The following is a 111,831-nucleotide window of genomic DNA, read 5'->3' as shown; positions in this document are numbered from 1 at the left end:
TCGTTGCCGAGCCAGAATCCCGGATAGCCGAGCACGACCGCCATCGACGGCAGCGCCTGCAGATCCTGCTCGTAGACGTAACGCAGCTGCCGGGTGTCGAGCGGATCGGCGCCGAGGCCGAGTCCTAACGCGTACAACATGGTGTCGCGTTCGGTGTAGGTCTGCTCGATCTCGGGAATGGGCCAGTCCCGCAGCCGGCCCGGGTCGATTGCCATCGGAGAGCTTCCTCGTCCTCATTTTTGCGGCAACTTGCCACCCGGGCGCGGCTCGCACAATATGCGAAATCGATTTTCGCAAATGTTTTGATCCGCCGCGCTGCGGCCGAGTTTCCGGAGCCCCGATGACCACCGGCAGATCGCGTCGCCCGACCAAGCCGAGCCAGGCTCCAGCGAAGAAGGCCGGCGCGCGCAACGAGGCGATGCAACGCGCGTCGCGGCGGCCTCGCGCAGAGGCGAGCGAGGACGACGCTGGCCGGATGTTCGTGTCGGCGCTGGCCCGCGGCCTCGACGTGCTCGGCGCGTTTCGCGCCGGCGACCGCGCGCTCGGCAATCAGGAACTCGCCGAGCGCACCGGCTTGCCGAAGCCGACGATCTCGCGGATGACCCACACGCTGATCCAGCTCGGCTATCTCACCTACGAGCCGCGCTCGGCGACCTATCAGCTCGGCGCGCGGGCCCTGGCGCTGAGCTACGCGGCGCTCGCCAATCTCGATGTCCGCAAGGCCGCGCTGCCGATCATGACCAGACTGGCCGAAGACAGCCAGCTGCATGTCGGGCTCGGTACCCGCGAGCGGCTGATGATGCTGAACATCGAGAGCTGCGAGAGCGACGCGCTGATCGGGCTCCGGCTGCCACCGGGCTCGCGCGTACCGATCGCCACCACCTCGCTCGGCCGGGCCTATCTGGCGGTGATCGGCGAGGACGAACGCAACGCGCTGCTGGCCGAATTGCGTGCGCATCACGGCGCCGACTGGCCGAAACTCGAGAAAGCGATCGCGCGCTCGGCGCGGGAGATGGCCAAGCGCGGGTTCTGCATCTCGATCGGCGAGTGGCGCAACGACGTCAACGCCGTCGGCGCCGCGATCGTGCCGCCGAACGGTGGCCCGGTCTACACGCTCAGCTTCGGTGGCCCGGCCTATCTGGTCTCGCAGCAGGACCTGAACGAGAAACACGGCCCGGCGCTGGCTCGGGCGGCGAGAGCGATCAGCGCGGCGCTCGGTGGATGATCCATCCGGGCTCCCATTCGTTTGAGTTCAGAGCAACCTATCGACATGCGACAAGGCCTCTCCCCGTCATTGCGAGCGCAGCGAAGCAATCCAGAAACGCCGTGCACGAAGCTGGATTGCTTCGTCGCTGCGCTCCTCGCAATGACGACGTGGGCCCGTCGTCTCAGTTCACCCGCCGCTCTTTGTCATCCCAATACGGCGCGCGCAGCGCGGCTTTGTTGACCTTGTTGACGCTCGACAGCGGCAGCGGGTCGTCGCGGAAGTCGATGCTGCGCGGGACCTTGTAGTCGGCGATCACGGCGCGGCAGAACGCGATCAGCTCGTCGGCAGTCAGCGTCGCGCCCGGCTTACGCACCACCACGGCATGCACCGTCTCGCCCCATTTCGGATGCGGGATGCCGATCACCGCGCACTGCATCACCTCGGGATGCGCGCTGATCGCGTTCTCGACCTCGATCGAATACACGTTCTCGCCGCCCGAGATGATCATGTCCTTGATGCGGTCGGAAATATAGAGATAGCCGTCGGCATCGAAGCTGCCGGAATCGCCGGTGTGCATCCAGCCGCCGCGCAGCGTCTGTGCCGTCAGTTCCGGCTTGCGCCAATAGCCCATCATCACCATCGGGCCGCGCACCAGAATCTCGCCGACCTCGCCGTGCGGAAGATCGCGATCGTCCGGGCCAGCGATCTTCACCTCCGCCGACACGATCGGGCGGCCGGCGGAACGCAGCCGATGCCGCGGCGCCGACGGAAGATGATCGTCGGGCGTCAGGATGGTCGCGACCGGTGACAGCTCGGTCATGCCGTAAGACTGCCCGAACCGGATGTTGGGAAACCGGCGCAGGCATTCCTGCAGGACCGGCTCCGGCATCGGCGAGGCGCCGTAAGTGATCAGCTTCAGGCTGGAGAGATCGTAGCGGTCGAGATCCGGCGATTGCAGGATCATGCCCATCATGGTCGGCACGAAGGTCGCGACCGTCACCTTGTGACGACTGATCGCCTCCAGCACGTCGGCCGGCGTGAAGCGCGGGATCACGACGTGACGGCCGCCCATGATCGATGTCGTGTAGACCCGCGCGCCGGCGCCGAGGTGAAACAGCGGCCCGGCGTGCAGCGCCACGGTGTGCTCGTCGAAACCGAACGCCATCGCCGTCACCACCGCGTTGACCCAGAGATTGCGGTGGCTGAGCATCACGCCCTTGGACCGCCCAGTGGTGCCGCCGGTGTAGAACAGGCAGGCGAGATCCTCGCCGCCGCGCCCGGCATCGTCGCATGGCGGCGTGTTGGCGATCAGATCCTCGTAAGCGTAGACGCGCGCCAGTCCGGAAGTCGGAGCATCGGCGATGACATAACGCAGCGATGGGCAGGCCTCGGCGAGCTGCACGGCGCTGTCGAGAAACGCCGCGTCGCTGATCAGTAGCGACGGCTCGGCGTCGGCGATCTGCTCGATCATCTCCGGCAACGCGAAGCGTGAATTGACCGGCACCACGACGCCGCCGGCCCACAGCACCGAAAAGTAGCTCTCCACATAGGCGGCGCCGTTGGCCGCCAGGATCGCGACGCGGTCGCCCGGTGCAACGCCAAGCCGCCGCAATGCCGCAGCGAAGCGCGCGATGCGATCCTGAACGTCGCCGTGCGTGAAACTGCGCTCCGGCGTCACCAGCGCGGTTTCGCGCGCGCGAAACGAAGCGGCCTTGCGGAGGCCCGCGGTGAGCTGCATGAGTTTCCGTCCCGTGGAAGTCTTGTGTTTGCAGTCTTGTGTTTGGCGCAATCCTAGCATTGCGAAAATCGATTTCGCAAATGCGCCGGTGATGCGCTAGGCTGTGGAAAACAACACAAGGGATGGGAACATGTCAGCCGAAGCAGGCGGCGATGCCGTGATCTTCGACCGTCGCGACGACGTGATGGTCGTTCGCCTCAACAGCCCGGCGACCCGCAACGCGCTGCAGCCCGCCGTCAAACATCACCTCGAAACACGGATCCCGGAATTGCTCGTCGATCCGTCGGTGCGCTGCCTGGTGATCACCGGCACCGGAACATCGTTCTGCGCCGGCGGTGATATCAGCAACATGGCCGAGCGCGGCGCAGCGCAGGTGCGGCGGCGGATGGAGGTGACGCACGCCTGGGCGCAGCGCCTGCTGACCGCGGAGAAGCCGGTGATCGCCGCGGTCAACGGCTCCGCCGCCGGCGCCGGGTTCTCGCTGGCGCTGCTCTGCGACATCGTGCTGATGTCGGATCAGGCTTACTTCCGGGCCGCCTTCCCGGGGCTCGGCGCGGCGCCCGACCTCGGCCTGGCGCTGACGCTGCCGCGGGCGATCGGCGCGATGCGCGCCAAGGATATCCTGCTGACCAATCGCCGCGTGGAGCCCGACGAAGCGCTAACGCTCGGCATCGCCAAGCGCGTGGTGCCGGCCGGCGAGCTAATGGACGCTGCGGTGGCGCTTGCGGCCGAATTGGCCGCGGGCCCGGCGACGTCGCTGGGGCTGACCAAGATGCTGGTCAACGGTGCGTTCGAGCCGATCGAGAAATTCTTCGCGCTGGAAGCCTTTGCGCAGGGCGTCGCATTCGGCAGCGAGGAGTTCGCCGAGGGCGTCGCGGCGTTTCTCGGCAAGCGCAAGCCCGATTTCAAAACGCGGCGCTGACCGCGCTCAGGGCTTGACGCTGATCCGGCAATTGTAGGCCTTGCGGAACCCGGCGGCGCGGGCGTCATCCTCCGAGCAGAACCAGCGGTTCGGTTTCTCCAGGCTGGCGTAGCTCGGGCAGCCGCGCAGCTGATAGACGCCGACATTGCCGGTGAGGCGCGCGCGCTTGGCAAGCTTGCCCTTGATGGTGCAGCCGTCCGGCGCCGGCGGCATATCAGGAAACATCAGGGCGAGCATCGCCGTCTTGCGATCGTCACGGCAGGCGGAGCCGAACAGCGGTGCGGTCTTGTCCCAGCGGCGAAAGCTATGCGGAGCGACGAAGCAGCCCTTCCACAGCGCGCCGCGCGCGTCCTTGGCTTTGGCCTCGTCGGCAGCGAAGCCGCCTTTGGGATCGGCGTTCAGCGCCAATCCGGCCTGGACCAGCCGCTGACTGAGGCCGATGCTGTCGCCGGCGATCGTGCAGGCGCCGATCCTTCGGCCGTTGAACACCGGATCGGGCCCGAGGTCGCGGCATGTCACGGCGCGGCCAGCGATCAGCTTGACCGCCGCATCCCGCGTTTCGAGGCCGCAAGCGGACAGATCGGCGAATTCGTTGATACAGCGCTGGTCCAGCTCAGGCGCGTCGATGCCTTCGAGCCGATAGGTCACACCGCCGAGTTGCAGCGTCGCCGCATCCTTGACGACGACATCGGCCGCCATCGCGGGCGTACCGACCAGCAGTGCCAACACCACAATGACAGCAAACATCCAGCCCTCTCGCCCCAGCCATGCCGACGACGGCGCTCGCGGCGCCGTCCGGCCAGCTATAGCGCGATTCCGGGCGCGCGCAGCAGCAAACGCAGCCGCGCGGACGTCTTCAGCGGAAAGATGAAGCGATCAGTAGCCGTAGTCGCGATACACCGAGTCCCAGAACGACGGCGGCGGCGTGCGGCGCCATTCGCCGACGGGAGCGTAACGCGGCCCACAACCGCCGCAGCTTCCGACCGGAACCAGATGCTGGACATATTGCGGCGGCGCCTCGACCCAGATCACCGGAGGCGCCTGCGGAATGCCGATCGGACGCGGCGCGTAGACCACCGGCGGCCGATAGGCCTGTCGGTAGGCGGGCCGATAGGGTGCCACATAATCGGCCGCCATCGCCCAGGAAGAGGTCACGACACTCGCCAACAGCGGCAACAGCAATCTGACAATACGCACAACGCAACTCCACACCGACCACTGCGCCAGCGTCGCACGAGATGGTAAACAAAGCCTGCAGCCGCGCCTTGCCCGGTCCTGCCTCCAGGGGCCCCAGCGTCAACGCATGGGCATGGGCTCGTCGGAGCGCTTCCCGACGCCCGGGCGCCTTGCTAGAAAGTCGCGCATGTCGGACATGTCCTCCTCAGATCCCGCGCTCGCCGTCGAGCAGAAGGCGAACCTCATCAAGCTTCGCCGCTCGGTCCATGGCGGCCTCATCGGCCTGCAGCTCGACCGCTACGCGCCGGGCGAGGCCTGGAGCAGCCTGCCCTATCATCCGGTGTTCGTCGGCGACACGCGCACCGGTGTGATCCATGGCGGCGTGGTGACGCTGATGCTCGACGAAAGCTGCGGCATGGCGGTGCAGTTCGCACTGCAGAGCACGCAGGCGATCGCGACGCTCGATCTGCGCATCGACTATCTGCGGCCGGCGACGCCGGGCCAGGCGATCCGCGCCCACGCGCACTGCTATCATGTCACCCGCTCCATCGCCTTCGTACGCGCCACGGCCTATCAGGACGACGAGTCCGATCCGATCGCCAGCGCCACCGCGATGTTCATGATCGGCGCCAACCGCACCGACATGCTGCGGCAGGAGCCGAAGGTGAAGTTCGACACGCCGCCGCCGCTGGTGGCGCCGGACGACGACGACGGGCCGCTCGCGATTAGCCCCTATGCGCGCTTCCTCGGCATCCGCGTCGACGAGCACGCCAACACGGTGATGCCGTATGATCCGAAGCAGATCGGCAATCCGATCCTGCCGGCACTGCATGGCGGCGTGATCGGCGCCTTTCTCGAAACCGCGTCCATCCTCAAAGTGCATCGCGAGATCGGGCTGGCCGCCGCCCCGAAGCCGATCGGACTCACCGTGAACTACCTGCGGTCCGGGCGGCCGATCGACACTTTCTCCAAGGTGTCGATCGTCAAGCAGGGCCGCCGCGTCGTCGCCTTCGAGGCCCAGGCCTATCAGTCCGATCCTGACAAGCCGATCGCCTCTTGCTACGGGCATTTCAAACTGCGCCCGCACGGCGACAGCGCCTCGACCGAGTCCGCCGAGTCTTGATCGAACTTGCGCCCTAACTTTAAGGGCGGATTCACCAACGCTCGGAAGCTGCCCCTGTGTTTCACCGGGGATTCAGCTTTGGTCGAATAGGTCTCACTCTCAACAGGTATCGGTTGACCGTCTGCTTCGTTCAGGCGGCGGATCGAAACGACTTCGAGACCTTCACCATGACGCCGGACAGCAAAGTCGCGAACACCGTTTATATCGAGTTCGTGCGCTTGCTCTACACCGCGCGCTGGCCGATCGTCGTGGTCGGGACCGCCATCCTGATGGTCGGCGCCGCGGTCGGCTACCAAACCGGCGACCTGATCAGTCCCGCGATCGGCGTGGCGGGCATGCTGGTGACGCTCGGGCGCCTCACTCTCTGCGTCGCGTTCGACCGCACTTTCGACCGGCATAAGCTCGATGTCGCCTCCGCCAAAGTATGGGAGCGCCGCCTCGCGATCGGCGTCATCTCGACCGGCGTCTGCGTCGGCGGCTTCGCGCTGCGCTGCTTCCTGCTGCCCGATCTCACCGCCCATATGGTCGCCAGCGGCCTGGTGTTCGGCTATTGCGCCGGCACCACCACCCGGTTCTCGATCCGGCCGTGGATCGTCAAGGCCAGCCTCGCGGTCTCGGTGATCCCGGCGGTCGGCGCGGCGCTGTGGAATTTCGACCTGATGCACACCGCGCAGGCCTTGCTGTTCCTGATCTTCTTCTTCGGCGGTTTCGAACTGATCGTCTATATCCACGACACCACCAAGGAGCAGCTCACGCTGCGCGCCGAGGCGGCGCATCTGGCACGCGCCGACGTGCTCACCAAGCTGCCGAACCGGCTGCGCCTGTCCGAGCATTTCGACGAGGCCGCCGCGCGGCTGCACCGCCACGGCGAGGGCTTCGCGGTGATCTGCATCGACCTCGACTTCTTCAAGGAGGCCAACGACCGCTTCGGCCACGCCGCCGGCGACGAGATCCTGCAGATCGTCGCGATGCGCCTGACCGGGCTGCTGCGACACAGCGATCTTGCCGCGCGGGTCGGCGGGGACGAATTCATCGTGATCCAGGCGGATGTCGGCAGCCGGGACGAGATCAAGGCTTTGTGCGACCGCATCGTCTCGGCCGTGTCGGCGCCCTACATCATCGACGGCAACGTCATCGTGCTCGGCGCCAGCGTCGGCGCGGCGCTGGCGCCGACGGACGGGACCTCGCTCGACGCGCTGCTCGGGAAGGCGGATGCGGCGCTTTATGCCGCGAAGCGCAACCGGGCCGGACAGCAGCGGCCGCTCGCAGCAGTCACTGAAAACATCCCGCTGGCGCCGGAGTTCTGCGAAACGCGCGCGCCCGATCCGGCGATGGACAGCGCCGAGCATCCGGCGCGGACGACGCTCAACTTGCCGCTCTAAGCCGGCCGACCGCCGTCCACCAATCGCCAGACCTGGCAGGCGATCATCAGATCCTCGTCGGTCGGGATCACCCAGACAGCGACCTTGCTCTCGTCGCTGCTGATCCGCCCGGCGCCGGACAGGTTGGCGTTGGCGTGGCCGTCCAGCACGACACCGAGCCAGGCCGCCTGAGCGCAAACCCGGCGGCGGATTTCGGGAGCGCGTTCGCCGATGCCGGCGGTGAACACCAGCGCGTCGAGGCCGCCGAGCGCCGCGGCGAGCGAGCCCAACTCACGGCCGATGCGATACACGAACAGCGCGATCGCTTCTTCGGCCCGCGGATCGTCGCTCGCGAGCAGCGTGCGCATGTCGTCGCTGATGCTGGAGACGCCCAGCAGGCCGGACTGGCGATACAACAAGTCGCTGATCGCATCGGGCGTCATGCCTTTCTGCTGCAGCAGATACAGCACCACGCCGGGATCGAGCACGCCGGTGCGGCTGCCCATCATCAGCCCGTCGAGCGCGGTGAACCCCATCGAGGTGGCGATGCTCTTGCGCGCATGCATCGCGCACATGCTGGCACCGGCGCCGAGGTGGCCGACAACGACCCGGCCGTCGGCAATCTCCTGCCCGGCCACTGTGGGCAACTGGCTGGCGATATACTCGTAGGAAATGCCGTGAAAGCCGTAGCGACGCACGCCCTGCGCGGTGAGTTCGCGCGGCAGCGCGAACCACGTCGCCACCGGCGGCAGGTGATGATGGAACGCGGTGTCGAAACAGGCGACCTGCGGCAGTTTCGGGTGCAGCTTTGCCAGCGCCTCGATCGCGGCGACGCTGTGCGGCTGATGCAGCGGCGCCAGCGGAATGAAGCTGCGGAGCTGCTCGATCACACCGGCGTCGATATGGGCGGGCGCATCGAACAAATCGCCGCCGTGCACCACGCGATGCCCAGCCGCCGCGATCCGCTGGTCGGGAAAGCGCTGTTCGATCCAGCCGATCAGCGCCGCGATCGCGTCGTCATGGCCGGCACCTTCGGGCAGATAGGCTTCGTGCACCGTCGCGCCATGGCGGTCGACCACCTTGTGGTGGGGGCAATGGCCGAGGCTGCCGATGCCCCCCTCGCAGATCAGATGGTCCTGCGTCGGCTCGGTATGCGCCTCATACAGGGCGAATTTGATGCTGGACGAACCGGCGTTGAGCACAAGCAGGATGTCGCTCATGCGGCATCTCCGGACGACAGGATGGGCAGCACCGCCGCCCTATGCCGTGCCATCAGCAGGCCGATCGCGCAGGAGCCGAGCCGCGCCAGCGTCTTGTCGGCGCGGCTGGTGAGGATGATCGGCACGCGGGCGCCGAGCACGATGCCGGCGACATGCGCGCGCGCCAGATATTCGAGCTGCTTGGCCAGCATGTTGCCGGCCTCGAGGTCCGGCACCACGAAGATGTCGGCGCGGCCGGCCACCGGCGAGACGATGCCCTTGGTCTTGGCGGCTTCCGCCGACACCGCATTGTCGAACGCCAGCGGTCCGTCGAGAATCCCGCCGGTGATCTGGCCGCGCTCCGCCATCTTGCACAGCGCCGCAGCGTCCAGCGTCGAGCGGATGCTTTCGGTGACGGTCTCGACCGCCGACAGGATCGCGACCCGCGGCTGCTCGATGCCGAGCGCATGCGCGAGATCGATCGCGTTCTGGATGATGTCGCGCTTGTCGGTGAGCGTCGGATAGATGTTGATCGCGGCGTCGGTGACCAGCAGCGCGCGCGGATAGTCGGGCGCATCCACCGCATAGACGTGGCTGATCCGCCGCGCGGTGCGCAGGCCGCGCACCGGATGGACCACCGCGCGCATCAGTTCGTCGGTGTGCAGCGCGCCCTTCATCAGGGCTTCGACCTTGCCGGAACGGGCCATCGCCACGGCGGCCGCAGCGGCCGCATCGCTGTGCTCGGTCGCGACAATTTCATAAGCGGACAGATCGACCGACGCCTGCGCCGCCGCGGCGCGAATCTTCGATTCCGGCCCGACCAGCACCGGCACGATCAGCCCGGCGCGCTGCGCCTCGACGGCGCCGAGCAGCGACGGCGTATCGACCGGATGCACCACCGCGACGCGCAGCGGCTCCAGCCCTTGCGTCATCTCGATCAGCCGCTCGTAGCGGCGCGCAACCGGATGCATGTCGATTTCCGGAAGCTGCACGCGCGGTCGGGTGATCTTCTCGGTCGGCGCGATCACTTCGGCGAGGCCGACGATGACGTCATCGCCGTTCTGATTGGTGGCGCGGCAATCGAGCAGCAGGCGCTTCTTCGCGTCATTCTTCTCTTTCACCGTCACCGACACGGTGACGGTGTCGCCGAGCAGCACCGGACGAACGAAGCGCAGCGACTGATCGAGATAGATCGTGCCGGGACCGGGCAGCTGCGTGCCGAGCAGCGTCGAGATCAGCGAACCGCCCCACATGCCGTGCGCCACCACCTGGTGGAAGTGATCGCTCTTGGCAAAGGCGGCATCGACATGCATCGGATTGACGTCGCCGGACATCACCGCGAACACCTCGATGTCGCGATAGGTCAGCGTGCGCACCAGGCTCGCGGTGTCGCCCACCGCGATCTCGTCGAAGGTGCGGTTCTGGATCTGCTCCATGCCATTCTCCAGCCGGCGATCAGCCGACGATATGATACCCGGCGTCGATGTATTCGATGTTGCCGGTCAGCGCGCGTGCACCGTCGCCGACCAGAAAGGCCGCGACATGGCCGACGTCCTCGATGCTGACGAGCTGATGGGCTGGCGCGCGAGCGCGGGTGCGCTCCATCAGCTCGTCGAAATGGCCGATTCCGGAGGCGGCGCGGGTCTTCAGCGGCCCGGGCGACAGCGCGTGGACGCGGATATGCTTCGGCGCCAGTTCGGCCGCCATATAGCGCACTGAACTTTCCAGTGCCGCCTTCACAGGCCCCATCAGGTTGTAGTCTTCGACCACCTTCTCGGAGCCGTAGAACGAGACCGTGAGCAGACAGCCACCATCCGGCATCAGCGGCTCGGCGAGCCGCGCCATGCGGATGAAGGAATGGCAGGACACGTCCATTGCCATCGCAAAGCCCTGCTGCGAGCAATCGACGACGCGGCCGTGGAGATCCTCCTTCGGCGCGAAGGCGATCGAATGCAGCAGAAAATCCAGCCGTCCCCAGCGCTCGGCGATCTGCGCGAACACCGCTTCGAGCTGGCCCGGCTCGCGCACGTCGCAGGGCGCCACGATCGGGCTCTGCAGCTGTTCGGCCAGCGGCGCCACATAGGGCTTCGCCTTGTCGTTGAGGTAAGTGACGGCGAGGTCGGCACCGGCGTCGCGGAACGCGCGGGCGCAGCCGAACGCGATGCTGTCGGCATTGGCAATGCCGACCACCAGGCCCTTCCTGCCCTGCAGATGTGCGTGCTGTGTCATGGCAGATCCCTACCCTGCCCGGTGTGTCATGCCCATGACCGACGCCGTTCGACCATCGGCCGATGCACGCGGGCCACACCGCGGGCAGGCTTCGCCAGACGCACTACTTTGCGAGTTGGCGCCGGAGCTTCAAGAGCTCTTTTCGCCGCGCCGGCGAGGTCTCGGGATAAGACATCTTCAAGTCCTCGATCGTCTCCAGAATGATCTGCGAGACGATCAGCCGCGTGTTCTGCTTGTCGTCGGCGGGGACCACGTACCACGGCGCTTCCTCGAGACTGGTCTCGCTGAGGCAGTGCTCGTAGGCCTTCATGTAGTCGTCCCAGTACTTGCGCTCCTCGATATCGGCGGCGCTGAACTTCCAGTTCTTGTCGGGCTCGTCGATTCGCGCCAGGAAGCGCTTGCGTTGCTCCTCCTTGGACAGATGCAGGAAGAATTTGACGATCCGCGTGCCGTTGGCATGCAGATGTTTCTCGGCGTCACGGATCGATCGGTAGCGCTTGTGCCAGAACTGCTTGCCGGCCGGCCCGTTCGGCACCGCCTCGCTCTGCAGGATCTCCGGATGGACGCGGACGATCAGCACTTCCTCGTAGTAGGAGCGGTTGAAGATGCCGATCCGGCCGCGCTCCGGCAGGTCGCGGGTGGTGCGCCACAGGAAGTCGTGCTTCAGCTCGGTGGCGCTCGGGTGCTTGAAGCTGAAAACCTGGCAGCCTTGCGGATTGACCCCGGACATCACGTGCTGGATCACACCGTCCTTGCCGGCGGCGTCCATCGCCTGAAAGATCAGCAGGATCGCGTGGCGATTGCTGGCATAGAGCAGCTTCTGCTGCTCGGCGAGCCGCGCGACATGGCCGCGGAGCATTTCCTGGTAGTTTTCCTTGGACTCGTAGAACGGGTCGACCAGCGTAGGCCACTTATCGAGGTCGACGTTGCTGCCTTCCTCGACGCGAAACTGCTTGGTTTTGATCTTCATCCGCTCTTCCATTCCCGGTCCGGACCCGGATCACCGGGCATCCGGCGGAATATAGCTGAGACGGACTGCAAACACACACCGGACTGCCCGGGCCGAATAGTCAGCCTTCGTTCATGATCGGCCGTTTATGGTCGCCCGTCAGGCTCCGGGCACCCCGCCGAGTGATCGGCAGGCGCCCGGGCGGACACAAAGCGACCGTAATTCCAAGCAATTAGACCCTTCACACAAGGATGCCGGCCGGACGGCTAGCCTGCTGATCAGGTCCAACTTGAGAGATCAGCGGGAACAAGTATGGTGCTGCACGTGAGGAGCCCGCGTCTGCGCGGCGACGACCTGCCCGCCATATCCAGCCGAGCGATCGCAGCAAACAACGGCTGACAAGACCCCTCGACATGGACACTTCCGCTCAAGCCAAGGTTCTCGCCGCGCAGTCACGCCGCTCGCTCTCGGCACGGATCGCGTTGTTCGCGCTGCCTCTGCTGCTGCTCGCCCCGGCGCTGTGGAACGGCTACCCGCTGCTCCAGTACGATACCGGCGGCTACCTGGCCCGCTGGTACGAAGGCTATCTGGTGCCGAGCCGGTCGACGACCTATGGCCTCTATCTGCACTTCGGCGAGACGTCGCAGTTCTGGATCAATCTCGGCTTCCAGGCGATCGTCACGCTCTGGATCCTGCAGCTGACGCTGCGGGTGTTCAACATCACCCGGCCGTTCTGGCTGGCGGCGGTCGGCGTTGCGCTGGTGGCCACCACGGCGCTGCCGTGGATCACCAGCATGCTGCTGACCGACATCTTTGCCGGCCTGTCGGTGCTGACGCTGTATCTGCTGGTAACCTGCCGCGACCGGACCTCGACGGTCGAGAAGATCCTGCTGTTCGCCTTCACCACGTTTTCGGCCGCCACCCATAGCGCCACCGTCGGCGTGCTGACCGGCCTGTGCGTCGCCGGCTGGCTGCTACTGCCGTTTCTGCGCGGCCGGCTTACCGCCGCGGGCCTGGCGCAGGGCAGCGCCACGGTGATCGCCGGCTCGCTGCTGCTGCTTGCCACCAACTACGCGCTATCCGGAACCGTGTCGTGGACGCCCGGCGGCTCCAGCGTCGCATTCGGCCGGATGCTGCAGGACGGCATCATCAAGCGCTATCTCGACGACCACTGCACCACCGTGAAGCTGAAGCTCTGCCCCTACAAGAACGAGCTGCCGCCGACCGGCGACGACTTCCTGTGGGGCGGCAACAACATGTTCGACAAGCTCGGCCGCTTCGAAGGGTTGAGCGACGAGATGGAGTTCATCTCGCGGCAGGCGGTCACCGCCTATCCGTGGATGCAGGCCAAGGCCGCCGCCAAGGCGACCTGGGACCAGCTCGTGCACGTCGGCACCGGCGAAGGCACCAACGGCTGGATTCCGCACACCTACGGCATCATCGAGCGCTACATGCCCAATCAGGTGCCGGCGATGCGCGCCGCGCGGCAGCAGCATTGGGACATCAATTTCAACGCGGTGAACTGGGTGCACGTGCCGGTCGCGCTCGGGTCGATGGTCCTCCTGCTAGGGATCCTCGGCCGTGCGCTGGCGCGGCGCGAACTCGACGACGTCTCGCTGCTCGCCGGCTTCGTCGCCACCGCCCTGCTCGGCAACGCGATGATCTGCGGCATCATCTCCGGCCCGCACGACCGCTACGGTGCCCGCATCGTCTGGATCGCGACTTTCGTGGTGCTGATCGCGGCGATCAAGTACTTCGTCGATCGCCGCAACGCGGACGGCGACGAAGACGTCGCCGACTGATCAGGCCGTCGGTTCGGCAAGTGCCGAGGGTGCGGGCTGCGGCTGCAGTCGCGGCCTGATGAACACCGCCACGACGTCGGGGCAGCTTCGCCTGATCTCGGCGTCCAGCTCGCCGAACTCGCGCTCGATCTCGCGGCCAGGGCAGTCTTCGGCAAAATCCAGTCTCAGCGCCACCAGCACCTGACGCGGGGCGAGGTGAACCGTGAACAGATCCTCGCCGCTCACCACCGCATCACGGCGGCGGGCAATCTGCAGGATCCGTTCGCGGGTGCGTGGCCCGGCGGGCTCGCCCATCAGCAGTCCTTTGCTCTCCCGCGCCAGGAAGGCGCCGGTCGCGGCCAGCAACAGCGCGATGCCGATCGACGCGACGCCGTCGAGCGCCGGCATTGCCAAATAATCCGATGCGAAGGTGCCGGCCAGCGCGATCAGGATTCCGATCAGCGCGGCGCTATCTTCGAACAGGACGATGAATGTCGTCGGGTCCTTACTGCGGGTCGCGGCCTCGATGTAGTCGAGATCCGGCACCACCCCGAGATCCGGCGTCGCGGTTCGAAAGCCTTTCCAGGCGACGTACCATGAGCCGCTCTCGAACAGGAAGGCAAAGCCGAGCACGATGTAGTTGATCTTCACGTCGGTGATCGGCTCGGGCGTGATGACGTGGATTACGCCCTCGTAGAACGACACGCCGGCACCGATCGCGAAGATCAGCAGCGCGACGATGAAGCTCCAGAAGTACAACTCGCGGCCATGCCCGAGCGGATGCATCTCATCGGGCGGCCGCGCGGCCCGATGAAGACCGTACAGCAGCAGGATCTCATTGCCGGTGTCGACCAGCGAGTGCACGCCCTCGCTCAGCATCGCCGAACTGCCGGTCCACGACGCGGCCGCCAGTTTGGTCACGGCGATCGCCAGATTGCCGACCAGTGCCGCATAAATCGCGGGCTTCGACGAGGATGACGACATCGATCAGGGCGCTCCATTGCCGGTCAGGCGCCGTCATCCCCAAGCGTCCAACCGACACATGCTGATTCCGTCGCAGTCCGGAACCCAATGCTGAGCCCTCAATGTGGTTTCACCGATCCCCTCCGGGCCTATCCCTCAGCGCGAGCCGATCAACGAAAAGCCGCGCGGATGACCGCGCGGCTCTGGGATTGGATGGCGCTGAGACTAGCTCACCGCGGTCGCGTTACGGGCAGGAGCGCCGGACGCCGCCCTTGGCGATGTACGTTCCCGAGGCCGGATCGTAGGTCCGGAACCGCTGCGAACAGTACGCCACCGCATCGTTCTGCGCGGCCGCCTGAGCCTGACTGTTGGCGATCGCGCCGCCGATGATCGCGCCTGCCGCAAGGCCGCCGATCGCGGCGCCCGCGCCCCACCCGCCGTGATGGTGGCGATGACCGTAGTAGCCGCGCGGGCCATAGCCGTAGCCGCGGTGGCCGTGCCAGCCGTGGCGGTACTGCACCTGCTGGATATCCGCCTTCGCGGCCACCGGGTTGGAGGTGGCCATCAGCGGAGCCGCCGAAGCCGGAACCGTCGCAACCGCCAGAGAGCCGGCGATCAGCGCCATGACGGGCATCGTGCGTGACATCTTCATCATTGTCTCCTTGTTCTCTACGGATTCAGAGAGCTAACGGCCGCGCAAACAAGGCGTTCCCGCGTGCAGTGGTCCGCGACAATTCGCACAACGTCCGACAGCGCACAAAACGATGGTTTTGTCTGGATGCGAAGACGATCAAGTAGCTACGCACGGAAGCGGGCCAGCGGTCCACGCGCGACCACGTCGAGGAAAGCTTGATAGCGGCCGCGCAGGTCGGCAAGATCTTGAGGCGCACCGACCTCGCGTTCGGCATCGCCCATCACCAGATCGGCGTGCCTGCGCAGGCTGGATACGCGCGGCGGATCGCGCTCGACGCTGACCACCCGGGTCAAGACTTCGAGCATCGCGATCAGCACCGACGGCTTGCCGGCGGCGTTCTGCCGGATCATGTGCAACATCCCGTCGACCAGCTCGTCGTACTGGACGTGCGGCACCACCAGCACGATTCGGCCCTGCCTGACCGACACGCCTTTCTGCAGGCTCAGCTCCCGCATCTCGCACAGCGCGGCGCCGAGCCGATTGAGAACGCTGATCGCGGTGTGCGGATCGTTGATGCCTGGCGACAGCGCCCGCACCGCGACTTCGACGAGTTGCCGGATAGCGAAGCGCAGATCCGACGACGACGTCAGGCTGGGACTGAGCGCGGTCGCATCGCGGATGGCCTCGGCCGCCCCCTCATGCGGCGGCTTGATCAGCGCGATCGGAGCGCCGGGAAAGACGTAGTCGCCCGGACGCACCAGCAGCCGGATTTCGACCTGCTGCTCGCACGCCCAGGTCGCCAGACCGTGCTCGTCGAGATGGTGGAGATAGCCCTGCCGTGGCTCGCACACCGGCTCGGAATCGCGCCAATGCGCGAGCGGAGGTGGCGGTGGCTGCGGCTCGTTGTCGGCCAGGCCGCGCATCACGCTGCGTACATCGTCACTGACCAGCCCGATTACGGTGTCGACGTTGATCCGGCTCGCCATGTGGTCGACGAAATACACCAGTGTCGCGACGCAGACGAACGCCAGCGCAACACCGACGCCGAGCGCGAGATGAGGCACGAACGCGCCCTCGTCGGCGGTGCGGACGCTGCGCAGCACGATCAGCGCATAGCTGAACGTGCCGAGGAAGATGCCGAGGGTGATCTGGTTGCCGCGGTCGCGCGTGAAGTTGCGCAACAGCCGCGGCCCCATCTGTCCCGCCGCCAGCGACAGCGCCGCGATGGTGATCGAGAACACCGTGCCGGCGACGCCGATCGTCGACGACGCCACGGCGCCAAGCAGCGTGCGCGCGCCGGTGGCCCCGCCGTTGTACAGCCAGTTCTCGAGCAGCCAGGTCGGTACCGTGCCGCTGCGATCGACTTCGATCAGCCCGAACGCGGCGATCGAGCCGAGCAGCACCAACAGTGCCGGGATCAGCCAGAAGGTGTCGGACAAATCATCATAGAATTTGCGGAGGCGCGCGTTCACCGGCTGCTCGCCACTACGGCGCCAGCAGATCGGGTCCGCTCGACCGGCCGGCGCGCGCGGCGCCACAACAGCGCCGCGCCGGCGATCAGGCCGACGGCGGCCCCCGCTCGCAGCCAGGCGGGATTGAACGGAAAGGCGTGGCGCGACGATTGGCTGTCGAACCGCCCGTGCGCGCCGGGATCGCCCCGGCCCGCCCGATACAGATTGTCGGGGACCGAGGGATCCGCCGGCTCGTCGGTGGTTTCGTTCTCGATGCCGGCGCGAGCCAGCAGCCGATCGGCGACCGAGGGCATCAGCATCTGCGCGACGATCGCCTTGAGGGCAGACGTGCCCACCCAATATTCGCGCGGCCGCTCGTAGGCGGCGCGCACCACCGCGGCGGCGATCGCTTCCGGCTGCACGATCGGCGGCACCGGCGCGAGCTTGCGATCGAACTTGTTACGGGCCCAGTCGAATTGCGGCGTATTCACCGCCGGCAGATGCACCATGGTCAGCGTGACGGCGCTGCGCTCGTTCATCAGTTCGCTGCGCAGCGAGTCGATGAAGCCGCGCGTCGCCGCCTTGGCGGCACAATACGGCGCCTGAAATGGAATCGACCGATACGCCAGCGCCGAGCCGATCGAGATGATCGCGCCCCGGTCGCGCGGGCGCATGTGGCGCAGCGCCGCCAGCGTGCCGTGCACCTGGCCAAGATAGGTCACGCGCGTGACCTGAGCGAACTCATCCGGCGCGATATCGACGCTGCTGCCATAAACCGTGACCATCGCGTTGTTGATCCAGACATCGATCGGCCCCAGCTCCCTTTCGATCCGCTCCGCCGCGGCGAACACCGCATCGGCATCGCCGACGTCGGCGACGACCGGCAGCGCGCGCCCGCCGCCCGCTTCGATCGCGCGACGGGCGCTGTCGAGGGCCGCCTCGCCACGTCCGATCAGTGCCACCCGGCAGCCAAGGCGCCCGAACGCCTCTGCGATCGCGCGACCGACGCCGGCACCGGCGCCGGTGACAACCACGGTTCTCACTCTGCGTGTCGTCATGGTCGGCGTCCTCGGAATTCGGTTCGGGAGCAGCGGGCGGCCTGGTGTTGGACCAACGCGGAGCTGGTCCGGCGGTTGCAGGATCTTTTTGCCCGAGCGCCCGACGATGCCGCCGGAAAGCTAAAGGGCGGCCCTGCGGCCGCCCTCGCTCTTCGTCGTGTCGTGACGTTCTTGGTACGCAGCCGGACACTCAGCCCTTGGCGATTGGCACCGCGACGAAGCGGGCCGCGGCGTCGGCGCTCTTCACCCGCATCAGCACGGTCTTCTTGCCGGTCGCGCTCGCCTGCTTCAGCGCGTCGCGGAGGTCGCCGGAGTTGGAGACCGCCTTGCCCGCGACGTCGAGGATGACATCGCCGGTACGCACGCCGCGATCGGCCGCCGGACCGTCCGGATCGACGCTGGTGACGACGACACCCTTCTGACCCGAGCCTTCGACCTCAGCGGCCGGGGCAACGCGGACGCCGAGATAAGGCCGGCCTTCGCTCTGTCCGGACTGATCGTTGCTGGCGACCTTCTGGGTATCGTTCGGCATTTCGGCGAGGCTGAGCGTCATGGTCTTGGCCTCGCCCTTGTGCAGCACGTCGAGCTTCACCGAGGTGCCCGGCGCCATCATGCTGATGGTCCGCGCCAGCGCGCGCGAGTCCTTGATCTCATCGCCGTTGACCGCGGTGATCACGTCGCCGGCCGCGATGCCGGCCTTGGCGGCCGGGCTGCCCTCCTGCGGGCTGTCGACCAGCGCGCCGCGTGCCTGCTTCAGGCCCATGCTGTCGGCGATGTCCGCCGTCACCGGCTGCACCTGCACGCCGAGCCAGCCACGTGTCACCGTGCCCTTGTCCTTGAGCTGCGCGATCACGAGCTTGGCGGTCGCGGCCGGAATGTCGAAGCCGATGCCGACCGAACCGCCCGACGGCGAGTAGATCGCGGTGTTGACGCCGATCACGTTGCCGCTGGTGTCGAACGCCGGGCCGCCGGAATTGCCCTTGTTGATCGGCGCGTCGATCTGCACGTAGTCGTCATAGGGACCCGATCCGATGTCACGGCCGCGCGCCGAGACGATGCCGGCCGTCACGGTGCCGCCGAGACCGAACGGATTGCCGACCGCGACCACCCAGTCGCCGACGCGCGCCGGCTTGTCGGCGAACTTGACGTAGGTGAAATCGTTCTTGGCACCCTCGACCTTGATCAGCGCAAGGTCGGTCTTCTTGTCGGTGCCGACCACCTTGGCGGTGTACACGGTGCCGTCGTCGGTCGTGACCTGTACCGACTTGGCGTGGTCGACGACGTGATTGTTGGTCACCGCGTAGCCGTCCGGCGAAATGAAGAAGCCCGAACCTTCGCCGGTGATCGTTTCATGGCGCTTCGGCATGCCGCCATCCTGGCCGCCGCGGAAGCCGAACTGGCGTTCGAACTGCTGAAACGGCATGCCCTGCATCTGGTCGTCGCTGTCGTCGTTGCGGATCAACGGCGTGGTGCGGGTGTCCTCGTCGATCTTGACGCGGACCGAGATCACCGCCGGCTTCACCTTGCTGACGAGATCGCCGAAGCCGGCCGGAGCGCCAGACGGCGACGCCGCTTCGGCGGCGAACGCCGGCGATGCGAAGGACGGAAATTCGTGCGTCATGTATCCGCCGGTGACCAGCGCGGCGCTCAGCGCCGCGGCCGACGCCAGCAGGGCGAAGCGCCGCGGCTTCATGATCCGGCGCAGCTGCGCATCCGATTTCGGGGTGTAGTCGATGTCGTTGCGGTCGGTCTCATTCTGATTCATGGCGAGGCTCCAGGGCGGGATGAACGGGGCGTGAACTACTCGCTGGAATATAGAGACCCGACATTACGCCGAGCTGTTTGGGGAATTAATCTTTGGAAATAGAGAGCCGCCCGATGGGATCGGTGCGCACACGACTACGCGGCGCACGCGAATGATCTGTCCGAAATTTCATGAAGAACGAGGCACAGACAGAGACAGGATGGAGAGATGAAGCAAGCAGGCCCGCAGGACGTCGAGACGCGCGACACGCCTAGCCACCTCGCTCATCCTCACTTCTCACCATTCATCCGCTTAGTGCGTCATGGCCGGGCTCGTCCCGGCCACCCACGTCTTGCCCCGCGTCGCCCCCAGATACGTGGATGCCCGGCACAAGGCCGGGCATGAATGTTGACCGTGATGCAATCGAAGAGAGGCGCGAGCACACCGCGCGAATCTATCGTCGCAAATTATGCTGTTCGCAGGCTTAACGTTTCTTCAGCGACACCGAGACCTCGCGCACATCGGTGCCCTGCGGCACGATGGTGACGGATTGTGTCGAGCCGCGCGTCGCGACGGACAGCGAGGCGGAGAAGCCCGGGCCACCGACTTGCGCGTCGATGCGACCGCCCCGCGCCGTGCCGGAGACCTGGCCGTTGGCGTTGCGCGTCGCTTCGGTCCAGCTGCCGGTGATACGGCCGCCATTTTCCTCGACATGGCTGGTGATGTCGAACCGGGCGCTGTCGCTGGCGCAAACCAGCGTCTGCTGCAGCAGGCGTCCCCCGCCGGCGACCGCATAGGATGCGCGGCAACGAATGCGCTCGGTCGAGCCGTCCGACAGTTGCACGCGGCCGCTGCCGTTCCAGTAACCGGCCAGTCCGTCGAACGCGCCGGCGGCCATGCTTGCCGTGGACGTCAGCCCGAGCGAGCCGAACAGTACGGCGGCAGACAAAAGCCGCGTAGCGGAAGTCGATATCATCGGGAATTCCTTTCAGTGCAAAGCGCCGAAAGCGATAACAGCGTATGCGCGATCGGGTTTCCTCAAGACGCGGTGATCGACGCGTGAGTGTGTCCCGGCGGGCTCAGCCGTGCTCGCCCATCGCTGCGAGAACCGCACCCGAGTCAGCCACCCAACCGAAGATGCCGCCCTGCGCCTTGATCATCGCAAGTCCGGCAGCGTGGAATTCCGGAAAATAGGAAGCGCAGCCGTCGGCGATGACGATGCAGCGATAGCCGCGGTCGTTGGCCTCGCGCACCGTGGTGTTGACGCAGACCTCGGTGGTGACGCCGCACACCAGCAGCGTGTCGATGCCGTATTTCAGCAGCACGTCGCCGAGCTCGGTGGCGTAGAACGCGCCCTTGCCGGGCTTGTCGATGACGACCTCGTCGGCGCGCGGATACAACGCCGGGATGATGTCGTGGCCCGGCTCGCCGCGGATCAGGATGCGCCCCATCGGCCCGGGATCACCGATCCGCAGGCTCGGGGCGCCGCGCGCCATCTTGGCGGCGGGCGCATCGGACAGATCGGGCAGATGCCCCTCACGGGTGTGGATCACCGGCAGCCCCACCCGCCGCGCGGCGGCGAGCACGGCCGTGGTCGGCGGCACCGCACGAGCGAGCTGCGAGACGTCGTTGCCCAGCGTCTCGCCGAAGCCGCCGGGCTCGAGGAAGTCGCGCTGCATGTCGATGATCAGCAGCGCCGTCGTCGCCCAATCGAGACTGATCGGCGAAGGCTCCGCCACGATGGTTGCAGACGCGGCGGATGTCGGGGGCTGCATGACGTTCTCCTGATCGGATCAGGTCGCATGATAGAGCAACGTCGCCCGCAAAGTCAGCGGGCAGCGGCGCCTCAGCCGATGAAAAGCGCGATCAGCGTGCCGACGATGATGCCGCCACACGCAGCCGAGAGGCCGAACGCCGCGCCCCACACGGCGAAATACAGGATCACGGAGCCCAGACTTTTCTCGAGATGATCGCCATACATCAGGAAGCCCGCGGCGCAGCCGGCGAGCAGTACGGCTGCCACGACGATCCGTACCCACAAGGCCCGCCGCGGCGCGCGCGCCTGATACCACGCGCCCCACCCGAACGCCGCGGCCAGCGCCAGCCAGATCAAGATAAACCGGACAGCCATGGTGCCTTCCTGCAGATCTCCTGACTACAGCTTTCGACCTAAAGGGTGAAGTCAACGATCGGATGACGCGTCGCATGCGGCACGGTTTTCGGCTAGGTTCTGGCCCACTCCGGCCTGGAAGAGTACGCCCCCGCTTGACCGATCCGTCCCCGCTCCCGCGACCGACGCGCCAGCTGGCCCCCGACGCCAGGCCGGGCGACGCAGCGTTGTTCGAAGCGATCGGCCTGACCAAGCGCTATGGCGGCTTTGTCGCCAATGATTCGATCGATCTCGCCGTCGCGCCCGGCCGGATTCACGCGCTGCTCGGCGAAAACGGCGCAGGCAAATCGACCCTGGTGAAGCTGATTTGCGGCCTGATCCAGCCGGACGGCGGCGCGATGCGTTGGCGCGGCGCGCCGTTCGCCCCCGAAGGCCCTGCCGAGGCGCGCGCGCACGGCATCGGGCTGGTGTCGCAGCACTTCGCGCTGTTCGACAACCTCACCGTCGCCGAGAACGTGGCGCTCGGCTTGCCTGCCGCCACGCCGCTGCGCTCCTTGGCGGCCCGGCTCGCGCAGGTCTCGGAAGATTACGGCCTGCCGCTCGATCCCAAGCGCGAGGTCTGGCGGCTGTCGGTCGGCGAGCGGCAGCGGATCGAGATCGTGCGGGCGCTGCTGCAGGAGCCTCGCTTCCTGATCCTCGACGAGCCGACCGCGGTGCTGACGCCATCCGAGGCCGACCGGCTGTTCGCCGAGCTCGAGCGGCTGCGCGCCGAGGGCCGCGCCGTGCTGTATATCTCGCACCGGCTGGACGAAGTGCAGCGGCTGTGCGACGTCGCCACCATCCTGCGCGGCGGCCGCGTGGTCGCGACATGCGATCCACGCGCCAATACCACGGCCTCGCTGGCGCGGCTGATGGTCGGCAGCGAGGTGAGCCAGCCGCGATCGCAGCCGGGCCATGCGATCGGCGCGGCACGCCTGTCCGTCGCCGGTCTCGACATCAACCCGGACGACCCGCACGGCACGGCGCTGCAGGCCGTATCGTTCGACGTTCGCGGCGGCGAGATCGTCGGCATCGCGGGCGTCGCCGGCAACGGCCAGGAAGAGTTGTTCGCCGCGCTGTCCGGCGAGGCGCTGGTGCGCGACGCGCGCAGCATCCTGATCGATGGCCAGCCGTGCGGTGATCTGCCGATCACCCGTCGCCGTGAGCTCGGCGCCGCCTTCGTGCCGGAGCAGCGGCTCGGCCATGCCGCGGTGCCGACGCTGTCGCTTTCGGACAACGCGCTGCTGACGCATCACGCCGAGCCGAGCCTGGTGCGGCACGGCTTTATCAGACGCGCCGCGCTGCGGGACCTGGTCGAGCGGATCAGCACGGCGTTCGATGTCCGCACCGCGGCGCGCGATCCGGAAGCGCGGCGGCTGTCGGGCGGCAATCTGCAGAAGTTCATCGTCGGCCGCGAGATCCTGCGGCAGCCGAAGCTGCTGGTCGTCAACCAGCCGAGCTGGGGCCTCGATGCCGGGGCGGCCGCGGCGATCCGGCAGGCGCTGATCGACCTCGCCGCGCAGGGCGCCGCGGTACTGGTGATCAGTCAGGATCTCGACGAACTGATCGAGATCGCCGACCGGATCGGCGTGATGTTTCACGGCCGGCTGTCGCCGCTCGCGGCATCGTCCGCGATCGATCGCGAGCAGCTCGGTCTACTCATGGGCGGCAGCGGTTGGCCGCAGCGGGAGGCGCAGCATGCCGCTGGTGCTTGAACGCCGCGCGGAGCGATCGCCGCTGGTCGCGGCGCTGTCGCCGCTGATCGCCATCGCGCTGACGCTGCTCACCATGACGGCGCTGTTCGCTGCGCTCGGCAAGGACCCGCTCGCCGCACTGACTGCGTACTTCATCGCGCCGCTGACCGACAGCTACGCGTTGCAGGAGATCGCGGTGAAGGCCTCACCACTGGTGATGATCGCGATCGGGCTGGCGCTGTGCTACCGGGCGAACGTCTGGAACATCGGCGCCGAGGGCCAGATGCTGATCGGCGCCGTGGCGGGAAGCTGGCTGGCGGTGATCACCCACGGCAGCGAGGCGGGCCCGTGGCTGCTGCCGGCGATGCTGCTGCTCGGCGCCGCGGCGGGCGCGCTCTATGCGCTGATCCCGGCGCTGTGCAAAGTCCGGTTCGGCGCCAGCGAAATCCTGATCAGCCTGATGCTGGTCTACATCGCCGATCTCGTGCTCGACTATCTGGTGCGCGGGCCGTGGCGCGATCCCGCAGGCTTCAACTTCCCGACCACCGCCGAATTCGACGCCGCCGCTACGATGCCGCTGCTGATCGACGGCAGCCGCGTCCATGTCGGTGTGATCCTGACGCTGCTAGCGGTGATCGGCGCGACGATCCTGCTCGGCCGCACGCTGAAAGGCTTCGAGATCCGCGTCGTCGGCGCCGCGCCGCGCGCCGCGCGCTTCGCCGGCTTCAGCGCCGAGCGGCTGACGCTGACGACCTTCGCGATCTCCGGCGCGCTGGCTGGACTCGCCGGCATCCTCGAGGTCGCCGGCCCGGTCGGGCACCTGCAGCCGGGCTTCTCGCCGGGCTACGGCTTCACCGCGATCATCGTGGCGTTTCTCGGCCGACTCAATCCGCTGGCGATCTTGATCGCCGGGCTGTTTCTGGCACTGACCTTCATCGGCGGCGAGCAGGCGCAGATCACGTTGAAGATCCCGCAGGACATGACGCGGGTGATCCAGGGCGTGCTGCTGTTCTACGTGCTCGCCTGCGACTCGCTGATCCTGCACCGGATCCGCTGGACGGCGCCGCAGCGGAAGGCGGCCTGACATGTTCGAAGCGATCCTGCTGTCGATCATCGCCGCCTCGACGCCGCTGCTGCTGGCGGCGAGCGGCGAACTCGTCGCCGAGCGCGCCGGCGTCCTCAATCTTGGCGTCGAGGGCATGATGATCCTCGGCGCCGCCTGCGGCTTCGCCGGCGCATGGGCCACCGGCTCGACCGCGATCGGCACGCTGTGCGGCATCGCCGCCGGCATGGCGTTGGCTGCGATGTTCGCGCTGATGACGATCGGCCTTGCGGTCAATCAGGTGGCGGCCGGCTTAGCGCTCACCATTCTGGGGACCGGCCTTGCCGGCCTGATCGGCCTTTCCTTCGTCGGCGAACGCATCACGCCCGCGCCACATCTGGCGATCGAGGGCCTCACGTCGCTGCCGGGCATCGGCCGGTTGCTGTTAGGCCAGACGGCGTTCGTCTATCTGTCGGTGGGACTGATCGTCGCAATCGCCTTCGTGCTGGCCCGCACCCGCATGGGGCTGATCCTGCGCGCCGCCGGCGACGATCCGGCCTCGGCGCATGCGCTCGGCCATCGTGTGGGGCGAATCCGTACGCTCGCGGTGCTGTTCGGCGGCGGCTGCGCCGGGCTCGCGGGCGCCAGCCTGCCGCTGGCCGATACGCCGTTCTTTGCGCCCGGCATGACGGCGGGCCGTGGCTGGATCGCGCTGGCGCTGGTGGTGTTCGCCTCGTGGCGGCCGGGCCGTCTGGTGGCCGGGGCCTATCTGTTCGGCGCGGTGTCGATCCTGCAATTGCACGCGCAGGCGTTCGGGCTCGGCATGCCGCCGCAACTGATGACGGCGCTGCCCTATCTTGCCACGATCCTGGTGTTGGTGCTGATCTCCCGGGTGTGCCGCGGCGGATCGGTGGCGCCGGCGGCGCTCGGAACCAGCTTCGTTCCGGATCGGTAAAGCGAAACAGATACATCACGTGAGCGGAGAGGACTGGATGACGAAGGCGATAGTGACGGCGGCGCTGCTGCTGGCCGGATGCGCGGGGCTGTCGGGCGCCGCGGCGCAGGACAAGCCCGCCAAGCTTAAGATCGGCTTCGTCTACATCGGCCCGGTGGGCGATTTCGGCTGGACCCATCAGCACGATCAGGCGCGCCAGGCGCTGGTCAAGCAGTTCAGCGACCGGATCGAGACCACCTTCCTCGAAAGCGTCAGCGAAGGGCCCGACGCCGAGCGCTCGATCGAGCAACTCGCGCGCGCCGGCAACAAGCTGATCTTCACCACCTCGTTCGGCTATATGGATTCGACCATCAAGGTCGCCAAGAAATATCCCGACGTGAAGTTCGAGCACGCCACCGGCTACAAGCGCGAGAAGAACGTCGCGACCTATTCGGGCCGGTTCTATGAGGGCCGCTACGTGCAGGGCACGATTGCGGCAAAGATGTCGAAGAAGGGCGTGCTCGGCTATATCGGCTCGTTCCCGGTGCCCGAAGTGATCTCCGGCATCAACGCCACCATCCTGGCGGCGCAGAAGGTCAACCCGGATATCAAGGTGAAGATCGTCTGGGTCAATTCCTGGTTCAATCCCGGCAAGGAAGCCGAAGCCGCCAAGGCGCTGCTCGATCAGGGCGCCGACGTGATCATGCAGAACACCGACAGCGCCGCCGCGATGCAGATCGCCAACGAACGCGGCGCGCTGGCCTTCGCGCAGGATTCCGACATGATCAAGTTCGGCCCCAAGGCGCAGCTGACCGGCATCATCGCCAACTGGGCGCCCTACTACACGGCACGCGTCCAGGCCGTGCTCGACAACACCTGGCAGCCGGGCGACACCTGGGGCGGGCTGAAGGACAAGATGATCCTGATGGCCCCCTACACCAACATGCCCGAGGACGTGAAGAAACTCGCCGCCGACACCGAGGCCGGCATCATCGACGGCAGCATCAAGCCGTTCGCCTGCCCGGTCGTCGATCAGGACGGCAAGGACGTCGAATGCAAAGGCGGCGATCACCTCGACGACAGCCAGATACTCGGCATGAACTTCTACGTGAAGGGCATCGACGACAAGATCCCGGGGAAGTAGCGACGCGGGCGGGACCGAAGAGTGATCGCGCCCCCTCGCGGTCATCGCCGGGCTCGACCGGGCGACCCAGTATTCCCGGGCGTTCGCGGCTCGGCGCCGCCCGCACTCTGCGATCCTGGACCGCCCGCCTGCGCGGGTGACGACACGGGTGAATGGTCGAGCCCCTCAGCATCATCAATAGTGATACGCGGGCACCTCAATGCAGCCGCGGTCCCTTCAGGAACTTGGCGCGGTCGGCGGAGTGGAGAGTGACGTCGAACGTCGCGCCGCCGCTGAACAGGGTCAGCGGGACTTCGACGCCGGCGCTGCCGAGCGACCAGAGCTTGCGATAGAAATCGGCTTCCGTGGACACCTTCTCGCCCGCAACCGAGAGGATAACGTCGCCGGTCTTCAGCTCGGCGCGCGCAGCCGGCCCTTTCGGGGCGATGCCGACGACCACGATCTTGTCCTCGATCTCGGTCGAGTACAGGCCGAGCCACGGCCGCGCCGGCTTGTTGGGCCGGCCGATCGTGCGCAGATCTTCGAGCACCGGCTTCAACAGATCGATCGGCACCATCATGTTGTAGTGTTCGTCACTGCCGCTGCGCTCGATCTGCAGCGAGCCAATGCCGATCAGTTCGCCGGTCGCCGACAACAACGCAGTGCCGCCCCAATTCGGATGCGACGGCTCGGTGAAGATCGCATCGTCGAGCAGATACTCCCAGTAGCCGGCGAACTCCTGCCGCGCCGCGATCCGCCCCGCGACCGAGCGGCTGCGTCCGCCGACGCCGCCGACGATCACGCGGTCGCCGGTCTTCGCCGCCGACGAATTGCCGAGCGGCAGCGCCGGCAGATCGATCGAGCCAAGCGCCTGCACCAGGCCGAAGCCGCTCTCCTGATCGAAGCCGACCGCATGGCCCTCGACCACGCGACCATCGCCGAGATGCAGCCAGACCGTCTCGGCCTCGGTGATCAGATAGCCGATCGTGAGCAGCAGACCGTCATCGATCAGCACCGCGTTGCCGGCGCGTTCGGTGCCGAGCGTATTGGCCGTGAAGGCGTCCGGCGGAATGATCGCGTGCAGGCCGACAACGGCCGACAGCGCGCGGTCGAGATCGAACGGAAAGTCGGCGGCACGCGGCCGGATCGCGGCCGGCACATTCCATTCGGGCAAGGAAGGCATCCGGCGTCTCCTGTTCGGCCCAACGGGCGGAACACGAAATATCGGAGCCGGCAGGGCCAATTGCAAGCCGGGGTGGCGGCCGGAGCCGCCGTTCCGCGCCGGGCTCAGCCTTCCTTATGCACCTGCGACGTCTCGACGATCTTGCGCCAGCTCTCGGTCTCGGCCCGCATCATCGCGCCGAACTGGGCCGCATCGCCGTGCAGCGGGATCGCGCCGAGCTCGGCGATGCGCTGCTTGATGGTCGAATCGTCCAGCGCGGCGTTGATCGACAGGTTCAGACGGTCGATCACGTCCGCCGGCGTACCGTGCGGCGCGCCGACGCCATAGAACGAACTGGTGTCGTAACCGGCGAGCGTATCGCCGATCGGCGGAACATCGGGCAGCACCGCGGAGCGCTCGCGCATGGTGACGCCGAGCGCGCGGATCTTGCCGGCATTCACCAGTTCGAACGACGAGGTCACATTGTCGAACATCGCCTGGATCTGGCCCGACATCAGGTCGGTGAGCCCCGGCGCGGAGCCGCGATACGGCACGTGCACCAGATTGACGCCAGCGAGCGACTTGAACAGTTCGCCCGACAGATGCAACGAGGTGCCGATACCCGAGGAGCCGACGCTGATCTTGCCGGGGTTGGCCTTGGCGTAGGCGATGAACTCCGCGACGTTCTTCACCGGCAGATCGTTGTTGACGACCAGCACCAGCGGAATTCGGGCGAGCCCGGCAACCGGCGCGATGCTCTTGGCGAAATCGAACGGCAGCGTCTTGTCGAACGACGCGTTGATCGCGTTGGCCGTGCTGGTGAGCAGCAGCGTGTAGCCGTCGGCCGGAGAGTTGATCACCGCCTGGGTGCCGATCGTGCTGCCGGCGCCCGGCTTGTTCTCGACCACGAAGGACTGCCCCAGCTTCTCGGACAGATACTGGCACACCATCCGCGACAGCACGTCGGTGGCGCCGCCTGCCGCATAGGGCACGATCCAGCGCACCGGGTGGGCCGGATAATTCGAGACCTCTGCGAAGGCAGGCGTCGCCCGTACGCCGAATAACGCGGCGGCAGCACCCACCGTCGAACCGAGAAACGCACGCTTGCTGATCATCATCGTCTCCGACCTGGTATCTCTCCAAGCCTATAGCGCTGTTCCGCCGCGGCTTCATCGCAATGCCGCAGATGTGGTAAAGGCCGACGAACCCGGACGGCCACCCCGCGCGCGCCAACGATAAGCCAGCGTTAATCCCGCTTTCCTACACTTCGCGCGCGGCGGTCCGTCACCGCCGGCGCTCCGGTCGGCGGCAGCCGCGGTCCGCGCCGCCCCCTCGCGCCTGGCGCGACACGGTTAACGAAGTGTTTTCTCGCCGGCGACGCAAGGTTGCAGCATGACCGACTTTGCCATCGCGGCTCCTTCGAGTACGGCGCCTCGCCTGCGCAGCCTGCAGCTCGCGCTGCTGTGGTTCGTCGGCGCCAGCGGCGCGATCGTCTTCATCGAGCCAAGCCCGTATGAATTCGCCGTCCTCGTGTCCCTGCTGCTGTTCATGGCGACGGGACTGCGGATCACGCCCGCGCTGCTCATTCCGATCGGACTGCTGATCGGGGTGGAATTCGGCTACACCATCGGCGCTTCCACCCTGCTCGACGATCCGCTGATCCTGAACTGGCTGCTGACCTCCTGGTACATGGCCATCACCGCGATGTTCTTCGCGCTGGTCGCGCTGGAAGACACCAGCGCGCGGATCGATGCGATCGCCAACGGCTATCTGGTGGGCGGCCTGATCGCCGCGCTGGCCGGCATCGCCGGCTATTTCAACCTCATTCCCGGCGGCGGCGATCTCCTCACCTTCGCGGGTCGCGCGCGCGGCACCTTCAAGGACCCGAACGTGCTCGGCGCGTTTCTGATCTTTCCGGCGATCCTCGCGCTGCAGCGGGTGATCGAGGGCTCATTCTGGAGCGCAGTGCGCAACGCGATCGCGTTCGGCATCATCGCGCTGGCGATCTTCCTGGCCTTCTCGCGCGCCGCGTGGGGAACGCTGGCCGGCGCGTCGGTGCTGATGGTCGCGCTGATGTTCGTCACCGCCCCGACGCAGCATCGGCGGCTGCGTATCGTGCTGCTGGCGATGCTGGCCGGCGTGTTGCTGATCGCTGCGCTCGCGGTGCTGCTGTCGTTCGACCAGATCGACGCGCTGTTCAAGGAGCGCGCCAGCCTGTCGCAGCCCTATGACAGCGGCCGGTTCGGCCGATTCGGCCGGCATCTGCTCGGCGCCGCGATGGCGCTGGACTATCCGACCGGCATCGGGCCGCTGCAATTCCGCCGCTTCTTCCCCGAGGACACCCACAACTCTTTCCTGAACGCCTTCATGTCCGGCGGCTGGATCAGCGGCATCCTGTATCCGGCCCTGGTGTTCATCACCGCGGCTTATGGTCTGCGCAACGTCTTCGTGCGCACGCCGTGGCAGCGCACCTCCATCGTCATCGTCTCGACCATGATCGTGACGCTGCTCGAGAGCTTCATTATCGATACCGACCATTGGCGGCATTATTTCTTGCTGCTCGGCTTGACCTGGGGCGTGGCAATTGCGAGCAGTCGCGTCCGGTTCCAGAGCAACGCCAGCCCCTGACCTCCGGCTCGTCGAGGCCGGCCACGGAAAGCCCAGATGGAGAGCTACATCCTCGTCACCGGCGGCGCCGGCTATATCGGCAGCCACATGACGCTGGCGCTGCAGGCCGCCGGCGAGCGCCCGCTGGTGATCGACGATCTCTCCACCGGCCGGCGCGATGCGATCCCGGACGGCGTGCCACTGTTCCAGGGATCGGTCGGCGACGCCGCCTTCGTCGGCCACATCATGGACCGCTATCCGATCGCCGCGATCGTGCATTTTGCGGCCAGCATCGTGGTGCCGGACTCGGTCGCGCAGCCGCTCGATTACTATCGCAACAACACTGCCAACGCCCGCACGTTGCTCGACTGCGCGGTGAAGCGCGGCGTGCCGCATGTCGTGTTCTCGTCGACCGCGGCGGTCTATGGCGAGCCGGACCGGACGCCGATCGCCGAGGATCAGCCGACGCAGCCGATCAATCCTTACGGACGCTCCAAGCTGATGGTGGAGTGGATGCTCGGCGACGTCGCGCATGCCCACCCGTTCACCTACGCGGCGCTGCGTTACTTCAACGTCGCCGGCGCCGATCCGGAAGGCCGCACCGGCCAATCCACGCCGAACGCGACGCATCTGATCAAGATCGCCGTACAGGCCGCGCTCGGCAAGCGCGACGGCCTCGACGTATTCGGCACCGACTATCCGACCGCCGACGGCTCGTGCATCCGCGACTACGTCCACGTCAGCGACCTCGTCGCCGCGCATCTCGACGCGCTGCGCTATCTGCGCGCGGGCCATCCGAGCATCACCTGCAACATCGGCTACGCCACGGGCTATTCGGTGCTCGAAGTGATCGAGGTGGTGAAGCGCGTCTCGGGCGTGGACTTCCCGGTCCGCATCAAGGGCCGCCGCGCCGGCGATCCCGCGGCGCTGGTGGCGTCGAATGCGCGCGCCAGGACGGCGCTGGGCTGGACGCCGCGCTACGACGATCTCGAGACCATCGTGCGCCACGCGCTTGCATGGGAGAAGCGGCTCTAGCCGCGAGCCGGGTTCCACGCTGTGGATGAAACCTGCTCCATCCCGGCACGCCGCATCGTTCTGACACAGCGCTGATGCAGGCCGGCACAGTCGACCGCAAATCGCGCGCGCATCGTTACTGCATCATTAACTGTTTTACCTTGTCGCGCGGAAACGGTTAAGCCGCGCTTGCAAGGCTGTTAAGAAGCGCTGATTGTTTGTCTTCAATGCCAGTGGAACACGTCCTCAGCGACGATTTGGAATTCGCGATGCCCCAGGTGCAGATTGCCAAGCGAGCCCAGACGACGGGCGCCGAGCGGCGTGCGTCGGACCGCCGGGTGGCTCCGTTCTCGATCGAGTCGATCGAGGCGCTGCCGTTCGGCGAGCGCCGCGTCGGCGGCGAGCGTCGGCGCAGCCGCTTCCTGCACTGGAAGCGCAATCTGATCGGCGGCCTTCCGATCGTCGTGGCCGATCGAGTCGAGACCGCGCGCGCGATGGTGGACGAAGCGCTGAAGCGCCGCGGGCTGTGGCGCTACCCGGCCTACATGACCTCGACCAACGGCGAGGTGACGTATCGCTGCGCGGTCGATCCCGCCGAGCACGCGATGTTTCTGCAGGCCGATGCCATTCATGCCGACGGCATGCCGCACGTGTTCGTGTCGCGCTTCAAATGCGACGTGCCGCTGCCGGAGCGGGTGGCGACGACGGATCTGTTTCACGACGTCGCGCGGGAGGCGAGCAAGCGCGGCGCCACCATGTTCATGCTCGGCGCCGACGAAACCTCGAACCGGCTCGCCGCCGAGCTGGTCACAAGTCGCTATCCCGATCTCAAGCTGGTCGGACGCCGCAACGGCTTCTTCGCCGATCAGGACGAGGAGATCGCGGCTTGCCGGCAGATCGCCGAACTCGCGCCCGACATCCTCTGGGTGTCGATGGGCGTGCCGCGCGAACAGCTGTTCATCGGCCGGCATCGTCACCTGCTCACCACAGTCGGGGTGATCAAGACCTCGGGCGGCCTGTTCGACTTCCTGTCGGGGTCGAAGCCGCGCGCGCCGCTGTGGATGCAGCGCCTCGGCTTCGAATGGCTGTGGCGGATGGCGCTGGAGCCGCGACGGCTCGGCATGCGCTATCTCAAGACCAACCCCTATGCGATGTATCTGCTGCTGACGCAGACGACGCGCTGATCAGCCTCGCCGGCCGTCACTTGCGCGGCCGGAACAACATCTGGTCAGTGATGGCGATCTGATCCGGCCGATAATGGCCGATGCCCCATTCGGTCTGCAGCCCGTACGGCGGATCGTTCGAGGGGCCGATCAGCCACCAGCTTCCGCTGATTGGCTGCTGATCGCCCGTGAAGGTCGGGCCGCCCTCCGCGCCGTATTTTCCGTTCATGTAGTCGAGCAGATTGCGCGCCCATTCGCGCGTCTCGGGCGTGCGCAACGACGCACCCATTTCGCCGATCCACACCGGCGCAATGTTGTCGCGGACCAGATAGCCCCAGGTCGCATTCATCCGGTCGACAAAGCCCTTGCCGGTTTCGGCAATGCCCCAGCGCTTGGTGTCGGCGATCTCCTCCGGATATTCGTGAACCGAATACACCAGCTTGTTGGGGATCTTCAGCCGCACCGGATTGGCGCCTGCCGCTGTCAGATTGCCGGCCGGCGCCGCGAGGGTCGGGTCCATGCCGGAGGATTTCGGCGGCGGCTTGTAGGTCTCGGGTCCCTCGCAGATGATCAGCACGCCGGGCTCGACGTCATGGATCGCTGAGCCATAGTCCTCACACATCGCCTTGATATCGGTGGGGCCGCCGCCGCCCCAGGTGATATGGCCGCGGTCGCCGTTCGGCTCATTGTGCAAGTCGTAGCCGATCACGGTCGGATTGCCCGCGAAGGTCTTGGCAATCCGCAGCCAGTTCTCCTTGACCATCTCGGCGGAGAAGCGGCCCGGCGCGATGCCGTCGGTGTTATTGGTGCCAGGACCGAGATCGAACCACAGACCGTTGCGCTGCTGGCCGGCAGTGCCCTGATTGGTATGGTGATCGAAGATCACCTTCAGGCCGATCTGCCCGGCGTAATCGACGATGCGCCGGAACGCGGTCAACGTCGTGACGTAGCGATAGCGGCCGTCGGCGCGCGGCGTCTCGGACGCGAGCAGTTCGGGATTGAGCGTCGTGTTGATCCAGCCGAGCCGATCGCTGTAGCCGTGCAGCGGCGTGTCGAGGCCGAGGTCGATCCAGGGAAGACGCACGGTGTTGAAACCGGCATCGACGATGGAGTCGAGCACCGTCTTGTAGCTGACCGTCCAGATGCCGGAAGGCGCCGCGCCCGGCGGGCCCTCGGTGCCGTTCCAGCCGATCGAGGCGATCCGCACGGGGCGGCCGGCGTCGTCCACGATCTGGCTGCCGCGCGTGCTGAGATAGCCGGGCGGCAGCAGATAGCCCCCGCGTCCGGCGGGCCGCAGATCCGCCGCCTCGCGCACGATCGCCGGCGGATCGTCGACATGGCTGGGGACCGCGGCGTCCACGGCTCAGCTCACCCAGTCGCGCGGCGCATCCGGCTTGCGGAACAGCGCCGAGATCACCACCAGGAAGATCGCAAAGGTGAAGAAACGTCCGGCGAACGAGCCGAAGGTGTTGCACAGGAACAGGAACACGGCGATCGGGAAGATCGCCTTCCAGGTCATCCGCCGATACGCTTCCCAGATCAGCAGGAGCACGCCGAGCATGATCATCGAGGCGACCACCACGCCCTGGAACACGCTCATCTGGATGAACGGATTCTCGACGCCCCATTCCAGTCCGAACGAATACACCTGCGAGCGCACATAGTCGGTGTGCGCGCCCCACAGCATGTCGCCCCAGTTGAACGACAGCAGCAGCGGCACCATGATCCAGCGGGTCCGTGCGCTGCCGCCATCCTCGGTGAAGCGATCGAACATCTGATCGAACGCGCCGATCGAGGCCAGCACCGCGACCGCGGCGATGCCGATCGGAATGATGGTGAACCACACGATCAGCGCGGTGCGCGACAGCTTCATGCCGGCTGCGGCGCGCAGCAGCGTCCACGCCAGCATCCCGGCCATGATCACCGCCGTCAGCAGGAACGCGGTGCGGCCGCCGAAGGCGAGCAGCGCGGCGCATTGCAGCCCGATCATCGGCATCCGCAGATTTTGCCGCAGCGCGGTGCCGGCGCCGCACAGCAGGCTGACGATATAAACGCAGGTGATGGTCGCGGCGTGCAGCGGGTGGCTGAGAAACGCGGTCGCGCGCGGTTCGACCGTGGTCATGCCGTCCGGCGAGTAGGTGATCAGCGGGAAGATATTGAAGCCGATGGCGAGTTCGATCACCGCCAGCAGCGCGTTGGCGAAGAAGAACCAGTGCAGGAAGCGCTCCAGCCGGTCCATGTTGTCGGGCGACACGAACGGCAGCAGCATCGCGCACAGGAACAGATGCAGGTCGGTGTCGAAGAACATGCCGAAGCCGTTGCGGCCGTCGGCGACGATGTTGACGACCGCGAACACCGACGCGCAGAGAAAGAACAGCGAGCCGAGCTTGGTGGCCAGATAATAGCGGGCGAGATCGCCTTTCTGCGGATAGGTGACGACGAACACGCCGAACAGCAGCACGATGAAATAGGTCGAGACGTGGATCTTGGTGATCGGCGAACCGCCGATCGAGCTGTAATCGTAGCCGATCAGGTCGAGCACATTTGCCGACACGATGAACAGCAGCACGATGTAGATCGCCATCATCTTCTGGACGAGCGGCCCGGCGAAGGGCAGCCGCAGCCGAACCAGCGACGTGGATGGCGCAGCAGGGCCGAACGCCGCCGACGAATGCGGCGTGCCCTGCCCGCGCGCCGTCATGCCGCCACCGAGACGTCCGGCTCGACGATCACCACGCGCGCCTTGACCTGGCGATGGCGCAGCAGTTCGACCAGGATCGCCGCATCCTCGCTCTTGCCGCCCGCGCCCTGCGACAGGAACACGACCTCGTCGGCCATGTAGTACAGGCCGAATTCGGAAGCCGACCCGCCCATCTCGCCGCCGTCGACGATGACGCGGTCGAACACGCGGAGCTGCTGCAGCGCGGCGGACAGCGCCTGCCTGGCTCGCGGATCGCGCGCGGCCAGCGCCGACAGCCCGACCGGGACGACACGCATCGCGGTCGGCTTGTGCAGCCGGACGACGTGATGAACGTCGGCGGCGCCGTTCATCACGTCACGCAGGCCGGGCGCCTTGTCGAAGCCGAGCCGCGAGGTGGTCGAATGACGGGCGAGATCGGCGTCGACCAGCATCACATCCAGCCGGTTGGCGATGACGGTGCGGGCGAGCTGCAGCGCGACGTCGTCGAGCCACGCGCCGCGCTGGACCTGCACCAGCACGATGGTGGTGCCCTTCGGCGCCGCGAGCAGCTCTTCGCCGAGCGCCGCAAGACGGCCGACCTTGCTTTGAACCACGGCCGGCCGCGGCGCTGGCGCGGAGGCGACCACGTCGGCGGGCGCCAGCGCCGGCGCATCCGGCACGGCTTCGGGATCCGGCTCGAGGCCCGGACGATCGAACGCGTCGCGCGCCAGCGCCGCCGCGATGCCGATGGTGATGCCGGCGAACAGCGCCGCCGCCAGCATGATCAGCGTCGGCGGCCAGCTCTTGCTCTCCGGCGTGGTGGCGCGCGAGATCAGGCGGATGTTGGTGGTGTCGATGCCCTGGCGTTCCTCGGCGGTCTTCGCCTTGGCGAGGAAGCTCTCGTACACGATGCGGCTCGACTCCGCCTTGCGCTCGAGTTCGCGCAGCGGAACCATCGCCTTGTCGTTGGTCTCCGACTGCTTCTTCAACGCGTCGAAATTGGCCTGCAGGTTCTGCACATTGGTCCGTTCGCTGGCCTCGGTATTCCGCACCGAGCGCGCGATGTTCTTCAGCTCGCGCTGGATCGCCGCCTGCGCGTCCCGCACCTGCGCGCGCGCCGCCTGCAGCGCCGGGTGGTTCGGTCCGTCGATCTGCGCGAGCTGCGCTTCCTCGCGCGACACGTCGGCGAGCCGCGACCGAAGCTGCACGATCGCGGCCGACTGGATCGCTTCCGGCAGCGCTTCGAGACCGGCGTCGCCATGCTCGATGGTTTCGATCAGGCGGACACGCGCCTGCGCGTCGGCGAGGCGCGTCTTGGCGTTGGTGAGTTGCGTATTGACTTCGTCGAGCTGCTGCTCGGTCACCATGCGGCTGCGGGAACCGACCAGATTGTTGGCCGCCTTGAAGGCCGCGACCGCCTCTTCGCCGCGCTTCACTTCCTGTCTTAGCTTGCCGAGTTGCGCCGAAATCGCCTCCGAGGTGCGGCGCTGAAATGCCGAATTGGCGCCGGCCTGCTCTTCGAGATACGAGGTCGCCACCGCGTTGGCGAGCGCCGCCGCGCGCGGCGCCGTATCGGCCGACGCCAGAATATCGATCACGAAGGAGCGGTCGATCCGCTTCGTCGCGACGTTCTTGCGCAGATTGCGCAGCGTCACCAGCGCGCGGTCTTCGGTTCGGCCGAGACCGATCACCGATTTTACTAGCCGCCCGATCGTAATTCGCTCGCCGTTGAATTCGGGATCGTCCTGCAGCTTGAGCTGCTCGATGACGCGGTTCAGCACCTCGTTCGAGGTGATGATCTTGAGCTGGCTTTCCACCAGCAACAGGCCGTCGCCGGGAACCGAATTCTGCAGCGGGTCGTCCTTCGGCGTGTACTGATCGCGCGGATCGACGAACACCTGCGCGGTTCCGGTGTAGGACGGATGCGCCACCAGCAGATACGCCACCACGATGCCGCACAGCACCGCCGGGATGCCGATCACCCAGCTCCGCCGCCGCGACAGAATGCCGAGCACGTTCCTGAAATCGATCCCGTCGGAGATCCGGTCTGTCGGCACTTCGGGCGAAGTCGGCTTGGGCGACATGATACTTTACAACTCGCTGGATCTACGAACCCGGATCATGAGCCGCGAAGGCCGATGATGTAACTGCGGCGACGCGCCGCGATTGCGTCGATGCCGATGCCCGCGGCAGCCGCCGAACCCATCCGGACTACGCCTGAGCCGCTTTGCACACTGACTACAAAGTAAAGAACTAGGGTTAATCGGCGGTTACGCGTCGGCGCCGGGGGTGCATTGACGATCGATTAACACCGATCGCAACCGGAACAGCCGCGCGACGTTTCGCGCAGAGATCCTTCAGATTAACCGCATACAAGGATACTCACCCGGACCGCAGACATTTCCTGTAAACCGCCCACACAATGCGTAACTCTTCATTAACCTTGAACCGGCGCCTCACGGCCGGCCCATTGGACGAAGTTTTGCCGACGCCATCTCCGATGACCCGCGATCAGGACAGCCGGGCCCGCAGCGGCCTCGCCCTCGCGCGCCGCGAATCCGGCGAGCGATCGGCGCCGGACGACGCCGCGGAGGCGATTTCGGGCAAGCCGCAGCGGGCGCGCGTGCTGCTGGTGCAGACCCAGGCGGAGAACGCGGGCGCGCAGGAAATCTCGCGTCTGGTCGGCGCAGGCCTCGCGGCACGCGGCTATGACGTCCACAATCTATTCTTCTTCCGGCAGTCGCGGTCGTTCGACGAGCCACCGCAGACCGTGTACTGCGCGGCGCGACGGCCCGGCGACCCGCTATCCTTCCTGCGGTTTCTCGGCACGCTGCATCAACGCATCCGGCAGATCCGGCCCGACGTGATCCTGACGTTTCAGCACTACGGCAATGCGATCGGCGGCGCGGTCGCGCGGCTGGCCGGACCCGCGCCGGTGATCGCCAATCAGGTATCGGCGCGTCTGACCATGCCCGCCTGGCTGCGCGGCATCGACCGCGTGATGGGACAGCTCGGCGTATTCGCGCGGATCACCGTGAACTCGCAAGACATGTTGCGCGACTATTCGCGTTACCCGGATGGCTATCGCACGCGCCTGACGCATGTGCCGCACGGCTTCGACCAGAAGCGCCCGACGCTGTCGAAAGACGAGGCTCGCCGCCATTTCGGCCTGGCGCCCGACGCGACCGTGCTCGGCTCGGTGGCGCGGCTGCATCCGCTGAAGCAGCTCGACGCTGCGCTGCGCGTGCTGCCGGCGCATCCGGACTGGACGCTGGCACTGGCCGGCCAGGGGCCCGACGAGGCGCGGCTGCGCGATCTCGCTGCCGAGCTCGGCGTCGCCGAGCGGGTTCGCTTCGTCGGCGAGATCTCGCCCGAGCAGGTCGCGAACTTTCTCGCCTGCCTCGACGTCTTCGTGTTTCCCTCGCTGGCCGAAACCTTCGGGCTCGCCGCCGTCGAAGCCGCCCATGCGGGCGTGCCGGTCGTGGCGAACGATCTGCCGGTGCTGCGCGAAGTGCTGTCGTATCAGGGCGAGCCGGCCGCACTGCTGGTCGAGGCTTCCGACACGCCGGCGCTCGGTGCCGCAATCGCGCGCGTGCTCGGCGATCCCGCCCTCGCGTCGCAGCTGCGCCGAGCGGGCGACGGCCTGAAGACGCTCTATTCGGTCGACGCGATGGTCGACGAATATGTCCACCTCATCGAGCAGACGATCCGGTCCAAGGGGGAAGGATCACGTCGTGCTGGTTGAACTCCGTTTCGACGATCGCCGACCACGGCGCTGGATGCGCCATCTGACGACGCTGCTCGGCGACGTCGGCCCGCGACTGCAGATCGTCTGGGTGCACGCCGACGACACCCGCCCCGCCGGCCTCGAAGCCCTGCTCGATCTCGAGCGCATGCTGCTCCGCCGCGGCCGCGCCTGCGGGGCGGATTCCGATCCCGCCTTCGCGCAAGAGAACCGGCAGCCGCCGGAGACACCCGATGTCGTCATCGACTTCACCGCGATGCCGCGCGATCCGGCGCGGACGCCGCGGATGTACTTGCGGCCGCTGTATGACGGCGTCGCGGGGGAGGATGCGGCGCTCGCCGCGATCGTGGCAGGCGATCTGCCGCTGATCGAAATCCACGACGACATCAGCGGCGCCGTGCTGTGGTCGGGCAAGCCCTCGGGCGAAGCCGCCGAAGGCCTCGGCGGCGCGCTCGGAACGGTGATGGCCCGCACCGCAACGCTGCTGAAGGGCGCGCTCGAAACGGGCGTGCCGACCGCGCCGCCGCACCCGTTCACGTCACCTCGCACCGTGCGGTCGCCGGCGGCGTTCGTGCTGCGCGGCCTCGCCAGCAGCCTGGCTCGGCGCATCTATCGGCTCTGCTGCTACTCGCCGCATTGGCGCATCGGATGGCGTCACACCGACGATGCCGGCATCTGGAATTCGGGGGACCTCTCGGGCCCCGACTGGCGCGCCGTGCCGAGTCCGGCGAACCGGTTCTACGCCGATCCATTTCCCGTCACCTGGAAGGGCCGCACCTTCGTGTTCGTCGAGGAGCTCGACCATCACGTCGGCAAAGGCTTCATCTCGGCGATCGAGTTCGGCCCCCAAGGGCCGATCGGCGCGGCGATCCCCGTGCTCGAGGAATCCTGGCACCTGTCCTATCCGTTCCTGATCGTGCATCAGGACGAACTCTGGATGATCCCGGAGAGCAGCGCCGAGCACGAGGTGACCATCTATCGGTGCGCCGAGTTCCCGCACCGCTGGGAGCGCCACGCGACGCTGCTGGCGGGCGTCGAATTCGCCGACGCCACGATCGTGCAGCACGACGGCCTCAACTACATGTTCGGCGCGACCCGCGACGGCGCCGGCGGCTATTCCGACACGCTGTCGATCTACTATGCCGACGATCTGTTCGGGCCATGGCAGCCGCACGCGCAGCGTCCCGCCCTGGTGGATCGGGCCAGCGCGCGCCCGGCCGGCCATTTCGTTCGCCGCAACGGCCGGCTGTGGCGGCCGGTGCAGGACTGCACTCACGGCTACGGCAGCGCGCTCGGTCTCGCCGAGATCACCGAGCTGTCGCCGACGCGCTTCAGCCAGACCGTGCAGCACACGGTCACGCCAGGTCCGCGCTGGCCGGGCCGCAAGCTGCACACGCTGAATCGTTGCGGTCGGCTGGAGTTGATCGACGGCACCATCATTCAGCCGAAGATCGAGGCGCTACGGCTCCCGAGCCGCTTCGGCGAACCGGCCGGCGCGCCAAGCCGCTGAGGCCTAACGCGTCAGCGCCGCGGAATCCAGCGCACCAGCAACCAGCCCGCGATCAGTCCGAACGAGCCGCCGCACAGCTTCACCGCGGCATCGAACACCCGGCCGTGCCGCGACGGAGTCAGCACCTGGAGAACCTCGAACAGCGCCGCAGCACCGAGCACGACGACGGCCGCCAGAATGATGTAGCGAGGATAGGCCATCGCGAACAATCCGCCGACGACCGCGAAGGCGAGAAAGCGCTCGATCGATGGCGGCCAACCGGTGGTCGGCCGCAGTCCCAGCGGACTGAGCGTCGCCATCGCGATGAAGGCCAGACACAGCCACGCAGCAATACGCAGCAACACTTCGAATTTCGCCGGAAGCTGCTCCATCAATCCTCGTCTCGTCACGTCTTCCCATGGTTAACAGCGCAGCCCTCTGCGGATATTTCGGACACGGATACCGCGAGTCTTTACCCTACACGCAATTATCATTTGGCACGCCACCGAAGTGACTCCAATTAGAGTAAGTTGCAATACGATGCCAGCGTGTCGATGTCACATCGCCGTTCCGGCACATCGCTGACGAAGCGCGGCGTGGCCGTCGTTTCGTCACTTCTGAAGTTCCGCTCCGGTCAGGCTCAACCTGTGAAGTTCACCATTCCGATCGACAGATTTGTCGGCCTCCGCAGCAACGTCGCGGTTCGCACCATGACGGGCGCATTCGCGTTGCGCGTGGCGATCACGATCGCGAATCTGGCGCTGGTGACGCTCGCGGCGCGGATGCTCAGCCGCCACGATTTCGGCACCTATTCGATGCTGTTCAGCGCCGCCGGCCTGCTCAGCGTCATCGCCACCTTCGGCCAGCAGATCTTCATCACCCGGTCCTGGAGCGAGTTCAGCGCGGCAAACGACGAGGCGACGCTGAAAGGCGCCATGACGTTCACCGCCCTCGCCTCGCTGATCGGCGTCGCGCTGATCGGGCTGCCGTTCTTCGTCTGGTTCGCGGCCGAACACGACATCGCGCTGGCGCTCGCGGCGACGCTGTATCTGGTCTGCTATTCGCTGCTGCTGACATCCTCGCACTTCGCGCGCGGCGCAATCGGCGTCTGGGTCGGCGACGGCCTGACCTATCTGCCCGTGGCGCTGTGCCCGATGCTCTACATCGTGGTCAGCTACGCGCTCGGCGCGCCGATCGAGATGTATCGGATCTTCCTGAGCATGGCGGCGATGGCGAGCATCACCATGCTGATCCAGATGGCGCTCCTGCGCCGCCGCGTCCGCGCGCAGTTCCCCGGGATCGGGCGCTCCAGCTCGCGTTTCGATCTGCGCACGTGGATGGCGCGATCGACCAAGTTGTGGATCTCCGGCGCGCTGGAGGCCGCTAACCAATATGCCGACGTCGTGATCATCGGCTATCTGATGAGCCCGACCGTCGCCGGCGCCTATTTCGTCACGACACGGATCGCCAACGCGTTCGCGATGGCGACCGGCGCGGTCTACATCTTCTCCACGCGCCACTTCCCCAACCTGTACTACAATCGCCAGTATCGCCAGCTCGACAGTCTGCTCGACTCCGTCGCGCTGATCACGCTGGCGATCGTGATCGGCGGGCTGATGGTCGTGCTCGGCGGCGGCCACTGGATCCTGATGGCCTTCAACGCCGACTACGTGCCGTATTACGGCGCGCTGGCGCTGCTCACGATCGGTACGGCGGCGGTCGCGGCGGCCGGCCCGTCGGGCTCGATCCTGATGCTGACCGGACATGAGGGCAGCTATCTGGCGATCGTCGGCGGCACCGTCCTGATGCGGGCGGTCGGCTTCTTCATCCTGATCCCGATGTTCGGCATCACCGGCGCCGTGGCAGCGACCACCGTGTCGTTCGTCACCCTGGCGCTGTTGCTGCGCGGCGCAGCCAAGAGCATGACCGGCATCGACGGCTCGGTGTTGCGCCTCATGACCCGCCTGCGCCGCGGCCGCACCCCGCTTCGCGCGGAGTGAAGCGGCTCGGCGACGAGCTCAGCGACTTACGACATATGCCCGGAATGCCGTCATGGCCGGGCTGTCCCGGCCATCCACTCTTTATCCGTATTTCCGTCAGCAAGACGTGGATGCCCGGCACGAGGCCGTGCATGACGGATGGAAACGGAACGGCCTGAGTTCGCAAGCTCGGCGCTGATGAATCGACGTTACTGCGCCAGCATCGTCAGCCAGTTGCGGAATAGCGCCGACGCGGTTCCTTCGACCGCTTCGGCCACGTCTGCGCGCAGCGTCAATGAAGGCAGCTTGGCGATCAGCGCTGGATCGCGGCGGGCCTCGGCCTCCGCGCGCAACATCTGAAGCGCCTGCTCGGTTTCATCGTCGAAGTAATCGACCGGCACATCGGGATAGTCCTGCCGCTCGCCAGTCAGATAGCGTCCGATGTCGCGCAGATACTCCCGCTGCAAGGAGCAGATGTCGTATTCCGGGTGGCCCTGGAAGAACACGAAGCGGCTACGGGTCTGGCGCGTGAAGATGTCGACGCCGGCCCCCTGCGCCTGCGTCAGCATCGTGTAGCCCGCGGCGGCCAGCTTCTCGGCCGGCAGATCGTTGAGCCGGGAATGCGGAACGCGCGGTTGGGCCGGCAGGCCAGCCAGGAGTGCGTCGTCGTCCATCAGGTCGCAGCCATAGACGCCCGAACATTTCTGCGGCAGCCGCTGACGCTCGACGCCGTCGAGATGCAACACCGCGGCATGCGCGGCGAGGCACGACCAGATCGTCGAGCGCGTATGCGCCTCGGCCCAATCCACCAGCGCCCGCATCTCGTCCCAATACGGCTCGCCTTGCAGCGTCGCGGCACGCGGCTCTGCGCCGGTGACGATCAGGCCGTCGAGCTGCAGCGCGTCGATCTCTGCGATGTCGGTGTAGAGGCTGGCGATGCGCTGGCGTGCCGCCTGCGAGCGCGTCACCGAGGGCAGCGCGAAGCAATGCAGCCGCACGGTCTGGCCCTCGGCTCCGTCGCGCAGCAATTGCATGAATTGCCGCTCGGTGGCGCGGAGCGCCGCGTCGCTCATGTTGTTGACCAGGCCGATCTCGATCACACGGCGACGCGCCGGCGCGGCGCTCTCGGCCGCATTCGTCGGCACCAGCGGTGCATCGTCTTGCAGATCGGCCTTGTCGAACAGCAAGGTCATCCCGCCGTGCCTCTATTCGGCGGCGATCAGGCGGGACTGCTGGCCACTCGCGCGCGCCAGCGCCTGATCGAGATCCTCGATGATGTCCGAGATATGCTCGATGCCGATCGACAGTCGGATCGTCTCCGGCAGCACGCCGGCGACACGCTGCTGCTCCACCGACATCTGCCGATGCGTGGTCGAGGCCGGATGACAGGCCAGCGATTTCGCATCGCCGATATTGACCAGCCGGGTGATCAGCTTCAGCGAGTCGTAAAACGCCTTGCCGGCCTCCATGCCGCCCTTGATGCCGAAGGTGAACAGCGACGACGCGCGGCCGTCGAGATATTTCTGCACCAGCGGATAATACGGGCTGTCCGGGAATCCGGTGTAGTTGACCCAGGCGACGCGCGGATCGTCCTTGAGGAATTCGGCGACCTTGCGGGCATTCTCGACATGCCGCTCCATGCGGAGCGCCACCGTCTCGATGCCCTGCAGCAGCAGGAAGGCATTGAACGGCGACAGCACCGAGCCCATCGTGCGCTGATAGATCGAGCGCGCCCGCTCGATATAGGCGGTCGGCCCGAACCGCTCGGCATAAACCATGCCGTGATAGGAGTGATCGGGCTGATTGAAGGCCGGAAAGCGCTCCGGCTGCGCGGCCCAGTCGAACCGGCCGCTGTCGACGATGATGCCACCCAGCGTCGTGCCGTGGCCGCCGAGGAACTTGGTCAGCGAATGCACCACGATGTCGGCGCCATAGTCGATCGGTTTGAGCAGGATCGGCGTCGCCACCGTGTTGTCGACGATCAGCGGCACGCCGTGCCGATGCGCGACCTCGGCGATGCGCTCGATATCGCAGACATTGCCGGCCGGATTGCCGATGGTCTCGCAGAACACCGCGCGGGTGTTCTGGTCGATCAGCCGCTCGATGTCGTCGGGCTTGTCGCTTTCGGCGAACCGACCGGTGATACCCTGGCGCGGCAGGATATGTGAGAGCAGCGTGTGGGTGGTGCCGTAAAGCTGCGGCACCGAGACGATGTTGCCGCCGTGATCGGCGACATTGACGAAAGAGAAATGCAGCGCCGCCTGCCCGGTCGCCACCGCCAGCGCGCCGACGCCGCCTTCGAGGTCCGCGACCCGCTTTTCAAGCACCGCGCTCGTCGGATTGGCGATCCGCGAATAGCGATAGCCTTCGGTTTCGAGATTGAACAGCGCCGCGCCATGGTCGGCGCTGTCGAATGCGTAGGAGGCGGTTTGATAGATCGGCACCGCGACGGCCTTTGTGGTCGGATCGGGATCGTAGCCGGCGTGAATGGCAATCGTCTCGTTGCGCATAGGCTCACCTCCGCAGGTCCGCACGAACTGCACTTCGGGCAGCTTCCGGTACGCCACTAGCTAAGGCAGCAAGGTTGAATGCGACAACAAGTTTCAAAAACTTCGCGGTACTAACCCTAATAACGAATGATGAATTCGCTACAATTTGAATCAATCTATTTGAAATAGCTTCGTTTACCTTACGGACGCTTTGTCGGCTCGCCCGCAAGCATTTGCCAATTCCATTCGCGTAAGTTGCGCCGATATTTGTCGCCAGATTGTCGGGTTCGCGTTCATGAACATGCAACCAACAGCCGTAACCGCAGCGGGCTTGGCGCCGGCGCGATCCGCGCCGGCCAGGCCCTCGGTTGCCAAGAGCTGGCTGAAGGCGATCGAGCTCACGGCGCGCATCGAGCAGACGCCGCATCGCTTGTTGGCAGATGTGATCGCCGATCACGCTGCGGCGACGCCACACCGCGACGCGATCGTCTCGGAGCACGAGTCGCTCAGCTACGCCGAGCTGGCGGCCCGCATCGATCGCTACGCACGCTGGGCCGTGTCCATCGGCGTGGCGAAGGGCGACACGGTGAGCCTGCTGATGCCCAACCGGCCGGACTATCTCGCCGCATGGCTCGGCATCACCCGTGTGGGCGGCGTCGTCGCGCTGATCAACACGCAGCTCGTCGGCGCATCTCTGGCGCATTGCGTCGATCTCGCTCAATCGAAGCACATCATCGTCGCTCATGATCTCGCCGATGCCTTCGACAGCGCGCGCGCGCATCTCACCACGTCGCCGCGGCTGTGGCGACACGGCGGAGCTCGGGACGAGACCTCGATCGAGCGGGCGCGGGCCGCCGAGCTTCCGGCGGCACGTCCACCGCGCGAGGTGACCATCGATGATCTCGCGCTGCTGATCTACACCTCCGGCACCACCGGCCTGCCGAAGGCGGCGCGCGTCACGCATCGGCGGGTGATGAGCTGGGCCGGCTGGTTCGCCGGGCTGATCGACGCGACGTCCGACGACCGGATGTACGATTGCCTGCCGATGTATCACAGCGTCGGCGGCGTGGTGGCGCCCGGCAGCCTGCTAATGGCGGGCGGCTCGGTGGTGATCGCGGAGAAATTCTCCGCGAGCCGGTTCTGGGACGACATCGTCCGTTGGGACTGCACGCTGTTTCAATATATCGGCGAGTTGTGCCGCTATCTGCTGCAGGCGCCGGCCTCCCCGCGCGAAACGCAGCACCGGCTGCGGCTGGTCTGCGGCAATGGCCTGCGCGGCGACGTGTGGGAGGCATTCCAGGCGCGCTTCGCGATCCCGCGCATCCTCGAATTCTATGCGGCGACCGAGGGCAATTTCTCGCTCTACAACGTCGAAGGCGAACCCGGCGCGATCGGCCGCATCCCGTCGTTCCTCGCGCATCGCTTTCCGGCCGCGATCGTGAAATTCGATATCGACACCGGACAGCCGCTCCGCGACGCAGACGGCCGCTGCATCCGCTGCGCGCCCGGCGAGGCCGGCGAGGCAATCGGCCGGATCGGCGAGGCCGACAGTCGCGGCGGCCGGTTCGACGGCTACACCAGCGCGGCGGAGAGCGAGAAGAAGGTGCTGCGCGACGTGTTCGCGCCCGGCGACTCCTGGTTTCGCACCGGCGACCTGATGCTGCAGGACGCCAAGGGCTTCTTTCGGTTCGTCGATCGCATCGGCGATACGTTTCGCTGGAAGGGCGAGAACGTCGCGGCAAGCGAGGTCACCGAAGTGATCGCCGCATGTCCGGGCGTGATCGAGGCCAGCGTCTATGGAGTCAGCGTGCCTCACGCCGACGGCCGCGCCGGCATGGCGGCGCTCGTCGTCGGCGATGATTTCGACCCGGCCGCGCTGCATCGCTATCTCGCCGACCGGCTGCCGCCGTTCGCGCGGCCGCTGTTCATCCGGCTGAGCCATGCGCTGGAGATCACCGGCACCTTCAAGCCAAAGAAGCAGGAGCTGATCGATGCCGGCTTCGACCCGGGCATCGTGACCGATCCGCTCTATGTGGCGGACGCCGACGGCTATGTGCCGCTCGATCGCGAGCGCTACGCCCGCATCGCGGCCGGCGAGTTCCGCCTGTAGCAGCAACCATCCCCCTCATGATCGCTAGTCGTCGAATGAGAAACCAAGCATGATCCCCGCAGCCGCACCCGTCAGCTTCTCCCGGACGTGGACGTTCTTCGAAGGCGATTGGCACGAGGGCAATGTGCCGATCATGGGGCCACGCACCCACGCGGCCTGGCTCGGCTCGATGGTGTTCGACGGTGCCCGCGCCTTCGAGGGCGTGACGCCGGATCTCGACAGACACCTCGCGCGCGTCAACTGGTCGGCGACCAACTTCAAGCTCAAGCCGATGGTCGACGAAGCAACCTGGCATGGGCTGGTGCAGGACGGGCTGAAGCGCTTCGATGCCAAGGCCGAAACCTACATCCGCCCGATGTATTGGGCGCAGAACGGCTTCGGCGGCGGTGTGCTGTTCGATCCCGAGACGACGAACTGGTGCCTGTGCATCTACGAAGCCCCGATGCCGAAGCCGACCGGCCTGTCGATCACGCTGTCGCCGTTCCGCAAGCCGAGCGCCGATTGCGCGGTGGTCGACGCCAAGGCCGGCTGCCTGTATCCGAACAATTCGCGCGCGATGATCGAGGCGCAGAGCCGCGGCTTCGCCAACTGCCTGATGCGCGACATGCTCGGCAACATCGCCGAACTCGGCAACTCCAACATCTTCTTGGTGAAGGACGGCGTGGTGTTCACGCCGACGCCGAACGGCACGTTCCTGAACGGCGTGACGCGGCAGCGGGTCATCGCCCTGCTGCGCGGCGACGGCATGGACGTGGTCGAGACCACGCTGCGCTACGAGGACTTCTTCGCGGCCGACGAGATCTTCGCCAGCGGCAATTTCGCCAAGGTGCAGCCCATCATCCGCATCGACGACCGCACGCTGCAGCCCGGCCCGGTCTTCACCCGCGCCCGGGAGCTGTATTGGGATTTCGCACACAGCCGCAGCTGAGGCGGCGACTCCGAGCGAGCGCGCTGTGCTGATGCGCGGCCGGCTACGGCCCGTACAGCACCAGCTCGGTCTCGGTCAGATCGGCCAGCCGCGGCGGGTTCGGGCCCTTGAAGTACTTGCAGCCGCGCGATTGCAGATACTTGCCCTTCAGCCCGGCGATCGGCCCGTTGGCATCGACGATCAGCATGGCGACGCCGCGCCAGATCAGCGCGCGGCCGAGCGCGCCGGCGCAGCGGACCACGTCCGGCACGTCGCGGCAGTACACCAGCTGCATCGCCGGCGTCGGAAAGCGGCCGTGCTTGATCCGCTTCGGCACCAGGATGAACGGGATCGCCTCGCGACCGACGCGACAGACCAGCGACAGGCAGCCATAGGCCGCATGACTGCGCAGCAGATCGAACTCGGCCGGATCGAGCCCCTCGACCGCCGCGGGGGCGGCATTGACCCGCTCGACTCTCATGCCGCGCTCGGCGGCCGACAGCAGCGGCAATGCCACGAACATGCCCTGGCAATAGCGCCGGAATCCCTGCGCCTCGATGATCGGCCAGGTGTTCACCGCCGGCGAGATATTGATGTAGGTGACGGCCTTGTTCTTCTGCGCAATCGAGGTCAGCATCGTCGCGTAGTTTCGGAACTCCGGCTCGACGTACCAGCTCGACACGTTGCAGCGCAGGCCGGCATCGTCGGTGCCGCCACGCTGCGCGTAGAGCAGCAGGAGCACGCCGACCGGCTCGCCTCCGGCTTCCAGTAAATATCCGTAACGCGGACAACCGGGCGGAATCTTCCGCTCACCCTGGCGATGCAGGCCGCGCCGCCAGTAGTCCGCCGTGCGACCGACGAAACCGCGCGTCAGCAGGGCCGAGACCGGCTCGATATCCGCATCGGTGATCTCGCGGCAACGCACTTTGCGAGCATCCATCGTCGTTTACCAATCGACCCGATTTGCGAACTACGCGCATAGATTCGCTTCATCATTGCGCACTATGGTGTTGTCTCACGGATCGAGCAGGAAGGCGAAAGATCGATGTCTGTACGGTTAACAATCGTCACGATGATGCAGGAAATCGCCGCAGAGCAGAACCGCAAACTGCCGCCGCTCACCGACGATCTCGTACTACACCAATCCGGCTTCGACTCGCTGTGTTTCGCCATTCTGGTGGCGCGGCTCGAAGACACGCTCGGCGTCGATCCGTTCACGGCCGCCGACGACGCAATCTTTCCGGTGACGCTCGGCGACTTCATCAAGGCGTATGAGAATGTCCCCGCGTGAAATCACCGCGCTGCGCAACTATCTGGCGACCGGTCTGAACGACCGCACGCTGTCCGACAAGACGGATTCGGTCGCGATCTCCGACATCGCATCGGGAACGATCCTGGGCGGCCGGCTGCCGGACCTTGCCGGCAGATCGGTCGTGCTGTCCTTGTCGACGCAGCTCGCCAGCGGCATCGCGATGATCGAGCTCGACGGCGTGGCGCGGCGGATGTTGCTGTGTCCGCCTGATTTCGACATGGCGCATGCCGCCTCGCTGATCGCCGATGCCGAGATCGATGCGATCGTGACCGACGATCCGGACCGCTGGGCCGGCCGCGGCGTCGCGCTGATCGTCACGGCGGCGCTGCCGCTGCGGCCCGCGCCGCCGCTGGAACTGACGCACACCACGCAATGGCTGATGCTCACCTCGGGCACCACCGGCGCGCCGAAGATCGTCGCGCACACGCTGGCGGCGCTGACCGGCGCGATCGTCGCGGACGGCGCCGCGTTGCGCGCCCCGCAGACATGGGCGACCTTCTACGATATCCGCCGCTATGGCGGCCTGCAGATCTTCCTGCGCGCCGTGCTCGGCGGCGGCTCGATGGTGCTGTCGGCGCCGGGCGAAACCATGATCGATCACCTCGGCCGCCTGTCCGCCCGCGGCGTCACGCATATTTCCGGCACGCCGTCGCATTGGCGCAAGGCGCTGATGAGCGCCGCCGCCGCGAGTTTCCGACCGGACTACGTGCGGCTCTCCGGCGAGATCGCCGATCAGGCGGTGCTCGACAGTCTGCGCCGCGTCTTCCCCGACGCCTCGATCGGCCACGCTTATGCGTCGACCGAAGCCGGCGTCGGCTTCGCGGTCACCGACGGCCGCGAGGGCTTTCCGGCCTCGCTGATCGGCCCGAACCAGAGCGGCGTCGAGATGAAGGTGGTCGACGGCTCGCTGCGGATCCGCTCCACGCGCACCGCGCATACCTATGTGGGCGCGAGCGCCCCGTCGCTCGCCGAGGCCGATGGTTTCATCGACACCGGCGACATGGTCGAGCTGCGCGACGACCGCTATTACTTCGTCGGCCGTCGCGACGGCATCATCAACGTCGGCGGCCTCAAGGTGCATCCCGAGGAAGTCGAGGCGGTGATCAACCGCCATCCCGCGGTCCGCATGGTGCGGATCCGCTCGCGGCGCAGTCCGATCACCGGCGCGCTGGTCGTCGCCGACGTACTGTTGGCGAACGTCTCGGACTCCGGGCGCACCGGCGAGATCCGCGAAGCGATCCTCGCCGAATGCAAGCGCGCGCTGCCGGCCCACAAGGTGCCGGCGGTGATCAACTTCGTGGCCCAACTCGACGTCACCGCTTCCGGCAAGCTGGCCCGCCATGCGTAAGGTGCTGGTGACGGGTGGCAGCCGCGGCATCGGGCTCGCCATCGCGCAGCGACTCGCGGCGGGCGGCTACGGCGTGATCGCCGTCGCGCGGCGCGAGAGCGACGAGTTGACCGCGGCAATCGCGGCCGCCGCGAACGGCCCCGGTTCGATCGCCTTCAGGCCGTTCGATCTCGGCGACATCGACGCCATTCCGGGCCTGGTCAAGGACCTGCGCCGCGAGTTCGGCTCGATCTGGGGCCTCGTCAACAATGCGGGCATCGGCACCGAGGGCGTGCTGGCGACGATGCACAACAGCCAGATCGAGACGCTGCTGCGCATCAACGTGACCTCGCCGATGGTGCTGACCAAGTACATCGTCCGCAACATGATGGCGGACGGCGGCGGCCGCATCATCAACATGTCGTCGATCATCGGCTCGACCGGCTACAACGGCCTGTCCGTCTATGGCGCCACCAAGGCCGCCGCGATCGGTTTCACCCGGTCGCTGGCGCGCGAAGTCGGCCGGCTGGGTATCACCGTCAACGCGATCGCACCGGGCTTCATCGACACCGAGCTGACCTCGGGCCTCGCCGGCGAAGGCCGCGACAAGATCGCCAACCGCAGCGCCCTGCGCCGCCTCGCCGAAGCCGACGACGTCGCTCGCATGGTCGAGTATCTGCTCGGCGACGGCGGCCGGAATATCACCGGCACGGTGCAGACCATCGACGCGGGGAATACGGCGTAGTTTGCTTATCCACCGAGGCGCCCCGATCGCAGCGCGCCCCCTCTCCCGCTAGCGGGAGAGGGCTGGGGTGAGGGCGCCCCGGGCAGTGATTCAGCGACTCGTTGATAGGAGTGCCCTCACCCGTCCCAGCTTCGCTGCGCTCCGCCGGGCCGACCTCTCCCGCAAGCGGGAGAGGTGATTAGTCCAGCGCCAGCGCCTCGCGCACGCTCGCAGGCCATGCCGCCGTGTCGATGCCGTGGGTCGCGAACAGCGCCACGGCGAGGCGGTCCATGCCGAAGGCGACGCAGCCGGTGTGGGCGGGCTTGCCCTCGGCATCGTCGATGCCCCAGGTCACGCCGAAATGCTCGCGGTGATAGTTGAAGCTCATGCAGGCGGTCGGGGAGTCCTCCGAGCGCAGCGGCACCAGCAGTTCGAACTTCAGCGCCTGTTGCTGCTGGCTGATCGCCTTCATCTGGCCGACGCGGCCGAAGAACGGATCGGACGCTGTATCGACGCGGAACGCGAGGCCGAGATCGCGCGCGATCGCCTGGGCCTTGACCATCCAGCGCTCGCGGAAATCAGCCACATCCTGCGGCGCGCCGATGCAGACATATTCGCGCATTCGGAACGACTGCAGCCGGTCGAGATGCTTCGACGGCTCGCGGCGGAAGCAATCGGCGGCGACATCGAAGCGCAGGCCGCCGGCCGGCAGCGGACCGCGGCTCGCCGCGATCGGATACACCGGATAGCAGGCGGCCGGTGACAACACGAGGTCGGCCGGCGACAGCGACGTCGTCCAGTCGCCGCCGGCGTCGAACCGGCTCACCGCCGCGTTGATCTCCTGCTCGGTGCCGTGCAGGCCGCAGACGCAGCCCAGCAGGTTGGGGAAGCTCTTCAGATAGCCCGACTTCTCGAGCTGCGCCCGGCTCATCACCGGCGGAAACCGCATCACCTCGGTGCCGGCCTCGCGATGCCGCGAGATCAGCGCCGCCAGCTTCTCGACCACGCCCTCATACAGCGCGGTGCGCGCATAGACGCCGTCGGCGCCGAGCTTGTGGAACAGATGCGCGGCGAGATGATCGAGCGGGTCGACCGGCTGCGCTGCGGCCTCGGACGGGATCGTGCGGATCGCGACGTTCATGCGGATGGCCTCCTCTATTAGTCGGTGATTGTTCAGCCGCGCAACGTCGCCGGCACGGCCGCCATCAGGCTGGCAGTGCCGATGTTGGCGAGGATGCGATCGTTGTTGATCATCAGCGGCGCCGACAGCACGTCGCGCAGATGACGGCCGACGGTGAAGTCGCCGTCGTTGCGATAGCCGGAAAGCCCGCAGGCCCGCATCGCGCTCATCACCGTCTCGACCGCCAGTTCCGAAGCCTCGACCTTGAGCAGGTTGATGGCCGACTGGAAATCGAGCGCGGAGAGCGCGCGCTCGTCGAACTCCGCCGCCACGTAAGTGTCGAGATTGGAACTGATCAGCGCGCGCAGCTTGATCAGCGAGCGCTTGGCCGCATTGTAGTGCGCCGCGCCGGGCGGCAGCTGCCCGCCGGCGCCGCGCGCTGCCTTGCGAATGAACGCCTGCGCCCGCTCGACCGAAGCCGCCGCGATGCCGGCCCAGGCCGACGACCACGACAGATGCGCCACCGGCGTCATGGTCTGGGCGTGAATGCGATCATATGGCTCGGCGAACACCTGCGCGGCGAGGCCGTTCGCCTTGAGTTCGAAGCCGCGGCTACAGGTGCCGCGCATGCCGAGCGTCTCCCAGCCCAGCGTCGGCCGCAGCGTGTAGTCTTCCTTGGTGAACACCACCAGCACCTGATCGGAGGCCGCCGCATCATTGGCGCGGCGCGCGATCGTCATCACGCCGTCGGCCTGCGCGCCGTAGGAGATCACCGTGGCGTCGCGGACCAGCGAGACGGCGTCCGTGGTGACTTCGATCGCGGCGGCGCTCGCGCGAATGTTGCCGCCATTGTTGCCTTCGGTTGTGGACGAGGCTATCAGCAATTGCTCGTCCGCGATCCGCCGCATCAACCGTTCGTGCCAGGCGCTGCCGCGCCCGTGGCGGACCAGACAGGCCACCTTGGTCTGATGCATCGCCACGATCATCGCGGTCGAGGCGCAGGCCCGGCCGAGCGCGTAGCACATCTCGGTGATATCGTGGATCGTGGCGCCCTCGCCGCCGAACTCGACGGGAATCTGGGCGCCGAGCAGCCCCTGTTCGCGTGCCGCCTCGATCGCGGCGTGTGGAAACCGCGAGTCCCGATCGACGCCGTCGGCCTCGCTGGCCGCGATCGCAGCGACCTGTGCCACGCGTTGCGACAACGGCACAGCTACGTGCCGGAACGAAACAGCGGTCGAGGTGAAATCACGGGCCGTGCTGTCAGTAACCATCGCCATGGCGTAGAGTCTCCCTTGAGACGGCGTTGCACATGCTGATCATGCGGTGCTACGCGTGCCGACGCTGAATGCAGCCGGCGAATGCGACCGAGACGCTAGGAGCGCGGCAGCGACGCGTCGAGATGATTCAAAGTGAATCAATTTCGATTCGAAAACGACGGTTAATCGCCGCTTGCGGCAATCGCGGAAAATCCGGCGCATCCCGTTAGCGTTAAAATCGAAACCGCCTCCGCGGCCAAACTGCGCAATTGTTTTCGAAAAATTTCTGAGATTACATCTCACCCAATCGGGAGCGCACGCGACAGGACTTCACTGGCTGCGCGAGGACAAACAACACGGAGGATGCCATGCAGGCGAGCACGGACGCGACGGTCCGAAACAAACTGCTCGAACTGGTCGGATCGATGCTGAAGGAAAGCGCGACGCCCGGCGCTCTGCATCCTGATACACGGCTGGCCGATGCCGGACTGACCTCGATGGAAATGGTCAACCTGATGCTCGGCGTCGAAGCCGCATTCGATCTGACCCTGCCGCAATCCGAGATCACGCCCGAGAACTTCACCTCGGTCGAGACCATCGAGCGCATGGTTCTGCGCCGCCTGCAGATGCAGGCAGCCTGATCCCGGCCGCAACGCCGCGTCGTCCTCACTCAGCTTCCGCAGCACATCCCAGGAGTCACCAGATGAATGCCAATCTGATCCTCACCGCGAAGACCGATGTCGAACTGAAGCCGGCGCCGATCGAGCCGTCGTGGATTCTCGAGGGCAATCCGGTGGCGACGAACTGCACGCTGTCCCGCAGCGCGGACGGCATGGCCTCGACGATCATCTGGCAGTGCACCGAAGGCAAGTTCGAGTGGCACTACGACATCGACGAGACGATCTGCATTCTCGAAGGCTCGGTGGTGATCGAAAGCGAAGGCATGCCGGCGAAGCGTTACGGTCCGGGCGACGTGATCTTCTTCAAGGACGGCGCCAGCGCGCGCTGGCATGTCGAAGGCCACATCCGCAAGATCGCATTCTGCCGCCGCACCCAGCCGAAGCTGTTCGGCCTGGCGATCCGCGTCTACGCCAAGCTGCGTTCGATGCTGGCGCCCGCTGCGCAGCGCCCGACGCAATCGCTGCTCGGCGCCAACTAAGCGCTCGACGCGTAGCTATCATCTTTCCGAAGGCGGGCCGTCAGGGCTCGCCTTTGTTTTTTGTGATAAGCTTTGTGGTCTGCCGCGACTTTCAACCAGCACCTTGTCCCTCAGCACGGCGACTTCCAACGGCTCCTCCCCCATCGTCAAGGCCGGGCTCGTCCCGGCCATCCACGTATTTCCGAACCTCGACGTCCAAGTCTGTGGCGCCCGGGATGAGCCCGGGCATGATGGGGATGAACGTGTTGGGGAGCCTCACGGGCCGACGTCAGTGGCTGCCTCGGCAGGCCAGTTTGAACCAGCAGCCTCCCACAACCTCTGGTCCACCTGTGCTGATGAGACATTTTCGGTCGTTTCGCAGCCGCTCCCGAGATTGATTTGTCGCAAAGCCGGCCGGTGCTGATTCTGGCATTTCATCATGCGAAAGTCTTATTGGAGCACGCGGGACAGCGATGGGGTACAATCTCGGCCGGACCGGCAGACCTTCAATCCTCGCTTTGGTCTATTCGGATGGCGCCGCGGCGTGCCGCACGATCTCGGAGCTCGGCTATCGGCTGCGCGACACCGGCGTCGCGGTCGCAGGCATCGTGGCGTATCACGCCACGTCTGAAGGCACCCCGCGCTGCGACATGGAGATCGAGGAACTGACCTCGCGAATCATCCTGCAGCTCGCCGATGATCAGACGCCGCAGCCCACCGACTGCCGGGTCGATCCGGCCGCCATGCAGGACGCTGCCGCGCTGATCAGCGCCGCGTTCCAGAAGTGCCCGGAGCTGCTGATCGTCAACAAATTCGGCCGGCTCGAAGCCGACGGCGGTGGCCTCGCCGACGTGATCACCGAGGCGGTGGATCTCGGGATTCCCGTGATGGTCGGCGTGCCGGAGCGCCATGTCGCGCGCTGGCGCGAATTCACGAACGGCCTCGCCGAAGAGGCGATGATCGACTCGCCCCGCGTGCAACAATGGCTCGCCCGCCGCGGCCTCGTCCCGCAACGGGTGCGGGCAGGCACTGAGACCGTGCTGAATTCGGCGGCGTGAGCGGCTGGGCAACGCGCCGACAGCCACCTCGACCGACGCTATCGCCTGATCGACGCCCCTCACGCCGTCATGGCCGGGCTCGTCCCGGCCATCCACGTCTTGCCAAGCAGTCAGCGCAGAAACGTGGATGCCCGGGACGAGCCCGGGCATGACGTAAGCTTCGAAATGGCGCGACCTACCCGAACTTGAACAGCACGCCGTAGCCGCCGCGCGGGTAGTTCCATTCGATGTCGCCGCCGCCTTCGGCGATCACCCGGCAGGTGCCGCATTCGACGCAGCCGTCCGGTGTCACTTCCACCTGGCCGTTCGAATTCAGCTCGTAGCAATGCGCCGGGCAGACTTTCAGCAGCGCCAGCAATTGCGGCGACGGCTTGGTGTGCGGCTTGACCTTGATATGGGCGTTGCCGACATCGACCAGATAGCGGTTCTGGAACAGCTTGTCTTCGACCCGAATGGGGGCTTCCGTGGTCATGATTGGCCTCTCCGATCCTGAACTAACTACCAGCTACGTTCCACTCAGCGCCACGCCCGCGCGAAGCGGAACGCGTCGCCGAACAACCCGCCCCACGACCGCGCCGACACGAACGACTTGATCGTGGTCTTTTCCTTCTCGATTTTCGGCGTGCCGTCGACCCGCACGAAGTTCTGCAGCGCCTTGTTGACGAGCTGCGGATAGGTCAGGAAGAAGTTCTGCGACTGGATATGCAGCAGGCCCGGCATATCCTTGTACTTCTTCAGATCCTTGATGACGAAGCTGTCGTCCAGCATCTTCTTGTAGAGCGCGAGGTTCTGCTTGGTCATCGGATCCTTGCGCGACTTGACCTGGAAGATCGCCTCGCCGGCGATTCGTCCCGAGGTCATCGCCAGGTTCGAGCCCTCGCGATGCATCGCGTTGTTGAGCTGCGCGGCGTCGCCGACCACGACCCAGCCGTCGCCGTAGAGCTGCGGGATCGCGTTGTAGCCGCCTTCCGGGATCAGGTGCCCGGCATATTCCTTGACTTCCGAGCCCTCGATCAGCGGCGCGATCGACGGATGCTTCTTGAAGCGGTCGAGCAGATCGTAAGGCGTCTCGCCGCTCTTCTGGAAATCGGCCACGAGGCAGCCGATGCCGATCGAGATCGACTCCTTGTTGGTGTAGAGGAAGCCCATGCCGGTCATGCCGGCGGAGATCGTGCCGGCGGCTTCGATCACCACGCCCTCGTCGCCCTTCAGGTTGAAGCGCGCCTCGATGGTCTCGCGCGGCAGGAAGTGCATCTCCTTCACCGCCAGCGCGACGTTGTCAGGGGTCGGCCGCTCGCGCAGCGAGGCCTTGGTGCCGAGCAGGCCGTTGACGCCTTCGGCCAGCACCACGACGTCGGCGTGAACTTCGCCGCCGTCGCGGTCGGTGATCACGCCGATCACCTTGCCGTAGGCGTCCTGCACCAGTTCCTTCACCGTGGTCTCGCACAGCACGACCGCGCCGGCTTCCTGCGCCCGGCTCGACAGCCATTTGTCGAACTGCGCGCGGATGATGGTGTAGCGGTTCGGCTTCTCTTCGTTGAAGTCGTCCGAGCGGTGATGCAGGCCGGTGTGCGACTTGCCGTCCATCATCCAGAACCGCTGCTCGACGAGGTGCCGCTCCAGCGGCGCATCCTCGCGGAAATCCGGCACCAGCTTCTCCAGCATGTCGGCGTAGAGAATCGCGCCCTGCACGTTCTTCGAGCCGGGATACTCGCCGCGCTCGATCTGCAGCACTTTCAGGCCGCGCTTGGCCATGGTGAGCGCCGCGGCATTGCCGGCCATGCCGGCGCCGACCACGATGGCGTCGAAACGTTCCTCGATCATGGCAGCCTCCTGTTAGCTCGCGATCCGGTCGCGGGTGTGCGGCGACAGCCGCTTGCGGAACGCCTCGGTGAGCGCCGGCAGCAGCCGGATCGCATCGGTGACGAGAGCGAGATGAGCGAAGTCGAAGATCGGCGCGTTCTTGTCGGTGTTGATCGCGACGATCAGGTCGGAGCCGTCGACGCCGACGCGGTGCTGGATCGCGCCGGAGATGCCGGCCGCGATGTACAGCTTCGGCCGGATGGTCTTGCCGGTCTGGCCGATCTGGCGGTCGGCCGAGACCCAGCCCTTCTGCACCAGCGGCCGCGAGCAGCCGTATTCGGCGCCGAGCACGCCGGCGAGCTGGCGCACCAGCTGGAAGTTCTCCGGCGAGTTGAGGCCGAGGCCGCCGGCGACGACGATGTCGGCGTATGCGAGGTTGGACGTCGCCTTGTCGCGATCCGGCACGAAGGCCAGGATCTTGGTGACGATATCGGCTTCGACCAGCCCGAGCGGGAATTCGATGACGCGGCCGATCGGCTTCTCGACCCGGTCGGGCATCGACATCACGCGCGGCCGAACGGTGGCCATTTGCGGCCGGAAGTTCAGCGTGTAGATCGTGCACAACAGCGAGCCGCCGAAGGTCGGGCGAGTCGCGGCGAGCGAATTGTCGGCATCCACTTCCAGCTCGGTGCAGTCGGCGGTGAGGCCGGTGAGCAGCGTGGTCGCCACCGCGCCGGCGAGGTCGCGGCCGAGCGTGGTGGCGCCGAGCAGCAGGATCTCCGGCTTGTAGGTGTTGACCAGATCGGTCAGCGCCTTGGTGTAGGACTCGTTGCGATAGTCGGTGAGCACCTCGTCGGCGCAGACGTAAGCGAGGTCGGCGCCGTAGCAGAACGATTCCGCCACCGCGGCCTGCGTCGCCTCGCCCTTCGGGCCGATCACCACGGCGGCGAGCTGGACGCCGAGCTTGTCGGCGAGCCGGCGGCCGGAGCCCATCAGCTCCCACGACACCGGATGCACGTGACCGCGCTCCTGCTCGATGAAGACCCAGACATGCTTGTAGGCCTTGAAGTGCTCGGGCAACTCCTTCTTGGCGGAGGCGCGTCCGGCGGGCTGCGGTGCAGGCTTGGCTGGCTGACTCATCGGAACGGCTTTCTATGTTGAGGTGTCAGAATCCGCGGGCCAGCTCGAACATGTCGGCTTCGAGCTTGGGACGGAGCTTGAAGATCTCGTCGATCAGCGCCTCGGCCGGCGGCTGACCCGCGGCCTCGACGACCTTGGCCTTCTCGGCGCGCGGCGTCGGCGCGAACACGCGCTTCACCACGGTCGGCGAGCCGCGCAGGCCGCATTTCGAGATGTCCTCGACGCCGGCGTCCTGCGCGCTCCACTTCACCACTTCGGCGCGAGCGGCATTCAGGGCGTTCAGCATCGAGCCGCGGCGCACCTGGTTGGTGCCTTCCAGCATGGTGATCAGGCACGGCAGATTGCTGCGCAGCACCTGCACGCCGCCCTCGGAGCGACGCTCGACCTCGATGGTGCGGCCGGCGAGATCGACCGAGCAAACCTTCGAGACGTAAGTGAGCTGCAAGAAGTCGAGCCGCTTGCAGATGCCGGGGCCGACCTGCGCGGTATCGCCGTCGATGGTCTGCTTGCCGGTGAACACGATGTCGGGCGCCCCGAAGGTCGCGCCGATCTTGCGGATCGCGGCGGCGAGCGCGTAGCTGGTGGCCAGCGTATCGGCGCCGGCGAAGAACCGATCGGTCAGCAGCACCGCGCGGTTGGCGCCGAAGGTCAGAGCCTTGCGCAACGAGTCCTCGGCCGAAGGCGGGCCCATGGTGAGCACCGTGACTTCGCCGCCGAGCGTATCGCGCAGCCGCAGCGCCTCTTCGAGCGCGAACAGATCATAGGGATTGATGATCGTCGGGACGCCCTGGCGCATGATCGTGTTGGTGACCGGATGGACGCGGATCTGCGCCGAGTCCGGGACCTGCTTGATACAAACGACGATATGCATGATGTGCTCCGCGCTAAGCTGACAGAGAGCTATCAGCAAGCCCCGTACCAACTTTGCGATGCGCGGAATTCACTCGGGAAAGCAAGGCGTTGGGCATTCTGCCGCGGTACACGCAGGGGTTTTGCCGTGAAGGCGATCCGACAAGTGTGACACTTGTCAGGAAGGCGACAGCGCGTTGAAAGAGAGCTTGGACGTCGAATGACGCAGGCAAAACAGCCCGACCAACTGCACTGATTCCTCATCCTGAGGAGCCCGGCGCAGCCGGGCGTCTCGAAGGATGGGGCCACGCGGCATTCGCGGCCCATGGTTCGAGACGGCGCTTCGCGCCTCCTCACCATGAGGTCGTGCATGCGGCAAGACGTGGATGGGCCGGGCCTTCGCCGCGCCGAAGCGGCTTCGGCCGCGCAGGCGGGACAAGCCCGGCCATGACGGAAAGGTAAGTATTTTCGGTGAAATGTACGCCGCGGTTACTTCAGCGTGTCGAGCGACACGAACGCCGCCTTGCGCGGGACCTTCGGCGCCACGGCGTCCTTGAGCACCTTGAAGACGCGCTGATCGAGCGGCGACGAGGCGACGAAGTCCGCATAGGCCCGCTCGAGCACCGCCTTGCAGCGCGCGGCAGCCTCCTCGGCCGGCAGGCCGGCGAGATCCTCACCGGCGAGGTACTGCCCCATGCGCCGGAGAATGTGCAGGCGCGCGACGTTGAGCAGCTTCGGGTCGTAATCGACGCCGAGCAGCTGAAAGAACTCCTCCGCCGAACCGGCGCGCTGCAGCTGGCCGATGATATCGGCGGGCTCGGTCGTGGTCGCCAGGGACGCGGTCATGTCATTCTCCTTCGCTTATGGTTAGCAACCAGCCCCTCCCCGCCGTCATTGCGAGGAGCGCAGCGACGAAGCAATCCAGCGCCGCGCGTGTGGCGCTGGATTGCTTCGCGGAGCCTGTGCCCGGACGGCGCGCAGCGCCGATCCGGGTGCTCGCAATGACGCGGGGAGAGTTTACGCTGCATGATCAAACGCCACCCCTCACGCACAGCTCGACATCCGCCGGTCGCGGACTTCGCGCCAGATCGCCGTCAATGTGTCGTTGCCGACCGGGCCCTTGTGGGCGACCGCGTAGCGGCGCACTTGCGCCAAAATCCCCTGCGCCTCGTCGGCGGTCGCCGGCAGGTTGAGCCGGGCGAGCGACGAGGTGATCGCCGACAGGCCGGAATGCTTGCCGATCACGATGCGGTTGGCGCGGCCGAGCAGCAACGGGTCGAGCGACTGATAGGTGCGCTGATCCTTGAGCAGGCCGTCGACATGGATGCCAGATTCATGGGTGAAGACGTGCTCGCCGACGATCGCCTTGTTGAGCGGGATCGTGCGCGCCGCGGCTTCCGCCACCACGTCGGCGACGTGGCGCAGTTCCGACAACACCACGCCGGTGTCGCGGCCATAGAGCTGCTTCAGCGCCACCGCGATCTCTTCGAGCGGCGCATTGCCGGCGCGCTCGCCGAGGCCGATCACCGTGACGGAGGCGTGGGTGGCGCCGGCCTGCACCGCCGCCAGCGTGTTGGCGGTGGCGAGGCCGAGATCGTCGTGGCCGTGAAATTCCAGTTCGAGATCGGTGGTCGCGCGCAGCGCCGCGAGCAGCTTGAAGCTGCTGAACGGATCGAGCACGCTGAGCGTATCGGCGATGCGGAAGCGCCGCGCGCCGGCGGCCTTGGCGGTCGCGATCACTTCGGCGAGAAACTCCGGATCGGCGCGCGACGAATCCTCGCCGCCGACCGCGACCTCCAGACCCTTGTCGCGTGCATAGCCGACGACGCGCTTCACGGTTTCGATCGCGTTGCTGCGACGCCCGCCGAGCTTGGCGGCGATCTGAACGTCCGACACCGGCACCGAGACGTTGACCATCGAGACGCCGGCCGCAAGCGCGGCGTCGACATCCTCGGTGCGCATCCGGCACCACGCGATCGTGGTCAGCGGCAGGCCGGCCTCGACGATGGCACGGATCGCCGCGATCTCGTCGGGTCCCATCGCCGGCGTCCCGGCCTCGATCTCCGGCACGCCGGCAGCGGCGAGTACTCTGGCGATGGCGAGCTTTTCGGCAGCCGAGAAGGCGACGCCGGGCGCCTGCTCGCCGTCGCGCAACGTGGTGTCGTTGAGCACGACCGGGAGCGGCGACGCGTTGGAGGCAGCGAGATCAGACATGCGCACGCCCCAGCGCCTGCGGCGCTCCCTGGTTGGCACAGAACGGCGAGATCGCCCGCAGCTTCGCGATCACGCCCGGAATCACCGCGAGCGCGCGGTCGATGTCGGCGTCGGTGTTGTCGCGCGACAGCGAGAACCGCACGCCGCCGCGCACCGCTTCCTCGGCAACGTTCATCGCCACCAGCACATGCGAAGGTTCGAACGAGCCGGTCGAACAGGCCGAGCCCATCGACGCTGCGATGCCGGCGCGGTCGAGCAGCGTCACGATCGCCTCGCTGTCGATGAAGGAGAACGCGATGGTCGATGTGTTCGGCAGCCGCTCGGCGCGGGCGCCGACCGCGACGCAGTGATCGACCTGCGCCAGGATCTCGCGCTCCAGCCGATCGCGCAGACCGCGCACCCGGATGTCTTCGTCCGCCATCGCCTCGGCGGCCAACTCCGCTGCGATGCCGAGGCCGACGATGCCCGGCACATTCTCGGTGCCGGCGCGGCGGCCGCGTTCGTGCTGGCCGCCCTTGATCTGCGGCTTGAAAGCGACGCCGCTGCGGACATAAAGCGCGCCGATGCCCTTCGGTCCGTGCAGCTTGTGGCCGGACAGCGACAGCATATCGATGGCGGTGGATTGCAGATCGATCGGACATTTGCCGACGGCCTGCACCGCATCGGTGTGAAACAGCGCGCCGACTTCCTTGGCGAGTTCGGCCAGATCGGCGACCGGGTTGAGCACGCCGGTCTCGTTGTTGGCCCACATCATCGAGACCAGCGCGACGCGATCCGACAGCGCCGCGCGATACGCTGCGATATCGAGACGGCCCTGGCGATCGACCGGGATGACGTGAACGCGAATGCCCTTGGTCTTCTCCAGCCAGGCGCACAGCGCCATCACGGCCGGATGCTCCACCGCGGTGGTGATGATCTCGCGTCGCCGCGGCATCGCTTCCAGCGCCGACAGGATCGCCGTGTTGATACTTTCGGTGCCGCCGGAGGTGAAGATGATATCGTGCGGCGACGCGGCGCCGAGCAGCGCCTGCAATTGATCGCGCCCGCGCTTCACCGCCCGCGCGGCGTGGCCGCCGAGCGCATGCTTCGACGACGGATTGCCGAAGTAACCGGAGAAGAACGGCAGCATCGCATCGACCACGCGCGGATCGGTGCGCGTCGTCGCGTTGGCGTCGAGATAGACGATGTCGGCCGAAGGCTGTGCGACACGAGACTCCGTCATGACACCGGCACCACGCGCAAGGGCCGGCCGATCTTCTCGGCGAGCCGGGCCTGGACGCCAGACAGCGTCACCGACGAGAGCTGGCAGCCGACGCAATTGCCCGACAGCCGGACATAGACAATGTTGCCCTCGATGCTGACGAGTTCGCAGTCTCCGCCGTCGCGCTTCAGATGCGGGCGTAGTTCGTCGAGCGCTTCGGCGATCATCGTCGCCTGCGTCGGAGCGTCGAGTTCGAGCGTCGCCGTCGCAGCCGGCGCCGCTCGCGCCGGCTCGGGCCGCGGTGTCGGCCGCAAATGCACCGGCGCGGTCTTGGCCGAGAAAATATTCGTGCCGGGCTGCGGCTCGCCGCGCGGCTTCAGATCGACCGCGCGCTGCGGCGTCGAGCCGAGCTGATACGCGTCGTGCTTGTCGATCAGTCCGTCCTCGACCATCTCGGCATTGACGCGCGCCAGCAGGCCCTCGATCTGCTTGAAGCAGGAGCTGCAGCTCCCCGCCGCCTTGGTGTACTGCGTCACCTGCTCCATGCTGGTGAGCCGGTTGAAGCGGATGGTGCGCTCGATCATCATCTGGCTGACGCTGAGGCATTTGCACGACGGCGTCCCCTCGCCTTCGCGCAGCACCGCGCCGCCGCGATACGACGCGATCGCACGGTGCAGCGCCTCGTAGCTCATCACCGCGCAGTACATCCGCTCAGCCGGCAGACCGCCGAGAGCGTCGGCGATATCGGCGGCGCTGATCGACGCCGCATCGTCGAGCGTCTTGCCGCTGAGCAGTTCGGTCGTCGCCGACGCCGCCGCGATCGCCGCGCTGCAGCCGAACGCCTGGAAGGTCGCGCGGTCGATGCGATTGCTTCGCGGATCAATCCGCAGCATCAGCTTGACCGCATCGCCCCACCGCAGGGTACCGAACGAGCCGACCGCGTTGGCCAGCAGCAGCACGCCGACGTTGCGCGGGCGGTCGAAGTGGTCGTCGAGCCTGTCGAGATTGCCGAGCATGACGAACAACTCCCTGCCTGAAGTTTGCCTCAGCTTTGCCTCAACCAAACGACTTGCCGCAGCCGCATTTGTTCTCGGCATTCGGGTTGTCGAAGGTAAAGCCCGAGCCTTCCAGGCTCTCGACGAAGTCGATCGTCATACCGCTGAGCAGCGGCTGCGAATCCGGATCGACGAACACCCGGACACCGGCAGCTTCGACCACCGCATCATCATCTCGCGGCGCGGGGTCGAGACCGATCAAGTACTTGTAGCCGGCGCAACCGCCCGCCTCGACCATGACCCGCAGTCCCCCCTCGGTCTTGCCTGCCCGCGACATCGCGGCCTTGACGGCATTCCCGGCTTGTTCGGTCAGAATGATCATGATCGGCTCCTTGCGTTGGGTCCGACATGAGGGATTGCAACCCCCGTGCCACGCCGCAGCACGGCGGCAAGCCACTGGAGTTGTTACTTGTTTAGGAGACCGCGGGGAAATGTCAGGGTTGCGACATGGTCGAAAGACGACGGTTTCCGACAACGGCTCGCAGCTAATAGTCCGGGAGCACGGTGCGCCGGCGCTCTCTTCACCCTCCCCTGGAGGGGGAGGGTCGGCACGCAGCCCGCGCAGCGGGATGCGGGACGGGGTGGGGTGAGCCGCGGGCACAGGGTTTCATAACTTCGCCACCCCACCCCGCTCGCTACGCGAGCGACCCTCCCCCTCCAGGGGAGGGTGAAGGACGGCGTCGCTCCGTCAGGACACGCTGGTGACCGCCAGCTCAACCTCTCGCCGCCGGGCGGCCATGCGGCTTTCGCCGCTTTCGTCGCCGAAGCACTCGGCGAAGTCGTTGCACTGCGCGCAGGACGGCGTGCTGCACATCACCAGGCCGTCGTCCTCGCAGAGCTTGCGATAGAAGTAGCGTTTCCAGCGCATGTTACGGGTGTTGCCCTGCGCCAGCGGAGCGAAGTGGCGCGTCAGCAGCCGCGACAGCTCGGCGCGATTGCGCAGACCGAGATCCTCCCACAGATGCTCCGGTTCGATCGCCCGCCGCGCCACCATCGCGGCGAGCCAGCGGCCAATCTCGCCCGTGGTGGAGCGATGCTTGAGCAGCAGGTCGCGCAGCATCACCGCCTCGTCGTCGATCTCCGGCTCATCCAACGCCAGGACCGACAGCAGCACGGAAACATGAGGAAACTGAGCAACGATCAGCGCGGTAAAATCATCGGCAGGCAAGCCGCAGCGCTCGATGATCGGCCCCGGCTCAGTCATCGCGGCCGAGAGAATCGACGCCAGCACGTGCCTGTCGAACGCACGATCATCATCGATCTGCGCCTCGGCCGGCAGACAGCCGGTGAGCGCGCGGTAAACCACTGCTGGCGACGACGCGAATCCGGCGGCGGCGACGCGGAGCGGCAGCGACGACTGATCCCGAGCCATATCCATCGCGCCGCGCATGGTCCGCTCCCTTACAGCCCGAGTTCGCTGGCCCTGACGTGAGTCTGACAGGCCTTCGGGCAGACCCGAACGCAGGCCGAGCAGCCGATGCAATTGCCGGCGGCGTCCAGCACCATCACCTTGCGGACGAATTCCTCATCGTCGTCATCGTCGTCGGACGAACAAGCGACGAGTTCGCCGTCCTCGTTGACGCCCATCAGATGCATCACGTCGCGCGAGCACACCTTGTGGCAGCGACCGCAGCCGATGCACTTCTTGTCGTCGATCGCGGTGAGGTAGGTCGGCTCCCAAGCCTGGCCGTCGCGGGTGGAGAAAATCGCCATTATCATGCTCCTACGGCGCGGTATCTGCCGCGCGATGCGAGCTGTCGCACGCGGCTACCTAGGCGGCCTTGGCTTCCAGCTCTTTCAGCGTCTTGCGCGCGGCTTCGAGGGCCGCATAAGCGTCCTGGGTCTGTTGCGCGATCGTCATGATGTTCTGCCAGTTGATCGGCAGTTCCTCGGACAGGTCGTGCAGATTCATTTTCATTGTCGTCGCGCGAGCCGACAGTTTCTTGATCTCGGCTTTCAGCGTCTCGATGTCCGCCATGGTTACCTTCCTTCAATACGCTGCAACGTCAGGGAATTTCCGGATCATCTCGACGCCCGCGGTGACCAGCTTGTCGCCTTCCGCCGCCAGCTTGCCGAGATTATCGAAGCCGAACCGATGCACGTCGCGCATGTGCTTGTTGATCACGATCAGCCGGCCGGCGCTGAGGATCAGGCGGCCAAAGCCTTCGTGATGCATCTTCATCATCGGCGAGACCATGATCTTGGTCTCGCGCTCGATCGACAGCGCGACCGCGTTGTAGAACAGCTCGAGCCGCCACAGCGTTTCCGGGTCCGGATCGCCCATCAGCGGGATCTCGCGACGCTTGGCCCTGTCGATGATGTAAGGTTCGAGCAGCTTGAGGTCGGAGCGATTTTCCCACGTGCCGTGGGTGTCCTGGGCTCGGAGCTGCTTGATCAATTCCTTGACGAACGGCGCGTCGATCGCGACGTCGGGAGACGCAGTGGTGGTATCGGTCATGCTCACACCTCGTCGGCGAAATCGAGCTTGCGCTCTTCGCCCTTCAGCAGTGCCTTGCGCAGCCACGGCGGCGGCACGCCGCGCAACACGCCCTGCAGCTTGGTGATCAGATCGGTGATCAGCTCCGGCTGCGCCAGCTTGAGCGGGTGAACCTGGGCAGCAACGACGCGCGCCGCACCGGAGCCGCCGATCGCCGCGCAATACACGATCGCGCAATCGCGGATGGCGTCGATTTTCGCCGCCAGCTTGTCCTCGTTGCCGTCTTCCTTCTCTTCGGCGAACTGCACGGCTTCCACGAAGCGATAATCCTCGGCCGTCACCTCGTAGATGGCTATGTTCTTGGCCCAGCCGAAATGCGCGTCCACGCGCTTCAGATCCTGAGTGGTGAAAGCGACCTTCATGCCGCGCCTCCGTTGCTGTGCATCGACGATCTCCTTCGCTTCCGTCCTAATGAGCCGTAGGCGGCGCATCGACCCGATCCGGTTGGCTGGTGGCGAGCGTGCGCCAACTGTCCACATCCGGCTCCCGTATAGTTGCGATGAACTGGTTGCCGATCGCGAAGATCAGATCGCGCGTGCCGCGATATCCGACCACGACCTGATGCGCGGCGCCGAGGCGGTCGAACATCGGCAGGCCGATGCGGAACAGCGGCACGCCGAGCCGTTCCGACGCCTGCCGTCCGTGCGAATGCGTCAGCAGCAGATCGCAGCCCTCGGCGCGGCGCTCCAGATCTTCCAGATCGCCGATCAGCACCTCGTCGCTCGGCACCTGCGCCAGCACTGGCGAGTTCGTGGTCGTGACCGCGGCGGCGACGCTGCAACCCATATCGGCCAGCCAGCTCGCGACGTTCAACAGCATGTCCGGCTCGGCGCCGATCGCGACCTGTTTGCCGCCGAAATAGAAGTGGCCGTCGAGCATCGCGTCGACCAACTGGCTGCGCTGCCGCCGATACTTCGGCGGCACCGGCTGGCCGCTGATCTGCGCCAGTGTCGCCATGAGCTCGTCGCCGGCCGCGAGCCCGGTCAACCGGCGCAGCAGCGTGAACGGCACGCCGGCCTTTGCTTCGAGTGCTTCGGCCGCGCCGCGCATCTGTTCGCCGAGCGCGAGCGTGTGCGCCGCCGCGCCCATCGTGGCGACCTCGGCCACCGACACGCCGCCGTGAGTCGTCGGCGTGAAATCATCGGGCAGATGGCCATCGAGCGAGCCGGAAATATCCGGCAGGAAGGTCGGCATCAGGCCGAACGCCTCGATGAGGTCGCGCAGCTCGTCGATGTCGCCAGGCGTGAGATGACTACCGGCCAGCACGTTGAGCCTCGCGGGATCGCGCGCGGCGTTCGGCACGGGCGTCTCGACCAGCGTCTCGACAATTCGTGTCACAGTCGCGGCGAAGCCGTCCTCGAACGCGCCCTTGAAGTCCGGCGTCGACACTGGCACCAGCGCAACCTTCGCCAGTTCAGGATGTTTCTTGCGCACGTCCTTGATGAAGCCGTCGAGATCGTCGCCTTTGATCTCGGTGACGCCGGTGGTGCAGATCCCGATCACGTCGGGCTTGGTGCGACCGACGATATTGACGATCGCCTGCTCGACATTATCGAAGCCGCCCAGCACTGTCGCGACTTCGCTCATCGCTGTGGTCTGCATCGGGATCGATTCTCGGAAGTGCCGAACGAACAGCACTAGGCCGAATGAAGTGCAGCCCTGCGAGCCGTGTAGCAGCGGCATGCAGTTTCGCAGCCCCATGAAGGCGAGCGACGCGCCGAGCGGCTGACTCATCCGCAGCGGGTTCACGGTGCAGGACTTGGTCGATGTGGTGATCTTCGCCAACGCCGCCTCCTCACGCGACCCGCGCGGAGCGCGGCCCGAAGATCGCGCGCTTCCGGTCGTCGACCGCATTGGCGGCGTCGGCACGCTGCTCCCAGGTGACTTCGCCCCAAGGCGGCGCCGAGCGCACCTGCGCCCAGATCGGGTTCGACAGCGCCTTGTCGATCTGACGTACCATCTCGACGATGCCGACATAGCCGCAATAGGCGTAGCTGCGCTCCTGGTTGATATCCATCCAGGGCATCCGCGCCTTCAACGCGACGAATTGCGAGCGGCCGCCCGACAGCATAATGTCCGCCTGCGCGTCCTTGAGCATCTTGTACATTTCGCGCGGGCGCAGATCGTCGATCTGGTGGACGTCGGGGCTCATCTCCTTGAGCCGCTCCTTGTCCTCCTTGGTCGACTTCTTGACGCTGGTGCCGACGATCGTCAGCCCGGCCTCCTGCAGCGCTGCCACCACCGACCACGACTTCACACCGCCGGTGATCAGCAGCACCTTCTTGCCTTCGAGCCGCGACGTGTAAGCCTTGATGGCTGCAAAGGCCTTTGCCTCCTCGCGTGCGATCAGCGCCTCGACGCGGTCCATCAGCTCGGCATCGGCACCGCGGGCGATCAGCAGCCGCGCGATCTGACGCAGCGATTCTGAGGTGTCGCTGATGCCGTAGAACGAGCCTTCGAAATACGGAATGCCGTAGCGCTCTTCCATCTTGCGCGCGACGTTGATCATCGCGGTGGAGCACACCATCATGGCGGCGCGGGCGCGGTGCGACTGCGCGACCTCGTGATAGCGCGCGTCGCCCGACAGGCAGGACAGGATCCGGATGCCGAGCTCGTCGAGCAGCGGCTTCACCTGCCACAATTCGCCGGCGACATTGTATTCGCCGATGATGTTGATGTCATACGGAGTCGTGAATTCCGGCTCCTGGGTGCCGATCACGTAGTCCAGCATCGCCTCGCCAGCGAGCTTGTTGCCGAGATTCTTCGGGCCGACGAAGCCCGGCGAGATGATCGGGACGCAGGGCTTGCCGAACTTTTCAGCCGCCACCTTGCAGACGGCGACGATATCGTCGCCCATCATCGCCGGCACGCAGGTCTGATACACGAAGACCGCCGGCGGATCGTACTTCTCGATGATTTCCTTGATCGATCGGAACAGCCGCTTCTCGCCGCCGAAGATGACGTCGTTTTCGCCCATATCGGTGGTGAAGCCGGTGCGATACAGCTTCGAGCCGGACGATTTGGTGCCGCGATTGTCCCAGGACGAGCCTTCGCAGGCGATCGGGCCATGCACCAGATGCGCGACGTCGACGATCGGCTGCAGCGCGATCTTGGCGCCGTCGAAGGCGCAGCCGCCGGCTGCGCCTCCCGGCTGCAGCGGTTTGCTGCAACCCTTCTTGCGTTGTTTGTCGGACTTGACCTGATTGGCCGCACAGCCGGGCTCGTTGAAGACGTCTTGAATCTTGTCTGCGAGCCGGCTCATGCGACACTCCTATGGATCAGGTTCTCCGAAGCTGCGGCATCAGCGGATGATGTCGAAGCTCAGGTCGGTCTTGCCGGCGATGTTGGTCGCCTTGTCCATCTCGTCGAAGATCTTGTCGAGGATCTTGACCAGGACATTCATCGTGCCCTGATAGCCCCAGATCGGCGAGCGATGATGATGGTGGCGATCGAACACCGGGAAGCCCATGCGGATCAGCGGCGTGCCGGTGTCGCGCTCGAGATACTTGCCGTAGGTGTTGCCGATCAGGAAATCGACCGGCTCGGTGAACAGCAGCGAACGCAGGTGCCAGAGATCCTTGCCGGCGTAGACCTTGCAGTTCTTGCCGAACGGCGAGCTGTCGAGCAGCGCCTGCACCTTGGCTTCCCAGCTCTTGTTGCCGTTGGTCGCCAGGATGTGGGTCGGCTCACCGCCGAGTTCGAGAATGAACTCCGCGACGCCGTAGCAGAGGTCCGGATCGCCGTAGATCGCGAACTTCTTGCCGTGAATGTGCGCCGAGGAGTCGCCGATCGCGTCGACCAGGCGGCCGCGCTCCTTGGTCAGCGCCTCGGGGATCGCCTTGCCGGTGATCCGCGAGACCGCCTGCAGGAAGCGGTCGGTGCCTGAGATGCCGATCGGGGAGTTGAACGCGACCACTTCCTGGCCGTGCGCCTCGATCGTCGCCAGGGTCTTCTCGGTGCAGAACTCCTGCATCGAGATGGTCGCCTTGGCGTGGATGGCGTTGGCGGCTTCCTCCAGCGTGGTGCCGCCGTCGTACATCCGGAACTCACCGTCGGCCGGGGTATCCCAGACGTCGCTGTTGTCGCCGAAGATCGTGTAGTCGATGCCCATCAGGTCGAAGATGCGCTTGATCTCGCGGATGTTGCCGACGGTGTTGCCGTCGAAGCCGCCGAGGAAGTTGATCGACTCGTTGGGCTTGCGCTCGAGCTTCTCGACCGTGCCGGACTTGCCGTCCCAGAAGTGCTCCACAATGCCCTTCATGACGTTGTCGTAGCCGGTGGTGTGGCTGCCGACGAAGGCCGGGGTGTGGGCGTAGGTGACGTCGAAGTCCTGCGGGACCGAGCCCTTCTCCTTGGCGTTCTTGATGAACGCGTTGAGGTCGTCGCCGATCACTTCGGCCATACAGGTGGTCGAGACCGCGATCATCTTCGGCTTGTACAGCGCATAGGCGTTGGCCAGGCCGTCGATCATGTTGTTGAGGCCGCCGAACACCGCGGCGTCTTCCGTCATCGACGACGAGACGCAGGAGGTCGGCTCCTTGAAGTGGCGCGAGAAGTGGCTGCGATAATAAGCGACGCAGCCCTGCGAGCCGTGCACGAACGGCAGCGTCTTCTCGAAGCCGACCGCGGCGAACACCGCGCCGAGCGGCTGGCAGGCCTTGGCCGGATTGATGACCAGGGCTTCACGAGCGAAGTTCTTCTCCTGATATTCCTTGGTCTTGGTCCAATCCGACACCCGCGCGACTTCGGCTTCGCCGACGGAGTTTTCGAACTGCTTGCGCTTGTTGTCCATCATGTCCGCGTATTCGGGCTGATGGAAGAGATCGAAGTGATCCCGGATCTTTTCTGCGGTCTCGGTCATGGTGATGTTCTTTCCCAAGGAATTCGGGGACACGGCGCTTCCGGTGGATCGCACCGGAAGCCCGCGTGACGAGTGGGCTCAGCTCCAGGGGGCTTTGGTAAGCTTCCAGATCGGAGCGTTGATGGCGATGTCCATGTCGCGGGCGAAGATGGCGAAGCCGTCATAGCCGTGATACGGGCCGGAATAGTCCCAGGAGTGCATCTGGCGGAACGGCACACCCATCTTCTGGAAGATGTACTTTTCCTTGATGCCGGAGCCGACCAGATCGGGCCGGACCTTCTCGACGAACTTCTCGAATTCGTAGCCGGTGACGTCGTCGTAGATCAGCGTGCCGTCTTTGACGTAATGCGTGGTGCGCTGATAATCGTCGTTGTGGCCGAATTCGTAGCCGGTACCGACCACTTCCATGCCGAGGTCTTCGTAGGCGCCGATGACGTGGCGCGGACGCAGGCCGCCGACATAGAGCATGACCTTCTTGCCTTCGAGGCGCGGGCGATAGCGATCGACGATCGCCTGCATCCGCGGCTTGTACTTGGCGATGACGCGCTCGGCGCCTTCCTTGATCTTGTCGTCGAACTTCGACGCGATCTCGCGCAGCGAGGCTTCGATCTTGGTCGGACCGAAGAAGTTGTACTCGACCCACGGGATCCCGAACTTCTCTTCCATGTGCCGCGTGATGTAGTTCATCGAGCGGTAGCAGTGCAGAATGTTCAGCTTCGCCTTCGGGGTGTTTTCAAGCTCGGCGATGGTGCCGTCGCCGGACCACTGCGCGATGACGCGGAGGCCCATTTCCTCGAGCAGGATGCGCGAGGCCCAGGCGTCGCCACCGATGTTGTAGTCGCCGATGATCGCGACGTCGTAGGGGGTGGATTCGAACGCGGCGATCTTGTCGGCGGTCTTGTCGAACACCCAGTCGCGGATCACGTCGTTGGCGATGTGGTGGCCGAGCGACTGCGACACGCCGCGGAAGCCTTCGCAGCGCACCGGAATGATCGGCTTGCCGTCATACTGCTTCGACTTGGCCTTGGAGACCGCCTCGATGTCGTCACCGATCAGACCGATCGGGCATTCCGACTGCACCGAGATGCCGCGGTTCAGCGGGAACAGCTCCTGGATCTCGTCGATGATCTTGCCGAGCTTCTTGTCGCCACCGAAGACGATGTCCTTCTCCTGGAAGTCGGACGTGAACTGCATCGTACCGAAGGTGTCGATGCCGGTATTGCCCTTGTAGTAGTTGCGGCGCGAGCCCCAGGAATACTGGCCGCAGCCGACCGGGCCGTGGCTGATGTGGACCATGTCCTTGATCGGGCCCCACACCACGCCCTTCGAACCGGCGTAGGCGCAGCCACGGATCGTCATCACACCCGGGATCGACTTGATGTTCGACTTGACCGAGCACTCGGCCTTCTCGGCCTCGTAAGTATTGAGATGCTTGGCGCGACGCTTGGCCGACTTGTCCGGATAGGCCTCCAGGACTTCGCCGATCAGCTTCTTGTTACGTTCCTTGATGTCCGCGGGGGATTCTGCGACTGCGGTGCTCATCGTTGTTCCTCGTATCTGGGGCCGCCGGGGACCGGCCGCGCGAGGCGGCCGGCCCGGCTCATGGGATCAGGCGGACGCGGCGGCCGCCTTGGCGGCTTCCTTGGCCTGCAGTTCGGCGAGCGCCTGCTCGTCGGTCTTCATGATGCCGAAGTCGAGCAGCATCTCTTCGAGCTCTTCCATGGTGATCGGGGTCGGGATCGTGCCGTTGCCGCAGTTGGCGTGCACCTTGGTGGCCAGCTCGCGATATTCCTTGGCCTGCTGGCTGTCGGGCGCGTACTGAATCACGGTCTGACGGCGCAGCTCGGCGTGCTGCACGATGTTGTCGCGCGGCACGAAGTGGATCAGCTTGGAGTTCAGGCGCTTGGCCAGCGCTTCGGCGAGGTCGAGCTCGCGGTCGGTCTGGCGCTCGTTGCAGATCAGGCCGCCGAGGCGGACGCCGCCCGACGAGGCGTACTTCAGAATGCCCTTGGCGATATTGTTGGCGGCATACAGCGCCATCATCTCGCCGGACATCACGATATAGATTTCCTGGGCCTTGTTCTCGCGGATCGGCATCGCGAAGCCGCCGCACACCACGTCGCCGAGCACGTCGTAGGAGACGTAGTCGACGTCCTCATAGGCGCCGTTCTCTTCGAGGAAGTTGATCGCGGTGATGACGCCGCGGCCGGCGCAGCCGACGCCCGGCTCGGGACCACCGGCTTCGGTGCACTTGATGCCCTTGTAGCCGACCTTCATCACGTCTTCGAGTTCGAGGTCCTCGACCGAACCCGCTTCCGCGGCGAGGCTCAGCACCGTGTCCTGCATCTTGGTGTTGAGGATCAGGCGGGTGGAGTCCGCCTTGGGGTCGCAGCCGACGATCAGGATCTTCTGACCCATCTCGACCAGAGCGGCCAGAGTGTTCTGCGAGGTAGTGGACTTGCCGATGCCGCCCTTGCCGTAAAATGCGATTTGCCGAAGTGCCATGTTTTCTCTCCGTTGACCTAATGCCGCTTGATCGATTTGCGCGAACCAGCGCAGCCTCATTCAGTTCAGAACCGTCGCACGGCTCAGATGCGGACGTTGCGCTTCGCTTGATCGCTCAGCCAACGATGCCTCGCCTTGCTGATCCCTGTTTTGCAACGACCGTGCCAGTCGCAGCGCAGCTCGAAAAAGCGTGCAATTTCGTGCGGATAGTCAGCATCGAGGTGAAATGTACGTAGATGTTTAGAATCCGACATCGCGGCCGAGCGGACGACATCCGCGGGTAAGGCTGTTAGAAACAAAACAAACTGATACCGGCCGACAACGAGACGGACATTTCCCCGACTTCGCGATCTGCGAACCGTCCTCACCAACGTCGGTATCAGGAGTCCGCGCGACGAGGTCTTTTGCGCGAGGCGTGACGCAGGGGCGCGTGTCCGGTCGCGCGGATCGGAAGCCGGCGCGGCGCTTCGCGCCGCATCGTCACGCCCGGACGTCGCGACGATCAGAAAAACGCGAATGGCCGGGACGAGCCCGGCCATCGATGATCAGTGTCAGGGGATGAAGCGGCCTAGGCCGGCAGCTTCTGGTTCTGGAGCTGCTCCGCCAGCGCGGCAACGAATTTGACCAGCGGCCAGTCGATGCGGCGGATGTTCTGCTCGTCGAGGAAGCGCTCTTCGTTACGGGTCGGCGTGTCGGGCAGCACCGCCCAATGCTGGGCCGACGAGCGCTTCATGATCTGGCGCGCGAACACGCGATCGAGCTGCGTGTCAAAGCGACAGCCGAGAAACAGGAAATGTCTGTCACGTCGGATTTCCTGCACCGTCTGCGGGATCGGCGTCTGGATGTCGATTTCCGTCAGAACCTCGACGAAGTCGCTGTCCGACACCAGAAAATTCGCGGCCGGACGAACCGATCCGAGCGGCTGATACAGCAGCGTCGCCCAGGCCCGCGCTTCGTCCGGCACCGGTACGTAAAGCGGCATGTCGAGTGCGACAGGATCGTCGGCAACGATGCTCGGCTCGGGCTCGGTGAGCTCGCTGCCATCGGCACGATAGAAACCGGCCCAGCGGCCATGGTTTTCGGCCTGGCTGAGCCCCTGCGCGACGCCCCAGTCCGTGCGGCCGGCGAAGGCCCGTTGCGGCAGGTCGTCGTACCAAGCATGGACCAACAGCGGCAGCGACGGCAGAGTCGCCAGCATCCGATGCAACGCGTTAGCCTCGGGCGACGTGGCAAACGCCTCGGCCATCATCGTCCTCAGCGTCTTGCGGTGCTTGAAGTTCTCGATGTACTGCGCCGCGCCGGTGAGATTGCTGCGTACCTTGTGCGGCACCGTGGTCTTCGCCGTCAGCCGCGCCACCAACTCAACCGGCGAGGTCGGCACGCTGCTGGTTTCGCCGAGCGCCACACAGGCGGCGCCGAGATAGGGGATGATCCGCCCGCGCATCAAGCCTGCGCCGATGTCGTCGAGTGCTTGTGCCGGCATAATAATGCTCCCCTGTCAGATCGCTCTTGCGGCCTTGTGATGGACCACCACCAGACCGGTCGCATGCGCGATGTCGGTGGTGATGGTCCAGCAATGACTCGATCCGTCGACCAGATAGACGCTGAATCGCGGATAATCGCGGAACGGCTGCTCCGCATCGATGTCGGACGCGTCGCATTGCGTGAGCGACAGTCCGGGAAGCGCTTGCCGCACCGCCTTCAGCGCGCCGGTTTCCGCCGCATCGTCTCCGAGCAGCGCGTCGATCCTGGCGATATCGTCGGGCGACAGCGCCACGATCAGAGCTTTCTGGCTTCGACGGTGATCGGCAGCGGTGTGTCGGCCGCCATCGCCGGCAGTTCGAGCTGCCAGCCATTGGCGAGTGTCACCTTGCCGCCCCACAGCGCCTCGTTCTCGATCTCAACGATCGCTTCTTCGAGATCCTTCTTGGCCACATAAGCCGACAGCCCCTTCTCGGTCCTGCGGATCATCACTTTCATGGAATTCGGTCCTTGGGTTGGGCCGCCGCAGCGACAAGTGTTAAACAGGCGCGATTTCGTGTTCGAGGCAGCCGATGACGCGATGCTCGGCGAACTCGACCAGATAGACGGGCTGGTTGCTCTCCTCGTGCAGCCCGATCCGCACGATCTCGCCGGCATCGCCGCTCTTCACCAGCAGCGCTTCTTCCGGCTGATCCGGGAAGCTGCCGTCATTGAACAGGTCGATCTGAGCGCTGACGCGCTGGCCCCATTGATATTTCGGCTCGGTCATCACGCGACCTCCTGCTCGCTCGGCGTCGCGGCTTCGACCGGGAGCAGCTCCTTGCGCTTCATGCCGACGATGCGGCCCTGCGCGACGAAGTCGACGCCGTAGATGTAGAACTGCTGCAGAAAGGTGCCGATTGAGACGACGTAGCCCTCGTCGCCCTTCTTCACCAGCACCTCACCGATCTCCTTGCCCGGAAAGGTGCCGTCGTTGCGGATGTTGATCTTCGCCCGCACCTTCTGGCCGTACTCGAATGAGGGCGGACCATCGAGTTCGACGATGTCGCTGTCGCGGGCGATATTCATGATGAGGGCTCCGTGGCGGGCTTGGTATTGGGAGAAGTGGGACCGGACCGCGACGCGCCGGTGAAGCCGGTGCGGCTGCGCACCAGCTCCCGGACCATCGGGTCCGGATCGTCCAGCAGCCGGCTCAGCTCATAGGTGTCGACACGGCTGGCGACTTCGTAGCGAACGCGCCAATCGGAATCGTCGATCATCGCCAGCAGCCGGCCTGGCGACATGCGCCGTGCAGCCTCGAGCCGCACCTCGCCGTCCTTGTCCATCGCCATCTGGGCCAGCCATTCCGGACCGATCCGGCGCGCGACTTCGCGGCGCACGCCGCTGTCGGGATCGAGTACCAGCAACGGCAGAAGTCCCGGCGATGCACGCTTCGCCACGATCTGGCGAACGTAGTAGTCCTCGTCGCTCGCCATCGGCCGCAAATCTTCGTCGGAAAGCACCGACGCGACGCGAATGCGTACCTCGCGATGCGGATCGTTGCGCAGCGGCAGCAGATAGCGCTTCGGCAACCGCCGCGCCGCGCTCCAGCGCACGGTTTCGTCCGGATCCTGCAGCAGCCGAGGCAGCAGGAACACGGTCGCATAACCGGCCGCGACCGCGCGGGTTTCGAAATACGGATGGTCGAGATACTGATCCGCCAACGCCCTATTTTGCTGGAAGAAGCGCTCCAGCCGCCGCGCATAGCGGTCCTGGACGCAGGCCTTCTTGATTTCGCAGCCGCCCAGAGCCAGCAAATCGCGATGCGGGCAGGATGCGCAATCGATCTCGTTGCCCTGCCAGTCGCGGGCCTCGTCGATGTCAGTCGTCATCGACCTGCCCTATCCGTTGCCAGACGTTGTGCAGCACGCCGGCATTGACCTTGTCGGTCGGATCGAGTTCGAGCAGCTTCTTGATCGCGGCGTGGCCTTCGTCGATGTCGCCGAGGCGCATCCGCAAATACGCATAGGCCTTCAGCGCGAACAGATAGAAGCGCGGCAGGATGGCGGCGAAGCTGGAAAATTCCGCGTCGCTCCGCCTCACCTTGCGCCAGTCGGCATCGAGATCATTGTCGCGCGCCGCTTTCGCCAGACAGGTTTCGGCGACGCGCAGCGCCTCCTGCAGACGGCCTTTATAGAAATAGAAGCGATACAGCCCGATCAGCACCGCGGCGTGATCCGGCGCCAGCACCTGCGCCTCGCGCAGATGCTGCTCGGCCACCGAGTCGCTCTGAAAATCTGCGCCGGCGAGTTCGAGATGGCGATGCGCTTCGGCCGGCAGGCCCGCACCGAGCAGCGCGCCGGCGAGCAGCGACTGCTCGGGCCCGGACATCGTCAACTCGCTGTGCAGGCGGGGCGGCATGGATCAGAACTCGCCGAGCTGGACCAGCGGCGCCTTGGCAGGCGCGCTGTCGCCGGAGCATTTGCAGCTCGACGGATTCGGATCGATAAACACGAATCCGGTCGAGGCCATGCTGTCGCGAAAGTCGATGGTGATGCCGGCGAGAAGCTCGGCGCTGGCCTGCGGCAGGAACAGCCTGTAGTCGCCGCGCTCGGCTACGACATCGCCGGCCTGCGGCGCGGCTTCGACGTCGAACGTCGCCGACAGGCCTGAGCAACCGCCCGACGTGACCACCAGGCGGAAGCCGCCGGCGCCACCGGAAAAGCGCAGCATGCGGCGGATGAAGGTCTCGGCTGCTTCGGTCAGATTCAGATCCATCGTTCTCCCCTTAGGCCGCCCGATAACGCGGGACTGAATTGTCGATCACACAGGTGTCGTCGACCGGGCACACCGCGACGCATTGCGGCTGATCGAAATGCCCAATGCACTCCGAGCATTTCGCCGGCTCGATCGCGAAGGTGCCGCCCTTCTCGAAAATCGCGGTGTTCGGGCATTGCGGCTCGCAGGCCGAACAGCCGGTGCATTGCGAGGCGACGATCTTGTAGGCCATGGCCTGCCCTCACACCGCCAAGAACGCGCCCTGACGGATGTCGGCGTCGCCGCGGGCAACGTGGCGGATCTCCGACTTGCCGACGCGCGCCAGATAGTCCTTGAAGTAAGCGATCACCGACTGCTCGATATATTCGAACGCGTAGGTCTCGACCGCCTCGATGCCGGCGCCGGCCAGCGAGTCCTTCGGGCACAGGCCGATCTTGGCGACCAGCACCGCGGTGCAGTCGTTCAGCGCCTTGAGGATCGGCTCGATGCCGGCATCGCTGGCGTAGCCGCCCTCGCAATACAGATCGACGCGGCGATGGCCGACGAACTTGGCGCCCGCGGTCGAGACTTCGTAGATCTGGAATTCGTGGGCGTGGCCGAAATGCTCGTTGATGACGCCGCCACCCCTGGTGGCGATCGCGACCTGGATCTTGATCGACGCGGTCTCGTCGGCGAGCGACTGCATCTCGCGCTGCTTGGCGGCCGCGATGGCGTCACGCTCGGCCTCGACCTTGGCCTGATAGGCCTGGCGCGCAGCGAGATCGTATTCGACGTCCATCGCCATTACCTTCTCGGTGGTGAACTCGGCACTGCGGTCCTCGCCGAGCAGGCCGACCGCGTCGGCGCGGCACTGCCGGCAGTGCCGCATCATGTTCATCTCGCCTTCGCAGGCATCCTGCAGCGCTTTCAGTTCTTGCGCGGTCGGGCCGCGCTGGCCCGACAGACCGAAGGCCGTGCCGTGCTCGGCCTCGGAGATCAGCGGCATGATGTTGTGCAGGAAGGCGCCGCGCGACTTCACCGCCTTGTTGACCTCGATGAGGTGCTTGTCGTTGATCCCGGGGATCATCACCGAGTTGACCTTCACCAGGATGCCGCGCGCGGTCAGCATTTCGAGGCCGAGCAATTGCCGCTCGCTGAGGATCTTCGAGGCTTCGACGCCGGTGATGCGGCGGTGGTCGTAGAAGATCCACGGATAGATCTTCGCACCGACCTCGGGGTCGATCATGTTGATGGTGATGGTGACGTGATCGACGTTCATGGCGGCGATCTGCTCGACATAGTCGGGCAACATCAGGCCGTTGGTGGAGAGACATAGCTTGATGTCGGGCGCCGTCTGCGTGACCAGCTCGAACGTCTTGAAGGTCTTGGCCGGATTAGCGAGTGCATCGCCGGGGCCGGCAATGCCGAGCACCGTCATCTGCGGAATGGTGGAGGCGACCGCCACGACCTTGCGCGCGGCCTGCTCCGGGGTCAGCTTCTCGCTGACCACGCCGGGGCGGGACTCATTGGCGCAATCGTATTTGCGATTGCAGTAATTGCATTGAATGTTGCACGCGGGCGCGACCGCGACGTGCATACGGGCGAAGTGATGATGCGCCTGCTCGGAGTAGCAGGGATGGTTCTTCACCTTCTCCCAGACGTCCGGCGGCAAATCACTCGGGCCGGCGGCGGAGCCGCAGCTGGATTTGCCGGCGCCGCCCTTGGTGCTGCAGCCGGCGGAGGCGGCACTGTTGCGGAGTGCGTCGAACGACATTCCGCCCGGGGCGCCAAAATCGTGGAGTTGCAGCAGCTTGCTCATATCCGGGCCTCGTTCGATCGCCGCACGACAGGCGGCTTGTCCGTGGGTGGGGTGCTGCAACCGGGCCGGCAAAAGTGTTGTGGCAAACTTCGGGCACGGCGATCGGGCGAAGACGACATCCGACGGTCAAGGCGCCGGCTCGTCCTTCGGTCACGCAGGCGTCAGGCCGGCACGCAGGTATTGTCGACCGGGCAGACCGAGACGCACTGCGGCTTATCGAACTGACCTTCGCACTCGGTGCACTTGGCGGCGTCGATCACATAGGTGCCGCGCTTCATGCTGATCGCAGCGTTCGGACATTCGAATTCACAGGCACCGCACACGGTGCATTGGGAGGTCACGATCTTGTAGGCCATATCCGGCTCCTCGGTTGAGAGACATTGCGTTGCGCATCGTCTTTCAAGCCTCGTGCCAGACTGCTACTTCGTTGATTCTTAGAAAGATTATACGGATCGTCGGAAACCGCGACGGTGTCGGGGCCCCGACACTTGTCGCAAGTCGAACAGAACCGAACGAAGTTCGCGGCCTCGGCCCAGACGCGAACACGGGACAGAAACGCGAATGGCCGGGACGAGCCCGGCCAAGATGCATGGGAATCCGAAGATCTCGCGACGCTGATCGATCGCGCGCCGCTGCCGAAGCGATCAGAAGTGCTTCAGCTCGATATCGTACTTCTTCAGCGCGTAGCCGATCTGGCGCGGCGTCAGGCCGAGCAGGCGCGCGGCCTTGGCCTGAACCCAGCCGGAGCGCTCCATCGCGCTGATCAGTCGGTCGCGCTCGGACATCGGCGCGCCGTTGCCGGCCTCGGACGGCGGCGATGCGGTCGCGGCGTCGAGCGGTGCGCTCGCGGCTTCGCGTGGGACGATCTCGAGCGGCGCCTTGCGCGGCAGCACCTGCAGCGGGATCTGCGGGCGAGGCCGTTCGGGCGCCGGCTCGGTGTGGCCCTTCCACAGGATTGCCGACAGGCACTCGTCCTGGTGACAGGCGAAGTCGCTGTCGAGAATCTGCGGCCCCATCGCCAACGTCGCGGTGCGGCGGACGCAATTTTCCAGCTCGCGGACGTTGCCGGGGAACGAGCAGGCCTTCAGCAGCTCCAGCGCGTGCGGCTCGAACGCTAATTCGCGATCGTTCTCCTTGTTGAAATTCTTCAGGAACTCCGTCGCCAGCAGCGGAATATCGGTCGGCCGGTCGCGTAGCGGCGGCAGGATCATCGGCACCACGTTGATGCGGTAGTACAGGTCGGCGCGGAATTCCTTGCGCGCCACCGCTTCTTCGAGATTGCGGTTGGTCGCCGCGACGATGCGGACATTGACCTTGATGGTCTGGTTGCCGCCGACGCGCTCGAACTCCTGCTCCTGCAGTACGCGCAGCAGCTTGGCCTGGAACGACGCCGAGATTTCGCCGATCTCGTCGAGGAACAGCGTGCCCTTGTCGGCCAGCTCAAACCGCCCCTTGCGCGACGCGATGGCGCCCGTGAAGGCGCCCTTCTCGTGGCCGAACAGTTCGGACTCCAGCACTGACTCCGGCAACGCCGCGCAGTTGATCTTGATGAAGGGGCCGTTGGCCCGGGCCGACAATTCGTGAATCGCCTTGGCGATCAGCTCCTTGCCGGTGCCCGACTCGCCGCGCAGCAGCACCGGCGATTGCGACTTGGCGATGATGCTGACCTTGGCCAGCAGCGTGCGGATCGCCGGGCTTTCGCCGACGATGCCGTCGACGCGCACGCGCTTCTTCTCGCGCTGCGGCTTCAGCTCAGACAATTCCTTCTGCAACCGGTGGCTTTCCGCCATCAGCCGCTCGCGGTCGCGCGCCACGACGCGGTGCAGCTTGACGGTCTGGCCGATCAGATTGGCCACCATCGTCAGGAAGCGGACGTCGGCATCCATGCGGAAGTTGGAGCGGCCGTCGCGCACCCGGTCGATCGTCAGCGTGCCGACGACGCGCGAATCGATCCGGATCGGAACGCCGATGAACGACACGCGGGTGTCGTCGGTGGCGCCGAGCGCCAGCGCATCGGCGGCCGAGAACATCGGATGCGCCGAGACGTTGTCGGCGACCAGCGGCACCGCGGTCGCGACGATCTGATCGATCGCCTTCTGCGGCAGGCGCGCCCGATAGCGGTTGTCGCTGCCTTCGTTCCAGCCGACACCGACGGTGATGTCCGGCACGCCGTCGTCCGCCAGCAGCGACACGACACCGTTTCGCATCTGCAGGAACGACTGCAGCAGGTTGACCACATTGGCCAGCGTGACTTCGAGCCGCGCCGGCGCGGTGAGGATCTTGGAAATTTCGAAAATGCCGGTGAGCGCAATCTCACTCAGCGGTACTGGGTTCTGGTTCATCGGCTTCCGCGATTGCTCGCTCTCGACAAGACGTACTTCGCGCTGAGCCATTTCCATCTCCATCGCTCCTGAGCTTTTCCCCCTTTAGTTCTGGAGCGTTGCGGGATTGTGTCTGATCCTCATTCCGATGTCGTGCTCAACTTGGCTGCATCGCTGAGGAAACTGATAGCTGTCACTGCACAGTTCGTCGCCAGAGCGAAATGCCTGAAAATGCTCTGATTACTTAGTTACCAGCGGAATCGACTCACTCCCGCATTGATGCAACGCAAAATGAGCATCCTAAAAGACGTGCAGTGGCATCAATCCACCGGCAGGAAGAGTGCTAATTGCGAACTATTCGCTTGATCGCAAGAACGATTCGCGGAACTGATTGGAGGCCTTGAGGCACGCCTCTCACTCACCGTCATCGCCCGCGCGGGCGGGCGACCCAGTATTCCGAAGCGTCAGCGGCGAACGACGAGCGCCCCGGGATACTGGATCCCCGCCTACGCGGGGATGACGCGTAGGAGTGCTCATCGACCACGCCCCTCACTGAGGCACGACCCGCCCACTCACCGCGGTCATCACCCGCGAAAGCGGGTGACCTAGTATTGTAGTGCATTGACGATTAGCAACGAAAGCCCTGGGACACTGGATCCCCCATACGCGGGGATGACGGCACGACTTGTATTTGGCAGCGCAAGAGAACGGGCCTTTTTATGCCCGCACTACACGCGCTGGCCGCCGTTGATGTGGATTTCTTCGCCGGTGACGTAGCTGGCTGCGTCGGAGCACAGGAAGAACATCACCTTCGCCACTTCATCTGGTGTTCCGATACGTCGCATCGGAATCGTCGGCGCCAGCATGGCTTCGGTTTCGGGCGACAGGATATCGGTCTTGATCTCGCCCGGCGCGATCGCGTTCACGCGAATGCCGTAGGGCGCGTAGTCGTGGGCCATTTCGCGGGTGAGGCAGGTCAGCGCCGCCTTCGAGGTCGCGTAGGCGCTGCCGGCGAACGGATGCACGCGCGAGCCGACGATCGAGGTCACGTTGACGATCGAGCCCTGGCCGGCGCGCAGTTCGTCGAACAGGCCCTGCGCCAGCATCACCGGCGCCAGCAGGTTGACGTGGAACACGCTCATCCAGGTGCCGACCGGTGTGTTCAGCGAGGTGAGCCGCTCGCCCGCTTCGCTTTTCGGCGAGATCGCGGCGTTGTTGATCAGCGCATGCAGCGGGCCGCCGCCGAGCTTTTCCTTGAGCTCGTCGATCGCCCGCGGCAGCGCGCGATGATCGGCGAGTTCGACGGCGACGTGGTTTTCCATGCCGGTCGCCCAGGGGCAGCGATCGTCGGCGAACGGCTGCCGCGAGCAGGTGATGATGCGCCAGCCGGCGTCGGAGAACAGCTTGCCGGTGGCATGGCCGATGCCGCGCGACGCGCCGGTCAGCACCAGCGTCTTCTGCTTGCCCGAACGCGACTCGCGCTGATCGTTGTGAAACGGACAGGCGCCGGATGTCGGCGCGCCTGCCGGATGCGTCGCCGGGTGATCGTGCGGCGCGGGGGCATGAATCCCCGGCCCGCCCGGATGCCCCGGCCGCTCGGCCTGCAACGGCTCGCTGTGCAAGGACGACCTCCATCACTTGTTTCACGAACGACTTTGCATGAACCGGGCCAAAGACGACGCCGGCGGATTTGCGCGGCGATACGGTGCTTTGCTGCCAGCCAATGTCATGTGCCCGACAACGCCCACGCGGACCGGCCCGACAAATCGTGGCCTTCCCGACAGCATTGTTCGACCAAAGGCGTAATTCGCGACATTCCGCAGGCCGATCGCGCGTGGTCCGGCCTTTGCTTATCAGGCGTCACCGTTACCCTAGCGACAGTCGAGATCCGGATGCACCAGCCGATCGACCACAGCCGACGCCGCTTCGCGGTGGTGCTCGGCACCAACGAGATCGCATCCGCCGTGGCGGTGCATCTGCATCGCGCAGGCTTCGCGGTGGTGATGTCGCACGATCCGTTTCCGCCGGTGATCCGCCGCCGGATGGCGTTTCACGACGCGTTGTATGGCGATCCGGTGTCGGTCGACGGCGTGGTGGGCGAGCGGGCCGACGACGGCATGCAGATCTACCAGGCGCTGCGGCACTCGCTGGCGATCCAGGTGACGTGGCTGCCGCTGCCCGATCTGCTGCCGGTGCGCTCGATCGATCTGCTGGTCGATGCGCGGATGCAGAAGCACCGCGTCACGCCCGATCTACGGCGGCTCGCGGGGCTGAGCATCGGGCTCGGGCCCGGCTTCGCCACCGAGGTGAATTGCGACGCGGCGATCGAAACGCGGCCGGGGCGCAGCGGGCTGATCGTCGCGCATGGCTGGACCGATGCGGCCGACGGAGTCGCCAGTCCGCTCGGCGATGCCGGGGCGGAGCGCTTCCAGTATTCGCAGACGACCGGGAGATGGCACTCGGCGGTCGAGATCGGCAGCCGCGTGTTCAAAGGATTCGTCCTCGGCCATCTCAGCGGCGAGCCGGTGCGCGCGCCGTGCGACGGCATTGTGCGAGGCATCGTGCGTGACGGCAGCGAAGTCCCGGTGCGGGTGAAGCTGCTGGAGATCGACCCACGCGGCCGCCACGCCCAATGGACCGGCATCGACAACCGCGGCCGCAGTATCGCCGACGCGGTGTGCCGGGCGGCCGGCAAGCTCGATGAGCTGCAGGACGCGCGGGCTTACGTGCGAGTCTGATTGGGCTGGCGCTGATCTTCACCCTCCCCTGGAGGGGGAGGGTCGGCGGGCCTCGCGAAGCGAGGCACGACGGGGTGGGGTGAGCCGCGGGCACAGCGGACGAACTCTTCGCCACCCCACCCCGCTCGCTACGCGAGCGACCCTCCCCCTCCAGGGGGGGGTGAACCGCAACGTTGTGACTACCCCGCGCCGAGCGCGACGGCGACGTTGTAGGTGATCAGGCTGGCGATGTAGGCAAGCACAAACATGTAGATGAAGGTGACCGCCATCCAGCTCCAGCTGCCGGTCTCGCGCTTGATCACCGCCAGCGTCGAGGCGCATTGCGGGGCGAACACGAACCACGCCAGCAGCGACAACGCCGTGGCCAGGCTCCATTTCGACGCGAGCACCTGGCCGATCTGCTCGGCGGCTTCCTTGCCGCCCTCGATCGCATAGACGGTGCCGAGGCTCGCCACCGCGACTTCGCGGGCCGCCATGCCGGGGATCAGCGCCACCGCGATCTGCCAGTTGAAGCCGAGCGGCGCCAGCACCGGCTCGATCGCATGGCCGATGATCGACGCCAGGCTGTAGTCGATCGCCGGCTCGGTGGCGCCGGCGGGCGGCCGCGGGAACGAGGCCAGGAACCAGATCAGCACCATCATCGAGAAGATCGTGGTGCCGGCGCGCTGCAGGAACATCTTGGCGCGGATGTAGATGCCGATCGCTACGCTCTTCAGCCGCGGCATCTTGTAGTCCGGCAGTTCCAGCATGAACGGCGCCGGCTCGTAGTCGCGCCACATGAAGAACTTGATCAGCGCCGACACCGCCAGCGCGCTGATGATACCCGCCGCATAGAGGCCGAACATCACCAGCCCCTGCAGGTTGATCCAGCCGAACACCTGCTGCGACGGGATGAAGGCCGAGATGATCAGCGTATAGACCGGGATGCGCGCCGAGCAGGTCATCAGCGGCGCGATCAGGATCGTGGTCAGCCGGTCGCGGCGATTGTCGATCACCCGCGTCGCCATGATGCCGGGGATCGCACAGGCGAAGCTCGACAGCAGCGGGATGAAGGCGCGGCCGTGCAGGCCGGCGCCGCCCATGATGCGGTCCATCAGGAACGCGGCCCGCGCCATGTAGCCGAAATCTTCCAGCAGCAGGATGAACAGGAAGATGATGATGATCTGCGGCAGGAACACGATGACGCTGCCGACGCCGGAGATCACGCCGTTCTGCAGGAAGCTCTGCAGCAGGCCTTCCGGCAGGGTGGCGCGCACGAATTCGCCAAGCGCCTCGAAGCCGCCGGAGATCAGCTCCATCAGCGGCTGCGCCCAGGTGAACACCGCCTGGAACATCACGAACAGGATCAGCAGCAGCAGCACCAGCCCGGCGACCGGATGCAGCACCACCGCATCGACCTTCGCGGTCGCTGTGTGCGGACGTGCCGGCAGGCTGACGCATTCGGCGATGATGCGATCGGCCTCGCGCTGCAGCGCGCGCAGTTCCGCCGTCGTCAGCGGGCGCCAATTGTCGGACGCTGCAACGGCGGGCATATGCGCCGCCATCTCGTCGGTGCGCTTCAGCAGCTCGGCGGTGCCGCCCTTGCGCACGGCGATGGAGGTCACGACCGGAATGCCGAGCTGTTCCGACAGCTTCGCGATGTCGACATCGACGCCGCGGCGCTTGGCGATGTCGTACATGTTGAGCACGAGCATCAGCGGCCGGCCGGTCGCCTTCAGCTCCAGCATCAGCCGGAAGGTCAGGCGCAGATTGGTCGAGTCCGCGACGCACAGAACGAGATCCGGAACCGACTCGCCCGCCTTGCGGCCGAGCACGACGTCGCGGGTGATTTCTTCGTCGGGGCTGCGGCCGCGCAGCGAATAGGTGCCGGGCAGATCGAGCAGGCTGACGGTGCGGCCGGCCGGCGTCGTGAACACGCCGGCTTTGCGCTCGACCGTGACGCCCGGATAGTTCGCGACCTTCTGGCGGCTGCCGGTCAGCGCATTGAACAGCGAGGTCTTGCCGCTGTTCGGCGTTCCCACCAGCGCAAGATTGAAGGGCTGACTCTCGACGGAGCTCATCGTGAAATCGTCACATCAATACGACGGCCATCGCTTCGCGGCGACGGACCGCGATCGTGATGTTGTCGACCCGCACCGCGATCGGATCACGCCCGATGATACCTTCGTGCAGAACCTCGACCTTGGCGCCTTCGACGAAGCCGAGTTCGATCAGGCGGCTCTCCAGCTCGACCGGCTGCAGCGACGAAACCACGCGCTGCGGATCGATCGCCTGCACGACGCCCCGATAGCCGCGCCGCGCATTGCCGAGCAGGATCGGCTTATGGCCGTTGTGATGCAGGTTCGAGGTCATCGCCCGTTCTTCCAATCGTGGCTGCAGAGGTCAAGAGATTCAGCCCTGCGCCGCTCGGAGTTTAGAACGATTGTAACAGGCGCTATCAATTCGCATGTAACGCGAAATCGCGCGAAAGTGGTTTGATCTAGCACAATTTGCCGGCGCGCTTTGCGGAGTTTCCCCAGTGCGACCGAACTAACGAGGCTGGAACAGCCGTTCGCCAAGCGGAGTGCGAGCGGCGCGGACGCCTCGCCCCTCACCGAAATCATAAACCATGGGTTGCGATCGGACGCGGCGGCGGGGCGGCGTTAAGGGTTCGGCCAACGCGGCGTGGAAGGGTGACGGCGGGGATTTTGCTGCCCGGCCGCGCTCATGGCTTGGCGGCGGCAGGATAAGGGGAATGACAATGACGGCACGCTCGACAGCCAAGACCACCCACCGCAAAAGCCACACCGCCTCCGCCGATACGGCAGGACTCGCGACGGTGATCGCGCTGAACCTCACCAACATGGCGACCGTGATGGCGTCGTCGGCGACGGTGCTGCTCTGCCTGCTGATCGCCAAGCGTTTCTAACCGGCGCGGCGTCAGTCGGACTTCAGGGACGCTCGTGGAACGGTTCGACCGGCTCGGTCGGCTGGAAGCCGCCGAACAGCCGCCCGAACCAACCTTTGCGTTCGTCCGCTTCGGCCCGCGGCTGGGCCTCGGCAATGAGATGCGCGGCGATCCGGATCGCGGAGGCTCCCGGCGGCTTCGAGCCGAGCGCCTCGGTGTGCTTCCGGCCGGCGGCCTCGACCGTGATCAGCCGGTTGTCGGTGAGAAAGAACGCGCAGTCGTAGGCGCAGCCGTTCCGCTGAAGCTGAAACATGTAGGTCTTGGAATGACGGTGAATCATCGCGATTCCCTCGTCCCGGCCACAGCGGACAGACCAACTGAGCTATCACAGGCTGCGGACTGCCCAACGCTTGCACGGCTTGGACAAATTGTGAAGCGCCGCCTCGCGGCAGCGTGAGTCGTTTCCTAACGCGATCCGAAGCAAGTAAGTCGATTGGTCGGGGACTGACTGGGTAGGCAAACCCAGGTGCAAGGTCGCGGCCTCGGGCAAGTCCGAGGTCGTACTACGCGAAACGGCCCGCGCCGAGGACGCGGGCCGTTGCAATCATCGCAGTTGGTCGCTCAGGCGGCCGCGAGCTTCAGCTTGTTGCGCCAGTTCGGATACAGCTTGTCGGCGTCCTGCGGGAAGCTCTCGAAGGCGCGGGCGAACTCGCGGTGATCCTTGGCGAACTCCACCGGATCGGCGCCGAGCTTCCAGCACTGCTCGGCCTGTCGCAGCGACTTGGCGCCCGCCGCACCGCCATCGATGTGACCGAACGCACCACCGCCCGCCGTCATGATCAGGTTGGAGTGGCCGAGATTGTCGAAGAAACCCGGCATCCGCAGCGCGTTCATGCCGCCCGAGATGATTGGCGTGGTCGGATTGAGGCCGAGCCATTCCTGATGGAAGTACGGACCCTCCGCGGAATCCTGCGTGATCATGAAGGCCGCGGTGCGGTCGGAGGCTTCGCCTTCCATCTTGCCGAAGCCCATGGTGCCGACATGGATGCCGGAGGCGCCCTGCAGACGGGCCATCTTCGACAGCACGAAGGCGGTGTAGCCGCGCTTGCTCTGCGGCGACGTCACGGCGCCGTGACCGGCGCGGTGATAGTGCAGATACTGCTTCGGAAAGCGGCGGCGCGCCGTGGTGATCGCGGCCGGGCCGGCGACGTAGCCGTCCACCAGAAAAGCGACGTGATCGGCGTTCTCGCCGAACGTCTGAAGGATGTACTCGCCGCGCGCCACCATCTCGTAGTGATCGTCGGCGGTGATGTTGAACGAGAACAGCTTGGCCTCGCCGGTCTTGTCCTGGGCGCGGCGCATCGCGTCGGCGACGGCCTGCACCGTGTCCTTGAACGGCGCGAACACCTGGTTGCCCTGCGGCTCGTCGTTCTTGATGAAGTCGCCGCCGAGCCAGAAGTCGTAGCAGGCGTTGGCGAAGGGCTGCGGCCGCAGGCCGAGCTTCGGCTTGATGATAGTGCCGACGATGAAGCCGCCATCGACCACCGGCCGGCCGAGCACCCGCCACAGATCCTTGATCGTGGTCGACGGGCCGTCGAACAGCTTGAGATACGCCGGCGGCACGTAGAAGTCGTGCATCTTGGCGTATTCGACGTCGCCCATGCCCTGGTTGTTGCCGATCGTCAGCGTCAGGAACGACGCGATCATGGCGCGCCCGTCGATGATGTTGCGGTCGAACAGCTCGATCGGGTAGGCGATCTTCATCAGCTGCCTGGCTTCGTCGATCTCGTACACCAGCGCGTCGACGCCGCGGGTGAAGTCGTCGGTGGTCGAAACTTCAACGTTGGTGCCGGTGGAGGATTCGGCGGCGAAGTGCGCGGCCGTCTGCAGGAAATTGCCGAAGCCGTCCTTCGGCTTCATGATGTAGGCGCACAGCACGTGCCGTCCGCCCGCGATCAGGTCGCTTTCCTTGAGGTTGAGGTTGGCATAGCGGTTGGACTGGTCCATGACGAACTCCTGAGTGCCGGCCACTGCCGGCGTGATGCATCCGAAAATTCGCCGCGCAAGCGCGCGGCCGCGCGGAGACCCCTCTCCCCGCGCGCGCATTCTCCCCGTGATTTCTTGAGCCGCGGTTGGTCCGCGTTGCTGGCCGCGCCGCGCCTATTCGGCGGCGCGGGCGACCTGGCCGATCTGCGGATCGAGCGCACCGGCCTTGTAGCGCTTGGCCATTTCGGACATCGGCACGACCTTGATCTTGCTGGCGTGGCCGGCGGTGCCGAACTGTTCGAAGCGCAGACGGCAGACGTCGCGCATCGCATCCATCGCGGGCTTCAGGAACTTGCGCGGATCGAACTCCGCCTTGTTCTGGGTCGCGACCTTGCGGAACACGCCGGTCATCGCCAGGCGGCAGTCGGTGTCGATATTGACCTTGCGGACGCCGTGCTTGATGCCGCGCACGATCTCCTCGACCGGCACACCGAAGGTCTGCGGCATCGCGCCGCCGAACTCGTTGAAGATGTCCTGCAGATCCTGCGGCACCGACGACGAGCCGTGCATCACCAGATGGGTGTTGGGCAGACGGCGGTGGATCTCCTCCACCACCTTCATGGCCAGCACGTCGCCGTCCGGCTTGCGCGAGAACTTGTAGGCGCCGTGCGAGGTGCCCATCGCGATCGCCAGCGCGTCGACCTTGGTGGCGCGCACGAAGTCGACCGCCTGGTCCGGATCGGTCAGCAATTGCTCGCGGCTGACCTTGCCCTCGACGCCGTGGCCGTCTTCCTGCTCGCCGCCGCCATGCTCGAGCGAGCCGAGCACGCCGAGTTCGCCCTCGACCGAGGCACCGACCCAATGCGCCATGTCGGTGACGCGGCGGGTGATGTCGACATTGTACTGATAGTCCGCCGCCGTCTTGGCGTCGGCCTTGAGCGAGCCGTCCATCATCACCGAGGTGAAGCCGTAGCGGATCGCGGTGGCGCAGGTGGCTTCGTCGTTGCCGTGGTCCTGATGCATGCACAGCGGGATGTCCGGATACATCTCGGCGAGCGCATCGATCATCTTCGCCAGCATGATGTCGTTGGCGTAGGACCGCGCGCCGCGCGACGCCTGGATGATCACTGGCGCGTCGACCGCAGCCGCCGCCTCCATGATCGCCAGGCCCTGCTCCATGTTGTTGATGTTGAACGCGGGCACGCCGTAGCTGTGCTCGGCGGCGTGATCCAGCAATTGCCTCAGGGTGATACGCGCCATGATGTCTCCTACTGACTAAACGTGTGACGACGCTGCGGTCGTGGTGTTCGAAATCGGGCTCAATGCTTGCCGCGGGCGATCGCGCCCTTGGCGGCGTCCACCACCGCATCGGTGGTGATGCCGAACTTCTGGTACAGCACCGGCGCGGGCGCCGAGGCGCCGAAGCCGGTCATGCCGACGAAGGCGCCGCCATCGCCGATCCAGCGACGCCAGTCGGTGTCGCGCGCCGCCTCGACGCCGACCCGCGGCGCGGTGCCGAGCACGCCGGCCCGATACGCGTCGTCCTGTTCGGCGAACAGTTCGAAGCACGGCGCCGACACCACCGCCGCCTTGATACCATCCGCCTCGAGCTTGCAGGCGGCTTCGAGCGCCAGCGACACTTCCGAGCCGGTGGCGATCAGTGTGACATCGCGCTGGCCGGGATCGATGACCAAATAAGCGCCACGCGAAACCGGATTGTCGGTGACCCCGTTCGGCCGCGGCAGCGTCGGCAGCGCCTGGCGCGATAGCGCCAGCACCGAGGGGCGGTGCGTCTGCTTCAATGCGGCGTCCCAGGCCTGCGCGGTCTCGATCGCGTCGGCCGGGCGGAACACCAGCACGTTCGGGATCGCGCGCAGCGAGGCGACGTGCTCGACCGGCTGATGGGTCGGGCCGTCTTCGCCGAGGCCGATCGAGTCGTGGGTCATCACATGGATGACGCGCACGCCCATCAGCGCCGCGAGGCGGATCGCCGGCCGGCTGTAGTCGGCGAACACCAGGAAGGTGCCGCCGAACGGGATGAAGCCGCCATGCAGCGCGATGCCGTTCATCGCCGCCGCCATGCCGAATTCGCGGATGCCGTAGTGCAGATAGCTGCCGCCAAACGCGCCCGGCTTCACCGAAGCGGAGCCCTTGGCCTGCGTCAGGTTGGAGTGCGTCAGGTCGGCGGAGCCGCCGAGCAGGTTCGGCGACGCCGGCACCAGCGCGTTGATGGTGAGCTGCGACGCCTGACGGGTGGCGATCGACGGCTGCTCGGACGCGAAGCCGGCGATCAGCGCCTTCAGCGCCGGCTCGTAGTCGGCCGACAGCTTGCCGGCGAGGTTGTTCTCGAAGCCGGTGCGGGTCGCGGCATCGAGGCCACCGAGGCGCTGCGTCCAGGCCTGATGCGCGGCCTTGCCGCGGCTCCCGGCCTCGCGCCAGCGCGCCAGGATGGCGTCCGGCACTTCGAAGGCCGGATACGGCCAGTTCAGCGCCGCGCGGGTCTTCTCGATTTCCTCGGCGCCGAGCGGCGCGCCATGCGCCTTCTCGGTGCCGGCGACCTTGGGCGAGCCGAAGCCGATGGTGGTGCGGCAGGCGATCAGCGACGGGCGATCGCTCGCCTTGGCGGCTTCGATCGCCGCCGCCACCGCGTCCGGATCATGGCCGTCGACACGGGTGGTGGCCCAGCCCGAGGCGGCGAAGCGCGCGAGTTGATCGTCCGAGCAGGACAGCGAGGTGTTGCCGTCGATCGAGATGTGGTTGTCGTCCCACAGCACGATCAGTTTGTTCAGCTTGAGGTGGCCGGCCAGCGAGATCGCCTCGTGGCTGACGCCTTCCATCAGGCAGCCGTCTCCGGCGATCACATACGTATAGTGATCGACCAGCGCGTCGCCGTAGCGCGCGTTCATCATGCGCTCGGCGAGCGCCATGCCGACCGAGGTCGCGAGCCCCTGGCCGAGCGGGCCGGTGGTGGTCTCGACGCCTTGCGTGTGGCCGTATTCCGGATGACCGGCGGTCTTCGAGCCCCACTGCCGGAACGATTTGATTTGGTCGATCGTCATCTCCGGATAGCCGGTCAGATGCAGCAGCGCGTACAGCAGCATCGAGCCGTGGCCGGCGGACAGCACGAAGCGGTCGCGGTCCGGCCACGCCGGATCGGCGGGATCGAACTTCAGGAAGCGGGTGAACAGAACGGTGGCGACGTCGGCCATGCCCATCGGCATGCCGGGATGGCCGGACTTCGCCTTCTCCACCGCGTCGATGGCGAGGAAGCGGATCGCGTTCGCCATGTCGCGATGGCTGACTTGATCGTGGAGTTCGCGTGCGGGGATGTTCAAACCGGCCTCCCGGGAATGGTGTTACGAAGTGTCGTCATTTCACGCCGCGCTTGCGGTCGATCAGCTGCATGATCAGCGGCGTCAGGATCAGCTGCATCGCCAGATCGAGCTTGGCGCCGTGGATCACGATCGAATTGGCGCGCGACATGAAGCTGCCCTGGATCATCGACAGCAGATAGGCGAAGTCGATGCCGCGCGGGTTCTTGAAGCGGATCACCACCATCGATTCGTCGGCGGTGGGAATCCAGCGGGCGATGAACGGGTTCGAGGTGTCGACCGTCGGCACGCGCTGGAAGTTGATGTCGGTTTCGGCGAATTGCGGCACGATGTAGTGCACATAGTCCGGCATCCGGCGCAGGATGGTGTCGGTGACCGCCTCGGTGGAGTAGCCGCGATCGGCGCGATCGCGATGCAGCTTCTGAATCCACTCCAGATTGATCACCGGCACCACGCCGATCTTGAGGTCGGCATGCTGGGCGACGTTCACCTTGTCGGTCATCACCGCGCCGTGCAGACCTTCGTAGAACAGCAGGTCCGAGCCCTCCGGCAGCGAATGCCACTCGGTGAAATTGCCCGGCGGCACGCCGTGAAGCGCCGCTTCCTTGTCGTCGTGCACGTAGGTGCGGGTGCGGCCGGTGCCGGTCTCGGCGTAGCTTTTGAAGGTCTGCTCCAGCTCCTCGAACAGATTGGTCTCGGGGCTGAAATGGCTGAAGTGACGATTCCCGCGCTCGGCTTCCTCGGCCATCCGGGTGCGCATGTCGACGCGGTTGTAGCGGTGGAACGCGTCGCCCTCGATATAGGCGGCGTTGACGTTCTCACGGCGGAAGATCTGCTCGAAGGTCCGCTTGACGGACGTCGTGCCGGCGCCGGAGGAGCCGGTGATGGAAATGATCGGATGCTTACGGGACATGGGGACTAACTTCCAGATGTACGAATAATCAGACGCGGAACAGGCCGCGACGGCCGAACAGCGGCGCGGTGCGCGCGGCGGCGCTCGGATCGGTGTGCAGCAGCTCGATGCGGTTGACCTTGTCGATCGAGCCCATGATCAGCGGCGAGCGCTGATGGATGGCGCGGGCGGTGAGATCGAGTACGCGCTCACGTCCGGTCGATGCGCCGCCACCGGCCTGCTCCATCACGAAGGCCATCGGATGGGTTTCGTACAGCAGCCGCAGCCGGCCCTCGCCGTAGCCGGGACGCTGATCGGCCGGATACAGGAACACGCCGCCGCGGGTGAGGATGCGATAGGCTTCGGCCACCAGCGAGCCGATCCAGCGCATGTTGAAGTCCTTGGCGCGCGGACCGTCGGCGCCGGCGAGGCACTCGTCGACGAAGTCGCGCACCGGCTGCTCCCAGTGGCGATGGTTCGAGGCGTTGATGGCGTATTCGGCGGTGTCGGCCGGGACCTTCACGCGCTCGCGGATCAGCCGGTAGGTCTTGGCCTTGCGGTCGAGCGTGAAGATGTCGACGCCGTCGCCGAGAGTCAGCACCAGCGACGTCTGCGGGCCGTACACCACGAAGCCGGCGGCGAGCTGACAGCTCCCCGGTGCGCTGAACGGCGTCACACCGGGCTCGTTCGGGATGATCGAGAAGATGGTGCCGACCGTCATGTTGGTGTCGATATTCGACGAGCCGTCGAGCGGATCGTAGGCGATCGAGATCGGCGCCTGCGGATCGCCCATCATCAGGGTGTCCGATTCCTCGGAAGCGAGCGCCGCGTAGGGCACGTCTTTCATCGCCGCGATGATGGTCTCGTCGGCCTTGACGTCGAGATCCTTCTGCACGTCGCCGTCGGCATTGGCCGAGCCGTGCGCCGCGCCGGTGATTCCGGCCAGCGCGCCCTGACCGATCAGCTCGGAGATCTCCACCGAGGCACCGGCGATCGCGCCGACCGCCGCCGCGACCGCTCTCTTCCGCGGATCCGTCCCGTAGGACTCCAACAGACGTGATAGCGTCTGACCCTGATCCATGACTGTCCCCCACAACGAAGCCTGACTTGCCATCCCTCCGGCTTCGGTGCCGGGAGCTTGTGAGCCGAAGGGCGACATAAGCAAAGCTTGAATTTCCTTGGTACCACCTCAGGAATTTTTATATCCCAGCGAACGCAACCGCACATGGGTACCGCAGACACGGCGGGGCGCGGCCAATCCTGCACACTTAGTTGAACGCTGACGTGATTTAGATCAGAACGGATGGGGATAATTCACCAAAAAGGCGAACATCGACTTCGCCGCAACCGCGCCTTAGACTTTCGCCTCAACGCGCCACGCGAGCATGAGCGTGAGGACCGCCAAGGCGGCCTCCACTTGACGCTTCCGCAGCTTCTCTGAAACATACGAAAGTTGAAACGAAACAACAGCCGTGAGGGTCAAGGCGGGAATGCCCCTCGCGGAGCCAAGGGGGAAACGACATGACTGAGGCAGTGATGGCCGGCGCGGAGCCGTTCGCATTCGGTGGCGGCAAGACCGGCGTTCTGGTGCTGCATGGATTTACCGGCAGTCCGCAGAGCATGCGCTATCTCGGCGAACGTCTCGGTGAACGCGGCTATTCGGTGCTCGGCCCGCGCCTGCCCGGCCACGGCATCTCGCCGGCCGCGATGGCCAAGACCACCGCCAATGACTGGGTAGCTTGCGCCGAAGACGCGCTGCTCGAACTGTCCGCCAAGTGCGACAAGGTATTCGTCACCGGTTTGTCGATGGGCGGTACGCTGTCGCTGTATCTGGCCGCCCTGCATCCCGACAAGGTCGCCGGCGTGATCCCGATCAACGCCGCCGTGCAGGTCGACTCGCCCGACATGGCGGCGGTGGCGTTCGCCCGCAACATGCCGGAGTTTGTGCCCGGCATCGGCTCCGACATGATGGATACGTCGGTCAAGGAGCTGGCCTACGACCAGGTGCCGGTGACCTGTTTCAAGCAGGTGATCGGTCTCGCCGCGGCCGCACGCGCGCTGCTGCCGAAGATCACCTGCCCGACCTTCGTGATCAACTCGCGGGTCGACCACGTGCTGAAGCCGCACAACGCCACGATCATCGCGAGCCATGTCGGCTCCGATCGCGTCGAGCTGCTGTGGCTGAACAACTCCTATCACGTCGCCACGATCGACAACGACAAGGACCTGATCGCCAGCGAACTGCACAGCTTCGTGCAGCGCCAGCTCTGACGCGCTCAGAGCCGCGCCTGCAGCACCTGGCTGATCTCGTCGTCGGTCAGCACGATCGGATTGGTCTTCATGCTGGAGCCGCGGCTCGCCGCGACGATGCGGCCGACGTCGCTTGCGGACACGCCGAGCGATGACAGCGTCGGCAGCGCGAGGCGCTGGGTCCAGTGCTCCAGCGTGGCGACGAGGTTGTCGCAATCCGCCTCGGCGTTCGCGCCTTCGCGGCCGGACAGCAGCCGGCCGATCTGCGCATATTTGGCGAGCGCGCGGGACTGCGGCTCGCGGGCGCGGAGCGCCGCGATGTTGACCCGCGTCGCCGCCGCGAGCAGCGTACCGCACACCACGCCGTGACCGATCGGGAAGTAAGCGCCGAGCGGCGACGCCAGCCCGTGCACCGAGCCCAATCCCGTCTGCGCCAGGCAGATACCGGATTGCAGCGACGCATAGGCCATCCCCGACATCGCCTCCGTCGCAGCCGCGCCGCCCTCGTACCAGGCCAGCAGCCCATCGCGCGCCGCGTGCAGACCGGACAGCGCCAGTGCATCGGTGAAGTCGTTCGCGCCGGTCGAGACGTAGGACTCGAGGAGTTGCGTCAGCGCGTCCATGCCATTGGCGGCGATCAGCTCCGGCGGGCAGCCGGCGAGCAGCTCCGGATCGACCAGCGCGATTTCAGCGACCAGCGCCTCGTCGCGAAACGACTTCTTGAAACCGTCCGGCCCATGGCGTGAGAGCACGGCATTCTTGGTCGCCTCCGAGCCGGTGCCGGCCGTCGTCGGCACCGCGATGAACGGCGTCGCCGGGCCGCGATATGGCAGCTCCGGGCCGACGCCTTCGAGATGGTCCATCACCGAATTGCCGGGCTTCAGCAGTCCCGCTATCGCCTTGGCGGCGTCCAGTGCGCTGCCGCCCCCGAGGCCGATCACCACGTCGATCTTCGCATCGTGCCAGTCGCGCACGGCGGCATCGACCAGCTCCGGCGACGGCTCACCGCTGACCGTCACACGCTCGCAGCTCAGCCCTCGCTCGGCGAGCTCCGCCAGCAGCGGCGCTGCGTAAGGCGCGGCGTCGAACGAATGCGCGCCGGTGACCAGCAGCACGCGGCGGCCGTAGCGCGCGGCGAGGTCGGGCAGTTTGGCGATCGCGCCGGCGCCGAACTGGATGCGGGGCAGACGGGCGATCGAAAAGGGAGAGATCATCAGATGCTCGGATCAGGTCCGCGCATCGAACGGCGCGGCTCGGTCAACACCGGCGCGAGGGCTCGCGCCGCGCCGCCATTACGCGGCGCAGCCCCGAGGTTAGCAGGTTCGGCCGGGCGGCCGCTACGGCGCGAGATATTGCAGCAGCCGGGGATCGTTGCGGACTTCCTCGGCGGTGCCGGTGAGCGCGACACGGCCGCGGTCGAGCACATAAGCGCGGTCGGCGACGCGCAGCGCCAGATCGAGATGCTGCTCGACGATGATCACGGCGATGTCCTTGGCTAGCGCCACCAGCCGGTCGGTGATCTCCTCGATCACGCCGATCCACACGCCCTCGGTCGGCTCGTCGAGCAGCAGCACGCTCGGCTCGGACAGCAGGGCTCGGCCGATCGCCAGCATCTTGCGCTCGCCACCCGACAGCGTGCCGGCGGCCTGATCGAGCCGCTGGCCGAGCTTGGGGAACATCTCCAGCACGCGATCGACCGCACGGCTGTCTTTATTCGTCAGCGCCCCGACCGCGAGATTGTCGCGGATCGACAGCCGCGCGAACACCGGATGGTCCTGCGGCACGTAGCCGAAGCCGGCGCGGATGCGCTGCTCGGTCGGCAGCTTGGTGACGTCGCGGGCGTCGAGCGACACCTGGCCGCGCTTCACCGGCAGTTCCCCCATGATCGCCTTCATCAGCGTGGTCTTGCCGGCACCGTTGCGGCCCAGAATGGCGACGCCGCCGCGCCACGGCGCCGACATCGACACGCCGAACAGCACCTGACTGCGGCCGTAGCCGGCGTCGAGATCGCGAATATGGAGATAATGATCCTCAAGCACGGCGGAGATAGACCTCCTGGACCTTCGGGCTCGCCTGGATCTGCTCGATCGAGCCGGTGTCGAGCACCGCGCCCTGATCGAGCACGGTGAGGCGGTCGCAGATATCGCGGATGAAATCGAGATCGTGCTCGACGATGACCAGCGAGCAGCGGGACTTGATCGGCTCCAGCAGTTCGCCGGTGACGCGGCGCTCCTCGAGACTCATGCCGCCGGTCGGCTCGTCGAGCAGAAGCAATTTGGGTTCGGGCGCCAGCGCCATCGCGATCTCCAGCCATTGCTGCTGGCCGTGCGACAGCGCGGCGGCGGGCTCGCCGGCGCGATCGACGAGGCGAAACTGCTCGAGCATCGCCATCACCTTGTCGTGCAGCAGCCCGCGGGTGCGCGAAAACATCAGCTTGCCGAGTGCGGTCTGGCCCTGCAGTGCCAGCAGCACGTTGTCGTACAGCGTCAGCGCCGGCAGCACGCTGGTGATCTGAAACTTCAGACTCATGCCGCTGCGGGCGCGCTCCGCCGGCGACGCCGCGGTGATGTCCTGGCCGTCGAAGGTGACGCGGCCTTCGGTCGGCACCTCGGCGCCGGCGATGCACTTCATCATCGTGCTCTTGCCGGAACCGTTCGGCCCGATCAGCCCGTGAAACTCGTTGGGCTGAACGATCAGTTCGGCGCCGTTGAGCGCTGTGAGCTTGCCGAAGATCTTCTTCAGACCGCACGCCTCAAGCAGGGCCATGGCCGCGCTCCTTCTTGCCGGCCGCCGGCGGACGTCCGAATTCGCCGATGCGCTCGCGCTCGCTAAGCACCAGGCTGATCAGCCCGGCCGGGCGGAACAGGATCACCGCCAGCATCAGACAGCCCAGGATGATCGGCCAGATGTCCTGATAGTTGTTCGACAGCCAGAACGACACCAGCTCGATCACCACGGTGCCGATCACCGCGCCGATCAGCGTGCCGGAACCGCCGAACAGCACGTAGAGCACCACCTGCGTCGACATCACCACGCCGAGCATATTGGGCCAGACGAAGCCCTCGTGGAAGGCATAGAGGCTGCCGGCAAGACCGGCGATCGCGCCGCCGAGCGAAAAGATGATCGCCTTGATGTGCTGGACCTTGTAGCCGAAGAACGCGATGCGTTGCTCGTTCTCGCGCAGGCCGGCCAGCGCCAGGCCGAATTGCGACCGCACCAGGAAGCGGCAGCCGAGATAGACCAGCAGCAGGATCGCCAGCACGAAGTAGTAGAAGACCGGCCCCTCGGTCAGATCGTAGCTGCCGATATGCATCGGCGGGATCGACGGGATGCCATTCTGGCCGCCGAGATAATACCAGCCGCGCGCCAGCCGGTCGAACGCATAGGAGCCGGTCAGCGTGCCGAGCGAGACGAAGATGACGCTGGACGGGTTACGGCCGAGCAGCAGGAAGCCGCCGATCAGCAGCGCGATCGCGAAGCCGATCAGCACGCCGGCGGGGATCACAAGCAGCATCGAGGTGATGTCGAGATCGCGCGCCAGCAGCGCCACGCCGTAGCCGGCCGATCCGAAGAACACCGCCTGGCCGAAGCTCATGATGCCGGAATAGCCCCACACCAGATCGAACGACAGCGCGAACAGGCACAGGATCAGAACCCGCGTGCCGAACACCGTCAGATAGTCCTGCAGCACCAGTGGGAGCAGCAGACCGATCGCGAGCAGCACGATCTCGATGATCGGCAGCACTTTGCGCCGGCGTTTAATCCGCGGAGGAGCGACGGTGTCGAGTGTCGACGAGGTTTCAGCCATCGATCCGCCGATTCTCGGATGAAGGAGCAGCGCGCGAGAGTGCGCGACCGAATGAAGGTGCAGAAGGCGCCGCGAAGCGATCATGGCACCGCCTCTCGTCACGTCGTCCCCGCGAAGGCGGGGACCCATACTCCGCAGCCTCTCGAGAGAAGCCCGGAGGCAGCTGCCTTTCCCCACCGCAAGCGCCAGGGGTTATGGGTCCCCGCCTGCGCGGGGACGACTCGTCGTAAGCGCAGTGCATCAGCATTCCTTCGGGTCGACCAGACCCTTGCTGCGCTCGACGATCTCATAGCTGCCGTTCTTGGCGACCGCCGTGTACATGTTCATCTTGCAGTGGCGCTTGCCGGGAACCATCTCGGCCGGGCCGCCGGGACCTTCGGCGATCTTGGCGTGATCGAGCGCCGCGGCGACGCCGTCGCGATCGATCTTGCCGGCCTCCTTCACGGCCGCTTCCCACAGCTTCAGGCCGCGATACGTGCCGGTGGCGGCGCTGCCGGCGGCGAACAGGAAGGTCCCCGGGAAGGCCTTGTCGTATTCGGCCTGGATCTTGGCGCTGACCGGATCGTCCTTCGCCACGGCCTTGAAGTAATCGAGGCAGCTCGCCAGACCTTCGATCTCGGCCGGCTGGTTGATGCCCAGCGTGTTCTCGTCATAGTACACGCAGGCCAGACGGCCGCCGTTCTTGAGGAAGCCGGCTTCGTAGAGCTGCTTGAAGAACGGCCCGACGCCCGGCGGAATGATGGTGTTGAACACCACGTCGACCTTGTTGGAGATGATGCGGTTGACGGTCGACGAGAAGTCGATCTGATCGAGCGGATAGTACTCCTCGAGCACGACCTCGCCGCCATTGGCCTCGATCACCTTGCGGGCATAGGCATTGAGCGTGTGTGGCCAGACGTAGTTGGCGGACGGCAGGGCGAATTTCTTGCCGCCGTTCTTGATCAGCCACGGAATGAATTCGTCGCACTGCTGCGCCGGCGTCGGGCCGGTACAGAACAGGTTCGCGGTGCATTCCTTGCCTTCGTAGAGCTGCGGATAGATGTACAGCGTCTTGCCGCGCGAGACGATCACGTCCTTGATGGCGTTGCGCATCGACGAGGTAACGCCGCCCAGCACCATGTCGACCTTGTCGCGCTGGATCAGCTTGCGGACGTTACCGACGGCGACGGCTTCGTTCGAGGCGGTGTCCTCGATGTAGAGTTCGAGCGGACGGCCGAGCAGACCGCCGGCGTCGTTGATCTGCTTGATCACCATCTTGGCGACGTTGGCGTCGGCGTTGCCGGCGTAGCCGATCGGGCCGGTGAGGTCGGTGGCGATGCCGACCTTGATCGGGCCGGCGGCCGCGTTGGCCCAGCCGGCCGGGACCACCCAGCTGCCGACGCCGGTGGCGATCGCGGTGCCGGCGAAGGCGAAGTTGGAGAGGAAGCGACGTCGATTGAGCTGGAAGTTGGAGTCGCTGGACATCAGGCTAGATCCCTTTTCCCGAAACGAGGCCCTGCGGCCGGAACTTGATGAAGATGATCGCGAGCACGAAGACGAGCACGTCGGCGATCACCGGCTGGATGACCCAGGGCAGCGCCGCCGACAGCGTGCCGATGATGCCGGCGCCGGCGACCGGACCTGCGAACGATCCGATGCCGCCGACCATCACGGCGACGAAACCCTGGATCAGGAAGCGCAGGCCGAGATCGGCGAACAGCGAGAACACCGGGACGATCAGCGCGCCGGCAAGACCGGCCAGCGCTGCGCCGAACGCGAAGGTCGCGCCGTAGATCGCGTTGGTGGAGATGCCGGAGGCGCGGGCCAGCGCCGGATTTTCCAGCGAGGCGCGGACGCGCAGGCCGAACGAGGTGCGCGACAGCAACAGATAGCTCGCCACCATCACCAGCGCGGTGATGACGATGATCACCAGCCGCCAGGTCGAGAAATGCATCGAGCCGAGCGCGACCGAACCGCCGATCGGCTCCGGCACGGAGATATAAAGGCCGCCGATCAGGCCACGGACGATTTCGCGGATGATCAGGCCGAGCGCGTAGGTGCCAAGCATCGCGACGATCGGCGCGGCGTAGAATCGTCTGACGATCAGTCTCTCAAGGACAAATCCTAACGCACCGACGACGAACGGCGCCGCGACCATGCCGGTCCACACCGGCAGGCCCGCGGTGTAGGCCAAGTAGGTGACATAGGCACCGAGCAGGACGAATTCGCCCTGCGCGAAGTTGAAGATCCCCATCATGCTGGCGATGATTCCGAGGCCCAGCACCACCAGCACCACGATGGCGCCGAAACTCAGAATCTCGAACAGGGCGACGAGCAGATTTTCCATTCGACCTTTACCGGATGGAGGAGCAAGCGTTGATGCGCGCGGGCGATCCGGAGCGCCGAGACGCGGCGTTCCGGATCATGCGCCTCACATCTTCTTCCAGTCGCCGGCCTGCTCGAAGGCATGCGCGGCGCGGTAGATGGTCGGTTCGTCGAAATGCTTGCCGATCAGCATCATGCCGACCGGAAGGCCATCGACCATGCCGCACGGCACCGACATCGCCGGATGATGGGTGATGTCGAACGGCGCGGTGTTGCTGATCATCTCGAAGGCGCGGCCAACGACTTCCTCGCGGCTGGCGCCCGGCGCCGGCAGCGGCGTGGCCTTCATCGGCGTCGTCGGCATCAGCAGCAGATCGTACTGCGCCAGCGCCGCGTCGTACGCCGCGGTGATGCGGCGGGAGATGTTGACGGCCTTGCCGTAGTAGCGCGGACCGAAGGTGTTGTTGATGTAGGTCCCGAGCAGCAGGAACAGCTTGGTCGTCTCGGACAACGAATCCGCCTGGTCGCGCCAGCCGCGGTGCGCCTTCATCAGCGCCGTCGAATACAGGTCCGCGCGGCTGAGACCGTAGCCGTCTCCGAACATCATGGTCTGGGCGATTCCCTCGGCGCCAATCGGCGTCCATACGGCGCCCGCAACGAGATGCGCCGGGATCGAAATCTCCTCGACCGTCGCGCCCAGGCTGGCGAGCCGCTTGGCGGCCTCGCGAACGCTTTCGTTCACCGCGGTTTCGGCGCCCGGCTGATCGAAGCCTTCCTTGACGATGCCGATCTTCATGCCCTTGACGCCGGTGCCGAGCGCCTTGGTGTATTCGTGCACGATCGGCGCGCGGATCCGCGGATCGTAGCCGTCGTCGCCGGCCAGCACCTCGAGCAGCAGAGCGTTGTCGGCGACCGAGGCGGTCATCGGACCGGTGTGGTCGACGAAGATCTCGATCGGCATGATGCCGGTGTAGGGCACCAGACCCCAGGTCGGCTTCATGCCGTAGGTGCCGCTGAACGACGACGGCATGCGGATCGAGCCGCCCTGGTCGCCGCCGATCGCCATGTCGGCCTCGCCGAGCGCGACTACGACGGCGCTGCCCGAGGACGAACCGCCGGCCGAGTAGCCCATCTTGTGCGGATTGTGCACCGGGCCGTTGGAGCCGGTGTGGCTGCCGCCCGAGATGCAGAAGTGCTCGCAATGCGTCTTGCCGAGGATCTCGCCGCCGGCATCGAGAATGCGGGTGACGATGGTGGCGTCGAAGTCCGGCATGAAGCCTTCGAGCGTCGACGAGCCGTTCATCATCGGCACGCCGGCCAGCATGATGTTGTCCTTGAGCGCGACGGTCTTGCCCTTGAGCTTGCCGGAGGCCGCGCCCTTGACGCTCGACTTGCGATACCAGGCATTGCGCGGGTTCTCGTCCGCGCCGGGCGTATAGCCGGGCGTGCGCGGATACTTCACCAGCGGCACTTCGTCCGGCAGCATCGCCACGACATTGTAGGCGTCGACCGAGGACTGCATCAGGGCGCGGAAGGAGGTCACGTCCTCATCGGTGAGGGCCAGGCCGCACTGATCGGCGACATCGAGAAGCTGCGTGGGGGTGGGAAGCGAGACTGCCAAGATTGATCTCCTGCGCGTGGACCGGTCGACGGCGCCGGTCCGGGGACGACCGGCGGCGGCCCAGCGGCCGCTGCGTCATCTTGTTACTACATACAGAAATATTTTCGATTTCAAGTATTATTTTGAAGGGCCGACGAAGCGGCGCCGCGCCGGACTCAGAAGGCGCGGATCAACTTGAAATCCAAACCGTCGGCCTGAGCGAGATGGATACTCATCCGCGCGCGGCCGTCCCGGATCGCAACCGGGCCGCGCGCGCCGCGATAGACGATGTTCTTGCCGGCCGAGAGCAGCGGCCGCGGCGCCAGCGTCTGGGCCTTCTGCGCGACGGCTTCGAGAAATCGCAGCCCTTCGTAGTTGGACTGTCCGACCGAGCCGATCGGCGGCGCCGTCGGGCCGAAGGCACGCACATAGGACGCGCGGAATTCGTCGTTCTCGAGCGAGTCCTGGCAGCCGAAATAGCCGGACGCACAGAACAGGTTTTCTGTAGCGTCGGCACCGATGCCGAGCAGCACCGTCTCGTCCATCGCGCCGGCGAGCCGCAGGATGCCGGCGGATAGGCCGCATTCGGCGAAGCTGCGATTGAAGGTGACGCTGTCGGTGCCGATCAGCGAGATCAGCACGACGTCCGGCCGCGCGGCGCGAATCCGCGCCAGATGCCGCTCGTGATTGTCCTCGCCGAGCGGGACGAACTCCTCGCCCACCACCTGCCCGCCGGCGTCCTTGATGTAGGTCTTCACCGCACGGTGCGACAGCCACGGCCAGACGTAGTCGCTGCCGATCAGATACCAGCGCTTGGCGTGCTTGACCTGGGTGAGCCAGTCGATCGCCGGACGGCTCTGCCAGCGCGGCGTCTCGCCGATCGTCAGAACGCCCGGCGCGCGCTCGCCGCCCTCATAGACCGGCGTGTAGATGTACGGAACGCGGCCGCGGATGGCGTTGCGCAACGCAACGCGGACGGCGCTGATATGCGAGCCCATCACGATGTCGACGTCTTCGTCATCGACCGCACGGGCGACGCGCTGGACGACATCCTCGATCGGACCGCCGGCGTCGTACATCACCAGTTCGATTTCGCGCCCGAGAATGCCGCCGCGCTTGTTGATCTCGGCGGCCGCGAGCAGCGATGCGTTGCAGCAGGCCGGGCCCCACAGACCGGGGGCACCCTGGAAGGTGACGAAGTTGCCGATCCGAAGCTTGCTCCGGGCCCGCCGCGCCGCGGCGCCCATGCCGTCGCCGGGACAATCGATCCACGCCGCGTCGTCGAGCGAAGACACCCGGTCAAGCACGCCCAGTGGCGGCGGAACGGCCGCACCGTTTCCGAGATCCCCGATCGAGAGCACACCCTCTCCTGACTATTGGCGCGGGCATCCTGCGAAAGTCCTGTCCGCACGGAGACGAATGCTATTCGAAAATATTGAACTTTCAAGAATTGATGTGCATATAGATGCAGCAAACTGAGCATCTGATTCATTCAATCCGAACGATAAAGTCCCAGCCGTGGCCAAATCGCCCAGCCGCAATCCGCCGATCACCGAACATCTCGCTTATCTGCTCGCCCAGGCGAACCGGGAGATCAACCGGCAGCTCGAGGCACGGCTGCGCGACGAGAATGTGCCGGTCGAGCAGTGGCGCATCCTCAAGGTGCTGTCCGACGGCAAGGGCCACTCGATGGGCGAACTCGCCGAGGAAGTGCTGCTCAACCACCCGACGCTCACCAAGATGATCGACCGGATGGTGTCGGACTCGCTGGTCTATCGGGCGCAGGATCCGGAAGATCGCCGCAAGGTCCTGATGTACAGCTCCGAACGGGGCAAGGCGCTGACCCAGCGCCTCAATGCGCTGGCGCTGAGCCAGGAAGCGCATATCGCCGAGAGCTACGGCGACAAGGCGACCGCCGAGCTGAAGCGTCTGCTCGAAAGCCTGATCGACGCCGCGACTTGAGCGGCTTCGTGCCGCTGGACCATCATCTCCGGCTGCCGGCCGCCTCGCCTTCACCGCAGGCGCGACGAGGTTAGGAACCGGGCGGAGCGTGGGGCTTTGGACCTGTGCCGACATGGCGACAGGAGCAAGCCGATGACCACGCAAAATCCCACCGACGATCAGGCGGAACGCGAGCGCATCCAGCGCAAGCAAGGCGGCCACCACATGCCGCCACGCCCGGAAGATGGTCCGCCGATGGACGACACCGACCGCAACTCCGACAAGGTGATCAAGCCGTCGCGGCGGCCTTAGTTTTTAGCCCGCGACCTCTCCCCGTCATTGCGAGCGCAGCGAAGCAATCAGAAACCCAGTGCACCGGGCTGGATTGCTTCGTCGCTGCGCTCCTCGCAATGACGGAGGTGGTGTCGCCTGCCAAATTCACACTGGGTTTCTCGGCGGGACTGACCAATTACTTCTTCCCAAGCAGCGTCGTGTAGCTCGCCGGGATCCAGACGAAGCGCGTGCCGGACGGCACGATGTGGCCGATGCCCGGAAACGCGATGTGCGCCGCGGCGATCCAGGTGCCCGTGGTTGCCGCGTCGGCGAAGATCGCAGTGCGCTGCGCTTCCGCTCCGAACGGATCGCTGTCGTAAGTCAGCGTGATCGCCGGATCGCGAAACTGGAGCGGCGCGACGTGGACGAGATCGCCCCAGACCAGCAGCCGCTGGCCGTCGCTGCTGACTTCGTAGGAGGTGTGGCCCGGCGTGTGCCCTGCGGTCGGGATCGCGCGGATGCCCGGCGACAACTGCTCGCCATCCTTGAACGGCTTCAGCCGCCCCGACCCCTGATACGGCTTCAGCGAGGCGCGGTCGCCTTCGAACATCGACTTCAGAAATGCCGGCGCCTTGCCCTCGCTGGCCGGATCGAGCCAGTAATCGACGTCCTTCTGATTGACGCGGACGACCGCGTTGGGGAACGCAGCCTGGCCATGCGGCGCGACGCCGCCGACGTGGTCGGCGTGCAGATGCGTCAAATAGATCTCGTCGACCTGCTCGGGCTTGTAGCCGGAAGCGCGCAAATTCTCGATCAGATGGCCGCAGCAATCGCCATAGAGGCTGCCGGCGCCGCTGTCGATCAGAACCAGCCTGTCACCGGTGTTGACCAGGAACGCGTTGATGGCGCCTTCGAGCGGGATCGACAGCCGCTCGGCGGCGAGCAACGCTTCGGCCTCCCCGGGGTGTATGTCGGAGAGCTGGACCGCGCGGCGCGTCCCGTCGGCGGCGGCTTCATTGCGCAGCATCACCTTATTGACCGGAAAGGTGTGGGTGCCGTCGAGCAGCGCCGTGATCTCGAACTTTCCGAGCATCATCCGATAGTAACCGGGCGCCTGCGTGCGCACCTGTGGCGCGGCCGCCGCGGCCGCTTCAACACCGCACAGAAACAGCGGCAATCCGAGAAGGACGACCTTGAGCGACTTCATCTTGCGTCTCCTTGCATCGCAGCGCCGACTTAGTTGCGCGCGGCCTTGACGTCCTTCGCGGTGACGCGGCCGGACTTGCCACCGAAATGGCCGATCACGTAGTTGGCGACCGCCGCGATCTCATCGTCAGTGTAGGCGGCCGCGAAGGCCGGCATCGCCCCCGTCGGCGAAGTGACGGCAACGCCTTGCAGCACCGTGCGAATGACATTGGCGCCGCCGACATCGTTGACGCTGCGGGCGCCGCGCAAGGAGGCGTTTCCGGTCTGGCGGCCGGAGCCGTCCCAGCCGTGACAACTCGCACAAGCCGACGCGAAGATGCGCAGGCCGATCGGATCGGCGCCGCCATCGGGGCCCGGCGACCACGGCCCGGCGCTTGCCAGCGTGACCGGATGCGGATCGGCCGCGGGCGATAGCGTGGACCGTTGCGGCGGCACGGTTTTCAGATACGCAGTGATCGCCGCGATGTCCTCTTGCGGCAGGCGGCCGAGGCTGAACTTGATCGCCTCTGCCATGCCGCCGGAGGCGCCACCATGGCCCGGCGCGTGGCCGGTCGCGAGATACGCGCTGATCTCGGCGTCGGGCCAGCGGCCGATCCCGGTCTCGGCATCCGGCGTGATGTTGTAGGCCTTGTAGCCGTCGACGATCGCGCCGGCGAACTTCTCGCTGCGCTTCATCGCGAACATGACGTTGCGCGGCGTGTGGCATTCGCCGCAATGCGCCAGCGCTTCGACCAAGTAAGCGCCCTTGTTCCATTGCGCATCGCGCTCCGGCGACGGCTGCCATGGCTGCGTCGGCATGAACAGCAGCTTCCAGGCGCGCAGCACGAAGCGCTGATTGAACGGGAAGCCCAGCGTGTTGGCGGGCGGCTGCTGCGCGACCGGCCGCAGCGTCGCCAGATAGGCGCGGATCGCCAGCACGTCGTCGGTCGCCAGCAGCGCGTAGGAGGTGTAGGGCAACGCCGGGTAGAGATCCTCGCCGGCACGGCCGATGCCCTGATGCAATGCGCGGACGAACTCGGCGTCCGACCACTTGCCGATTCCGGTGTCGGCATCGGGCGTGATGTTGGACGAATAGATCGTGCCGAACGGCAGCTTGAACGCGCGGCCGCCGGCGAATGGCTTGCCGCCCGGCGCGGTGTGGCAGCTCTCGCAATCGGCGGCTGTCGTGAGATAGGCGCCACGCGCGATCAGCGCTGGACCGGTCGGCTGGTTTGGCGAAGGCTGGACCTGTATCAGCTTCGCCGGCCAGAAGAAGAACCAGCCGGCGAGCGCGGCCGCCGCAATGACCAACGCGGCGAGGACGGCGAGAATGCGGGTCATGTGGCGCCCCCTGCCTTAAGCGCCGATGTGTCGATCGGCAATCGCCGCAGCCGGACGCCGGTGGCGGCGAAGATCGCGTTGGCGAGCGCCGGCGCGGCCGACACGGTGCCGACTTCGCCAAGGCCGCCGGGCGGCTCGCGGCTATCGACCAGATGCACCTCGACCGTCGGCGTCTCGTTGATCCGCAGCTGGCGATAGTCGTTGAAGTTGCTCTGCTGCACGCGGCCGCCCGCGAAAGTGATGCCGTTGAACAGCGCGGCCGACAGCCCGAACAGCACGCCGCCCTCGATCTGCGCCCGCACGATGTCGGGATTGACCAGGATGCCGCAATCGATCGCCGCGACGACCTTGCGCAGCACCACTTCACCCGCTGGCGCCACGGCAACCTCGACCACCAGCGCTGCGAAGCTCCCGAAATTCTGATGCAGCGAGACGCCTCGGCCGATCCTGCCGCCCTGCGGCGCGCGCCAGTTAGCTTTCTCGGCGGCCAGATCGAGCACATGCCGGGCGCGGACATTGTCAGCCGGCAGCAGCGCGCGACGATACGCGACGGGGTCACGGCCGGCGCTATGCGCCAATTCATCGACGAAGCTCTCGAGCACGAACACGTTGTGCGTCGGGCCGACGCCGCGCCACCAGTTCAGCTTGATCGGCGGATCGTGGCGGACCCAATCCACACGGATGTTCGGGAACGCGTAAGGGCTGTCCCAGGAGCCATCGACCGCGTCCTTGTCGAGCTTGCCCTGCGGCCAGCCGTTGTCATCGAAATCCTTGCGAACGGTGCCCGAGGTGGTGCGATGCGTCCAGGCGATCGGCAGGCCCTGCTCGTCGAGACCGGCGCTGAAGCGGTCGTAGTACGAGGGCCGGAAGCGATCGTGCCGGATGTCCTGCTCGCGCGTACAGATGACCTTCAGCGGATAGGACACCTGCTTGGCGAAGCGGACCGCCTGCTCGATCGTGTCGGCCTGCAGCCGTCGGCCGAAACCGCCGCCGATCAGCTGATTATGGACCGCCACCGTCTCGACCGGCAGCCCCGTGATCCGCGCCGCATGGCGCTGCGCCACCACCGGCGTCTGCGTGCCGACCCAGATGTCGCAACCGTCCGGCCGCACGTGCACGGTCGTATTGATCGGCTCCATCGTGGCGTGGGCAAGAAATGGCATCTCGTAGTCGGCGTCGACGCGGCGCTTGGCCTGCCTAAACGCCGCATCGACGTCGCCGTGTTTCAACGCCTCGATCGGCGCGATACTCTGCGATGCGGCCTTGGCGTCCTGCCAGATGCCGTCCGACGACAGGCCGGCATTCGGCCCAAAATTCCAATCGAGATCGAGCGCGTCGCGGCCGGCCTTGGCCGCCCAGTAATGCTCGCCGACCACCGCGACCGCATCGTCGATCCGCAGCACATCGATCACGCCAGCTAATTGTCGTGCTTTCGAGTCATCGACTGCGCGGAGCGTGCCGCCGGCGACCGGACAGATCGCCAGCACCGCCGTCTTCATCCCGGGCACGTCGATGTCGATGCCGTACACCGCACTGCCGTCGACCTTGGCGGGCGTGTCGATCCGCTTCAGGCTCTTGCCGATCAGCTTGTAGTCGGCCGGCGACTTGAGCTGCGGCTGCATCGGAACCGGCAGGGCCGCGGCGTCCGCTGCGACCTCCGCATAAGGCAGCGCGCGGCCGCTGGGCGCATGCGTGACGATGCCGTCGCGGGTGATGCAGTCGGCCGCCTCGACCTGCCAGCGCTGCGCGGCCGCGGCGACCAGCATGTGACGCGCGGCGGCGCCAGCCTGGCGCAGCGGCGTCCAGAAGCCGCGGATCGAGGTCGAGCCGCCGGTGAGTTGCGCCTTGAACAGCGGTTGCGCATAAAGCGAGGCGTCGGGCGGCGCGGCCACCGCGGTGATCTGATCGAGCCGGACGTCGAGTTCTTCGGCGAGCAGCGCCGCTTCGGCCGTGTAGATGCCCTGCCCCATCTCGACACTCGGCATCACCAGCGCGATCTCGCCCGACGGCGCGATGCGGACGAAGCCGCCGAGTTGGGCGGCCGCCGGCGCAGCGGTGGTCTCCGACGGCGCGGCATGCGCCTTGCCGGGACGGGCGAAGGCGATCACCAGCGCGCCGGCCAGAACGGCGCGGCGCGACGGACCACGCGAGGACGGCCGAGATTCCTCCCTCGCCGTCATTTCGCCGCTGCCTTGATGGCGGCGCGGATGCGCACATAGGTGGCGCACCGGCAGATGTTGCCGGCCATCGCGGCATCGATGGCGGCATCGTCCGGGTCGGCCTGGCGGCTCAGCAACGCCGCCGCGCTCATGATCTGGCCGGACTGGCAGTAACCGCACTGCACGACTTCGAGATCGAGCCACGCCTGCTGGATCTTGCGGCCGGTCTCGGTCTCGCCGACGCCTTCGATGGTGGTGATGGACCGACTGCCGACGCTGCCGACCGGCAGAACACAGGACCGCACCGGCTGCTGGTCGAGATGCACCGTGCAGGCGCCGCATTGCGCGATGCCGCAGCCGAACTTGGTGCCGCGCAGTTTGATCAGGTCGCGCAGCACCCAGAGCAGCGGCATGTCGTCGGGCGCGTCCACCGCGTAGTCGCGGCCATTGACCTTGAGTGCCAGCATCGAGTCTCTCTTGGACAGATGCGCAAGTATCGGCCGCAGCTCCGTCCGGCTCTTGTCGGATTGCATCGCCGGTTGAACGGGTCGATCACCGCGGCAGGGTTCAGCCCTGCCAGCCGTCGAGGAACTCGAGCAGCAGGTTGGTGACGATCTCGGGCTGTTCTTCGTGCGGCAGGTGTCCGCATTGCGGGATCGCCGCGACCCGCAGGTCGCTGGCCATCTCGCGCCACACCGCTTCCATGTCGAACAGCTTGCCGACCGCGCCGAAATCCGCGCCCCACAGCGACAGCGTCGGGCACGCGATCTTGACGTCGGCGTCGGCGAGATCCTGGGCGATATCCTCGGCGCCGGCGCGATAATCCGACAGCGCGCCGCGCACGCCGCCTTCCGCCGCGAAGGCCTTCACATAGGCGGCGATCGCATCCTCGGTG

The 111,831-nt window shown here is 66.1% G+C and carries 109 protein-coding genes (2 of these 109 only partly in view); 28 read left to right on the top strand and 81 right to left on the bottom strand.

The annotated features are described in order from the left end of the window. Window positions 1-215, bottom strand: the 5' end (the start) of a protein-coding gene (locus ACFFJ6_RS02325) for a MaoC/PaaZ C-terminal domain-containing protein (RefSeq protein WP_378383935.1). Its footprint begins 652 nt before the window's first position; the window shows 215 of its 867 coding nt (coding positions 1-215); it begins with the start codon at window positions 213-215; its stop codon lies off the left edge, out of view. 125 nt (window positions 216-340) lie between these two features. Here ACFFJ6_RS02325 and ACFFJ6_RS02320 point away from each other — a divergent pair, with 125 nt between their 5' ends. Next, window positions 341-1,225, top strand: coding sequence for an IclR family transcriptional regulator (locus tag ACFFJ6_RS02320; protein WP_378383933.1), 885 nt, complete (start codon window positions 341-343; stop codon window positions 1,223-1,225). Between the two features lie 163 nt (window positions 1,226-1,388). On the opposite strand, the gene ACFFJ6_RS02315 is transcribed toward ACFFJ6_RS02320, so the two are convergent. Further along, window positions 1,389-2,945 (bottom strand): long-chain-fatty-acid--CoA ligase, encoded by a 1,557-nt coding sequence (locus ACFFJ6_RS02315; protein WP_378383931.1) that lies wholly within the window; start codon window positions 2,943-2,945, stop codon window positions 1,389-1,391. A 130-nt stretch (window positions 2,946-3,075) separates the two neighbouring features. Here ACFFJ6_RS02315 and ACFFJ6_RS02310 point away from each other — a divergent pair, with 130 nt between their 5' ends. Continuing rightward, window positions 3,076-3,867, top strand: a complete 792-nt coding sequence (locus ACFFJ6_RS02310; RefSeq protein WP_378383929.1) for an enoyl-CoA hydratase/isomerase family protein — start codon at window positions 3,076-3,078, stop codon at window positions 3,865-3,867. Window positions 3,868-3,873: 6 nt separating this feature from the next. Here the strand turns inward: ACFFJ6_RS02310 and ACFFJ6_RS02305 are convergent, their stop codons facing one another. Together ACFFJ6_RS02305 and ACFFJ6_RS02300 are read right to left on the bottom strand one after the other, a co-directional pair. Then, window positions 3,874-4,614, bottom strand: a complete 741-nt coding sequence (locus ACFFJ6_RS02305; protein ID WP_378383927.1) for a thermonuclease family protein — start codon at window positions 4,612-4,614, stop codon at window positions 3,874-3,876. A 129-nt stretch (window positions 4,615-4,743) separates the two neighbouring features. Further along, the gene (locus ACFFJ6_RS02300) at window positions 4,744-5,022 is read right to left on the bottom strand and encodes a hypothetical protein (RefSeq protein WP_378383925.1); all 279 of its coding nucleotides are present in this window, start codon (window positions 5,020-5,022) and stop codon (window positions 4,744-4,746) included. Window positions 5,023-5,239: 217 nt separating this feature from the next. On the opposite strand from ACFFJ6_RS02300, the gene ACFFJ6_RS02295 reads away from it, so the two are divergent. Further along, a complete protein-coding gene (locus ACFFJ6_RS02295) occupies window positions 5,240-6,166 on the top strand; it encodes a PaaI family thioesterase (RefSeq protein WP_378385704.1) in 927 nt (308 codons plus the stop codon). Window positions 6,167-6,279: 113 nt separating this feature from the next. Beyond that, window positions 6,280-7,548, top strand: coding sequence for a diguanylate cyclase domain-containing protein (locus ACFFJ6_RS02290; protein WP_378383922.1), 1,269 nt, complete (start codon window positions 6,280-6,282; stop codon window positions 7,546-7,548). On the opposite strand, the gene ACFFJ6_RS02285 is transcribed toward ACFFJ6_RS02290, so the two are convergent. The 4 genes from ACFFJ6_RS02285 to ACFFJ6_RS02270 all read right to left on the bottom strand — a co-directional run bounded on the left by ACFFJ6_RS02285 (window position 7,545) and on the right by ACFFJ6_RS02270 (window position 11,925). Then, entirely contained in the window at window positions 7,545-8,747 is a 1,203-nt protein-coding gene (locus tag ACFFJ6_RS02285; RefSeq protein WP_378383920.1) for an acetate/propionate family kinase, read from the bottom strand. The two genes, ACFFJ6_RS02290 and ACFFJ6_RS02285, sit on opposite strands and share 4 nt — an antisense overlap. Next, window positions 8,744-10,162, bottom strand: coding sequence for a bifunctional enoyl-CoA hydratase/phosphate acetyltransferase (locus ACFFJ6_RS02280; RefSeq protein ID WP_378383918.1), 1,419 nt, complete (start codon window positions 10,160-10,162; stop codon window positions 8,744-8,746). Before ACFFJ6_RS02280 ends, ACFFJ6_RS02285 begins: the two co-directional genes overlap by 4 nt. A 19-nt stretch (window positions 10,163-10,181) precedes the next feature. Beyond that, window positions 10,182-10,955 (bottom strand): enoyl-ACP reductase FabI, encoded by a 774-nt coding sequence (gene fabI / locus ACFFJ6_RS02275; protein WP_378383916.1) that lies wholly within the window; start codon window positions 10,953-10,955, stop codon window positions 10,182-10,184. Window positions 10,956-11,058: 103 nt separating this feature from the next. Further along, a complete protein-coding gene (locus ACFFJ6_RS02270) occupies window positions 11,059-11,925 on the bottom strand; it encodes an ADP-polyphosphate phosphotransferase (protein WP_378383914.1) in 867 nt (288 codons plus the stop codon). Window positions 11,926-12,317: 392 nt separating this feature from the next. Between ACFFJ6_RS02270 and ACFFJ6_RS02265 the strand changes: the two genes are divergently transcribed. Then, window positions 12,318-13,706 carry a hypothetical protein gene (locus ACFFJ6_RS02265; RefSeq protein WP_378383912.1) on the top strand — a complete coding sequence of 463 codons (1,389 nt, stop codon included), beginning with the start codon at window positions 12,318-12,320 and terminating at the stop codon, window positions 13,704-13,706. Here ACFFJ6_RS02265 and ACFFJ6_RS02260 read toward each other — a convergent pair whose 3' ends face one another. From ACFFJ6_RS02260 to ACFFJ6_RS02225, 8 genes are all read right to left on the bottom strand, one after another. Beyond that, window positions 13,707-14,669: a cation diffusion facilitator family transporter gene (locus tag ACFFJ6_RS02260; protein ID WP_378383910.1), complete on the bottom strand. Its 963-nt coding sequence runs from the start codon at window positions 14,667-14,669 to the stop codon at window positions 13,707-13,709. It abuts the gene before it with no gap. A 223-nt stretch (window positions 14,670-14,892) separates the two neighbouring features. Then, window positions 14,893-15,300, bottom strand: coding sequence for a BA14K family protein (locus tag ACFFJ6_RS02255; protein WP_378383908.1), 408 nt, complete (start codon window positions 15,298-15,300; stop codon window positions 14,893-14,895). A 146-nt stretch (window positions 15,301-15,446) separates the two neighbouring features. Then, complete coding sequence (locus tag ACFFJ6_RS02250) at window positions 15,447-16,754, bottom strand: DUF2254 domain-containing protein (protein ID WP_378383906.1); 1,308 nt, start codon at window positions 16,752-16,754, stop codon at window positions 15,447-15,449. Further along, the gene (locus ACFFJ6_RS02245; RefSeq protein ID WP_378383904.1) at window positions 16,751-17,791 is read right to left on the bottom strand and encodes an SDR family oxidoreductase; all 1,041 of its coding nucleotides are present in this window, start codon (window positions 17,789-17,791) and stop codon (window positions 16,751-16,753) included. The genes ACFFJ6_RS02250 and ACFFJ6_RS02245 overlap by 4 nt, the downstream gene beginning before the upstream one ends. A gap of 190 nt (window positions 17,792-17,981) precedes the next feature. Next, the gene (locus ACFFJ6_RS02240) at window positions 17,982-19,484 is read right to left on the bottom strand and encodes a Do family serine endopeptidase (RefSeq protein WP_378385702.1); all 1,503 of its coding nucleotides are present in this window, start codon (window positions 19,482-19,484) and stop codon (window positions 17,982-17,984) included. A 535-nt stretch (window positions 19,485-20,019) separates the two neighbouring features. Continuing rightward, entirely contained in the window at window positions 20,020-20,511 is a 492-nt protein-coding gene (locus ACFFJ6_RS02235) for a hypothetical protein (protein ID WP_378383902.1), read from the bottom strand. 103 nt (window positions 20,512-20,614) lie between these two features. Further along, window positions 20,615-21,310 carry a cysteine hydrolase family protein gene (locus ACFFJ6_RS02230; protein WP_378383900.1) on the bottom strand — a complete coding sequence of 232 codons (696 nt, stop codon included), beginning with the start codon at window positions 21,308-21,310 and terminating at the stop codon, window positions 20,615-20,617. A gap of 71 nt (window positions 21,311-21,381) precedes the next feature. Further along, window positions 21,382-21,666 carry a hypothetical protein gene (locus ACFFJ6_RS02225; protein WP_378383898.1) on the bottom strand — a complete coding sequence of 95 codons (285 nt, stop codon included), beginning with the start codon at window positions 21,664-21,666 and terminating at the stop codon, window positions 21,382-21,384. 134 nt (window positions 21,667-21,800) lie between these two features. Between ACFFJ6_RS02225 and ACFFJ6_RS02220 the strand changes: the two genes are divergently transcribed. From ACFFJ6_RS02220 to ACFFJ6_RS02205, 4 genes are read left to right on the top strand one after another with little or no spacing between them, the layout of a single operon-like run. Beyond that, window positions 21,801-23,399 carry an ABC transporter ATP-binding protein gene (locus tag ACFFJ6_RS02220; protein ID WP_378383896.1) on the top strand — a complete coding sequence of 533 codons (1,599 nt, stop codon included), beginning with the start codon at window positions 21,801-21,803 and terminating at the stop codon, window positions 23,397-23,399. Next, window positions 23,383-24,462 (top strand): ABC transporter permease, encoded by a 1,080-nt coding sequence (locus ACFFJ6_RS02215; RefSeq protein ID WP_378383894.1) that lies wholly within the window; start codon window positions 23,383-23,385, stop codon window positions 24,460-24,462. The genes ACFFJ6_RS02220 and ACFFJ6_RS02215 overlap by 17 nt, the downstream gene beginning before the upstream one ends. A gap of 1 nt (window position 24,463) precedes the next feature. Continuing rightward, window positions 24,464-25,375: an ABC transporter permease gene (locus tag ACFFJ6_RS02210; RefSeq protein WP_378383892.1), complete on the top strand. Its 912-nt coding sequence runs from the start codon at window positions 24,464-24,466 to the stop codon at window positions 25,373-25,375. Between the two features lie 37 nt (window positions 25,376-25,412). Continuing rightward, on the top strand, window positions 25,413-26,498 hold the full coding sequence (locus tag ACFFJ6_RS02205; protein WP_378383890.1) for a BMP family ABC transporter substrate-binding protein: 1,086 nt from the start codon (window positions 25,413-25,415) through the stop codon (window positions 26,496-26,498). 196 nt (window positions 26,499-26,694) lie between these two features. Here the strand turns inward: ACFFJ6_RS02205 and ACFFJ6_RS02200 are convergent, their stop codons facing one another. After that, window positions 26,695-27,660 (bottom strand): S1C family serine protease, encoded by a 966-nt coding sequence (locus tag ACFFJ6_RS02200; RefSeq protein WP_378383888.1) that lies wholly within the window; start codon window positions 27,658-27,660, stop codon window positions 26,695-26,697. A 104-nt stretch (window positions 27,661-27,764) separates the two neighbouring features. Next, window positions 27,765-28,754 carry a Bug family tripartite tricarboxylate transporter substrate binding protein gene (locus tag ACFFJ6_RS02195; protein WP_378383886.1) on the bottom strand — a complete coding sequence of 330 codons (990 nt, stop codon included), beginning with the start codon at window positions 28,752-28,754 and terminating at the stop codon, window positions 27,765-27,767. A gap of 277 nt (window positions 28,755-29,031) precedes the next feature. On the opposite strand from ACFFJ6_RS02195, the gene ACFFJ6_RS02190 reads away from it, so the two are divergent. The 3 genes from ACFFJ6_RS02190 (at window position 29,032) to ACFFJ6_RS02180 (ending at window position 32,444) form a co-directional block, all read left to right on the top strand. Further along, window positions 29,032-30,267 carry an O-antigen ligase family protein gene (locus tag ACFFJ6_RS02190; protein ID WP_378383884.1) on the top strand — a complete coding sequence of 412 codons (1,236 nt, stop codon included), beginning with the start codon at window positions 29,032-29,034 and terminating at the stop codon, window positions 30,265-30,267. Between the two features lie 36 nt (window positions 30,268-30,303). Next, window positions 30,304-31,281, top strand: a complete 978-nt coding sequence (galE, locus tag ACFFJ6_RS02185) for a UDP-glucose 4-epimerase GalE (RefSeq protein WP_378383882.1) — start codon at window positions 30,304-30,306, stop codon at window positions 31,279-31,281. A gap of 248 nt (window positions 31,282-31,529) precedes the next feature. Next, window positions 31,530-32,444 (top strand): WecB/TagA/CpsF family glycosyltransferase, encoded by a 915-nt coding sequence (locus ACFFJ6_RS02180; RefSeq protein ID WP_378383880.1) that lies wholly within the window; start codon window positions 31,530-31,532, stop codon window positions 32,442-32,444. A gap of 16 nt (window positions 32,445-32,460) precedes the next feature. Here the strand turns inward: ACFFJ6_RS02180 and ACFFJ6_RS02175 are convergent, their stop codons facing one another. From ACFFJ6_RS02175 to ACFFJ6_RS02165, 3 genes are read right to left on the bottom strand one after another with little or no spacing between them, the layout of a single operon-like run. Beyond that, the gene (locus tag ACFFJ6_RS02175) at window positions 32,461-33,783 is read right to left on the bottom strand and encodes a glycoside hydrolase family 5 protein (protein WP_378383878.1); all 1,323 of its coding nucleotides are present in this window, start codon (window positions 33,781-33,783) and stop codon (window positions 32,461-32,463) included. Between the two features lie 3 nt (window positions 33,784-33,786). Beyond that, window positions 33,787-35,124: a VpsF family polysaccharide biosynthesis protein gene (locus tag ACFFJ6_RS02170; protein WP_378383876.1), complete on the bottom strand. Its 1,338-nt coding sequence runs from the start codon at window positions 35,122-35,124 to the stop codon at window positions 33,787-33,789. Further along, a complete protein-coding gene (locus ACFFJ6_RS02165; RefSeq protein ID WP_378383874.1) occupies window positions 35,121-37,187 on the bottom strand; it encodes a GumC family protein in 2,067 nt (688 codons plus the stop codon). The genes ACFFJ6_RS02170 and ACFFJ6_RS02165 overlap by 4 nt, the downstream gene beginning before the upstream one ends. Window positions 37,188-37,603: 416 nt before the next feature. On the opposite strand from ACFFJ6_RS02165, the gene ACFFJ6_RS02160 reads away from it, so the two are divergent. Together ACFFJ6_RS02160 and ACFFJ6_RS02155 are read left to right on the top strand one after the other, a co-directional pair. Further along, a complete protein-coding gene (locus tag ACFFJ6_RS02160) occupies window positions 37,604-38,848 on the top strand; it encodes a glycosyltransferase family 4 protein (RefSeq protein ID WP_378383872.1) in 1,245 nt (414 codons plus the stop codon). Beyond that, the gene (locus ACFFJ6_RS02155; protein ID WP_378383870.1) at window positions 38,838-40,358 is read left to right on the top strand and encodes a glucosamine inositolphosphorylceramide transferase family protein; all 1,521 of its coding nucleotides are present in this window, start codon (window positions 38,838-38,840) and stop codon (window positions 40,356-40,358) included. Before ACFFJ6_RS02160 ends, ACFFJ6_RS02155 begins: the two co-directional genes overlap by 11 nt. An 11-nt stretch (window positions 40,359-40,369) precedes the next feature. On the opposite strand, the gene ACFFJ6_RS02150 is transcribed toward ACFFJ6_RS02155, so the two are convergent. Further along, entirely contained in the window at window positions 40,370-40,729 is a 360-nt protein-coding gene (locus ACFFJ6_RS02150; protein WP_378383868.1) for a hypothetical protein, read from the bottom strand. A 204-nt stretch (window positions 40,730-40,933) separates the two neighbouring features. Here ACFFJ6_RS02150 and ACFFJ6_RS02145 point away from each other — a divergent pair, with 204 nt between their 5' ends. Next, window positions 40,934-42,337 (top strand): lipopolysaccharide biosynthesis protein, encoded by a 1,404-nt coding sequence (locus ACFFJ6_RS02145; protein ID WP_378383866.1) that lies wholly within the window; start codon window positions 40,934-40,936, stop codon window positions 42,335-42,337. Window positions 42,338-42,525: 188 nt separating this feature from the next. On the opposite strand, the gene metA is transcribed toward ACFFJ6_RS02145, so the two are convergent. Continuing rightward, window positions 42,526-43,509, bottom strand: coding sequence for a homoserine O-succinyltransferase MetA (metA, locus tag ACFFJ6_RS02140; protein WP_378383864.1), 984 nt, complete (start codon window positions 43,507-43,509; stop codon window positions 42,526-42,528). Window positions 43,510-43,521: 12 nt separating this feature from the next. Then, entirely contained in the window at window positions 43,522-44,826 is a 1,305-nt protein-coding gene (locus ACFFJ6_RS02135) for an O-acetylhomoserine aminocarboxypropyltransferase/cysteine synthase family protein (RefSeq protein ID WP_378383862.1), read from the bottom strand. Between the two features lie 274 nt (window positions 44,827-45,100). Here ACFFJ6_RS02135 and ACFFJ6_RS02130 point away from each other — a divergent pair, with 274 nt between their 5' ends. Then, window positions 45,101-46,915, top strand: coding sequence for a long-chain-acyl-CoA synthetase (locus tag ACFFJ6_RS02130; protein WP_378383860.1), 1,815 nt, complete (start codon window positions 45,101-45,103; stop codon window positions 46,913-46,915). Window positions 46,916-46,964: 49 nt separating this feature from the next. After that, entirely contained in the window at window positions 46,965-47,843 is an 879-nt protein-coding gene (locus tag ACFFJ6_RS02125) for a branched-chain amino acid aminotransferase (protein WP_378383858.1), read from the top strand. Between the two features lie 43 nt (window positions 47,844-47,886). Here the strand turns inward: ACFFJ6_RS02125 and ACFFJ6_RS02120 are convergent, their stop codons facing one another. Continuing rightward, window positions 47,887-48,762 carry an acyl-CoA acyltransferase gene (locus ACFFJ6_RS02120; RefSeq protein WP_378383856.1) on the bottom strand — a complete coding sequence of 292 codons (876 nt, stop codon included), beginning with the start codon at window positions 48,760-48,762 and terminating at the stop codon, window positions 47,887-47,889. A gap of 105 nt (window positions 48,763-48,867) precedes the next feature. Here ACFFJ6_RS02120 and ACFFJ6_RS02115 point away from each other — a divergent pair, with 105 nt between their 5' ends. From ACFFJ6_RS02115 to ACFFJ6_RS02105, 3 genes are read left to right on the top strand one after another with little or no spacing between them, the layout of a single operon-like run. Beyond that, on the top strand, window positions 48,868-49,113 hold the full coding sequence (locus ACFFJ6_RS02115; protein ID WP_054165592.1) for a phosphopantetheine-binding protein: 246 nt from the start codon (window positions 48,868-48,870) through the stop codon (window positions 49,111-49,113). Then, a complete protein-coding gene (locus ACFFJ6_RS02110; RefSeq protein ID WP_378383854.1) occupies window positions 49,100-50,482 on the top strand; it encodes a class I adenylate-forming enzyme family protein in 1,383 nt (460 codons plus the stop codon). The genes ACFFJ6_RS02115 and ACFFJ6_RS02110 overlap by 14 nt, the downstream gene beginning before the upstream one ends. Further along, a complete protein-coding gene (locus tag ACFFJ6_RS02105) occupies window positions 50,475-51,206 on the top strand; it encodes an SDR family NAD(P)-dependent oxidoreductase (RefSeq protein ID WP_378383852.1) in 732 nt (243 codons plus the stop codon). The genes ACFFJ6_RS02110 and ACFFJ6_RS02105 overlap by 8 nt, the downstream gene beginning before the upstream one ends. 178 nt (window positions 51,207-51,384) lie before the next feature. On the opposite strand, the gene ACFFJ6_RS02100 is transcribed toward ACFFJ6_RS02105, so the two are convergent. Both ACFFJ6_RS02100 and ACFFJ6_RS02095 read right to left on the bottom strand, forming a co-directional pair. Further along, a complete protein-coding gene (locus ACFFJ6_RS02100; protein WP_378383850.1) occupies window positions 51,385-52,326 on the bottom strand; it encodes an amino acid--[acyl-carrier-protein] ligase in 942 nt (313 codons plus the stop codon). 32 nt (window positions 52,327-52,358) lie between these two features. After that, a complete protein-coding gene (locus ACFFJ6_RS02095; protein ID WP_378383848.1) occupies window positions 52,359-53,582 on the bottom strand; it encodes an acyl-CoA dehydrogenase family protein in 1,224 nt (407 codons plus the stop codon). Between the two features lie 347 nt (window positions 53,583-53,929). Here ACFFJ6_RS02095 and ACFFJ6_RS02090 point away from each other — a divergent pair, with 347 nt between their 5' ends. From ACFFJ6_RS02090 to ACFFJ6_RS02080, 3 genes are all read left to right on the top strand, one after another. Next, complete coding sequence (locus ACFFJ6_RS02090) at window positions 53,930-54,202, top strand: phosphopantetheine-binding protein (protein WP_378383846.1); 273 nt, start codon at window positions 53,930-53,932, stop codon at window positions 54,200-54,202. A gap of 62 nt (window positions 54,203-54,264) precedes the next feature. Beyond that, entirely contained in the window at window positions 54,265-54,720 is a 456-nt protein-coding gene (locus ACFFJ6_RS02085; protein WP_378383844.1) for a cupin domain-containing protein, read from the top strand. Window positions 54,721-55,172: 452 nt separating this feature from the next. Then, complete coding sequence (locus ACFFJ6_RS02080; RefSeq protein ID WP_378383842.1) at window positions 55,173-55,757, top strand: DUF2478 domain-containing protein; 585 nt, start codon at window positions 55,173-55,175, stop codon at window positions 55,755-55,757. A gap of 175 nt (window positions 55,758-55,932) precedes the next feature. Here ACFFJ6_RS02080 and ACFFJ6_RS02075 read toward each other — a convergent pair whose 3' ends face one another. The 33 genes from ACFFJ6_RS02075 to ACFFJ6_RS01915 form a co-directional block, all read right to left on the bottom strand. Further along, entirely contained in the window at window positions 55,933-56,229 is a 297-nt protein-coding gene (locus ACFFJ6_RS02075) for a ferredoxin family protein (RefSeq protein ID WP_119859184.1), read from the bottom strand. A gap of 44 nt (window positions 56,230-56,273) precedes the next feature. Then, window positions 56,274-57,581, bottom strand: a complete 1,308-nt coding sequence (locus ACFFJ6_RS02070) for an FAD-dependent monooxygenase (RefSeq protein WP_378383840.1) — start codon at window positions 57,579-57,581, stop codon at window positions 56,274-56,276. A 12-nt stretch (window positions 57,582-57,593) separates the two neighbouring features. Continuing rightward, the gene (locus ACFFJ6_RS02065) at window positions 57,594-58,700 is read right to left on the bottom strand and encodes an electron transfer flavoprotein subunit alpha/FixB family protein (RefSeq protein ID WP_378383838.1); all 1,107 of its coding nucleotides are present in this window, start codon (window positions 58,698-58,700) and stop codon (window positions 57,594-57,596) included. 25 nt (window positions 58,701-58,725) lie between these two features. Further along, entirely contained in the window at window positions 58,726-59,571 is an 846-nt protein-coding gene (locus ACFFJ6_RS02060) for an electron transfer flavoprotein subunit beta/FixA family protein (protein ID WP_378383836.1), read from the bottom strand. 467 nt (window positions 59,572-60,038) lie between these two features. Continuing rightward, entirely contained in the window at window positions 60,039-60,395 is a 357-nt protein-coding gene (gene nifW / locus ACFFJ6_RS02055; RefSeq protein WP_378383834.1) for a nitrogenase stabilizing/protective protein NifW, read from the bottom strand. 198 nt (window positions 60,396-60,593) lie between these two features. Continuing rightward, window positions 60,594-61,763, bottom strand: coding sequence for a homocitrate synthase (gene nifV, locus ACFFJ6_RS02050; protein WP_378383832.1), 1,170 nt, complete (start codon window positions 61,761-61,763; stop codon window positions 60,594-60,596). After that, window positions 61,756-62,985 carry a cysteine desulfurase NifS gene (gene nifS, locus ACFFJ6_RS02045; RefSeq protein ID WP_378383830.1) on the bottom strand — a complete coding sequence of 410 codons (1,230 nt, stop codon included), beginning with the start codon at window positions 62,983-62,985 and terminating at the stop codon, window positions 61,756-61,758. The genes nifV and nifS overlap by 8 nt, the downstream gene beginning before the upstream one ends. Further along, entirely contained in the window at window positions 62,982-63,980 is a 999-nt protein-coding gene (gene nifU, locus ACFFJ6_RS02040) for a Fe-S cluster assembly protein NifU (RefSeq protein ID WP_378383828.1), read from the bottom strand. The genes nifS and nifU overlap by 4 nt, the downstream gene beginning before the upstream one ends. A 40-nt stretch (window positions 63,981-64,020) precedes the next feature. Then, window positions 64,021-64,341 carry a HesB/IscA family protein gene (locus ACFFJ6_RS02035; RefSeq protein WP_054165608.1) on the bottom strand — a complete coding sequence of 107 codons (321 nt, stop codon included), beginning with the start codon at window positions 64,339-64,341 and terminating at the stop codon, window positions 64,021-64,023. Window positions 64,342-64,707: 366 nt separating this feature from the next. Further along, window positions 64,708-65,409 carry a nitrogen fixation protein NifQ gene (locus tag ACFFJ6_RS02030; protein ID WP_378385700.1) on the bottom strand — a complete coding sequence of 234 codons (702 nt, stop codon included), beginning with the start codon at window positions 65,407-65,409 and terminating at the stop codon, window positions 64,708-64,710. A gap of 11 nt (window positions 65,410-65,420) precedes the next feature. Then, window positions 65,421-65,732, bottom strand: coding sequence for a ferredoxin III, nif-specific (gene fdxB, locus ACFFJ6_RS02025; protein WP_378383826.1), 312 nt, complete (start codon window positions 65,730-65,732; stop codon window positions 65,421-65,423). 58 nt (window positions 65,733-65,790) lie between these two features. Then, window positions 65,791-65,997, bottom strand: coding sequence for a CCE_0567 family metalloprotein (locus ACFFJ6_RS02020; protein WP_378383824.1), 207 nt, complete (start codon window positions 65,995-65,997; stop codon window positions 65,791-65,793). Between the two features lie 12 nt (window positions 65,998-66,009). Continuing rightward, window positions 66,010-66,477: a NifX-associated nitrogen fixation protein gene (locus ACFFJ6_RS02015; RefSeq protein ID WP_378383822.1), complete on the bottom strand. Its 468-nt coding sequence runs from the start codon at window positions 66,475-66,477 to the stop codon at window positions 66,010-66,012. 2 nt (window positions 66,478-66,479) lie between these two features. Next, complete coding sequence (nifX, locus tag ACFFJ6_RS02010) at window positions 66,480-66,878, bottom strand: nitrogen fixation protein NifX (protein ID WP_378383820.1); 399 nt, start codon at window positions 66,876-66,878, stop codon at window positions 66,480-66,482. 46 nt (window positions 66,879-66,924) lie between these two features. Further along, the gene (gene nifN, locus ACFFJ6_RS02005; RefSeq protein WP_378383818.1) at window positions 66,925-68,301 is read right to left on the bottom strand and encodes a nitrogenase iron-molybdenum cofactor biosynthesis protein NifN; all 1,377 of its coding nucleotides are present in this window, start codon (window positions 68,299-68,301) and stop codon (window positions 66,925-66,927) included. Window positions 68,302-68,311: 10 nt separating this feature from the next. Beyond that, on the bottom strand, window positions 68,312-69,778 hold the full coding sequence (gene nifE / locus ACFFJ6_RS02000; protein WP_378383816.1) for a nitrogenase iron-molybdenum cofactor biosynthesis protein NifE: 1,467 nt from the start codon (window positions 69,776-69,778) through the stop codon (window positions 68,312-68,314). Window positions 69,779-69,817: 39 nt separating this feature from the next. After that, window positions 69,818-71,377, bottom strand: coding sequence for a nitrogenase molybdenum-iron protein subunit beta (gene nifK / locus ACFFJ6_RS01995; RefSeq protein WP_378383815.1), 1,560 nt, complete (start codon window positions 71,375-71,377; stop codon window positions 69,818-69,820). Window positions 71,378-71,455: 78 nt separating this feature from the next. Continuing rightward, window positions 71,456-72,919, bottom strand: a complete 1,464-nt coding sequence (nifD, locus tag ACFFJ6_RS01990) for a nitrogenase molybdenum-iron protein alpha chain (protein WP_378383813.1) — start codon at window positions 72,917-72,919, stop codon at window positions 71,456-71,458. A 66-nt stretch (window positions 72,920-72,985) separates the two neighbouring features. Beyond that, entirely contained in the window at window positions 72,986-73,882 is an 897-nt protein-coding gene (nifH, locus tag ACFFJ6_RS01985) for a nitrogenase iron protein (RefSeq protein WP_378383811.1), read from the bottom strand. 83 nt (window positions 73,883-73,965) lie between these two features. Beyond that, the gene (locus tag ACFFJ6_RS01980; protein WP_378383809.1) at window positions 73,966-74,421 is read right to left on the bottom strand and encodes a hypothetical protein; all 456 of its coding nucleotides are present in this window, start codon (window positions 74,419-74,421) and stop codon (window positions 73,966-73,968) included. A 29-nt stretch (window positions 74,422-74,450) separates the two neighbouring features. Beyond that, a complete protein-coding gene (locus ACFFJ6_RS01975) occupies window positions 74,451-75,365 on the bottom strand; it encodes an SIR2 family protein (protein ID WP_378383807.1) in 915 nt (304 codons plus the stop codon). Between the two features lie 15 nt (window positions 75,366-75,380). Continuing rightward, window positions 75,381-75,659, bottom strand: coding sequence for a DUF6129 family protein (locus ACFFJ6_RS01970; RefSeq protein WP_378383805.1), 279 nt, complete (start codon window positions 75,657-75,659; stop codon window positions 75,381-75,383). A 2-nt stretch (window positions 75,660-75,661) separates the two neighbouring features. Then, window positions 75,662-75,862 carry a putative nitrogen fixation protein NifT gene (nifT, locus tag ACFFJ6_RS01965; protein WP_378383803.1) on the bottom strand — a complete coding sequence of 67 codons (201 nt, stop codon included), beginning with the start codon at window positions 75,860-75,862 and terminating at the stop codon, window positions 75,662-75,664. Window positions 75,863-75,902: 40 nt separating this feature from the next. Further along, the gene (locus ACFFJ6_RS01960; RefSeq protein ID WP_378383801.1) at window positions 75,903-76,133 is read right to left on the bottom strand and encodes a nitrogen fixation protein NifZ; all 231 of its coding nucleotides are present in this window, start codon (window positions 76,131-76,133) and stop codon (window positions 75,903-75,905) included. Next, on the bottom strand, window positions 76,133-76,432 hold the full coding sequence (locus ACFFJ6_RS01955) for a nitrogen fixation protein NifZ (protein ID WP_378383799.1): 300 nt from the start codon (window positions 76,430-76,432) through the stop codon (window positions 76,133-76,135). Before ACFFJ6_RS01955 ends, ACFFJ6_RS01960 begins: the two co-directional genes overlap by 1 nt. Further along, the gene (locus tag ACFFJ6_RS01950; protein ID WP_378383797.1) at window positions 76,429-77,235 is read right to left on the bottom strand and encodes a 4Fe4S-binding leucine-rich repeat protein; all 807 of its coding nucleotides are present in this window, start codon (window positions 77,233-77,235) and stop codon (window positions 76,429-76,431) included. Before ACFFJ6_RS01950 ends, ACFFJ6_RS01955 begins: the two co-directional genes overlap by 4 nt. Continuing rightward, entirely contained in the window at window positions 77,225-77,764 is a 540-nt protein-coding gene (locus tag ACFFJ6_RS01945; protein WP_378383795.1) for a hypothetical protein, read from the bottom strand. Before ACFFJ6_RS01945 ends, ACFFJ6_RS01950 begins: the two co-directional genes overlap by 11 nt. A 3-nt stretch (window positions 77,765-77,767) precedes the next feature. Then, window positions 77,768-78,121 carry a HesB/IscA family protein gene (locus tag ACFFJ6_RS01940; protein ID WP_378383793.1) on the bottom strand — a complete coding sequence of 118 codons (354 nt, stop codon included), beginning with the start codon at window positions 78,119-78,121 and terminating at the stop codon, window positions 77,768-77,770. A 10-nt stretch (window positions 78,122-78,131) separates the two neighbouring features. Then, on the bottom strand, window positions 78,132-78,353 hold the full coding sequence (locus ACFFJ6_RS01935; protein WP_378383791.1) for a 4Fe-4S binding protein: 222 nt from the start codon (window positions 78,351-78,353) through the stop codon (window positions 78,132-78,134). Window positions 78,354-78,362: 9 nt separating this feature from the next. Next, window positions 78,363-79,919, bottom strand: a complete 1,557-nt coding sequence (gene nifB / locus ACFFJ6_RS01930) for a nitrogenase cofactor biosynthesis protein NifB (RefSeq protein WP_378383789.1) — start codon at window positions 79,917-79,919, stop codon at window positions 78,363-78,365. 161 nt (window positions 79,920-80,080) lie between these two features. Then, on the bottom strand, window positions 80,081-80,275 hold the full coding sequence (locus tag ACFFJ6_RS01925) for a 4Fe-4S binding protein (protein WP_054161698.1): 195 nt from the start codon (window positions 80,273-80,275) through the stop codon (window positions 80,081-80,083). Between the two features lie 288 nt (window positions 80,276-80,563). Beyond that, the gene (gene nifA / locus ACFFJ6_RS01920; protein ID WP_378383786.1) at window positions 80,564-82,312 is read right to left on the bottom strand and encodes a nif-specific transcriptional activator NifA; all 1,749 of its coding nucleotides are present in this window, start codon (window positions 82,310-82,312) and stop codon (window positions 80,564-80,566) included. 656 nt (window positions 82,313-82,968) lie between these two features. Next, the gene (locus ACFFJ6_RS01915; RefSeq protein ID WP_378383784.1) at window positions 82,969-83,862 is read right to left on the bottom strand and encodes an SDR family NAD(P)-dependent oxidoreductase; all 894 of its coding nucleotides are present in this window, start codon (window positions 83,860-83,862) and stop codon (window positions 82,969-82,971) included. Window positions 83,863-84,132: 270 nt separating this feature from the next. On the opposite strand from ACFFJ6_RS01915, the gene ACFFJ6_RS01910 reads away from it, so the two are divergent. Beyond that, a complete protein-coding gene (locus ACFFJ6_RS01910) occupies window positions 84,133-84,978 on the top strand; it encodes a xanthine dehydrogenase (RefSeq protein ID WP_378383782.1) in 846 nt (281 codons plus the stop codon). A 179-nt stretch (window positions 84,979-85,157) separates the two neighbouring features. Here ACFFJ6_RS01910 and feoB read toward each other — a convergent pair whose 3' ends face one another. Beyond that, entirely contained in the window at window positions 85,158-87,038 is a 1,881-nt protein-coding gene (feoB, locus tag ACFFJ6_RS01905; protein WP_378383780.1) for a ferrous iron transporter B, read from the bottom strand. Between the two features lie 10 nt (window positions 87,039-87,048). Continuing rightward, on the bottom strand, window positions 87,049-87,330 hold the full coding sequence (locus ACFFJ6_RS01900; protein ID WP_378383778.1) for a FeoA family protein: 282 nt from the start codon (window positions 87,328-87,330) through the stop codon (window positions 87,049-87,051). Window positions 87,331-87,712: 382 nt separating this feature from the next. On the opposite strand from ACFFJ6_RS01900, the gene ACFFJ6_RS01895 reads away from it, so the two are divergent. Then, window positions 87,713-87,886 carry a hypothetical protein gene (locus ACFFJ6_RS01895; protein ID WP_378383776.1) on the top strand — a complete coding sequence of 58 codons (174 nt, stop codon included), beginning with the start codon at window positions 87,713-87,715 and terminating at the stop codon, window positions 87,884-87,886. A gap of 22 nt (window positions 87,887-87,908) precedes the next feature. Here ACFFJ6_RS01895 and ACFFJ6_RS01890 read toward each other — a convergent pair whose 3' ends face one another. From ACFFJ6_RS01890 to ACFFJ6_RS01865, 6 genes are all read right to left on the bottom strand, one after another. Beyond that, on the bottom strand, window positions 87,909-88,205 hold the full coding sequence (locus tag ACFFJ6_RS01890) for a hypothetical protein (protein ID WP_378383774.1): 297 nt from the start codon (window positions 88,203-88,205) through the stop codon (window positions 87,909-87,911). Window positions 88,206-88,486: 281 nt separating this feature from the next. After that, window positions 88,487-89,872, bottom strand: coding sequence for a ribulose-bisphosphate carboxylase (locus ACFFJ6_RS01885; protein ID WP_378383772.1), 1,386 nt, complete (start codon window positions 89,870-89,872; stop codon window positions 88,487-88,489). Window positions 89,873-90,025: 153 nt separating this feature from the next. Further along, window positions 90,026-91,111, bottom strand: a complete 1,086-nt coding sequence (fba, locus tag ACFFJ6_RS01880; RefSeq protein WP_378383770.1) for a class II fructose-bisphosphate aldolase — start codon at window positions 91,109-91,111, stop codon at window positions 90,026-90,028. Window positions 91,112-91,170: 59 nt separating this feature from the next. After that, window positions 91,171-93,186: a transketolase gene (tkt, locus tag ACFFJ6_RS01875; RefSeq protein ID WP_378383768.1), complete on the bottom strand. Its 2,016-nt coding sequence runs from the start codon at window positions 93,184-93,186 to the stop codon at window positions 91,171-91,173. Between the two features lie 34 nt (window positions 93,187-93,220). Then, window positions 93,221-94,096, bottom strand: coding sequence for a phosphoribulokinase (locus tag ACFFJ6_RS01870; protein WP_378383766.1), 876 nt, complete (start codon window positions 94,094-94,096; stop codon window positions 93,221-93,223). A 28-nt stretch (window positions 94,097-94,124) separates the two neighbouring features. Then, window positions 94,125-95,156 (bottom strand): class 1 fructose-bisphosphatase, encoded by a 1,032-nt coding sequence (locus ACFFJ6_RS01865; RefSeq protein WP_378383764.1) that lies wholly within the window; start codon window positions 95,154-95,156, stop codon window positions 94,125-94,127. 440 nt (window positions 95,157-95,596) lie between these two features. On the opposite strand from ACFFJ6_RS01865, the gene ACFFJ6_RS01860 reads away from it, so the two are divergent. Continuing rightward, complete coding sequence (locus ACFFJ6_RS01860; protein ID WP_378383762.1) at window positions 95,597-96,346, top strand: alpha/beta hydrolase; 750 nt, start codon at window positions 95,597-95,599, stop codon at window positions 96,344-96,346. Window positions 96,347-96,351: 5 nt separating this feature from the next. Here ACFFJ6_RS01860 and ACFFJ6_RS01855 read toward each other — a convergent pair whose 3' ends face one another. The 8 genes from ACFFJ6_RS01855 to ACFFJ6_RS01820 all read right to left on the bottom strand — a co-directional run bounded on the left by ACFFJ6_RS01855 (window position 96,352) and on the right by ACFFJ6_RS01820 (window position 105,398). Beyond that, complete coding sequence (locus ACFFJ6_RS01855; protein ID WP_378383760.1) at window positions 96,352-97,539, bottom strand: iron-containing alcohol dehydrogenase; 1,188 nt, start codon at window positions 97,537-97,539, stop codon at window positions 96,352-96,354. 123 nt (window positions 97,540-97,662) lie between these two features. Further along, a complete protein-coding gene (locus ACFFJ6_RS01850; protein ID WP_378383758.1) occupies window positions 97,663-98,364 on the bottom strand; it encodes an ABC transporter ATP-binding protein in 702 nt (233 codons plus the stop codon). Beyond that, complete coding sequence (locus ACFFJ6_RS01845; RefSeq protein WP_378383756.1) at window positions 98,357-99,091, bottom strand: ABC transporter ATP-binding protein; 735 nt, start codon at window positions 99,089-99,091, stop codon at window positions 98,357-98,359. Before ACFFJ6_RS01845 ends, ACFFJ6_RS01850 begins: the two co-directional genes overlap by 8 nt. After that, the gene (locus ACFFJ6_RS01840) at window positions 99,078-100,133 is read right to left on the bottom strand and encodes a branched-chain amino acid ABC transporter permease (RefSeq protein WP_378383754.1); all 1,056 of its coding nucleotides are present in this window, start codon (window positions 100,131-100,133) and stop codon (window positions 99,078-99,080) included. The genes ACFFJ6_RS01845 and ACFFJ6_RS01840 overlap by 14 nt, the downstream gene beginning before the upstream one ends. Window positions 100,134-100,373: 240 nt before the next feature. After that, window positions 100,374-101,597 (bottom strand): substrate-binding protein, encoded by a 1,224-nt coding sequence (locus tag ACFFJ6_RS01835; RefSeq protein ID WP_378383752.1) that lies wholly within the window; start codon window positions 101,595-101,597, stop codon window positions 100,374-100,376. Window positions 101,598-101,601: 4 nt separating this feature from the next. Beyond that, entirely contained in the window at window positions 101,602-102,459 is an 858-nt protein-coding gene (locus tag ACFFJ6_RS01830) for a branched-chain amino acid ABC transporter permease (RefSeq protein ID WP_378383750.1), read from the bottom strand. A gap of 84 nt (window positions 102,460-102,543) precedes the next feature. Next, window positions 102,544-104,058 (bottom strand): amidase, encoded by a 1,515-nt coding sequence (locus tag ACFFJ6_RS01825; RefSeq protein ID WP_378383748.1) that lies wholly within the window; start codon window positions 104,056-104,058, stop codon window positions 102,544-102,546. Window positions 104,059-104,213: 155 nt separating this feature from the next. Then, complete coding sequence (locus tag ACFFJ6_RS01820) at window positions 104,214-105,398, bottom strand: substrate-binding domain-containing protein (protein ID WP_378383746.1); 1,185 nt, start codon at window positions 105,396-105,398, stop codon at window positions 104,214-104,216. A 157-nt stretch (window positions 105,399-105,555) separates the two neighbouring features. Between ACFFJ6_RS01820 and ACFFJ6_RS01815 the strand changes: the two genes are divergently transcribed. Both ACFFJ6_RS01815 and ACFFJ6_RS01810 read left to right on the top strand, forming a co-directional pair. Then, the gene (locus ACFFJ6_RS01815; RefSeq protein WP_378383744.1) at window positions 105,556-105,999 is read left to right on the top strand and encodes a MarR family winged helix-turn-helix transcriptional regulator; all 444 of its coding nucleotides are present in this window, start codon (window positions 105,556-105,558) and stop codon (window positions 105,997-105,999) included. A gap of 132 nt (window positions 106,000-106,131) precedes the next feature. Continuing rightward, window positions 106,132-106,290 (top strand): hypothetical protein, encoded by a 159-nt coding sequence (locus tag ACFFJ6_RS01810; RefSeq protein ID WP_378383741.1) that lies wholly within the window; start codon window positions 106,132-106,134, stop codon window positions 106,288-106,290. Window positions 106,291-106,447: 157 nt separating this feature from the next. Here ACFFJ6_RS01810 and ACFFJ6_RS01805 read toward each other — a convergent pair whose 3' ends face one another. From ACFFJ6_RS01805 to ACFFJ6_RS01785, 5 genes are all read right to left on the bottom strand, one after another. Further along, window positions 106,448-107,458 carry an MBL fold metallo-hydrolase gene (locus tag ACFFJ6_RS01805; protein WP_378383739.1) on the bottom strand — a complete coding sequence of 337 codons (1,011 nt, stop codon included), beginning with the start codon at window positions 107,456-107,458 and terminating at the stop codon, window positions 106,448-106,450. 29 nt (window positions 107,459-107,487) lie between these two features. After that, window positions 107,488-108,777, bottom strand: a complete 1,290-nt coding sequence (locus ACFFJ6_RS01800; RefSeq protein ID WP_378383737.1) for a c-type cytochrome — start codon at window positions 108,775-108,777, stop codon at window positions 107,488-107,490. After that, on the bottom strand, window positions 108,774-110,957 hold the full coding sequence (locus ACFFJ6_RS01795) for a xanthine dehydrogenase family protein molybdopterin-binding subunit (protein ID WP_378383735.1): 2,184 nt from the start codon (window positions 110,955-110,957) through the stop codon (window positions 108,774-108,776). Before ACFFJ6_RS01795 ends, ACFFJ6_RS01800 begins: the two co-directional genes overlap by 4 nt. Beyond that, the gene (locus ACFFJ6_RS01790; RefSeq protein WP_378383733.1) at window positions 110,954-111,403 is read right to left on the bottom strand and encodes a (2Fe-2S)-binding protein; all 450 of its coding nucleotides are present in this window, start codon (window positions 111,401-111,403) and stop codon (window positions 110,954-110,956) included. Before ACFFJ6_RS01790 ends, ACFFJ6_RS01795 begins: the two co-directional genes overlap by 4 nt. Window positions 111,404-111,503: 100 nt before the next feature. Beyond that, window positions 111,504-111,831 carry the final stretch of an alpha/beta fold hydrolase gene (locus ACFFJ6_RS01785; protein ID WP_378383731.1) on the bottom strand. The gene runs 536 nt beyond the window's last position, so 328 of the gene's 864 nt are visible here — the last part of the coding sequence; the start codon falls outside the window, past its right edge; the stop codon is at window positions 111,504-111,506.

Source organism: Rhodopseudomonas telluris, assembly GCF_042432815.1.
In the GTDB taxonomy this organism is placed as follows: domain Bacteria; phylum Pseudomonadota; class Alphaproteobacteria; order Rhizobiales; family Xanthobacteraceae; genus Rhodopseudomonas; species Rhodopseudomonas telluris.
The sequence above is the reverse complement of the archived record's forward strand: the minus strand, read 5'-3'. Positions and strand labels throughout refer to the sequence as shown.

Bases quoted from the DNA above. Each gene is read 5' to 3' on its own strand.
- fba (WP_378383770.1), bottom strand. From the start codon at position 91,111: ATGGCGCGTATCACCCTGAGGCAATTGCTGGATCACGCCGCCGAGCAC.
- ACFFJ6_RS01925 (WP_054161698.1), bottom strand. From the start codon at position 80,275: ATGGCCTACAAGATCGTGACCTCCCAATGCACCGTGTGCGGTGCCTGT.
- ACFFJ6_RS02130 (WP_378383860.1), top strand. From the start codon at position 45,101: ATGAACATGCAACCAACAGCCGTAACCGCAGCGGGCTTGGCGCCGGCG.
- fabI (WP_378383916.1), bottom strand. From the start codon at position 10,955: ATGACACAGCACGCACATCTGCAGGGCAGGAAGGGCCTGGTGGTCGGC.
- ACFFJ6_RS02195 (WP_378383886.1), bottom strand. From the start codon at position 28,754: ATGATCAGCAAGCGTGCGTTTCTCGGTTCGACGGTGGGTGCTGCCGCC.
- nifB (WP_378383789.1), bottom strand. From the start codon at position 79,919: ATGAGCAAGCTGCTGCAACTCCACGATTTTGGCGCCCCGGGCGGAATG.
- ACFFJ6_RS02135 (WP_378383862.1), bottom strand. From the start codon at position 44,826: ATGCGCAACGAGACGATTGCCATTCACGCCGGCTACGATCCCGATCCG.
- ACFFJ6_RS01955 (WP_378383799.1), bottom strand. From the start codon at position 76,432: ATGAATATCGCCCGCGACAGCGACATCGTCGAACTCGATGGTCCGCCC.
- ACFFJ6_RS02030 (WP_378385700.1), bottom strand. From the start codon at position 65,409: ATGCGCGGCGCGATGGATATGGCTCGGGATCAGTCGTCGCTGCCGCTC.
- ACFFJ6_RS01870 (WP_378383766.1), bottom strand. From the start codon at position 94,096: ATGTCCCGTAAGCATCCGATCATTTCCATCACCGGCTCCTCCGGCGCC.
- nifV (WP_378383832.1), bottom strand. From the start codon at position 61,763: ATGTCTGATCTCGCTGCCTCCAACGCGTCGCCGCTCCCGGTCGTGCTC.
- ACFFJ6_RS01800 (WP_378383737.1), bottom strand. From the start codon at position 108,777: ATGACCCGCATTCTCGCCGTCCTCGCCGCGTTGGTCATTGCGGCGGCC.
- ACFFJ6_RS02245 (WP_378383904.1), bottom strand. From the start codon at position 17,791: ATGACGACACGCAGAGTGAGAACCGTGGTTGTCACCGGCGCCGGTGCC.
- ACFFJ6_RS01900 (WP_378383778.1), bottom strand. From the start codon at position 87,330: ATGACCTCGAACCTGCATCACAACGGCCATAAGCCGATCCTGCTCGGC.
- ACFFJ6_RS01835 (WP_378383752.1), bottom strand. From the start codon at position 101,597: ATGTCCAGCGACTCCAACTTCCAGCTCAATCGACGTCGCTTCCTCTCC.
- ACFFJ6_RS02110 (WP_378383854.1), top strand. From the start codon at position 49,100: ATGTCCCCGCGTGAAATCACCGCGCTGCGCAACTATCTGGCGACCGGT.
- ACFFJ6_RS02105 (WP_378383852.1), top strand. From the start codon at position 50,475: ATGCGTAAGGTGCTGGTGACGGGTGGCAGCCGCGGCATCGGGCTCGCC.
- ACFFJ6_RS02085 (WP_378383844.1), top strand. From the start codon at position 54,265: ATGAATGCCAATCTGATCCTCACCGCGAAGACCGATGTCGAACTGAAG.
- ACFFJ6_RS02270 (WP_378383914.1), bottom strand. From the start codon at position 11,925: ATGAAGATCAAAACCAAGCAGTTTCGCGTCGAGGAAGGCAGCAACGTC.
- nifT (WP_378383803.1), bottom strand. From the start codon at position 75,862: ATGAAAGTGATGATCCGCAGGACCGAGAAGGGGCTGTCGGCTTATGTG.
- ACFFJ6_RS01845 (WP_378383756.1), bottom strand. From the start codon at position 99,091: ATGGCCCTGCTTGAGGCGTGCGGTCTGAAGAAGATCTTCGGCAAGCTC.
- ACFFJ6_RS02100 (WP_378383850.1), bottom strand. From the start codon at position 52,326: ATGAACGTCGCGATCCGCACGATCCCGTCCGAGGCCGCAGCGCAGCCG.
- ACFFJ6_RS01910 (WP_378383782.1), top strand. From the start codon at position 84,133: ATGCACCAGCCGATCGACCACAGCCGACGCCGCTTCGCGGTGGTGCTC.
- ACFFJ6_RS01975 (WP_378383807.1), bottom strand. From the start codon at position 75,365: ATGCCGGCACAAGCACTCGACGACATCGGCGCAGGCTTGATGCGCGGG.
- ACFFJ6_RS01890 (WP_378383774.1), bottom strand. From the start codon at position 88,205: ATGATTCACCGTCATTCCAAGACCTACATGTTTCAGCTTCAGCGGAAC.
- nifW (WP_378383834.1), bottom strand. From the start codon at position 60,395: ATGACCGCGTCCCTGGCGACCACGACCGAGCCCGCCGATATCATCGGC.
- ACFFJ6_RS02240 (WP_378385702.1), bottom strand. From the start codon at position 19,484: ATGAAGCCGCGGCGCTTCGCCCTGCTGGCGTCGGCCGCGGCGCTGAGC.
- nifE (WP_378383816.1), bottom strand. From the start codon at position 69,778: ATGAGCCGGCTCGCAGACAAGATTCAAGACGTCTTCAACGAGCCCGGC.
- ACFFJ6_RS01960 (WP_378383801.1), bottom strand. From the start codon at position 76,133: ATGACCGAGCCGAAATATCAATGGGGCCAGCGCGTCAGCGCTCAGATC.
- ACFFJ6_RS01980 (WP_378383809.1), bottom strand. From the start codon at position 74,421: ATGGCCGGGCTCGTCCCGGCCATTCGCGTTTTTCTGATCGTCGCGACG.
- ACFFJ6_RS02285 (WP_378383920.1), bottom strand. From the start codon at position 8,747: ATGAGCGACATCCTGCTTGTGCTCAACGCCGGTTCGTCCAGCATCAAA.
- nifH (WP_378383811.1), bottom strand. From the start codon at position 73,882: ATGGCACTTCGGCAAATCGCATTTTACGGCAAGGGCGGCATCGGCAAG.
- ACFFJ6_RS01950 (WP_378383797.1), bottom strand. From the start codon at position 77,235: ATGACGACTGACATCGACGAGGCCCGCGACTGGCAGGGCAACGAGATC.
- ACFFJ6_RS02210 (WP_378383892.1), top strand. From the start codon at position 24,464: ATGTTCGAAGCGATCCTGCTGTCGATCATCGCCGCCTCGACGCCGCTG.
- ACFFJ6_RS02225 (WP_378383898.1), bottom strand. From the start codon at position 21,666: ATGGCTGTCCGGTTTATCTTGATCTGGCTGGCGCTGGCCGCGGCGTTC.
- ACFFJ6_RS02035 (WP_054165608.1), bottom strand. From the start codon at position 64,341: ATGATCATTCTGACCGAACAAGCCGGGAATGCCGTCAAGGCCGCGATG.
- ACFFJ6_RS01830 (WP_378383750.1), bottom strand. From the start codon at position 102,459: ATGGAAAATCTGCTCGTCGCCCTGTTCGAGATTCTGAGTTTCGGCGCC.
- ACFFJ6_RS02260 (WP_378383910.1), bottom strand. From the start codon at position 14,669: ATGTCGTCATCCTCGTCGAAGCCCGCGATTTATGCGGCACTGGTCGGC.
- ACFFJ6_RS01855 (WP_378383760.1), bottom strand. From the start codon at position 97,539: ATGATCTCTCCCTTTTCGATCGCCCGTCTGCCCCGCATCCAGTTCGGC.
- ACFFJ6_RS02090 (WP_378383846.1), top strand. From the start codon at position 53,930: ATGCAGGCGAGCACGGACGCGACGGTCCGAAACAAACTGCTCGAACTG.
- ACFFJ6_RS02070 (WP_378383840.1), bottom strand. From the start codon at position 57,581: ATGATCGAGGAACGTTTCGACGCCATCGTGGTCGGCGCCGGCATGGCC.
- ACFFJ6_RS01945 (WP_378383795.1), bottom strand. From the start codon at position 77,764: ATGCCGCCCCGCCTGCACAGCGAGTTGACGATGTCCGGGCCCGAGCAG.
- ACFFJ6_RS02060 (WP_378383836.1), bottom strand. From the start codon at position 59,571: ATGCATATCGTCGTTTGTATCAAGCAGGTCCCGGACTCGGCGCAGATC.
- ACFFJ6_RS01840 (WP_378383754.1), bottom strand. From the start codon at position 100,133: ATGGCTGAAACCTCGTCGACACTCGACACCGTCGCTCCTCCGCGGATT.
- fdxB (WP_378383826.1), bottom strand. From the start codon at position 65,732: ATGGCGATTTTCTCCACCCGCGACGGCCAGGCTTGGGAGCCGACCTAC.
- ACFFJ6_RS02165 (WP_378383874.1), bottom strand. From the start codon at position 37,187: ATGTCGCCCAAGCCGACTTCGCCCGAAGTGCCGACAGACCGGATCTCC.
- ACFFJ6_RS02080 (WP_378383842.1), top strand. From the start codon at position 55,173: ATGGGGTACAATCTCGGCCGGACCGGCAGACCTTCAATCCTCGCTTTG.
- ACFFJ6_RS02115 (WP_054165592.1), top strand. From the start codon at position 48,868: ATGTCTGTACGGTTAACAATCGTCACGATGATGCAGGAAATCGCCGCA.
- ACFFJ6_RS02120 (WP_378383856.1), bottom strand. From the start codon at position 48,762: ATGGATGCTCGCAAAGTGCGTTGCCGCGAGATCACCGATGCGGATATC.
- nifX (WP_378383820.1), bottom strand. From the start codon at position 66,878: ATGAAGGTCGCTTTCACCACTCAGGATCTGAAGCGCGTGGACGCGCAT.
- ACFFJ6_RS01865 (WP_378383764.1), bottom strand. From the start codon at position 95,156: ATGGATCAGGGTCAGACGCTATCACGTCTGTTGGAGTCCTACGGGACG.
- ACFFJ6_RS02255 (WP_378383908.1), bottom strand. From the start codon at position 15,300: ATGAAGATGTCACGCACGATGCCCGTCATGGCGCTGATCGCCGGCTCT.
- ACFFJ6_RS02095 (WP_378383848.1), bottom strand. From the start codon at position 53,582: ATGGCGATGGTTACTGACAGCACGGCCCGTGATTTCACCTCGACCGCT.
- ACFFJ6_RS01795 (WP_378383735.1), bottom strand. From the start codon at position 110,957: ATGACGGCGAGGGAGGAATCTCGGCCGTCCTCGCGTGGTCCGTCGCGC.
- ACFFJ6_RS02235 (WP_378383902.1), bottom strand. From the start codon at position 20,511: ATGATATCGACTTCCGCTACGCGGCTTTTGTCTGCCGCCGTACTGTTC.
- ACFFJ6_RS02065 (WP_378383838.1), bottom strand. From the start codon at position 58,700: ATGAGTCAGCCAGCCAAGCCTGCACCGCAGCCCGCCGGACGCGCCTCC.
- nifK (WP_378383815.1), bottom strand. From the start codon at position 71,377: ATGACCGAGACCGCAGAAAAGATCCGGGATCACTTCGATCTCTTCCAT.
- ACFFJ6_RS02125 (WP_378383858.1), top strand. From the start codon at position 46,965: ATGATCCCCGCAGCCGCACCCGTCAGCTTCTCCCGGACGTGGACGTTC.
- ACFFJ6_RS02020 (WP_378383824.1), bottom strand. From the start codon at position 65,997: ATGGCGGACATCGAGACGCTGAAAGCCGAGATCAAGAAACTGTCGGCT.
- ACFFJ6_RS02075 (WP_119859184.1), bottom strand. From the start codon at position 56,229: ATGACCACGGAAGCCCCCATTCGGGTCGAAGACAAGCTGTTCCAGAAC.
- ACFFJ6_RS02205 (WP_378383890.1), top strand. From the start codon at position 25,413: ATGACGAAGGCGATAGTGACGGCGGCGCTGCTGCTGGCCGGATGCGCG.
- metA (WP_378383864.1), bottom strand. From the start codon at position 43,509: ATGACCTTGCTGTTCGACAAGGCCGATCTGCAAGACGATGCACCGCTG.
- ACFFJ6_RS02305 (WP_378383927.1), bottom strand. From the start codon at position 4,614: ATGTTTGCTGTCATTGTGGTGTTGGCACTGCTGGTCGGTACGCCCGCG.
- ACFFJ6_RS01805 (WP_378383739.1), bottom strand. From the start codon at position 107,458: ATGAAGTCGCTCAAGGTCGTCCTTCTCGGATTGCCGCTGTTTCTGTGC.
- ACFFJ6_RS01790 (WP_378383733.1), bottom strand. From the start codon at position 111,403: ATGCTGGCACTCAAGGTCAATGGCCGCGACTACGCGGTGGACGCGCCC.
- ACFFJ6_RS01885 (WP_378383772.1), bottom strand. From the start codon at position 89,872: ATGGACCAGTCCAACCGCTATGCCAACCTCAACCTCAAGGAAAGCGAC.
- feoB (WP_378383780.1), bottom strand. From the start codon at position 87,038: ATGAGCTCCGTCGAGAGTCAGCCCTTCAATCTTGCGCTGGTGGGAACG.
- ACFFJ6_RS02315 (WP_378383931.1), bottom strand. From the start codon at position 2,945: ATGCAGCTCACCGCGGGCCTCCGCAAGGCCGCTTCGTTTCGCGCGCGC.
- ACFFJ6_RS02200 (WP_378383888.1), bottom strand. From the start codon at position 27,660: ATGCCTTCCTTGCCCGAATGGAATGTGCCGGCCGCGATCCGGCCGCGT.
- ACFFJ6_RS02170 (WP_378383876.1), bottom strand. From the start codon at position 35,124: ATGACGGCGCGCGGGCAGGGCACGCCGCATTCGTCGGCGGCGTTCGGC.
- ACFFJ6_RS02215 (WP_378383894.1), top strand. From the start codon at position 23,383: ATGCCGCTGGTGCTTGAACGCCGCGCGGAGCGATCGCCGCTGGTCGCG.
- ACFFJ6_RS02015 (WP_378383822.1), bottom strand. From the start codon at position 66,477: ATGACCGATACCACCACTGCGTCTCCCGACGTCGCGATCGACGCGCCG.
- ACFFJ6_RS02150 (WP_378383868.1), bottom strand. From the start codon at position 40,729: ATGGAGCAGCTTCCGGCGAAATTCGAAGTGTTGCTGCGTATTGCTGCG.
- ACFFJ6_RS01895 (WP_378383776.1), top strand. From the start codon at position 87,713: ATGACAATGACGGCACGCTCGACAGCCAAGACCACCCACCGCAAAAGC.
- nifD (WP_378383813.1), bottom strand. From the start codon at position 72,919: ATGAGCACCGCAGTCGCAGAATCCCCCGCGGACATCAAGGAACGTAAC.
- nifS (WP_378383830.1), bottom strand. From the start codon at position 62,985: ATGACGGAGTCTCGTGTCGCACAGCCTTCGGCCGACATCGTCTATCTC.
- ACFFJ6_RS02310 (WP_378383929.1), top strand. From the start codon at position 3,076: ATGTCAGCCGAAGCAGGCGGCGATGCCGTGATCTTCGACCGTCGCGAC.
- ACFFJ6_RS01940 (WP_378383793.1), bottom strand. From the start codon at position 78,121: ATGGATCTGAATCTGACCGAAGCAGCCGAGACCTTCATCCGCCGCATG.
- ACFFJ6_RS02230 (WP_378383900.1), bottom strand. From the start codon at position 21,310: ATGCAGCCCCCGACATCCGCCGCGTCTGCAACCATCGTGGCGGAGCCT.
- ACFFJ6_RS01860 (WP_378383762.1), top strand. From the start codon at position 95,597: ATGACTGAGGCAGTGATGGCCGGCGCGGAGCCGTTCGCATTCGGTGGC.
- nifU (WP_378383828.1), bottom strand. From the start codon at position 63,980: ATGCTCGGCAATCTCGACAGGCTCGACGACCACTTCGACCGCCCGCGC.
- ACFFJ6_RS02320 (WP_378383933.1), top strand. From the start codon at position 341: ATGACCACCGGCAGATCGCGTCGCCCGACCAAGCCGAGCCAGGCTCCA.
- nifA (WP_378383786.1), bottom strand. From the start codon at position 82,312: ATGGCTCAGCGCGAAGTACGTCTTGTCGAGAGCGAGCAATCGCGGAAG.
- galE (WP_378383882.1), top strand. From the start codon at position 30,304: ATGGAGAGCTACATCCTCGTCACCGGCGGCGCCGGCTATATCGGCAGC.
- ACFFJ6_RS02280 (WP_378383918.1), bottom strand. From the start codon at position 10,162: ATGGAGCAGATCCAGAACCGCACCTTCGACGAGATCGCGGTGGGCGAC.
- ACFFJ6_RS02295 (WP_378385704.1), top strand. From the start codon at position 5,240: ATGTCCTCCTCAGATCCCGCGCTCGCCGTCGAGCAGAAGGCGAACCTC.
- ACFFJ6_RS02190 (WP_378383884.1), top strand. From the start codon at position 29,032: ATGACCGACTTTGCCATCGCGGCTCCTTCGAGTACGGCGCCTCGCCTG.
- ACFFJ6_RS01810 (WP_378383741.1), top strand. From the start codon at position 106,132: ATGACCACGCAAAATCCCACCGACGATCAGGCGGAACGCGAGCGCATC.
- ACFFJ6_RS01935 (WP_378383791.1), bottom strand. From the start codon at position 78,353: ATGGCCTACAAGATCGTCGCCTCGCAATGCACCGGCTGTTCGGCCTGC.
- ACFFJ6_RS02160 (WP_378383872.1), top strand. From the start codon at position 37,604: ATGACCCGCGATCAGGACAGCCGGGCCCGCAGCGGCCTCGCCCTCGCG.
- ACFFJ6_RS02265 (WP_378383912.1), top strand. From the start codon at position 12,318: ATGGACACTTCCGCTCAAGCCAAGGTTCTCGCCGCGCAGTCACGCCGC.
- ACFFJ6_RS02180 (WP_378383880.1), top strand. From the start codon at position 31,530: ATGCCCCAGGTGCAGATTGCCAAGCGAGCCCAGACGACGGGCGCCGAG.